This window comes from Bradyrhizobium sp. INPA03-11B, from assembly GCF_040446015.1.
In the GTDB taxonomy this organism is placed as follows: Bacteria; Pseudomonadota; Alphaproteobacteria; order Rhizobiales; family Xanthobacteraceae; genus Bradyrhizobium; species Bradyrhizobium macuxiense_A.
Window position 1 is genome coordinate 1 of record NZ_JASGSR010000028.1, and the last position, 82,020, is coordinate 82,020.

At 65.4% G+C, this 82,020-nt stretch carries 75 protein-coding genes; 25 read left to right on the plus strand and 50 right to left on the minus strand.

Annotated features, from left to right (window positions below):
- Nucleotides 1-120: 120 nt before the first annotated feature.
- The 4 genes from QMZ05_RS14340 to QMZ05_RS14355 all read right to left on the minus strand — a co-directional run bounded on the left by QMZ05_RS14340 (nucleotide 121) and on the right by QMZ05_RS14355 (nucleotide 5,393).
- Entirely contained in the window at nucleotides 121-1,470 is a 1,350-nt protein-coding gene (locus tag QMZ05_RS14340; protein WP_353701339.1) for a carbohydrate porin, read from the minus strand.
- Nucleotides 1,471-1,779: 309 nt separating this feature from the next.
- Entirely contained in the window at nucleotides 1,780-2,841 is a 1,062-nt protein-coding gene (locus tag QMZ05_RS14345) for an ABC transporter permease (RefSeq protein WP_353701340.1), read from the minus strand.
- Nucleotides 2,838-4,364 carry a sugar ABC transporter ATP-binding protein gene (locus QMZ05_RS14350; protein ID WP_353701341.1) on the minus strand — a complete coding sequence of 509 codons (1,527 nt, stop codon included), beginning with the start codon at nucleotides 4,362-4,364 and terminating at the stop codon, nucleotides 2,838-2,840. The genes QMZ05_RS14345 and QMZ05_RS14350 overlap by 4 nt, the downstream gene beginning before the upstream one ends.
- 63 nt (nucleotides 4,365-4,427) lie before the next feature.
- Nucleotides 4,428-5,393, minus strand: a complete 966-nt coding sequence (locus QMZ05_RS14355; protein ID WP_353701342.1) for a sugar-binding protein — start codon at nucleotides 5,391-5,393, stop codon at nucleotides 4,428-4,430.
- A 241-nt stretch (nucleotides 5,394-5,634) separates the two neighbouring features.
- On the opposite strand from QMZ05_RS14355, the gene QMZ05_RS14360 reads away from it, so the two are divergent.
- Nucleotides 5,635-6,906: an ROK family protein gene (locus QMZ05_RS14360; protein WP_353701343.1), complete on the plus strand. Its 1,272-nt coding sequence runs from the start codon at nucleotides 5,635-5,637 to the stop codon at nucleotides 6,904-6,906.
- 80 nt (nucleotides 6,907-6,986) lie between these two features.
- Nucleotides 6,987-7,745 (plus strand): SDR family oxidoreductase, encoded by a 759-nt coding sequence (locus QMZ05_RS14365; protein ID WP_353701344.1) that lies wholly within the window; start codon nucleotides 6,987-6,989, stop codon nucleotides 7,743-7,745.
- A 220-nt stretch (nucleotides 7,746-7,965) separates the two neighbouring features.
- On the opposite strand, the gene QMZ05_RS14370 is transcribed toward QMZ05_RS14365, so the two are convergent.
- The 14 genes from QMZ05_RS14370 to QMZ05_RS14435 form a co-directional block, all read right to left on the minus strand.
- A complete protein-coding gene (locus QMZ05_RS14370) occupies nucleotides 7,966-9,927 on the minus strand; it encodes a hydantoinase B/oxoprolinase family protein (protein WP_353701345.1) in 1,962 nt (653 codons plus the stop codon).
- Between the two features lie 3 nt (nucleotides 9,928-9,930).
- A complete protein-coding gene (locus tag QMZ05_RS14375; protein ID WP_353701346.1) occupies nucleotides 9,931-11,955 on the minus strand; it encodes a hydantoinase/oxoprolinase family protein in 2,025 nt (674 codons plus the stop codon).
- Nucleotides 11,956-12,134: 179 nt separating this feature from the next.
- Nucleotides 12,135-13,094 carry a helix-turn-helix domain-containing protein gene (locus QMZ05_RS14380; RefSeq protein WP_353701347.1) on the minus strand — a complete coding sequence of 320 codons (960 nt, stop codon included), beginning with the start codon at nucleotides 13,092-13,094 and terminating at the stop codon, nucleotides 12,135-12,137.
- Between the two features lie 106 nt (nucleotides 13,095-13,200).
- A complete protein-coding gene (locus tag QMZ05_RS14385) occupies nucleotides 13,201-14,163 on the minus strand; it encodes a LysR family transcriptional regulator (protein WP_353701348.1) in 963 nt (320 codons plus the stop codon).
- A 175-nt stretch (nucleotides 14,164-14,338) separates the two neighbouring features.
- Nucleotides 14,339-15,316, minus strand: a complete 978-nt coding sequence (locus QMZ05_RS14390; protein WP_353701349.1) for a biotin-dependent carboxyltransferase family protein — start codon at nucleotides 15,314-15,316, stop codon at nucleotides 14,339-14,341.
- Nucleotides 15,306-16,181, minus strand: a complete 876-nt coding sequence (locus QMZ05_RS14395) for an allophanate hydrolase subunit 1 (protein WP_353701350.1) — start codon at nucleotides 16,179-16,181, stop codon at nucleotides 15,306-15,308. The genes QMZ05_RS14390 and QMZ05_RS14395 overlap by 11 nt, the downstream gene beginning before the upstream one ends.
- A 43-nt stretch (nucleotides 16,182-16,224) precedes the next feature.
- Nucleotides 16,225-17,625, minus strand: a complete 1,401-nt coding sequence (locus QMZ05_RS14400; RefSeq protein ID WP_353701351.1) for an acetyl-CoA carboxylase biotin carboxylase subunit — start codon at nucleotides 17,623-17,625, stop codon at nucleotides 16,225-16,227.
- Nucleotides 17,626-17,639: 14 nt separating this feature from the next.
- Nucleotides 17,640-17,882: an acetyl-CoA carboxylase gene (locus QMZ05_RS14405; RefSeq protein WP_353701352.1), complete on the minus strand. Its 243-nt coding sequence runs from the start codon at nucleotides 17,880-17,882 to the stop codon at nucleotides 17,640-17,642.
- A gap of 38 nt (nucleotides 17,883-17,920) precedes the next feature.
- Nucleotides 17,921-18,649 carry a LamB/YcsF family protein gene (locus QMZ05_RS14410; RefSeq protein ID WP_146987356.1) on the minus strand — a complete coding sequence of 243 codons (729 nt, stop codon included), beginning with the start codon at nucleotides 18,647-18,649 and terminating at the stop codon, nucleotides 17,921-17,923.
- Between the two features lie 91 nt (nucleotides 18,650-18,740).
- Nucleotides 18,741-19,928: an ABC transporter substrate-binding protein gene (locus tag QMZ05_RS14415; RefSeq protein WP_353701353.1), complete on the minus strand. Its 1,188-nt coding sequence runs from the start codon at nucleotides 19,926-19,928 to the stop codon at nucleotides 18,741-18,743.
- Between the two features lie 31 nt (nucleotides 19,929-19,959).
- A complete protein-coding gene (locus QMZ05_RS14420) occupies nucleotides 19,960-21,033 on the minus strand; it encodes a branched-chain amino acid ABC transporter permease (protein WP_353701354.1) in 1,074 nt (357 codons plus the stop codon).
- 3 nt (nucleotides 21,034-21,036) lie between these two features.
- Nucleotides 21,037-21,951 carry a branched-chain amino acid ABC transporter permease gene (locus QMZ05_RS14425; RefSeq protein WP_353701355.1) on the minus strand — a complete coding sequence of 305 codons (915 nt, stop codon included), beginning with the start codon at nucleotides 21,949-21,951 and terminating at the stop codon, nucleotides 21,037-21,039.
- Nucleotide 21,952: 1 nt separating this feature from the next.
- Nucleotides 21,953-22,675: an ABC transporter ATP-binding protein gene (locus QMZ05_RS14430; protein WP_353701356.1), complete on the minus strand. Its 723-nt coding sequence runs from the start codon at nucleotides 22,673-22,675 to the stop codon at nucleotides 21,953-21,955.
- Nucleotides 22,672-23,445 (minus strand): ABC transporter ATP-binding protein, encoded by a 774-nt coding sequence (locus tag QMZ05_RS14435; RefSeq protein ID WP_353701357.1) that lies wholly within the window; start codon nucleotides 23,443-23,445, stop codon nucleotides 22,672-22,674. Before QMZ05_RS14435 ends, QMZ05_RS14430 begins: the two co-directional genes overlap by 4 nt.
- Nucleotides 23,446-23,545: 100 nt before the next feature.
- On the opposite strand from QMZ05_RS14435, the gene QMZ05_RS14440 reads away from it, so the two are divergent.
- The gene (locus tag QMZ05_RS14440; RefSeq protein WP_353701358.1) at nucleotides 23,546-24,466 is read left to right on the plus strand and encodes a LysR substrate-binding domain-containing protein; all 921 of its coding nucleotides are present in this window, start codon (nucleotides 23,546-23,548) and stop codon (nucleotides 24,464-24,466) included.
- 206 nt (nucleotides 24,467-24,672) lie between these two features.
- Nucleotides 24,673-25,326 carry a TetR/AcrR family transcriptional regulator gene (locus tag QMZ05_RS14445; RefSeq protein ID WP_353701359.1) on the plus strand — a complete coding sequence of 218 codons (654 nt, stop codon included), beginning with the start codon at nucleotides 24,673-24,675 and terminating at the stop codon, nucleotides 25,324-25,326.
- A 176-nt stretch (nucleotides 25,327-25,502) separates the two neighbouring features.
- Here QMZ05_RS14445 and paaZ read toward each other — a convergent pair whose 3' ends face one another.
- Both paaZ and paaG read right to left on the minus strand, forming a co-directional pair.
- Complete coding sequence (paaZ, locus tag QMZ05_RS14450) at nucleotides 25,503-27,527, minus strand: phenylacetic acid degradation bifunctional protein PaaZ (RefSeq protein ID WP_353701408.1); 2,025 nt, start codon at nucleotides 27,525-27,527, stop codon at nucleotides 25,503-25,505.
- Nucleotides 27,528-27,640: 113 nt separating this feature from the next.
- The gene (gene paaG, locus QMZ05_RS14455; RefSeq protein ID WP_353701360.1) at nucleotides 27,641-28,432 is read right to left on the minus strand and encodes a 2-(1,2-epoxy-1,2-dihydrophenyl)acetyl-CoA isomerase PaaG; all 792 of its coding nucleotides are present in this window, start codon (nucleotides 28,430-28,432) and stop codon (nucleotides 27,641-27,643) included.
- A gap of 460 nt (nucleotides 28,433-28,892) precedes the next feature.
- On the opposite strand from paaG, the gene QMZ05_RS14460 reads away from it, so the two are divergent.
- Nucleotides 28,893-29,804, plus strand: coding sequence for an AraC family transcriptional regulator (locus tag QMZ05_RS14460; RefSeq protein ID WP_353701361.1), 912 nt, complete (start codon nucleotides 28,893-28,895; stop codon nucleotides 29,802-29,804).
- Here the strand turns inward: QMZ05_RS14460 and QMZ05_RS14465 are convergent.
- A complete protein-coding gene (locus QMZ05_RS14465; RefSeq protein WP_353701362.1) occupies nucleotides 29,801-30,202 on the minus strand; it encodes a hypothetical protein in 402 nt (133 codons plus the stop codon). The two genes, QMZ05_RS14460 and QMZ05_RS14465, sit on opposite strands and share 4 nt — an antisense overlap.
- A gap of 240 nt (nucleotides 30,203-30,442) precedes the next feature.
- Between QMZ05_RS14465 and QMZ05_RS14470 the strand changes: the two genes are divergently transcribed.
- A complete protein-coding gene (locus QMZ05_RS14470; RefSeq protein WP_353701363.1) occupies nucleotides 30,443-31,417 on the plus strand; it encodes an AraC family transcriptional regulator in 975 nt (324 codons plus the stop codon).
- Between the two features lie 32 nt (nucleotides 31,418-31,449).
- Here the strand turns inward: QMZ05_RS14470 and QMZ05_RS14475 are convergent, their stop codons facing one another.
- The gene (locus QMZ05_RS14475; RefSeq protein WP_353701364.1) at nucleotides 31,450-31,674 is read right to left on the minus strand and encodes a hypothetical protein; all 225 of its coding nucleotides are present in this window, start codon (nucleotides 31,672-31,674) and stop codon (nucleotides 31,450-31,452) included.
- Between the two features lie 433 nt (nucleotides 31,675-32,107).
- On the opposite strand from QMZ05_RS14475, the gene QMZ05_RS14480 reads away from it, so the two are divergent.
- The 8 genes from QMZ05_RS14480 (at nucleotide 32,108) to QMZ05_RS14515 (ending at nucleotide 39,941) form a co-directional block, all read left to right on the plus strand.
- Nucleotides 32,108-32,548, plus strand: a complete 441-nt coding sequence (locus QMZ05_RS14480; protein ID WP_353701365.1) for a hypothetical protein — start codon at nucleotides 32,108-32,110, stop codon at nucleotides 32,546-32,548.
- Nucleotides 32,549-32,586: 38 nt separating this feature from the next.
- Nucleotides 32,587-33,606, plus strand: coding sequence for a DUF4424 domain-containing protein (locus QMZ05_RS14485; protein WP_353701366.1), 1,020 nt, complete (start codon nucleotides 32,587-32,589; stop codon nucleotides 33,604-33,606).
- Nucleotides 33,607-33,767: 161 nt separating this feature from the next.
- Complete coding sequence (locus tag QMZ05_RS14490; RefSeq protein WP_353701367.1) at nucleotides 33,768-34,982, plus strand: acyl-CoA dehydrogenase family protein; 1,215 nt, start codon at nucleotides 33,768-33,770, stop codon at nucleotides 34,980-34,982.
- 31 nt (nucleotides 34,983-35,013) lie between these two features.
- Nucleotides 35,014-35,502 carry a hypothetical protein gene (locus QMZ05_RS14495; protein WP_353701368.1) on the plus strand — a complete coding sequence of 163 codons (489 nt, stop codon included), beginning with the start codon at nucleotides 35,014-35,016 and terminating at the stop codon, nucleotides 35,500-35,502.
- Nucleotides 35,503-35,733: 231 nt separating this feature from the next.
- On the plus strand, nucleotides 35,734-36,855 hold the full coding sequence (locus tag QMZ05_RS14500; protein WP_353701369.1) for a branched-chain amino acid ABC transporter substrate-binding protein: 1,122 nt from the start codon (nucleotides 35,734-35,736) through the stop codon (nucleotides 36,853-36,855).
- A 191-nt stretch (nucleotides 36,856-37,046) separates the two neighbouring features.
- Nucleotides 37,047-38,108, plus strand: a complete 1,062-nt coding sequence (locus QMZ05_RS14505; protein WP_353701370.1) for a hypothetical protein — start codon at nucleotides 37,047-37,049, stop codon at nucleotides 38,106-38,108.
- 83 nt (nucleotides 38,109-38,191) lie between these two features.
- Nucleotides 38,192-39,049: an alpha/beta hydrolase gene (locus tag QMZ05_RS14510; protein WP_353701371.1), complete on the plus strand. Its 858-nt coding sequence runs from the start codon at nucleotides 38,192-38,194 to the stop codon at nucleotides 39,047-39,049.
- Nucleotides 39,050-39,101: 52 nt separating this feature from the next.
- A complete protein-coding gene (locus QMZ05_RS14515) occupies nucleotides 39,102-39,941 on the plus strand; it encodes a class I SAM-dependent methyltransferase (protein WP_353701372.1) in 840 nt (279 codons plus the stop codon).
- A 14-nt stretch (nucleotides 39,942-39,955) separates the two neighbouring features.
- On the opposite strand, the gene QMZ05_RS14520 is transcribed toward QMZ05_RS14515, so the two are convergent.
- Together QMZ05_RS14520 and QMZ05_RS14525 are read right to left on the minus strand one after the other, a co-directional pair.
- Complete coding sequence (locus QMZ05_RS14520) at nucleotides 39,956-40,360, minus strand: GFA family protein (RefSeq protein WP_353701373.1); 405 nt, start codon at nucleotides 40,358-40,360, stop codon at nucleotides 39,956-39,958.
- Between the two features lie 38 nt (nucleotides 40,361-40,398).
- Nucleotides 40,399-40,974: a TetR/AcrR family transcriptional regulator gene (locus QMZ05_RS14525; RefSeq protein ID WP_353701374.1), complete on the minus strand. Its 576-nt coding sequence runs from the start codon at nucleotides 40,972-40,974 to the stop codon at nucleotides 40,399-40,401.
- 81 nt (nucleotides 40,975-41,055) lie between these two features.
- Here QMZ05_RS14525 and QMZ05_RS14530 point away from each other — a divergent pair, with 81 nt between their 5' ends.
- A complete protein-coding gene (locus QMZ05_RS14530) occupies nucleotides 41,056-41,379 on the plus strand; it encodes a monooxygenase (RefSeq protein ID WP_353701375.1) in 324 nt (107 codons plus the stop codon).
- Nucleotides 41,380-41,447: 68 nt separating this feature from the next.
- Here the strand turns inward: QMZ05_RS14530 and QMZ05_RS14535 are convergent, their stop codons facing one another.
- A complete protein-coding gene (locus tag QMZ05_RS14535) occupies nucleotides 41,448-42,578 on the minus strand; it encodes a hypothetical protein (RefSeq protein ID WP_353701376.1) in 1,131 nt (376 codons plus the stop codon).
- 365 nt (nucleotides 42,579-42,943) lie between these two features.
- On the opposite strand from QMZ05_RS14535, the gene QMZ05_RS14540 reads away from it, so the two are divergent.
- The 3 genes from QMZ05_RS14540 (at nucleotide 42,944) to QMZ05_RS14550 (ending at nucleotide 47,299) form a co-directional block, all read left to right on the plus strand.
- A complete protein-coding gene (locus QMZ05_RS14540) occupies nucleotides 42,944-43,990 on the plus strand; it encodes an aldo/keto reductase (protein ID WP_353701377.1) in 1,047 nt (348 codons plus the stop codon).
- The gene (locus QMZ05_RS14545; protein ID WP_353701378.1) at nucleotides 43,987-44,841 is read left to right on the plus strand and encodes an amidohydrolase family protein; all 855 of its coding nucleotides are present in this window, start codon (nucleotides 43,987-43,989) and stop codon (nucleotides 44,839-44,841) included. The genes QMZ05_RS14540 and QMZ05_RS14545 overlap by 4 nt, the downstream gene beginning before the upstream one ends.
- A 118-nt stretch (nucleotides 44,842-44,959) precedes the next feature.
- Nucleotides 44,960-47,299 carry a Tex family protein gene (locus tag QMZ05_RS14550; RefSeq protein WP_353701379.1) on the plus strand — a complete coding sequence of 780 codons (2,340 nt, stop codon included), beginning with the start codon at nucleotides 44,960-44,962 and terminating at the stop codon, nucleotides 47,297-47,299.
- Between the two features lie 46 nt (nucleotides 47,300-47,345).
- On the opposite strand, the gene QMZ05_RS14555 is transcribed toward QMZ05_RS14550, so the two are convergent.
- Nucleotides 47,346-48,809 (minus strand): catalase, encoded by a 1,464-nt coding sequence (locus tag QMZ05_RS14555; protein WP_353701380.1) that lies wholly within the window; start codon nucleotides 48,807-48,809, stop codon nucleotides 47,346-47,348.
- Nucleotides 48,810-49,241: 432 nt separating this feature from the next.
- On the opposite strand from QMZ05_RS14555, the gene QMZ05_RS14560 reads away from it, so the two are divergent.
- The 3 genes from QMZ05_RS14560 to QMZ05_RS14570 all read left to right on the plus strand — a co-directional run bounded on the left by QMZ05_RS14560 (nucleotide 49,242) and on the right by QMZ05_RS14570 (nucleotide 51,931).
- Nucleotides 49,242-49,751 (plus strand): hypothetical protein, encoded by a 510-nt coding sequence (locus QMZ05_RS14560; RefSeq protein ID WP_353701381.1) that lies wholly within the window; start codon nucleotides 49,242-49,244, stop codon nucleotides 49,749-49,751.
- A gap of 127 nt (nucleotides 49,752-49,878) precedes the next feature.
- A complete protein-coding gene (locus QMZ05_RS14565) occupies nucleotides 49,879-50,571 on the plus strand; it encodes a response regulator transcription factor (RefSeq protein ID WP_050425526.1) in 693 nt (230 codons plus the stop codon).
- The gene (locus QMZ05_RS14570; protein ID WP_353701382.1) at nucleotides 50,558-51,931 is read left to right on the plus strand and encodes a HAMP domain-containing sensor histidine kinase; all 1,374 of its coding nucleotides are present in this window, start codon (nucleotides 50,558-50,560) and stop codon (nucleotides 51,929-51,931) included. The genes QMZ05_RS14565 and QMZ05_RS14570 overlap by 14 nt, the downstream gene beginning before the upstream one ends.
- 397 nt (nucleotides 51,932-52,328) lie before the next feature.
- Here QMZ05_RS14570 and QMZ05_RS14575 read toward each other — a convergent pair whose 3' ends face one another.
- The 21 genes from QMZ05_RS14575 to QMZ05_RS14675 all read right to left on the minus strand — a co-directional run bounded on the left by QMZ05_RS14575 (nucleotide 52,329) and on the right by QMZ05_RS14675 (nucleotide 75,509).
- Nucleotides 52,329-52,955: an NAD(P)H-dependent oxidoreductase gene (locus QMZ05_RS14575; protein ID WP_353701383.1), complete on the minus strand. Its 627-nt coding sequence runs from the start codon at nucleotides 52,953-52,955 to the stop codon at nucleotides 52,329-52,331.
- A gap of 10 nt (nucleotides 52,956-52,965) precedes the next feature.
- The gene (locus tag QMZ05_RS14580) at nucleotides 52,966-54,537 is read right to left on the minus strand and encodes an isochorismatase family protein (RefSeq protein ID WP_353701384.1); all 1,572 of its coding nucleotides are present in this window, start codon (nucleotides 54,535-54,537) and stop codon (nucleotides 52,966-52,968) included.
- An 18-nt stretch (nucleotides 54,538-54,555) separates the two neighbouring features.
- A complete protein-coding gene (locus tag QMZ05_RS14585) occupies nucleotides 54,556-55,404 on the minus strand; it encodes an MBL fold metallo-hydrolase (protein ID WP_353701385.1) in 849 nt (282 codons plus the stop codon).
- Nucleotides 55,405-55,455: 51 nt separating this feature from the next.
- Nucleotides 55,456-56,346, minus strand: a complete 891-nt coding sequence (locus QMZ05_RS14590; protein ID WP_353701386.1) for an amidohydrolase family protein — start codon at nucleotides 56,344-56,346, stop codon at nucleotides 55,456-55,458.
- Nucleotides 56,343-57,461: a VWA domain-containing protein gene (locus tag QMZ05_RS14595; protein WP_353701387.1), complete on the minus strand. Its 1,119-nt coding sequence runs from the start codon at nucleotides 57,459-57,461 to the stop codon at nucleotides 56,343-56,345. The genes QMZ05_RS14590 and QMZ05_RS14595 overlap by 4 nt, the downstream gene beginning before the upstream one ends.
- Nucleotides 57,458-58,339, minus strand: coding sequence for a MoxR family ATPase (locus tag QMZ05_RS14600; protein ID WP_353701388.1), 882 nt, complete (start codon nucleotides 58,337-58,339; stop codon nucleotides 57,458-57,460). The genes QMZ05_RS14595 and QMZ05_RS14600 overlap by 4 nt, the downstream gene beginning before the upstream one ends.
- A 9-nt stretch (nucleotides 58,340-58,348) precedes the next feature.
- On the minus strand, nucleotides 58,349-59,371 hold the full coding sequence (locus QMZ05_RS14605; protein WP_021075858.1) for a molybdopterin cofactor-binding domain-containing protein: 1,023 nt from the start codon (nucleotides 59,369-59,371) through the stop codon (nucleotides 58,349-58,351).
- Between the two features lie 2 nt (nucleotides 59,372-59,373).
- Nucleotides 59,374-60,960, minus strand: coding sequence for a xanthine dehydrogenase family protein molybdopterin-binding subunit (locus QMZ05_RS14610; protein ID WP_353701389.1), 1,587 nt, complete (start codon nucleotides 60,958-60,960; stop codon nucleotides 59,374-59,376).
- Nucleotides 60,961-60,972: 12 nt separating this feature from the next.
- Nucleotides 60,973-61,452 carry a (2Fe-2S)-binding protein gene (locus tag QMZ05_RS14615; RefSeq protein ID WP_353701390.1) on the minus strand — a complete coding sequence of 160 codons (480 nt, stop codon included), beginning with the start codon at nucleotides 61,450-61,452 and terminating at the stop codon, nucleotides 60,973-60,975.
- 5 nt (nucleotides 61,453-61,457) lie between these two features.
- Nucleotides 61,458-62,276 carry an FAD binding domain-containing protein gene (locus tag QMZ05_RS14620; protein WP_353701391.1) on the minus strand — a complete coding sequence of 273 codons (819 nt, stop codon included), beginning with the start codon at nucleotides 62,274-62,276 and terminating at the stop codon, nucleotides 61,458-61,460.
- Nucleotides 62,277-62,291: 15 nt separating this feature from the next.
- Nucleotides 62,292-62,735 carry an SRPBCC family protein gene (locus tag QMZ05_RS14625; protein ID WP_353701392.1) on the minus strand — a complete coding sequence of 148 codons (444 nt, stop codon included), beginning with the start codon at nucleotides 62,733-62,735 and terminating at the stop codon, nucleotides 62,292-62,294.
- A 7-nt stretch (nucleotides 62,736-62,742) separates the two neighbouring features.
- Entirely contained in the window at nucleotides 62,743-63,180 is a 438-nt protein-coding gene (locus QMZ05_RS14630; RefSeq protein ID WP_163151648.1) for an SRPBCC family protein, read from the minus strand.
- Nucleotides 63,181-63,189: 9 nt separating this feature from the next.
- Nucleotides 63,190-66,084 carry a flotillin domain-containing protein gene (locus tag QMZ05_RS14635; RefSeq protein ID WP_353701393.1) on the minus strand — a complete coding sequence of 965 codons (2,895 nt, stop codon included), beginning with the start codon at nucleotides 66,082-66,084 and terminating at the stop codon, nucleotides 63,190-63,192.
- A 26-nt stretch (nucleotides 66,085-66,110) separates the two neighbouring features.
- Entirely contained in the window at nucleotides 66,111-66,944 is an 834-nt protein-coding gene (locus QMZ05_RS14640; RefSeq protein ID WP_353701394.1) for a phosphoenolpyruvate hydrolase family protein, read from the minus strand.
- A 3-nt stretch (nucleotides 66,945-66,947) separates the two neighbouring features.
- Nucleotides 66,948-69,158: an ABC transporter permease gene (locus QMZ05_RS14645; protein WP_353701395.1), complete on the minus strand. Its 2,211-nt coding sequence runs from the start codon at nucleotides 69,156-69,158 to the stop codon at nucleotides 66,948-66,950.
- Entirely contained in the window at nucleotides 69,151-69,933 is a 783-nt protein-coding gene (locus QMZ05_RS14650) for an ABC transporter ATP-binding protein (protein ID WP_353701396.1), read from the minus strand. The genes QMZ05_RS14645 and QMZ05_RS14650 overlap by 8 nt, the downstream gene beginning before the upstream one ends.
- Complete coding sequence (locus QMZ05_RS14655; RefSeq protein ID WP_353701397.1) at nucleotides 69,926-71,011, minus strand: branched-chain amino acid ABC transporter permease; 1,086 nt, start codon at nucleotides 71,009-71,011, stop codon at nucleotides 69,926-69,928. Before QMZ05_RS14655 ends, QMZ05_RS14650 begins: the two co-directional genes overlap by 8 nt.
- Before the next feature lies 1 nt (nucleotide 71,012).
- A complete protein-coding gene (locus QMZ05_RS14660) occupies nucleotides 71,013-72,023 on the minus strand; it encodes a branched-chain amino acid ABC transporter permease (protein WP_353701398.1) in 1,011 nt (336 codons plus the stop codon).
- Nucleotides 72,024-72,144: 121 nt separating this feature from the next.
- On the minus strand, nucleotides 72,145-72,963 hold the full coding sequence (locus QMZ05_RS14665; protein ID WP_353701399.1) for an AraC family transcriptional regulator: 819 nt from the start codon (nucleotides 72,961-72,963) through the stop codon (nucleotides 72,145-72,147).
- 136 nt (nucleotides 72,964-73,099) lie between these two features.
- Nucleotides 73,100-74,350 carry an ABC transporter substrate-binding protein gene (locus QMZ05_RS14670; RefSeq protein ID WP_176533280.1) on the minus strand — a complete coding sequence of 417 codons (1,251 nt, stop codon included), beginning with the start codon at nucleotides 74,348-74,350 and terminating at the stop codon, nucleotides 73,100-73,102.
- Nucleotides 74,351-74,735: 385 nt separating this feature from the next.
- Nucleotides 74,736-75,509, minus strand: a complete 774-nt coding sequence (locus QMZ05_RS14675; RefSeq protein ID WP_353701400.1) for an SDR family oxidoreductase — start codon at nucleotides 75,507-75,509, stop codon at nucleotides 74,736-74,738.
- Between the two features lie 137 nt (nucleotides 75,510-75,646).
- Here QMZ05_RS14675 and QMZ05_RS14680 point away from each other — a divergent pair, with 137 nt between their 5' ends.
- Nucleotides 75,647-76,555: a LysR family transcriptional regulator gene (locus QMZ05_RS14680; protein ID WP_353701401.1), complete on the plus strand. Its 909-nt coding sequence runs from the start codon at nucleotides 75,647-75,649 to the stop codon at nucleotides 76,553-76,555.
- 37 nt (nucleotides 76,556-76,592) lie between these two features.
- Here the strand turns inward: QMZ05_RS14680 and QMZ05_RS14685 are convergent, their stop codons facing one another.
- The 3 genes from QMZ05_RS14685 to QMZ05_RS14695 all read right to left on the minus strand — a co-directional run bounded on the left by QMZ05_RS14685 (nucleotide 76,593) and on the right by QMZ05_RS14695 (nucleotide 79,690).
- Complete coding sequence (locus QMZ05_RS14685; protein ID WP_353701402.1) at nucleotides 76,593-76,745, minus strand: hypothetical protein; 153 nt, start codon at nucleotides 76,743-76,745, stop codon at nucleotides 76,593-76,595.
- A 155-nt stretch (nucleotides 76,746-76,900) separates the two neighbouring features.
- A complete protein-coding gene (locus QMZ05_RS14690; RefSeq protein ID WP_353701403.1) occupies nucleotides 76,901-79,171 on the minus strand; it encodes a TonB-dependent receptor in 2,271 nt (756 codons plus the stop codon).
- 147 nt (nucleotides 79,172-79,318) lie between these two features.
- A complete protein-coding gene (locus QMZ05_RS14695) occupies nucleotides 79,319-79,690 on the minus strand; it encodes a hypothetical protein (RefSeq protein WP_353701404.1) in 372 nt (123 codons plus the stop codon).
- 258 nt (nucleotides 79,691-79,948) lie between these two features.
- Here QMZ05_RS14695 and QMZ05_RS14700 point away from each other — a divergent pair, with 258 nt between their 5' ends.
- The 3 genes from QMZ05_RS14700 to QMZ05_RS14710 all read left to right on the plus strand — a co-directional run bounded on the left by QMZ05_RS14700 (nucleotide 79,949) and on the right by QMZ05_RS14710 (nucleotide 81,907).
- Nucleotides 79,949-80,344 (plus strand): MAPEG family protein, encoded by a 396-nt coding sequence (locus QMZ05_RS14700; protein ID WP_353701405.1) that lies wholly within the window; start codon nucleotides 79,949-79,951, stop codon nucleotides 80,342-80,344.
- Nucleotides 80,345-80,424: 80 nt separating this feature from the next.
- Nucleotides 80,425-81,042, plus strand: a complete 618-nt coding sequence (locus QMZ05_RS14705) for a hypothetical protein (RefSeq protein ID WP_353701406.1) — start codon at nucleotides 80,425-80,427, stop codon at nucleotides 81,040-81,042.
- Nucleotides 81,043-81,133: 91 nt separating this feature from the next.
- Nucleotides 81,134-81,907: an SDR family NAD(P)-dependent oxidoreductase gene (locus QMZ05_RS14710; protein WP_353701407.1), complete on the plus strand. Its 774-nt coding sequence runs from the start codon at nucleotides 81,134-81,136 to the stop codon at nucleotides 81,905-81,907.
- Nucleotides 81,908-82,020: the final 113 nt, after the last annotated feature.

Sequence of the window (82,020 nt, forward strand, 5' to 3'; positions counted from 1 at the left end):
TTGGCCGGCAGCCACCGGCCAAGGCGCTAAGTCGCTTCCATCGCACAAATCATGCTCGTGCAGATACAAGGGGTTACCATGGCTGGTCTCGCTCCGGCATGCTGGCAAACCACCTCCGGCTCAGAAGTGCACCAGCGTGCGCAGACCAAGCACCCAGGCGTTCTCGGTCTTGACGCCGGCTCCGTTATAGCCGCGTCCGCCCGGGTTGATCACGTACTGGGCGTCGAACTTGAGGTTCATCCAGCCGGTTGCCTGCCAGCCGTACCAGGCTTCGATCGGAACTTCGTTGCCGCCGGCATTGGGCGTGAGGGCCGCCGAATTCACGTGGGTCGTACCCACCGCAAAGCCGACTTCATCTTCCGGACGCCAGGAGAAGGTGCCGGTGTGCCTGAAACCCAGCGCAACCTGATAGTCCTGGTACGACGTCCGGTGATCGGCGACAGTCGTGTTGAGGAACATGTACCAACCCTGCGCCTTTGCACCCTCAACAGTCAGTCGCTGCAGGATCGACTCATAAACGCCATAGCGGCCGCGTTGATCTCCGAGATTTTGGCCCGGGACACCATCGACGCCCGGGATAGCTGCAATGATACCCGGGAGGCCGCCGTCAATCGTCGACGCGCTGTCATACCAGCCGCCGAATCTCCAGGTCCCGTTCAGAGGACCGCTCGGCGCCCAGACCACCTCGACCGGCACCAGCACGCCGGAGGCGCGGCTCGAACCGGGAACGCCCGGCAGGAAGTAGGTTGAGGAATCCGACGTCGTCAGATAATTCGGATTGGCGTCGTAGACGCCGACCGACAGCTGCCATTCCTTGGCGAAGTTGTAGTGCGCCACACCGGCCCACTGGCTCACCGGCCAATTGTAGATGTAGCCACCCTGGATGTTGCCGGGCTGGCCGCCGCAGAACGTCAGGTTGATGAACTCGCACAGACCGAAGAAGAAATCGGAGCCGACCGGCAGGCGGCCGCCCTTGAGTTCGAGGCGATCATCGAACAGCTTTTGCGAGTAGTAGAGTTCTGTGAGGCGCAGGATATTGCCGCGGCCGAACACTTCGTTGGTCAGCTGCAAGGCCGGAATGCCTGCGTCGTCATTCAGATTGTGGCCGAAGCGGTCGACCAGCGTGAGGCCGACCAGGCCGCCCTGAATGCCGGCGAGCTTCGCCATGTCGAACTTTGCCTGGAAGAACAGCTGTCCGGCGTTGGCCCCGACGTTCTTGTTGCCACCCGACAGATTGCCGACGGCTTCGTCGCCCAGCGTCAGGGCGAGCGAGATGCCTCGCTCTTTCAGCTGCGTCCTGCCGAGATCGCCGAACAGATACGGCCTTGTCCAGAAATCATCGGTCTCCGTGTAAGGCACAGGCGGAGCCTTCGTGAGCAGATCGGCCGCATGCGCGCCGCCGCCGAATAGAGATAATAGGGCGATCCCCAATCCGCACGCCCCCGCGGTGCCTACAGACCTAAGTGACATTTTCTGCACTCCCAGCGTCCCCGGCTTTGTCCATTTTGCTTCACGTTCCCGCCCAAAGCCATTCAGCACGGAACGCGCCCCTTTCAGTGCACTCATCTCTCAACTTGAGATGGAAACCGCGCGCGCACCAAAGCCCTTCAAGACGGTGGTGAGGGTCTGGCCGTCGCCCGGCCGGGTCCGGCCTGCAGCGCGAATGCGGACGCCAGCGTCGTGTACTTCATCGGTCCTGCGCATCGAACTCCTCCCCATGGTCTTCTATTCAAGTCGCCGCGACCCTATTCCCGATCGCGGTCCTTCCTTATCGAGTGGTCATGCCTGATCGCCTGTCGTCGTCGGCAACGCGGCCGCGCCGTGCGGAGACGCGTTCTGCAGACGAGTGTTTTCCTTCGATTTCGGTGTCGTGCGGGCGAGGCCGGCCAGCGCGGCCTTGCGCCGCCGCCGGGCCTGCAATTGCTGATCCGCCAGCACGCCGATCAGAATCACGGTGCCCATCACCGCGAAGTTCAGCGAATTCGGAATGCCGAGGATGTTCACGAGGTTCTGCAGCACCTGCAGCAAGGCCGTCCCCAGCACGATACCAAGGATGGAGCCTTCGCCGCCGCGCAGGCTGCAGCCGCCGAGGACTGCCGCCGCAATCGCATAGAGCTCGTAGAAATTGCCGAAGGAACTCGGCGAGACCGAGTTGGTGTAGAAGACGAACAGCACGGTCGAGACGCCGGCAAGGCCGCCGCTGATGACATAGGCGGTCGCGATCACGAGGTTGGTCCTGATGCCGGAGAAGCGCGCCGCTTCCTCGTTCTTGCCGACGGCATAGAGCCAGCGCCCGTAGACCGAGCGATGCAGCAGCACGCCGAGGATCACCGCCAGGATGATCAGGAAGATGAAGGTGTTCGGAATGCCCGCGACATTGCCGGAGGCGATGTTGCTCAGCGTGCTGGCCTCGTCGCCGTAGCCGAAGCCGCGCGTCGAATCGCTGGTGTAGTAGCGTGCGGCGCCGCGATAGATCAAAAGCCCGCACAGCGTCACGATGAAGGGCTGCATCTTCAGCCGGGTGATCAGGAACCCCTGGATGCCGCCTAGCGCCAGCCCGCCCATCAGGACCAGCAGCAGCGCGAACGGCCAGGGCACCTGATACGTCGTCAGCAGGTCGATGAAGACGACGCCAAGCAGCGCGAACATCGAGCCGAGCGAAAGATCGATGCCTCCGGTGATGATGACGAGCCCTTCGCCCAGCGCGAACACACCGAACAGGCCGATCAAATTGGCCATGTTCAGCAGGTTCACGAACGACAGAAAGGCCGGGTTGATCGCGCCGGTGATGGCGGAGATCACCGCCAGCAGCAAGAACAGGCCGAGTTCCTTCTTCATCATGACGCAGCGGCCTCCATGGTCTCGAGCGCTTGGCCGACCGCCAGCCGCAACACGTTGTATTCGCTGAACTGGTCGCGCTCGAGCACGCCGCTGACGCTGCCTTCATGCATCACCGCGACGCGGTCGGAGACGCCGATGACCTCTTCCATGTCGGAGGAGATCATCACGATGGCGACGCCCTGGTCGGCGAGGCTGCGCATCAGCGCGTAGATCTCGCTCTTGGCGCCGACATCGATGCCGCGGGTCGGCTCGTCGAAGAACATCACGCGCGGCTGCATCGAGAGCCATTTGCCCAGCACCACCTTCTGCTGGTTGCCGCCGGAGAGCGTCACGGCTTCGATGTCGATGCTCGGCGCCTTGATCGACAGGCGCCTCGCCTGGTCCTTTGCGATCTTGCGTTCGGCGGTGCCGTTGACCAGCCACATCCGCGCATAATCCAACAGGCTCGCGAGCGTCACGTTTTCGCGGATCGGCAGTTCCAGCACCAGCCCGGATTTCTTGCGATCCTCCGGCACCAAATAGATTCCCTGCCTGATCGCATCGCGCGGCGAGGCGACACCGACCGGAGCGTTGTCGATCCTGATCTCGCCGCCCAGCAGCGGGTCGATGCCGAACACGGCGCGGGCGAGCGAGGTGCGGCCGGCGCCGACGAGTCCGGCAAGGCCGAGGATCTCGCCGCGCCGCACCGAAAGATCGATCTGCCGGTCGGGAAAGGCCGTCGTCACGACGCCTGCGATGTCGCAGCCGCCCGGCTGCGGCGCGTGCGCCGGGGGCGTGTACAGCGCCTTGAGGTCGCGGCCGATCATCAGCCGGATCATGGCAGCGTGGCTCAGCTCGTCCCGCGTCAGCTCCCCCACCGTACGCCCGTCGCGCAGCACCACGACGCGATCGGCGCAGCTCATGATCTCGCCGAGCCGGTGCGAGATGTAGATCACCGAGATGCCGTGCGCCTTCAGGTCGGCGATCACCTCCAGCAGCCGCTCGGTCTCCGAAATCGTCAGGCTGGAGGTCGGCTCGTCCATGATGATCACGCGCGCGTCGATCGAGAGCGCCTTGGCGATCTCCACCATCTGGCGTTCGGCGATCGACAGATTGTCGACCAGCGTGCTCGGCGTGAAATCGGCGCCCAGCCGTTCCAGCAGCGGCGTCACGCGGGCGCGCATCTCCGCATTGTCCACCAGCTTCAGCGGACCACCGGCAAGCTTCTCGCGCCCGATGAAGACATTGGCTGCGACGTCGAGATTCTCGAACAGGTTCAGCTCCTGGTGCACGAAGGCGATGCCGGCGAGCGTCGCCTCGTTCACCGTCATCCGGGCGTGCTCGGTGCCGCCGATGCGGATCGCGCCCGCGCTCGGTGCGATCACGCCTGCCAGCACGCGCATCAGCGTCGACTTGCCGGCGCCGTTCTCGCCGATCAGGCCCAGCACCTCGCCGCGGCAGACGCGCAGATTGACGTCGTCGAGCGCCCGGACGCCAGGATAGTCCTTGCTGATTCCGCTGAGTTCCAGCAGCGTTTCCGCCATTCGGCATGTCCTCCTGCACACCGCCCGGCGGCCATGGCGGCCGGGCGGTGAGGCCGACTGAAGTTACTTCTTCAGCAGGTCCTTCAGATTCGCGGCGAACTCCGCGACGTTGGTCTTGCTGATCACCTTGGTCGGCACGATCAGCTTGCTGTCCTTCGGGATCCAGGACTTGTCGCCGTTCAGCGTCTTGATGATGTTGGTGGCGGAGAGATAGCCGAACTCGTACGGCTGCTGCACGACGGTGGATTCGATCGTGCCGTCGGAAATGCCCCGCAGCGTGCGCTGGTCCTCGTCGAAGCCGACGATCTTCACCTTGCCGGCCTTGCCCGCGGCCTTCACCGCGTCATAGATCAGCGGGGTTTCGTAGCTCCACAGGCCGGACAGCAGCGCGATGTCGGGATATTTGACGAGCACGTTCTCCATGTTCGCCTTGGCCTTGGCGAAGTCCACCTGGTCGGTGAACACGTCGACCAGCTCGACCTTGGTGCCGGCGATCGATTCCTTGATGCCCTGCACCCGCTCGCGGGCGTTGTCGGCGTCCATCGTTCCGACGAACAGCGCGATCTTGCCGCCGTTCGGCAGCGCCTTCTTGATCTCCTCGCCGGCCTGCCGCCCGGCGGCGACGTTGTCGGTGCCGATATAGGCGAGGCGATTGCTCTGCGGCGCGTCGCTGTCCGTCGTGATCAGCACGGTCTTGGCCGCAACCTTGTTGAGTTCTTCGGTCGCATGCGGCGCATCGTCGACCGAGATCGAGATGCCGGCGACGCCGCGCACCAGCAGGTCGTCCAGCTCGCGCCGCTGGCCGGCCGCGGTGCCTTCGTTGGTGACGATCAGCTCGATATTGTAGTCTGGGTGCTCTTTCTGCGCCTTCTCAAGCCCGCGGCCTGCGATGGTCCAGAAGTCGGCCGCGACGTTGGTCACCAGCGCGATGGTCTTTTTTTGCTGCGCCTGTGCTATCCCCGTGGTCATCGCGAGCGCAGCTGCGCCCGCCAGCAGCGGCACGATCAATCTCTTCATTGAGTCATTCATATGCACCTCCCTGTCGATACCCCCCGCGAGGGGATTTCACGCTCGGCGCTTTTCACGCCTTATTTTATTCACGCAACTAATAAATTAGCGCGACAAAAAGTCCAGTCAAGGATGTTCGAGTCCAGCTGTTCAAGCAAAAATAGTATGATGGTGATGTATTTCGGTCGCAATCGATGCTTTTTGGCCAATATCTGAGGCGTATCCGTTGAATAATTTTATCAAGCGAATTAAAAAAGTCGGTATGAGTGAGCAGTCCGAACCGCTGAGACGCGCTTCAAGTCTGACCCGCGGATCGAACCGCGACCGTCTCGTTGAAGTCTTGCGGCGTCAGGGACCGTTGCCGCGCGTCGAGCTCGCACGTAGCACCGGGCTGAGCTTCCCCGCGATTTCGGCCATCACGTCAAAGCTGATGGCGGAAGACCTGCTGGTTGAGGCCGAGACCGATGCGGCGACGTCGTGGCCGGACGATACCGACGACGAGGATGCGGATGGGGTGAACGGCCGCCGCCGTGGCCGGCCGGCGGTCTTGCTGACCCTGAACCCCGAATTCGGCCGCATCATTGCGGTCTCGCTGCGCATGAATCTGATCGAGACATTGATCGCCGATTTCAGCGGCTCGGCCCTGGCGCAATCCCGACTTGAACTGACGACACGCGGGCTCGATGCAGGCGCGGTGTGCGATCTCGTGATCGCGCAGATCGAGGCCATGCTCGAAGAGACGGCCACGCCGCGAGACCGGCTGTTGGGAATCGGGATTGCGCTGCAGGGCATCGTCGACGCCGATACCGGCCGGCATCTGTGGAGCCCCGCGCTGTCGATCACCGACGTCGACCTGGCAAAACCGATCCGCGAGGAATTCGGCGTCGAAGTCGTGATGGCGAACGACGCGGTCGCGGTGGCGCTCGCCCTTGTCGCGGCCGAGCCGGCACTGGCGCAGGGCCTCACGGCCACGCTTATGGTCGGTCACGGCATCGGCATGGGCATCGTCGTCGACGGTGAAGCGCGCTGGGGGGCCGGCGCGGGCAGCGAGATCGGCCACGTCAAGTTGACGCCGAACGGTCCGCAGTGCCGCTGTGGTCAGCGCGGCTGCATTGAGGCCCATCTCGCCGATTATGCGCTCTACCGCGACGCCCGCACCTTTCTCGACCTGCCGCCGGCGGTGTCGCAGCAACCGTCCGAGGCGCAGATGGCGCTGCTGCGGGCGCGGGCACGCGCCGGCGATCCGCGTCTCGAACAGTTGTTCCGGCAGGCCGGCCACGCGCTCGCCGAGGCGGTCGCCACGACGATATCGGTGCTGCGCCCGCATCATCTGATCCTCGCAGGTCCCGGCCTGCAGGCGTTCGACATGATGCGCAGTGCCTATGAGGAGAGGCTCGAGCAGGCGGCGTTGCCGTGGCTGCTCAAATCTACGGCGATCCATGTGCGTCCAAGCGAGTCGGCGACAATTGTCGACGGCATGGTGCGGCGGACGCTGCGGGTCGTGGACCGAAGCCACATGGAGACAACCGAGTGAAACCTCGGGAGCTGCGGCCCTTTGCTTGAGCCGCAGCAATGCAACTGACGCCCTTCAGGCGCCAAATCGTGAGGATGCCAATGCAGGGTGCTATCTATCCAAGCCTCAAGGACCGGACCGTCCTGGTCACCGGTGGCGGTTCCGGCATCGGCGAGGCGATCGTCCGCCAGTTCATCAGCCAGGGCGCGCGGGTCGGTTTCATCGACATCGATCTGACGTCCTCGGAGCAACTGCTGTCCGATCTGGGGGCGCATGCCCGCGTGCACTTCGAACACGCCGACCTGCGCGACATCGGCGCGCTGCGCCGCGCGATCGCCGGCATCCGCGAGGCGCTCGGGCCGATCACCATCCTGGTCAACAACGCGGCGCGCGATGATCGTCACGCGATCGAGGACGTCACACCGGAATTCTGGGACGAGCGGATCGCCGTCAACCTGAAGCATCAGTTCTTCAGCGCCCAGGCGGTTGCACCCGACATGAAACAGGCGGGCGGCGGTGCGATCATCAATATCGGATCGGTGAGCTGGGTGATCGGTCAGGGCAACATGCCCTGCTACACCACGGCGAAGTCAGCGGTTCAGGGCCTCACCCGCGCGCTGGCCCGCGATCTCGGGCCGCACAATGTGCGGGTCAACTCCATCCTGCCCGGGTGGATCATGACCCAGCGGCAGCAGGATCTGTGGCTGACGCCCGAAGGCGTCACTGAACTGATGCAGCGGCAATGCCTCAAGCGCAAGCTCGTGCCTGACGACATCGCCCGCGTCGTCCTGTTCTTCGCCGCCGACGACAGCGGCGCCTGCACCAACCAGAGCCATATCGTCGACGGCGGCTGGGTCTAGCGATTTCAATCGACGGCGTTGACGTGCAGGACGGACGCAGGTCCGCTGCTATCTGTGCGAGCTGTCTGATGCGACCGTATCAGATTATCCGTCCATGCATCGGCGATGTGGGGAAGGGCCGGATCCTGCGTGCGATCAAGCAGGAGTTCGAGCAGACGCGGCGGCTTCTAGTCCTCTTTCGCTGCATGGACCGCGCCGGCGGCGCGGCTCTCGATGACGATCAGCCGGCTTTCCACATCGCGACCGAGCGCCGCTCGAACGCCTCGCGGAACTGGCGGGTGGATTCGGCAAGCAGCGCGCCGGTGCCCCAGTCGAGGATCACCGCGTGCTGGCGGATCACGTCGAACGCGTTGAGCTCTCCGCTGCGGTAGCGCTGCGCCACCGTCTCCGGATCGAGCCGGACATTGGCGACGCGCTCGGAGCGGATCCTGGCGCGGAGCGCCGCGGTCGCGACCTTATCGACCTCGTAGTTGCAGAGCTCGGCGTCGATTGTGTGCACCACGACGCCATAATCCTTGGCGGCGCGCTCGACCGAGACATAGTCGTCCTTGATGTCCTCGATCACGAGGTTTGGATCGCGCTCCAGCGGATCGCCGAACCCGCCGCCGCCGGCGGTCGGGCGCGAAAATACGTCGCCTTCGCCGATCGGAACGTCCGAGAAGATCGAGCCGAGCCGCTCCTCGACCGTGCTGCCGGCGCGCTTCAGGGTCAGGCCATGCGGCATCGACGGCAGGCCGCCCTCGATGCCCCACACGATGGCGCGCTCGCGGTCGCAGATATAGGAGATCACGGTCTTCTCGGCCTGCAGCATCCGCGACGTCTTCACCACGCCCGCACCACCGCGCCATTTGCCCGGGCCGGGCGAGTCCGTGAGAATCTCGCATTCGGTGGTCAGGATCGGATTGGCCCGTTCCTGGCCCTCGACCGGCTGCGACATCAGCCCGGTGCCGAAGCAGGCAGTGGTAACATTGCTGCCGTCCTTGCCGTTGCGTCCGCCCCAGCCGCCGGGCAGCCAGTCGTAGAACATGAAGATCGGCTTGTCGGCGCTGCGGGCGTCGAGCCCGCCGGTGAGCAGATATTCGAGGTTGAAGGCGCAGGCGAGCGCGCGCTCCGGCATCAGCTTCGACCACATTTCGTAGATCGAGTTCATGATCTTCTCGAACGGCATCAGGAAGCCGGTCACTGCGATAGGCCATTTGGCATCGACGATCGAGCCTTCGGGAGCGATGATGTCGAAGCAGCGATAGAAGCCGGAATTGAGCGGCAGATCGGGGAAGAAGGTCTTCATGCCGGCCGCAACCGCCGAGAAGGTGGCGCCGAACGCCGAGTTGTAGATCGAGCCGATGGTCGGATGGCTGCCGGTGAAGTCGTAGATCGCGCGGTCGCCCTTGATCGTCATCTTGATGCGGATCGGGATCATGCCTTCGCCGCCGGCCGGATCGCGGTCGATGAAGTCGACGGTTTCCCATTCGCCGTCGGGCAGCGCCGCGATGCGCTGGCGCGCCGAGCGCTCGACATAGTCCTGGACCGCGGCAAGCCCGGTCTCGACGGTGTCGCGGCCATATTTGCCGACCAGGCGCAGGATCTCGCGTTCGCAAACCGCGGTGGCTTCGGCCTGCGCCTGGATGTCGCCGATGATCGAGGCCGGGTCACGGGTGTTGGAGGCGATCAGATGCGCGACGTCCTTGCGCAGGCCGTTCTTGTCGAACAGGCGGACCGGCGTGATGCGCAGGCCCTCGCGGAACATCTCGCGGGCCGCGACGTCGAACGATCCCGGCACGCTGCCGCCGACGTCGGACCAGTGTCCGTTGGACTGGCTGAAGGCGATGATCTTGCCGTCGGCAAAGATCGGGCGGATCAGCCGCACGTCGGAAAAGTGCGTGCCGCCGGCATAGGGGTCGTTGATCGCGAAGACGTCGCCCTCATGCATGTCGCCCTCGAAATGCCGCATCACGTCCTTGCAGGTGAAATGCAGCGTGCCGACGTGGACCGCGATATCCTGGTTGCCTTGCGCCGCGCATTCGCCGTTGGCGTCGTGCAGCGCGCTCGAGAAGTCGCGGTTGTAGATCACGAAGGAGTAGCAGGTTCGCAGCACCTGCTCGCCCATCTGGTCGACGCTGGTGATGAAGGAATTTTTCAGGACCTCGAAGGTCACGGGATCGAGCGGGAGGGCCGTGGCCATGGTTCACTCCTTCACGCGGATGATGATGTTGAGATATTTGTCGACCTCGGCGCCGGCGCCGGGCGGCACGACGGTCGTGGCATCGAGCTGCTCGATGATCGCGGGGCCTTGGAAGGAGAAGCCGCAGGGCAGGTCGTCGCGCTGATAGACGGGCGTATCGAGCCCGCTGCCTTCGAACCAGACCCTGCGGTGGCCAACCGGCGCGGGGCTAACACCGGTCGGCGCGTGAACGGCAAATTCGGCCTTGGGAACCACACCGACCGCCTTCAGGTTGAGGCGGAAGAAGCTGACCGGTGCGCTGTCGCGGCGAAAATTGTATTCGCGCTGGTGCTCGGCGTGGAAGCTCTGCACCAGGTCAGCGATCGCGCCGATCGGCTGCGGCGCCTTCACCGCAAGCGAACGCCACTGGCCGCGATACATCATGTCGATCGAGCGCTGCAGCACGATGTCCTTCTGCGCGACGCCCTCATGGGTGAGCCGGGCGAGCGCGGCCTTCTCGAGCTCGGCGAACTGCGCCTCGATCTCGGCAGCGTCGGCGTCGGCGGCGTCGACCATGCAGCTCTGCGAGAAATCGTGCTGCATGTCGACGAGCAGGCATCCGAGCGCGGAGGTCACGCCGGGATTCGGCGGCACGATCACAACCGGAATCGACAGCTCGCGCGCGACGTCGACGCCATGCAGGGCGCCGGCGCCGCCGAACGCCACCAGCGCGAAGTCGCGCGGATCGTAGCCGCGGCTGATCGAGATCAGCCGCACCGCGTCCGACATGTTGGCGTTGGCGACCTTGACGATCGCGTCCGCGGCTTCATGCAGGCCGAGGCCGAACGGCTTGGCGACGCCGTCTTCGACCGCCTGCTCGGCTAGCGCCGGGTCGAGCTTGACCTTGCCGCCGGCGAGATCGGTGCCGAGCCGGCCCAGCGTCACATTGGCGTCGGTGTTGGTCGGCTGGGTGTTGCCGTTGCCGTAGCAGGCCGGGCCCGGGTGGGCGCCGGCCGATTGCGGGCCGTTGCGCAGGGAACCGGCCGGGTCGGTCCAGGCCAGCGAGCCACCGCCGGCGCCGATGGTGAGCACCTCGATCGAGGCGAAGCGGATCGGATAGCCGAATTCGATGTGCCAGTCCTTGGTGACGCGCGAGTGGCCCTCATAGGCGAGCGACACGTCGGTGGACGTGCCGCCCATGTCGAGGCCGATCGAATTGGGGAAGCCGCAGAGGCCGGCGATATAGCGGCTGGCGATGGCGCCGGCGGCGATGCCGGAGCCGGCGAGGCGGGCGGCGAAGTCCTTGACGCTCGCCGGCGTCATCACCCCGCCGCCGGTGTGCAGCAGCAGGAGATCGCGGGTGTAACCTTCATGGGCGAGGCGGTCGCCGAGCCGGCTCGTGTAGTTGACGACGACCGGGCTCACGACGGCGTTGGCAACCGTGGTCGAGAACCGTTCATGCTCGAAGATTTCGGGAAGCACCTGCGAGGAGATCGACACCGGAATGTCGGGCATCTCGGCCAGCAGGATGTCGCGCATGGCGCGCTCGTTGGCGCCGTTAAGATAGGCGTTCATGAAGCAGACCGCGACGGCGGCGACGCCACGGCGCTTGAGGATGCGGGCCACCTCGCGCGCGGCTTCGACATCGAGCGGCTCGATCACCTTGCCGCCGGCATCGACGCGCTCGGGCACCGTCAGGCGATCGCGCCGCGGCACATAGGGCCGCACGACGTCCTTGTAGGTGTCCCAGAGGTCTTCCTTGTTGGCGCGCCGGATCTCGATGACGTCGCGGAACCCCTTGGTCGTCACCACGGCGGTGCGCGGCAGGCGGCGCGTGATCAGCGCGTTGGTGGCGACTGTCGTGCCGTGCGAGAACAGCGCCACCCTGGACAGATCGATCCCGGCCTTGGACACGCCGCCCATGATCCCTTCGATCGGATCGCGCGTGGAGGAGATCTTCTCGATGCGGATGAGACCGGTCGTCTCGTCCATAATGCAGATGTCGGTGAACGTGCCGCCGACATCGACAGCCACACGAAGGTCCTGCACCATGCGTCTCCCTTTCGAACAAGCGTTTCGCCGATCTTAGGCAGAGCGGCGGCCCGCCTTCTTGACGCTGAGCGCAGGAAGACTTGTGCGAGAGAGCGAACCGTATGGCGGGGATGCGTGCCCGGACGGCGGCGGGCTGCTCAACAAACGATCAGGGCGGTGCGGGAGTGGCGCCGCCGTCAGGCGTTGGCGGCGCGGGAGGTGGCGCGCGCTTCGCTCGGGGTGCAGCCGAATCGGCTGCGATAGTTGCGGCTGAACTGCGCCTGGTCGGCAAAGCCCCATTGATAGGCGATTTCCGAGATGCTCTTGCGGCAGCTCGCATCGCGCAGCAGGGCATCGCACATCGCCAGCCGCTGGTTGCGGATATAGGCGCAGACGGTCAGACCCTCGCCCTCGAAGATCTGGTGCAGGTAGCGCAGCGAGATGCCGCAGCCGTCGGCGATCATCTGCGGGGTGAGCCGCATGTCGTCGAGGCGGGCACGGATGAACTGCTCGCAGCGCAATAGATGGCCGTTGCGTACCGAGGACGAGTGGCCGGTCAGCACGCGGTCGTCGGATTCGATGGCCATCGCAAGCAGCTCGATCAGGTGCTTGCCCATCAGCGTGCGCGCCGTCTCGTCCATTTCCTCGATGCGCTCACCAGAGAGCCGCAGCGTGTCGACGAACAGCGCGCCGACGCTGCGGCTGGCATCGAATTGCAGCGTGGCGAGGCGCTCGGGCCGCGATATGCGGCCGCGCAGAACCGCGCTCGGGATCTTCAGGCACCACAGCGCCGTCGGATCCTGATGGCTGAATTCGTAGGGCAGATGGCTGCGCTCGATCAGGAATGCGCCGGGACGGCAGTGCACCACCTTGCCATCTTGCTCGAAGCGGATTTCCGCGAGCTCGGGCACGGTGATCAGGAAGGATTCCTCCCGCTCGTTCAGGAGGTGCCGCTCATGGCGTTTGTACAGCAGGCCAGTGGCGATGTTTCGCGAGACCGAGAGCGGACCCATCGACCAGGCGCCGAGGCGCGCATCGAACTCGCGCGTGCTCGGGAAGCGCAGGTCGAGCGAGTAATAGGTCTTCGAGACGACCTCCTGCCAGTACTGGCGGCGGCTCTGCAACGGGATGTCGTTGGTCGTGTAGGTGACTTGCATGTCTCACTCCCCGCCGCCGGCTGTGCCTCCGGTCGTCGTGTCCCCGGGCAAAGTTTGGCGAGGACCGCCGGACGGCGTCAAGTCGAATAAAACGGAAACAGATATTCTAGATTTCGATCGCCTCCTCGCCCTGATGTCGGTCCATGCTGACGGGCGGCCGCCCCGGCCCGACGCCGGCAACTGCAAAGCGCATGAAATCGCGGAACGCCATCGCCGCTTCCGATGGCCTGGTGTCGCGCCGCCAGGCCAAGCCGATATCCATGCTGGGCACCTCGTCCTCGATGACGCGGGTCTCGATCCGTTGTCCCTCCAGCGACCAGGGCCGGTAGATCAGGTCGGAGAGGATGGCGATCCCCATGCCGCCCGCGACCATCGAGCGCACGGCCTCGACCGAGGAGGTGCGGAAGATCGTGTTCGGTTCGAGCGAGGCGTTGCTCCAGTAGCGCATCGAGGTGTGCTTGGCCTCGTCGACTGTGAGCATGACGTAAGGATAGGTTGCGATGTCGGCGAGATGGACCCGCTCGGCGCGGGTCAGCGGATGCTCGGGCGCAAGCCACAAGCGGCGCGGCGATCGCAGCAGCGTCTCGCTCGTCAGCATGGCGTTATCGCGCAGGTTCGACACCAGCATCACAGCGAGATCGAGCGCGCCGTCGACGAGCGCACGCTCCAGCACGTCGCGCGGCGCCTCGAACAGCTCGACCGTGATGCCGGGAAAGCTGGCCTGGAAGCGCTTCTGGTGGCGCGGCAGGAAGTAGCCCGACACGGTGTAGGTGACGCCGATGCGGATCGTGCCGAACAGCGGTCCCGCCGACATCTGCGTGTTCCGCACCGCCTCGGCAACGGCGGCGAGGATCTGGCGGCCCTGGGACAGGAAGCGGCTGCCCTCCATGGTGACGGTGACGCCGTTCGGTGCGCGTTCCAGCAGGCGGGCGCAGACGGTCGCTTCGAGCTGCTGAATCGCCGCGGTGACCGCGGATTGCGAGACGTTGAGGTCGATCGCCGCCTGGCTGATGCGCCCGGTCTCGGCGGCGGCGACGAAATAACGGATCTGTTTCAGAGAAACGGACATCGCGGTTGTTCCGATGTTGCCTAACTCATGAGCGGTGTTTCTCAGCCCGGCCGCATGCATTGCAACTCTCGTGCCGACAGCCGCAGGTCTCGCGGTGATGTCGACCTCAGGCACGATACCCCGACCGATGGCACCGGCCGGGGTATCACTGACGGATAGGGCGGCCCGGCGACGATCACGCCAGGGCGCTGTGCAGCCTGCCGAGCAGTTCCGACCGGCTCTTGCGGGCCGCAAGCGCCTGATTCATGTCGACCTTGACGAACTTCACCGGCGTGTTGGGCTGCAGCTGGCCGATCAGGTCCATGTCCGCGGCGATGACGGTCCCGACCATGAAGTAGCCGCCGCCGGAGACTGCATCACGATGCAGCACGATCGGCTCGGTGCCGCCGGGAACCTGGATCGAGCCGTAGGGATAGCAGGCGTCGGTGATGTTGGACGGGTCGGAGCCGGCGCCGAACGGCGGTTCGCGTGGAACGAATTCGAGCGGTTTGCCGCCTTTGAAGCGGTAGCCGATTCGGTCCGCCTCCGGTGCAACCTTCCAGGTGTCGGAGAAGAAGCCGTTGCCGGCCGCCTCGGTGATGCGGTGCCAGTAGAGCCCGGGCATCGCGCGCAGCTCGGTCGGCATTCCCGCCGGTTGCCCGCGCAATTCCTTGGCAACGCTGCGTCCGTTCTTGCCTGTCGCGGCGGCGCGGCCGATGGGCAATTCGTCGCCGGCCTCGAGCTTGCGGCCCTTGAAGCCGCCGAGTGCGCCGAGCGCGTAGGTCGAGCGCGAGCCGAGAACGACGGGCACGTCGATGCCGCCGGCAACCGCGATGTAACCGCGTGCGCCCTGCTTGAGGAAGTCGAAGGAGAGGATCTGGCCGCGCTTAACCCTGAAGCTGGTCCAGGTTTCGCGCGGCTCGCCGTCGAGCTTCGGCGGCAGCTCCGCACCGGTGACCGCGACGATGGCGTCCTCGGTGAATTCGAGCTCGGGTCCCATGAACACGGCTTCGAGCACGGCTGCGCCTGCCTCGTTGCCGACCAGCAGATTGGCGGCCGCGAGCGCGTGACGGTCCATGCCGCCGGAGAGCGGGATGCCGATGTGATAATAGCCCGGACGTCCGAGATCCTGGACAGTGGTCGCAAGACCCGGCTTCAAAACCTTAACGGCCATGGAGGACTCCATCGAGCTTGGCGTTGTAGGCATCAACGTCGCGGTTGAACTCGGTCAGCGAGAACGAGACGTCGCGGATCACCGGCGCAAACCGGCCGGCGTCGACGTCGGCGACCGCTGCATCATAGGCCGCCCGGTCGATCGGCTTCCACTTCACGATGTCGCCCGGCCTGAACAGACACATGAAGTCGCGCAGATAGCTGATGTTCTGGTTGGGATCGTAGATCGGCATCGGCGTGATGCCGAACATCTGATAGCCGCCGGCGCCGCGCACCGAGTAGATGCAGCTGAAACAGCCGCCATGTCCGACGGTCAGCTTCGGCGTGTCGGTGCGCGGGCGCAGATATTTGGGCGCCTGAAGCTGCCGCTTGCGCTCGACCATCTGGTAGAGGAACGGCAGGCCGGCGACGAAGCCGACCATCGAAACGAACCAGGGCGCGCTGGAATGCGCCTTGATGAAGGCGTCGACGCTGTCGAGGCCGTTGATGCGCGCCGCGTATTCGAGATCGGTTCCGTTTGGATCCTGATGGCGCTCGCGGAAGCGCATCAAGGTCTCGTGCGTCCAGGGGTCGTTGTAGAGCACGGGAATCTCGATGATCCGCGTCTTGATCACCGGCTCCGATTTCTCCGATGCGGAATCCAGCCGCTTCAGCTCGGCGAGGAGATCGTCCGGCTTGATCTGGTCGGGATCGAACTTGACCTGATAGGAGGCGTTTGCCGGACAGATCTCGGTGACGCCCTTGATCTTCGCGTCGCGCACCGCGTTGGTGATGAAGAGGCTCTTGAAAAAGGCCTCGAGCGACATCGCCTCGCCGACCTCGGCGAAAATGTGCTCGTCGCCGCCGAAGGAAAATCGGGTTTGCATGACTAGCGGCCTCCTGTTGCTGACGGGGCGGATTGTTTCGTCGTCATGGTGCGACCTTCACGACCGATGGCGGTTGAGCGGTGGCAAGGGCTGCGGCATGGGACTCCAACCATGGTTCGAGCCATGCCGTATGGAAGCGTCCGGCCTTGACGTCGGCGTCGCGCGCCAGCGCCTGATGCAGGGGCTTTGTCGTGAAAATGCCCTCGACGCTGAGCTCGGCCAGCGCGCGCTCGAGCCGCCTGATGGCGCTCGGCCGGTCCTTGTCGTGCACGATCAGCTTGCCGAGCAGGCTGTCGTAGAACGGCGGCACGGTGTAGCCCTGATAGAGCATGCTGTCGAAGCGCACACCGTCGCCGCCGGGTACGCTGAGTGCGTTCACCGTGCCGGGATTGGGCAGGAAATTCCTGGCGGGATCCTCGGCGTTGATGCGGACCTCGATCGAATGGCCGCCGACGCGCACCTCGTCCTGGCGAATGCGCAAGGGCTCGCCGCCGGCGATCCGGATCATCTCGCGCACGAGGTCGATGCCGGTGACCATTTCGGTGACGGGATGCTCGACCTGGATCCGGGTGTTCATCTCCAGGAAGTAGAATTCACCGGTCCTGTCGTCGTAGAGATATTCGAGCGTCCCGGCGCCGCGGTAATTGACCGCCTTGGCCAGCGCCACGGCCGACGTGCAGAGCTTATCGCGCACGGCCTGGGTGAGCGAGGGCGAGGGAGCCTCTTCCCAGACCTTCTGGCGGCGCCGCTGCAACGAGCATTCGCGCTCGAAGCAATGGATCACGTCGCGTCCATCGCCGAGCACCTGGACCTCGATGTGCCGTGCGCCCTCGATCAGCTTCTCGACATAGAGCCCGCCATCGCCGAAGGCCGCAAGCGCCTCGGCCTGGGCCTGCGGCATCAGATGATGGAATTCCTCGGCGGACCGCGCGATGCGAATGCCGCGTCCGCCGCCGCCGGCGGCGGCCTTGATCATGACAGGGAAGCCGGTTTTCTCGACCAGCGCGAAGGCCGCTTCCGCCGACTCCAGCCGCCCCTCGCTGCCGGGGACGGTCGGCACGCCGGCCGAGGCGGCCGCCTCGCGCGCCGCGACCTTGTCGCCCATCAGCCGGATCGATTGCGCGGTCGGGCCGACGAAGATCAATCCGGCCGCTTCGACGGCGGCCGCGAATTCGGCATTCTCGGCGAGGAAGCCGTAGCCGGGATGGATGGCATCGGCGCCAGTGGCCTGCGCCGCGGCAAGGATCGCCGCCTGGTTGAGATAGGATTTCGACGCCTGCGGCGGACCGATATCGATCGCCTCGTCGGCGAGCCTGACCGCGAGCGAGTCCTTGTCGGCCTTGCTGTAGACCTGGACGGTCGCAATGCCGAGATCGCGCGCGGCGCGGATGATGCGCACCGCGATCTCGCCGCGATTGGCTATGAGGAGCTTCTTGATCGCCATGGCTGGTCGGGCGCTCAAACGTCGATTTCGGCGATCGGCTGGCCGGCCATCACCGCATCCTCATTCTCGGCCAGGAATCGAACGATCGTGCCGGCGGCGCCGGCCTTCACTTCATTGAATGATTTCATCACCTCGATGAGCCCGATCGTGTCGCTCTCCGCGACGACGTCGCCGTCGTTCTTGTAGTCAGGCTTGTCGGGCGCGGGCTTGCGGTAAAAGATGCCCGGGAGCGGCGAGAAGATCTGCTGCGTTGCCATGGTTTCCTCTTGGATCGTTGGTTTCTTGCCGCGCCGGCTCAGCGCGGGGTGAGATAGGGACGAACCGCTTCGCGCACGGCTTCCGCGATGGCGACGGCGTTCGGCGTGTCGGAGTGAATGCAGATCGAATCGGCGCCGACCACGATGTCATTTCCCGCCACCGTGCGCGTCTTGCCCTCGTTCACGGCTCTTGCGCATCGGGTCGCGGCGTCGGCCGGATCCTTCGCTTCGTGCTCGCGCGTGATGATCAGGCTGCCGTCGGCGTTGTAGTCGAGGTCGGCATAGTACTCGGCGACAAAGGCATGACCGCGGCGCTCATAGACCTGCTGGTGCAGCGTTCCCTTCATGCCGAGCAGCGGCACCTTGTAGACGTCAGCGGCGTCAGCCACCGCTTCGGCGATGTCCTCGTTGCGCGACGCCATGCCGTAGAGCGCACCATGCGGCTTGATATGATTGAGCGGCATGCCTTCGGCATCCAGGAACGCCTTGAGGGCGCCGATCTGGTAGAGCAGGCAGTTGGTCAGCTCCTCGCGGCTGATCTTCATCTCCCTGCGGCCAAATCCCTGCAGATCCGGCAGCGAGGGGTGCGCGCCGACCTTGACGCCGAACTCCCTGGCGAGCTGCACCGTCTTGCGCATGTGATTGAAGTCGGAGGCATGAAAGCCGCAGGCGACGTTAGCGACGTCGATATGCGGCATCAACGCCCTGTCGTCGCCCATCTTGTAGAGGCCGTAGGCCTCGCCCATGTCGCAGTTGATCACGACCATCTCCTGATTTCCTTCCAACAGGCTTTGTAGAGAACCGGCGGCGAGGCCGCCCTGCGTACGTGTGGCGCACCCAGGGCGGCGCATTGCCGGGTTACTTGGACACCAGATAGTCGAGCGGGATCTTTTCCGAGATCGTCCACTGGTCGATCACTTTCGGCTTGCCGGCCTCGGTGTCGACGATCAGGTAACGGCCCTGGTTCTGGTGGTGGATGTCCGTGGTGAAGGTGCGCGGCCCGAACAGCGTGGGCTCGTTGTTCATCTTCTCGAGCTCGGCGACGACCGCCGCTGCGTCGGTCGACTTGGCGCGCTCGACCGCCTTGGCCCAGACGTCGATCAGGACATAGCCCGGATAGACGTATTGGCTGGACGGGTCACCGCCGGTGACTTCCTTGTACTTCTTGTTGAACTCGTTGACCTTCACGTTCGGATCGTCGCCATAGACCGAGCCCTGAACCGGAACGTAGAAGTTCGACAGATCCGGAACGGCGTTCATCCAGTAGCTGCCGTCGACGCCCGAGCCGTTGAGGATCATCGACTTGATGCCGGCGGCGCGGATCTGCTTGATGGCGGAGACGGCGCCCGGCATCATCGTGCAGAGCATGATAGCGTCGGGTTCCTTCGGCAGGCTCTTGATCCGCGTGATCTGCGACGCGATCGAGGCGTCGTCGTTCTTGAAGGTGTCGCTGCCGACCAGCTTGGCCTCCTTCAGGCGCGGCAGCATCCAGTCGAAGCCGTCGCAGATGCCCTTGTTGTAGACGGTCCAGCTGTCGAGCAGCCGATAGAAGCTGCGCGCGTTCTTCTTGGTGTACGCCCATTCCGACATGGTCGCGCCCTGCACCGGTGCCAGCACCGAGGCCGAGAACGAGAACGGGCCGACGCCGGGAATTCCGGCCTTGATCGATTCGGCACAGAGGAAGAACGAAACCTTGCCGGCGGCCTGCGCCTGCAGCGCCGCGGGCGCGCCGAAATCGTAGTCGCAGGAGACGATCACAAGGTCTGCGCCCTGGTCGAGCACCGCAAGGCCGGCCTTGGCGCCTTCGGCCTGATCGGTCTTGGTGTCGGCAAACACCGGCTTGAGCTTCTTGCCGAGCAGGCCGCCGGCCTTGTTGATCTCCTCGATCCGGATCAGCGCAGCGTCCTGCGCCGGCTTGTCATAGGCCTGCATGAATCCGGATGCCGCGGTCGCAAAACCAACCACGATCTCGTCGGCCGCCTGGGCCGGCGCGAACCAGAGCGTGGATGCTCCGGCCAGAATGCCGAGTAATGTCGTCAAGCGCATATGCCACTCCTCCAATTTTACAAAACGAGCGTCAGTGCAGTTCCTTCAGTGCGGTCTGGACCGGGCGAGGCAGGCGCCGCTGCAGCGGCCATCGGCGCCAGGAGAACTCCCGGTTGCGGGTCAATCCGGTCGGCAGGTACATCAGGATCACGATGGTGATGATGCCGATCGCGATCTCCTGGACACCGTTCGGCAGGCCGACGGTATGCCCGCCAAGGCTGATGCCCTTCTCGAGATCGCGGAACAGCTCGATCAGCACCGAGATCGCGACCACGCCCGAGACCGCGCCGCTGAGGCTGTACATGCCGCCGACCACCAGCATCGACAGCGTGATGAAGGTGGTCCGCAGATAGAATGCGCCGGGATTGACGATGCTCAGGAAGTGCGCGTACAGCGCGCCGGCGAGCCCGATGATGAAGGCGCTGACGACGAAGGCGATCAGCCGCTCGCGGACGATGTCGATGCCGGAGGCGCTGGCTGCGACCGCCTCGTCACGGGTGGCGCGCAGCGCCAGTCCCGAGCGCGAGATCGAATAGAGATAGGCGATCGCGATCGCCACGGCGCCGCCGATCCATCCGGTCCAGACGTTCATGGTGGGCGGAATGCCGACGATCGAGCCTTGTCCGCCCGTCACCGAATCCCAGTTCGAATAGACGTTGTTGATGACACCGAGCAGGCCGAAGGTCGCGATCGAGGCAGCAATGCCTGACAGGCGCATGATGACGCGGCCGACGATCAGCGCGAACAAGGCGGCAAATATTCCGGAGATCGGCGTCGCCACCCACATCGGCAGCTGCGCATGGAGCAGCCACGCCGGGAGGCCCTTGAGCGTGATCGACTTCATGACCGGCGGAATCGTGAGCCAGGCGGTCATGTAGGCGCCGAGGCACATGAAGCTGATATGGCCGAACGACAGGAGGCCCGAATTGCCGACGAAGACGTAGAGCCCGACCACCACCATGATGTTGATGAACATCTCGACCACGGTGCGGTTGAAGGCCCGGCTGCCGAACTGATAGCTGAGGGCGGCCATGATGAGCAGCGCCACGATCAGCACGATCGGCGTGATGATCGTTTGCCGGATGACGGACGGCCGCTGCGACATCGATCAGACCCTCTGCTTGGCGGATTTCGGTGCAAACAGGCCCTGCGGCCGCACCAGAAGGACGACGATGACGGCGCCGTAGACGAACGCGTCGCGGAACACGCGGGCGTCGTGCGGCAGGGTCGCCTGGAACACGACGCTGGCCGCGCCGATCAGGAAACCGGCGGCAACCGCGCCGGGAATGCTGCCGAGGCCGCCGATCACGGTCGCGATGAACGCGATCAGCATCACGTTGGCGCCCATGCCGATGTCGGCGGTGCCGGAATTGGTAGCCAGGATCAGGCCGATCGCCGCCGCCAGCATGCCGCTGATGGCGAAGGCCAGCAGGATCACGCCGTTGGCGCGGACGCCGAGCATGCGCGCCATGGTGAAATTATCGGCCGCCGCGCGCATCTCGAGCCCGTAGCGCGTGCGCTTCAGGAACAGCACGAGGATCACCAGCACGGCCAGCGTGATGATGATGGTCACGACCTGCAGCATCGGGATGTGGGCGCCGAGGAATTCGACCGGCAGGCCGAGGCTCGGCCACAGCGTGATCGACTTCGGCCGGCTGGAGAACAGCATCAGCAGCAGATGCCGGATGACGAATCCGAGCGCGAAGGACGCGATCATCATCGTCGCCGGATTGGCGTTGCGGAAACGCCGGAAGACGACGATCTCCGACAGGATCGACAGCGCGGCGCCGGTCAGGAGCAGCAGCGGGATCAGGAGAAAGAACGGCAGCTGGCCAGCGAATACCACCGCCGCCGCGTCGATCGAGGGCCACAGCATGGCGAACACGCAGAAGGCGATGAAGTCGCCATGGGCGAAGTTGACCAGCCGCATCACGCCGAAGATCAGGGCGATGCCGAGCGCACCGAGCGCATAGAGGCTGCCGAGGCTCAGCGCGTCGAAGATGATCTGGAGCAGCTCGCGCATTTCAATGATCTCCGAAGCCGAAATAGCTCTGCTTCAGGCGATCGTCCCGGACCATGTCGGCTGCGGGGCCTTCGAGCACGATGCGCCCGCCGCGGATCAGGACCATCCGCCCGCCCGTCATCATGGCGCGTGTCGAACTTTGCTCGACGATCAGGAGCGTGAGCTTGCGCTGTGCCCGCAGCCGCATCAGGATCTCGTAGACCTGGTCGATGATCTTGGGCGCGAGGCCGAGCGACGGCTCGTCGATGGCCATGATGCGGGGCGCGGCCATCAGCGCGCGGCCGATCACCAGCATCTGCTGCTGGCCGCCGGAGAGCATGCCCGCCGGAGTGTGGCGGCGCTCGGCCAGCATCGGGAATTCCTCGTAGACCTGACCGAGGTCGTCGGCGATCTTCCTGCGGTCGGCGCGCATGCCGGTGCCGACCTTCAGGTTCTCCTCGATCGTCAGCGCGCCAAAGACGTTCCGTCCCTCAGGCACCAGCGAAAATCCACGCCGGGCGATATCTTCGGGCGCGGCGCCTGTGATCCCAGCGCCGTCGATCGTGATCGAGCCGGAGGCGGGCGGCACGACGCCCGCGATGGCGTTCAGCAGCGTCGACTTGCCGGCGCCGTTCGGGCCGGTCACGAACAGGATTTCGCCTTCGTCGACCGTCAACGTCACGCCGCGGAGTGCCGTGAGGCGCCCATAGCTGACCGTGATGTCGTCGACGACGAGCGCGGTCATGACGCGACGGCCGCATCGGCTGCGAGCGGTGGCAGCAATTCATCGCGCTGCGTGCCCATATAGGCATGCCGCACCGCGTCGCTGTCGCGGATCTGGGCCGGCGTGCCGACCTCGATGATTTCGCCGGAATCGAGCACGAATATCCGTTCGCAGAGCTCGAGCACGAGGCCGATATTGTGCTCGATCAGCAGCACGCCGACATTGAGCTCGCTCGCGATCCGGCGAATGATCGCGGCAAGCTCGTGGCTCTCATGCTCCGACATGCCGGCCGCCGGCTCGTCGAGCAGCAGATAGCGCGGCGTGCACATGATGGCGCGGCCGATCGCGACACGGCGCTCGTCCGTATAGGGCAGCGCGCCGGCGATGGTGTTGGCAAGATGCGAAATGCCGAGCCAGGCCATCACCCGTTCGGCCTCGCTGATCGCGTCGGGCCGGCTTTGGCCGAGGCCGACGCCCGTCACTTCCAGGTTGTCCATGACGGGCAGGTCGCGGAAAAGGCGGCCTGACTGGAAGGTCCGCGCCACGCCTTTGCGTCGCAGCATGTGCGCTGCAATGCCGTTGAGCGTTTCGCCTTCCAGCTCCACGGTGCCGGCGCCGACCGGCTGGAAGCCGGTCAACACATTAATAAGGGTGGTTTTGCCGGCACCATTGGGGCCAATCAGTCCGACGATACGCCCGCGCGGCACGGCCAGTGTAACGTCGGACAGCGCTTTCAGGCCTTCGAATTGGACGCTGACCCCGCGCGCGACCAATTCCAAACCAGCGGACATCATCCCAACGCCTTCTCACCCAGAACCGACGGATTGATTTTTCCGTTCCGTCGCGGGATTGTAAAATTCGAAATATCGTTCGCTGATATCGGAAATTTTTATGTCTCTGACGTTCCGTCAGGTCCGGCATTTCATCGCGACGGCAGAGAGCGGACGCGTGTCCGCGGCTGCGGCGGCTTTGAACGTGACGCAGTCGGCGGTCACCTCGTCGATCAAGGCGCTCGAGGCCGAGCTCGGCCGCAAATTGTTCGACCGCCATTCCAACGGCGTGACGCTGACCTTCGACGGCCACGAATTCCTGCAGCGCGCCCGCGCGATCGAGGCGAGCGTGTCGGATGCGACACGGGGCCCGCATCGCTGGGGAACGCAGGTCGACGGCACCGTCGATGTGGCCGTGAGCTACACCGTTGCCGGATATTTCCTGCCGCCGCTGCTGACGCGGTTCTGGCGAACCTTTCCGGGCATCACGGTCCGGCTGCACGAGTTTCAACGCGATGCGATTGAGCAGAGCCTGATCAGCGGCAGCGTCGATGCGGCGATCATGCTGATCGCGAACCTGCATGACCGGCACTCCATTCGCTCGCGGCTGCTGCTGCGCTCGCCGCGGCGGCTATGGACCTGCGTCAATCATCCGTTGCTGCGCAAGGACAGCATCAAACTGGCGGATCTGGCGAGCGAACCGTATCTGATGCTGACCGTCGATGAGGCCGAACGCTCCGCGATGCGTTACTGGCAGCACACGGCGTACGTCCCCAACGTCATCTTCCGCACCCTGTCGGTGGAAGCGGTGCGCAGCATGGTCGCGACCGGGATGGGCATCACCATCCTGTCGGACATGGTCTACCGTCCCTGGTCGCTCGAGGGACATCGCATCGACCTCAAGACACTTGATGACGACGTCCACACCATGGATGTCGGGCTGGCCTGGAAGGGCAACGCTGCGCTTTCGCCGGCGGCCCGCGCCTTCTGCGAGTTCGTCGCCCATTCCTATCCGGGATCGGAGCCGTTCAAGCCCGACTGACGTCCCGGACGGCAGCATCGAGCGTGCGCACGGCGTGTCCGCAAGACAGGGCGCCATTCCAACTCAGCGATGGAATTGTTCGACCGGATGGTCAATAAAAGGTGGTTCGGATGCGGCCCGCCCGAGGCAGGGCGGCGTTTTGGAACTTTGCCGTCGATTGACAGCTTCTGACGATGGCCGGACGGCGGCCGGTGGAACGGAACGACATGGCCCGATCGCGCGCCAAGGACTACGACGACAAGCGCCTCTCGATGCTGCATCGCGCGGCCGAGCTGTTTGCCGCATCGGGATATGTCGGCACGTCGATGAATACGATCGCGGATGCGTGCGGGGTCTCGAAGGCACTGCTCTATCACTATTACCCCGACAAGGAAGCGATCCTGTTCGATATCCTGTCGTCGCATCTCGAGACGCTGGTGACGGCGGTTCGCAAGGCGAGCGCGTCGGCCGGCGATCCGGTCGAGCGCTTCAGGACGATCGTTGCCACCCTGCTCGAGCTCTACCGGCATGCCGACGCCGAGCATCAGGTCCAGATCGCAAGTCTCAAACTGCTGCCGAAGGACAAGCAGCAGCCGCTGCTTGCGAGCGAGCGCATCCTGGTCGGGATCATGTCGGATGCGCTCGCTGCGGCGGTGCCGGCGGCAAAGCAGAAGCGCGTGCTCAAGCCGCTGACGATGAGCGTCTTCGGCATGCTGAACTGGCACTATATGTGGTTTCGCGAAGGCGGGCCGATGACCCGCGCCGAATACGCCGACTTCGTCGCGCAGCTGGTGCTGGCTGGTGCAGGCGATGCCGCCACCGCCCGGCCGCGCGGCAAGGCAAAGCCCGCCGGCCGAAGCCGGCAGGCGGAGCTACTTTGAAGCAGGCTTAGCTTCACCTCGCCCCGCGTGCGGGGAGAGGTCGGATCGCATGGAGCGAAGCGTAATGTGATCCGGGTGAGGGGGAGTCTCCGCGAGCGCAGCTGTCACCGTCTATGCGGAGGCGGCCCCTCACCCCAACCCTCTCCCCGTAAGAACGGGGAGAGGGAGCGCAGCGGCTATCGCATCGCGTTCATCGTCAGCAGCTCGTAGGTCGCCGCGGTCTCGCCGGTCCCGGTCGTGATCTCGACGTCCCAGCGCACCTCGCCATACTGCTTGTTGCGCGGCGTCTTCTCTTTCGCGGTCAGCCGCACCTGGATCTGTTCGCCCGGCTGCACCGGCTTCACGAAACGCAGCGAGTCGAGGCCGTAATTCGCCAGCACCGGACCATAGTCGGGATCGACGAACAGGCCGGCCGCGAACGACAGCAGCAAATAGCCATGCGCGACGCGGCCCGGGAAGAACGGATGCCCCTTGGTCGCTTCCTCGTCCATGTGGGCGTAGAAGGTGTCGCCGGTGAAATGCGCGAAGTGCTCGATGTCGTCGAGCGTGATCTGACGCGCCTTCGAGACCAGCGTGCGGCCGATCTCCAGATCGTCGTAGTGATAGCGGAACGGGTGCAGGTCACCCTCGAGCATCGGACTGCCCTTGAACCAGCGGCCGGTGACGCCGCTCAGCATGCGAGGTGAGCCCTGCAACGCGGTGCGCTGCATGTAGTGCTGCAGGCTGCGGACGCCGCCCAGTTCCTCGCCGCCGCCGGCGCGACCCGGGCCACCGTGAACCATCTGCGGCATCGGTGAGCCGTGCCCGGTGTGCTCGGTCGCGCAGTCGCGGTCGATGATCGCGACACGGCCGTGGAAGCTGCCGATGCCGAAGGTGAGTTCGGTCGCCGTCGGGATATCGTGGGTGTAGACCGATGCAACCAGGCTGCCGCCGCCGCGATTGGTCAGTGCGACGGCCTGGTCCAGATCGACATAGCCCATCACGGCGCAGACCGGTCCGAACGCCTCGATCTCATGCACCGCGGTTGCGGCGAAAGGCTTCGCGCAATGCAGCAGCAGCGGCGGAACGAAGGCGCCGCGCTTCACATCGGCGTCGACCAGCGTGAAGTTGTCGGGATCGCCGGCCACCAGCTCGGCCTCGGTGCGGAGCTTTGCGACATGAGCAAGCACATCGCTGCGCTGGGCGAGGCCGACCAGCGGCCCCATCCTGACCTTGTCGCTTTCGGGATTGCCGATCACGACCTTTGCCAGGCGGTCGCGCAAGGCGGTGATCACGGCATCGAGCTGTGTTGACGGCGCCAGTGCGCGGCGGATCGCGGTGCATTTCTGCCCGGTCTTGACCGTCATCTCCTTTGCCACTTCCTTGACGAAGAGATCGAACTCCGGGCTTCCCGGCACGGCGTCCGGCGCGAGAATCGCTGCATTCAGTGAGTCGCGCTCGGCGATGAACCGGACAGCTTCGCGCGCAACGACCGGATGCCGTTGCAGCTTCTGCGAGGTATCAGCCGAGCCCGTGAACGACACCACGTCCTGGCAGGTGAGGTGGTCGAACAGATCGCCGGTCGATCCGACGATGAACTGGAGCGCGCCGTCCGGCAGTGCTCCGGATTCGGTGATCATCCGCACCAACTCGTACGCGACATAGGAGGTGACGGTCGCGGGCTTGGTGACGATGGGAACGCCGGCGAGCAGCGCGGGTGCCAGCTTCTCCAGCATGCCCCAGCACGGAAAGTTGAATGCGTTGATATGCACGGCGACGCCGTGCAACGGGGTGACGATGTGCTGGCCGGCGAACGCGCCACCCTTGGAGAGCCCCTCGACATTGCCGTCGAGCAGGTATCTGGTGTTCGGAAGCTCGCGGCGTCCCTTGCTGGCATAGGCGAACAGCGTGCCGATGCCGCCATCGACGTCGATCATGGCGTCGGTGCGGGTTGAGCCCGCATGGAGCGAGAGCTTGTAGAGCCGGTCCTTATGCTGGCCCAGATGGTCAGCCAGCGCCTTCAGCAGGCCTGCACGCTGGTGGAACGACAGCTTGCGGAGGTTCTTGCCGCCGACCGCGCGGCCATAGGCGAGGATCTCGCGCATGTCGAGATCGCTCCTGGTCGCGAGCGCCACCACGTCGCCGGTGACGGCGCTGTGGATCTCGGCGGCCGGTTCGCCCGCGCCGGACCACTTGCCGCGCACGAAGCAGTCGAGCTTCATGATGTTGTCGGACGTCCGAGTGCCGCTGGATTGAGGCTGTGTCATCGAAGTCGAATCCTCTGACTTGTGATCAATGTTGCGTCTCGCCTTGCGGGCGGAACGTTCAATCGGTGTTAGGCTCTTCCAATGAAGCGCGGCGCGCGCTTGTCGAGAAAGGCGGTGACGCCTTCGGCATAGTCCGCCGATCGGCCGGCGCGCCCCTGCAGGTCGCGCTCGAGATCGAGTTGCGCGTCGAGCGTGTTGGTCTCGGAGGCATCGAGCGCCTGCTTGATCAACGCAAGACCGTCGGTCGGCTGCGTCGCGAGCGAGGCGGCGAGGGCGTGGGCCTGCGTCATCAGCTCGGTATCCTCGACCACCTTCCAGATCATGCCCCATGCCTCCGCCCGTTCCGCCGAGATCGGCTCGGCCAGCATGGCCAATGCGCGCGCCCGCGCTCCGCCGACCAGCCGCGGCAAGAACCAGGTGCCGCCGGAATCCGGGACGAGGCCAAGCTTCGCAAAGGCCTGAATGAACTTGGCCGACCGTGCGGCGATCACGATATCGCAGGCAAGGGCGACGTTCGCGCCGGCTCCTGCGGCCACGCCGTTGACGGCGCACACGACCGGCATCGGAATGCTGCGCAGCTTGCGCACCAGCGGGTTGTAGTATTTTTCGATTGGCGCTGCGAGATCGGGCGTCTCGCCCGGCGTGAAGACGCCGTCCGAAAGATCCTGCCCGGCGCAGAACCCGCGTCCCGCTCCGGTCAGGATCAGCGCGCGGCAGGACTTGTCCTGTTCTGCCGCGACCAGCGCGGACATCAATGCGGCGTGCAGATCGGCGCTGAACGAATTCAGGCGGTCGGGTCTGTTGAGCGTCAGGACGCGATATCCGGCGCGGATATCGGTCAACACGAGATCGCTGACCATAATTACCTCCCGTTCTCGGTTTCTGACGACCGAGGTCGCATGACCTGCGATCGGATTACTATTGACCGTCCGGTCAGTCAATTATAAATTATGCCTGCCCCAATGCGGACGGCCGTCTTCGAGCTTATCGGAGCGAGGACGATCTTAGTCCCGGCCGCGAATTCGGGCGCGACAAACCCATCGAGATCGGAGCAATTTCGCGCGCTGCGCCGGACCCGCGTATTTGCGATGCTTATGCGCGGACGCTTGACACTTGTCAGATCGAGGCATCGGCGGAACCCGTGAAAGGTTCACGTTCACAGCCGCGCTGCATGGCCCCCATGCCGCGGTATGCGGCGCCACAAATCAGCCGCATATCAACGGCGACCTCCGCCGCCATGAGGGCGAGCCTATGACAATGCAGTCGGGCGATTTCACAGGGTTTCGATTCTCGACCGCCCATTTCGGCGAACGAGATCGCTTGCCGATCTTTCGCGAGCAGATCGGGCGGATGATCGTCAAGCTCGATCCCGAGCCGCTCGACGACGGCGCGTTTCATGCGGAAGCGAATGTGCGCGAATTGTCCGGGCTCGGCATCGGATCCTGGGCGTGCAGCAATCTCAAGATCGCAAGACCGCGCGAACTGCTCGACGGTACCGACGACCTGGTGCTGACGATCATCACGAGCGGCAACACCCGTGCCTCGCAGCGCGGCCGCGACATCGAACTCAGCCCGGGGCAGGCCGTGCTGCAGTCGAGCGCGGAGGCCGGCAACATGGTTGTCCCGATGTCGCCGAGCCGCTTCGTCGGCCTCAGGCTGCCGCGCAAGGCGCTCGCACCGCTGGTTCGCGATCCCGAAGACATGCTGATCCGTCCGTTGCCGGCGAACACCGAAGCCATGCGCCTGCTCGCGCTCTATATCAGGGAGCTCGACGACAGCTACCAGCTCGCGACCCCCGAGCTGCGTAGCGCCGTCGTCAAGCATCTGGTCGATCTCGGCGCGCTGATCATCGGCGCGAACCGGGATGCCGCGGTTGCCGCCGAAGACGGCGGGCTGGCCGCCGCGCGGCTTGCCGCGGTCAAGGCCGACATCAATGACAATCTCAGCTACGGCGACCTCACTCTGCCCGCGGTGGCTGCCCGGATGAAACTCACGCCGCGCCATATCCAGAGGCTGTTCGAAAGCGCAGGTTCGACCTTCTCGGAGTTCGTGCTCGGTCAGCGCCTGGCGCGTGCGCATCATCTGCTGACCGATCCACGCCACAGCGGCAGCACCATCGGCACGATTGCGTTCGAAGTCGGGTTTGGCGATCTCTCCTACTTCAACCGCACCTTCCGCCGGCATTACGGCGCAACGCCATCGGATATTCGCGCGGCGCCACGAATGCGCTAGCCGACATCGATCTTCGATTCCAACTCATCGCGGCGTGCTCCGCCGCGAAAAACGATCAAGGCAAACAGGGCAGCTCCCACGAACACGATGAGCGAACCGACGACGACGACGGGCTCGTAAGCCGGGCCGCCGATCCGGATGGCCGCAATACCGATCGGAAAGGTGACGGCACCGATCACGGAGAGCCAGGCCTGTATCCTGGCGAGTGGACCGGTGGCCGCGGCAGGAAACGCATGGTAGTAAAGCCCGGCAAGGAACAATGCGACGAATCCGAGCAGATTGAGATGCGCGTGGGCCGGCGCCAGCGTGAAATCCTGGGCCACACCCATACCGATGCCGAGGACAAGCCCGACGAGAAAGAGGACGACGCTGATACGCAAGAGGTTCGATGCGAGCATCACTCCTCCAGTTGGTGAACTCGATGCCATCCCTTGTCCCATGCCCGAAAATCCCTAAGCCGCATGTCCTTGGCAACTTGCCGGCCGACCCTTAGGCGTCTCGGAAGCGCGACGCATGGACTGATGCGACATGCATTTGGACGGAGACGACATCGTGCACAATCGAGCCGGGCGTTGCGGAGCCGCCACAAATCAGCCGCAGACCGCGAGCGCCGTGCCGCGGCACCAAGAGAGCCGATGATGCCAAACGCGCCGGATGTCTCGGATTTTCGCTACTCGACCGCGGATTGGGCGGAGCGCGAGCGATTGACAAATTTTCGCGAACGGATCGGGCGCATGATGGTGAAGCTCGATCCGGCGCCACTGATCAACAGCCCTTACTATAGCGATGCCAGAGTGCTTGCGCTGCACGGGCTCGGGATCGGATTCTGGACGTTCGCCAACCTGCGGGTCGAGCGAACGCGCGAACTGCTCGATGGCTGTGACGATCTGTTGCTGGTGATTGGCGCCAGTGGCAGTCGGCTGGTGTCGCACCGCGGTCGGGAGCTGACAATCGGCGCCGGTGAGGCAATTCTGATGGCGACCGCAGAGACGGCGACGATGACCTACCCGTCGCCATCACGCCTCATCAGTCTGCGACTGCCGCGCAAGGCGCTGATACCATTGGTGCCCAATCCCGAGGACGCGCTGATGCGTCCGCTGCCGCCCTCAAGCGACGCGTTGCGATTGCTGACCCACTATGTCCGGGATATCGACGATCTTTATCGATCGGCGAGCGCGGAGCTGCAACATCTCGTCGTCAGCCATGTGATCGACCTTGCGGCGCTGGTGATCGGCGCGTCCGGGGACGGGGAAGTGGTTGCAGAAGGGCGCGGCCTTGCTGCTGCGCGGCTGGCCGCGGTCAAGGCTGACGTCGGCGAGAGGATAGGGGAATACAGCCTCAGCCTGACTGCTGTGGCGAGGCGCCAGAAGATCACGCCACGCCAAATTCAGCGGCTGTTTGCCGACGAAGGGACGACATTTTCGGAATTTGTGCTCGACCGGCGGCTGGTGCGCGCACACAGCTTGCTGAGCGATCCGCGCAGCAGTGGCCGCAGCATCAGCACCATTGCGTTTGAGGCAGGGTTCGGCGACTTGTCCTACTTTAACCGCACGTTTCGACAGCGCTACGGTGCAACGCCGTCGGACATTCGCACCGCGCCGCGCCGCATCTGACGGAACGCGCGCCTTAGGGCTACGGCCGCTGTCTACGGCTCGCCGCAGCCCGGCACCCGCCGGATCTGTTCGATCAATCGCTGATAACGCTCCGCGGACAGCGGGCTCTCATTCGCGCACATCAGCATGGCGACGCATGCCGCCTTTGGTTCGGACGGCCAGGCGATGCTGCCGTCGATCGCGCCGTCGCATTTGCGGTAGGCGTTTTTCGCGTCCCAACGGATCGCGACTTCGGATGCGGGCGTCGAAGCGGCCATCACGATCAGTGCTGCTCCGATCAACAGGAGCGATCGGGATATCCGCCGATATGATCCACGCATGCCGCTTGTCCATCCTTATGAAGGTCGTCGACGATACAGGAGCGTCCGAGGCGGGCGATCATTAACGGGCGGCCGGCCTGCATACAACGTTGCCGTCGGACGACCATGCGACAGGCGGAGACAAACTCGATTCAAGTCGTGGACCGATGTCGCATATGTCCAAATCAGTGTCGCATCGGTCCGTGCCGCACATCCGCGAAGCACATAAAAGGTAGCTTCCGTCTGATCGCGACAGGAAGAGTACTTGCCATTCAATATCGTTCGCAGCGACGGCGCGCGTGCGCGTGCATCGATACTGGATTCGGAGAAAGATCACGACGCAGCGAACCGGTTCGGCTTTGCGCGCACTCATTTAGGTAGGATTGCGCTCATGTCGGTTTCGTTCATTCGATCAGCATCAGTGATGTTCTGCCTTCTGGCGGGAATAGCGCCGATCGCCACCGAGGCCGCGGGTGCGAAACCTGTGCTCAGGATCGAAAACGGGTTCCAACAGACCGTCGCGGTCTCAGCCGGGAGCGAACTCTCGTTTGGACCGCCGCGGCAATCGCCGATCCGGCCTGGTGGCACCAGCGCCGGAGAAATCACGATCTCGCTTGCGGCCGGCGCTGCCGCCGGTATTGCCAAGCTGCATGTTTTCGAGCGCAGTGCTGTCCCGATCGGATTCATGGTGACGGCCTGGCAGGGCCGGAAATCGATCGCTGTCGTAAAGCTTTGCGGTCATCTCGAGATGGACAGTTGGGTCGTGCTGCCGATCGAGACGACGCACGTCGACGTCTCCGATTTCTTCCCGGTCAAGGACGGATGCGACTGACTGCCGCGAGTTTGCTCCTCCAATCAAGAGAGAAGGGAATGACCATGCCACCGATAGCCAAAGGGGCTTTTCTAGTCCTGCTTGCCATGCTGATGCCCTGGTGCGCGCGGGCGAACGACACGTCCGCCGCGCTCGAAACGGGCGGACTTCGGTTCAAGCACGACCCTGATATCGTGATGCGCTCCGAGGACCTGTTCATCTCCGAGAAGCAGATCCGGATCGTCTACCGATTCCTCAACACCTCGGCCGCGGACAAGACGATCATGATCGCGTTTCCGATGCCCGATATCGCCGGCAAGGAGAGCGACGAGAATATTGGCCTGCCGACCGACGATCCCGAAAACATCTTCGATTTCCACGTCACGGTCGACGGCAAGGCGGCCTCGCCACATCTCGAACAGACGGCGCTCGCGAACGAGGCGGATCAGACGGCGCTGCTGCGCAAGCTCGGCATTCCGCTGATGCCGATCAGGGGCCCCGCCGGCGAGCTGCTCGACAAACTTCCGAAATCGAACTGGCCCGAGCTCGTCAAGCTCGGTGTCGGCGCGATCGAGACCTACGGCTCGGGTGGTCCGATGCAGGATCATCTGGTGCCGACCTGGACGTTGCGCTCGGCCTATACCTGGACGCAGACCTTCCCTGCCGGCCGGCAAATCACATTCGAGCAGACCTATCGTCCGAGCGTTGGCGGCTCCGTGCAGACCATCATCGGTGCCGATAACTGGCGCAGCAATCCCGAAGCGCCGGCGTTTCTCGCGTCATACTGCATCGACGACGACCTGATCCGCAGCCTTGAGCGGGCGCGTGCGACGAGGCGCGCTCCCTATCCCCCGTTCAGCGAACGGTCGATTGCCTATGTGCTCTCGACCGGCGCCAATTGGGCGGCGCCGATCGGTGACTTTCACCTCACCGTCGACAAGGGCGAGCCCAACAATTTTGTCAGCTTCTGCGCCGAAGGCGTCAAGAAGACCGGACCGACCCGCTTCGAAGTCCGGCACACGAACTTCACGCCGTCGCGAGATCTGAAGATTGTCATCTTCGTGCCGAATCCGAATTAGCGCAGGCGAGCAGCACGCAATGAAGGCGAACAATGTCGTGTGATGTCGCATGCGTCCCAATCGCTGTCGCATCTGTCCGAGCCTCGCATCGCCGAGGCGCTTAAAAGGCGGCCCCCGCGGATTACCTTGCGCGGGGGATTCAGCGATGCAGCGAGGCAGCCATGACTGACACCATCCGATCATCCTTCGTCGATGCCGCCGCGGCGCTCGCGCCGCTGGTTCAGGCATCCGCACAGGAGAGTGAGCGATCGCGGCGGCTAGCCGTTCCGCTGGTCGAGGCGATGGCGCAGGCAGGCCTCTTCCGGCTCTGGATTCCGCGCGCCATCGGCGGCGAGGAGGCCGACCCGATGACCCTCGTTCGGGTGGTCGAGGAGATCTCGCGCGCCGATGGTGCCGCAGGCTGGTGCATGGCCATCGGCGGCATCTATGGCGTGTTCGGCGGCTATCTTGGGAAGGATGCCGCGCGCGAGATCTACGGTAGCGACCCGCTGGTTCGCACCGCGGGAGCCTTGCGGCCGTTCGGCACAGCTGGGGTCGTCGAGGGCGGCTATCGCGTCACGGGCCGCTGGCCGCTCGGAAGCGGCTGTCAGCACTCCGGCTGGATGATCGGCAATTGCCGGATCGTCGACGGGGATCAGCCGCGCTTGCACCCTGATGGCACTCCCCTGATGCGCTTCATGCTGTTTCCGACCGCGCAATGCGAGATCCTCGATACCTGGCACAGCATCGGGCTGCGCGGCACCGGCAGCCATGACTATGCGATCGCGGATGCCTTCGTGCCGTCCGCGCGGTCGCTCTCGTTTCGCGAACCGCCGGTGGAGCAGGGGCCGCTCTATGCGTTTCCGACCATCGCGTTGTTCGGGGCGGCGCTTGCGGCCGTGCCGCTCGGCATCGCCCGCCACGCCATCGACATCCTGGTCGGGCTCGTCGGACGAAAGATCGCGTCGCGCTCGCGCAAGCTGCTCCGCGAGGATTCGCTGGTGCAGGCTGATCTCGGACGCGCCGAGGCCTTGCTGGGCTCGGGACGGGCTTTCCTCTACGAGACGCTGGGAGAAGCGTGGCAGGCGGTCAGTGCCGGCAAGGCACTCAGCGTTGCCGAGCGCGCCAAGCTGTGGCTGGCATCGACCCACGCGGCGAACGCGGCCAAGCAGGCGACCGAGCTGATGTTCGGTGCCGGCGGCTCGGCGTCCGTCGACGTGAGTTGTGGGCTCGAGCGTTGCGTGCGCGATGTCCATGCCGCAGTCCAGCACCTCGCTTTGGCGCCGGCCAACTATCAGATGGCCGGTGAGGCGTATCTCGGCGCGGACATGCGGTCGACGCCCCTGCTGTTCTCGGATGACCGCGATGAAGCGCGTTCCCTGTCCCCCGTGCAGTGAACGGCCGAATGCCTGCGGGCTCGAGACGGTCATGAAGCCGGCGCTCTGCCTGCTTCTCTGGGCTGGCGCGTTGATCGGCGCCGCATCGGCACAGTCCACTGATCCGCATCGTCCGACGGTGCTCGGCGTCGGTATCAATCGCGCCAACATCACAAATGATGTCCGCGGCCATTACTACACGTTCATGGCGGGTCCGGGCCATGTCGATGTCGAGCTCGCCTTCAAGGAGATGGGCGTGTTCGGCCGTCCGCTGCCGCAGCATCTCAACTTCGACTTCTGGAACGCGGACGGCGTTCGGCTGTCCCACATCGAATTGCTGTCTCAGGGCACCATCGCCCACCGGCACACCGATGCCGATCTGCCGGCGCGACAACGCATTAATCTGGCTGTCTCGACTCAATGGGGCGCGATCAAGATCGGCGGCTACTACGAGATCGAGTTGAAGGGCGCTGTCGAGCCTACCGCACCGGTCGGGGCCGGCGTCAAGCCGGAACAGTCCGAGCCGCTGGTGCGGCCGTGATGTGCTGTCACGCACACGAGATGGATGGCTTCTTGTGCGATTTGAGCACCAATGCACGGCAACGTGTTTCACATTGTTGCCCGTTGTCGCATATGTCCAATCCCCCGTCGCCCCAGTCCGAGCCTGCCGGCCATCGCGCGCATACAAGGCAGCCCCCGGTGACCGTCGCAGCCGGCGAGTTGAGTCGATTGCGATGCATTGAGGCGACTTGAGACCATCGAGGAGAATGTGATGAAGTCTGCACTTCGAGGATATTGTCTTGCGCTTGGCGCGAGCCTGGCCTTGTCCGGCGCTGCCATGGCGCAGGATATCAGTGTTGCCGTGGTTGGGCCGATGACCGGCTCGGAGGCGAGCTTCGGCCAGCAGTTCAAGAACGGCGCCGATCTCGCGATTGCCGATATCAATGCGGCCGGCGGCGTGCTCGGCAAGAAGCTGAAGCTGGAAGTCGGCGACGACGCCTGCGATCCGAAGCAGGCGGTGTCGGTTGCCGAGAAGATGGCGGGCGCGAGAATTCCGTTCGTCGTCGGGCACTTCTGCTCGTCGACCTCGATTCCCGCCTCTGACGCCTACGCCGAGGGCAACGTGCTGGAAATCACGCCCGGCTCGACCAACCCGCTGTTCACCGAACGCGGGTTGTGGAACACGTTCCGCGTCTGCGGCCGGGACGACCAGCAGGGCATGGTCGCGGCCGCCTATATCATCAAGAACTACAAGACCAAGAACGTCGCGATCATCCACGACAAGACGACCTACGGCAAAGGTCTTGCCGACGAGACCAAGAACGCCATCAACGCGGCGGGCGTGAAGGAAAAGCTCTATGAGGCCTACACCAAGGGCGACAAGGACTTTGCCGCGCTGGTGTCCCGCTTCAAGAAGGAATCGATCGATTTCGTCTATGTCGGCGGCTACTACGCCGAAGCTGCGTTGATCCTGCGCCAGATGCGCGAGCAGGGCGTCAATGCCGTGCTGATGGGCGGCGACGCGTTGGTCGACAAGCAGTTCGCCGCGATCGCGGGGCCGCTTGCCGAGGGCTCGCTGTTCACCTTCTCGCCGGATCCGCGCAAGAAGGTGACCGCGGCCGCGACCTTGAAGAAGTTCAAGGACAAGGGCATCGATCCGGACGGCTACACGCTCTACAGCTATGCCGCGTTCCAGATCTGGAGCCAGGCCGTCACCCGCGCCCAGACCACCGACGCCAAGAAGGTCGCGGCGGCCATCAAGGCCGGAAGCTGGGACACCGTGCTCGGCAACATCAGCTACACGCCGAAGGGCGACATCACCCTGATCGACTACGTCGTGTACCGGCGCGACAAGGACGGCAACTACGCCGAGCTGCCGGCCGCCGGTCAATGATCGCTGGCCGCGACATCGGCGCTCCTCCCTGATCGATGTCGCGGCTGTGCCGGCTCACAGCGCCAACGGACCAACCCTCTGCCAGCCCCGGAGGTGTTGGCGCTGTGATGCCAGGCAGCAACGCTACCAACTGATTTAGCCAACGACTGCCATCGCCGGACGTCGTTCGACGGCAACGAAGAGAGCAACACGTGTCTGACATGAGTCTGAGCAATGGCGGCGGTCGTTCTGGCGAATGGCGCGCCGCGGGGCAGTCGCAAGGATCGGCGCAAGGATCGTCGCAGGAGTCGTCTCAAGAACCATCGCATTCCTATCCGCTGCTGGTGCGCGATCACGGTCTTGGCACCGCGCTGAAGCTGCTGCTCGAGACCCTGCCTTATGCGCTGGCGCGATGGGGCGTGCTGCTGGGCTTTGCCGCGGTGTGCGCGGTGTTTGCCTTTGTCGTTGTGGGCGGCGCGGTGTGGCTCGGCACCCATGTCGCCAGCGTGTTCGGCTATTGCTGGCTGCTCGGCACCCTGCTGCTCGGCGGATGGATCTGGGGTGCCATCCTGCGCTACACGTTGCACATGATTGCCTGCGGCCACGTCGCCGTGCTGACCGAACTGATCACGCATGGCCGCATCGGCAACGGCACCGAAGGGCAGTTTGCCTATGGCCGTCGGATCGTGATGGACCGGTTTGGCGAGGTCGCGGTCCTGTTCGGGCTCAATGCGCTGATCCGCGCCGTGCTGCGCGCGTTTCACAATGCGCTCGATACGCTTGGCGATTGGCTGCCGGCGCCCGGCATGAAGGCGATCGTCGGCCTGCTCAACACCATCCTGTCGGCAGCGACGCGCTATCTGGACAAGGTGGTGCTGTCCTACGATCTGGCGCGCGGCGGCGACGATCCCAAGCGCAACATCCAGGACGGGCTGGTCTATTATTGCCAGAACGCCAAGCCGATCCTGACCACGTCGGTCTGGATGGTCATCGTCGAACGGATCCTGAGCATCCTGCTTTGCCTGCTGCTGCTGGTTCCCGCCGGGCTCGTGACGGTCTGGTTGCCGGAGGCGGTCAGGGAGTATGGCGCCATCGTCACCGTGTTCATCGCGGCCCTGCTGGCTGTGACGGTGCGTGCCGCATTCATCCAGCCGCTGTTCCTGATCTGCATGATGATCCGCTTTCACGCGCTGATCGAGCACCAGCCGATCAATTCGACCTGGGTCGGCTATCTCGACGGCCTCTCCGACAAGTTCCGGCAGATCGGACGCTGAGACTGCCGTTCGCGTGTCGTGCCGGGCTGCATACGAGCCGGCCGATGCGTGGTGTTGATCGTATTTCGTAACGGAGATGTTCGGTGACCGATATCGCGCTCGACAATCACGGCATCAGGCTTGCCGCATCCGTCCATGGCCCGACGGACGGCGAACCGATCCTGTTCCTGCACGGCCTGTCGCTGAGCCGGGACACCTGGCAGGAAATCGCCGGCCGGCTGAAGGATCGATGTCGGATCTGGACCCTGGATTTCCGCGGCCACGGGCACTCGGATCGTGCCCCGGACTATGATCTCGCTGCCTACGTTTCGGATGCAAAGACCGCGTTGGCCGCAATCGGGCGTCCGGCGGTGATTGTCGGCCACTCGCTCGGCGGCTGCGTTGCGGGCGTGCTGGCGCAGAGCGGTGACGCCAATGTGCGCGCAGCCTTGCTCGAGGATCCGCCGTGGTATCTCGGGCAGCCGGGGGAGTGGGAGAAATCGGCCTTCCCAAAGCTGTTTTCCATCGCCAGCGCGCGTCAGGCTGCGTGGCAGCAAGCGCGCGCACCGCTCGGCACGTATCTTGCGTTCGTTTCCGACTCTCCGACGCCGATGGGCGGAATCGGACGCGATCATTACGGCCCACGTCATCTGCTCAGTCACGCCTCTGCGCTGCAGCGGCAGGACGGGCGGTGCTGGGCCGACGGAAACGTTGCGGGCGCCGTCCTGGCGGCGATCCCGACCGAGCGGGAGTTCCTGTGTCCGGTCAGGATTGTCCAGGCCGATCCGGGATGTGGCGCGGCTTTTCTCAGGGATCACGAGGCGCGCCTCGCGTATGGCAATCCGCGTGCCGACATCGTTCGCTATGAGGGATGCGGCCATTCACCCCACCGCGCCATCGCGTTCGAACAGCGCTTCGCGGCAGACCTGCAAGCCTTCCTGTCGGGCCTGCCGTCGCGGTGAGCGCGGGCGCGAGCCGGCACATCAGATCCACGAACCGAAGACGGGGCCATCCATGCAAGAGACGTCCGGCTACGATCCGAACTACGTGATGGGGCGCTCGACCGCGGAGACCGACAGGCTCAAGCGCCAGTCGCAGCTCTACGATGCGTCGACATGGCAGCTTCTGAAGGAGGCCGGGCTCGCGCCGGGCATGAAGGTGCTCGACGTCGGCAGCGGCGCCGGCAACGTGTCCTTCATCGCCGCAAGCCTGGTCGGCGAGAGCGGGACGGTCGTCGGCGTCGACAGCAATCCCGCCATCGTCGACGAGGCGGCGGCCACCGCGCGCTCGCTCGGCCTGCGCCAGGTGTCATTCCGGGTCGGCGACATCAACACGATCGAGCTGGAGCGGGATTTCGATGCGGTCGTCGGCCGGCTCGTGCTGATCTATGTCAAGGATCCCGCGGCGCTGGTTCGACAATTGCTCGCCCACGTCAAGCCTGGCGGCATCGTGGCGTTTCAGGATCTCGACTGGGGTGAGGGGCCGATCGCCAATCCGCCATCGCCGCTGCTGTCGCAGGCATGGGGCACTGTGAAAGAGATGTTCCACCGCGCCGGGCTGAACAACCGGATGGGATTGTCGTTGCACGGCGCCTTCGTCGCGGCCGGGCTTCCCGCGCCGCGCATGAGCCTGTTTGCGCCGGTGGGAGGCGGCATGGATTTCGACGGTTACGACTATATGGCGAGCGGCCTGCGCAGCAACCAGCCGCATATCGTCAAGCTCGGCGTCGCTACCGAGGCGGAGCTGGCACTGGATAGTTTTGCCGAGCGTCTGCGCACCGAAGTGGTCGGCATGCAGGGCGTCTTCGCGCTGCCGACCTTCGTCAGTGCCTGGTCGCGCAAGCCGCCGCGCTGATCGCCGCTACGCCGTCACGCATTCTGCGCAAAGCGCGTAGTACCTGCGACCGGCGCGAGCCATGCGGCGGCGTGGTCGGTGTAGATTTCGATCTGCGGCCGCAGGCCGTCGGTGCTGTCGAGCGTGCCGGCCTTGACCACGACCTTGCCCGGCATCAGCGCGGTCTTCGCCAGGATCGGCGAGCCGCAGCCGCCGCAGAAATGGCGCTCGACCGGGTGACCGCTGTCACCCCTGTCGACGAAGACCGCGGTCTCGCCGGATTGCTGATACTCGGTCTCGCGGACCACGACATTGAGCGAGAACAGGCTGCCGCTCTGCCGCCGGCAATGCGTGCAGTGACAGATTGCGATCCCGCGCAGTTCGGCCTTCAATTCGTAGCGCACGGCGCCGCACAGGCAGCCACCCTTTCGATCCGGCATGATGTTTCCTCCCAAAACGCTGACCTGACAAATCTCCCTCAGGCGCCCATCACCGCGTCGACGAAGGTCGCAGCCGATTCCTTTAGCTGCTTGCGGCTGTAGCCGGCGCGCTCCATCACGGCGAGGCCGCGCGTGAAGGTCACGAAGACCCGCGCCAGCCGGTTGGTGTCCGCCGCGCGGCGCCTGCCCGGAGCCGCGCTGAGGGTCTTGCCGATCAGTTGCTCGAGCCGGCCCAGCACATCCTGCACGCGCTGACGCACCTCGGTGCTCGAGATCGCCGCATCGAGCGCGGTGCGTGTCGTCAGGCATCCGCGCGCCGGCGAGCCGTCGGTCATGTTGACGATGATCATGTCGAAGAAATTTCGCAAAGCGATCGTCGTGTCGGCGTGAGCCAGCGCATGACCGGCCGCTTCCAGGAATTGACCGGTATATTGATCGAAGGCGCGCAGGAAGATCGCTTCCTTGTCGCCATAGGCGTTGTAGAGGCTGCCGCGCTGCACGCCGGTGGCGGCGGCAAGGTCCTGCATCGTCGCGTCGTGCAGGCCCTTGCGCCAGAACACGCCTAGCGCCGTCGCAATCACCTCGTCCTCGTTGAACTGACGTACACCCACCATCCGACTCGCTCCGCCTGAGTATCCTTGACATCATCGTCAAGATTGACAATCATGTCAAGAATGATGCCTCGGGAGATCAGCATGATTACCGCCGTCACGTCTTTCAAATTGCCCAAGCCGATCACCCGCGAGGAAGCGCGCGCCATCTTCCTCAGCACCGCGCCGATCTATCGCGGCGTACAGGGATTGTTTCGCAAGACCTATGTGCTGTCCGAAGACGGCATGATGGCTGGCGGTATCTATTTCTGGAACTCGCGGAGCGAGGCGGAAGCTTTGTACACCGACGCGTGGCGCGCCCGCGCCCGCGAAAAGTACGGCGCCGATCCGACGGTGACCTATTTCGAAAGCCCCGTGGTGGTCGACAACGTTGCCGAGCGGGTTCTTGCCGATGAACTGAGCACGTGACCTGGGGCCGCTGACTTCGCCCCACCTCCGCGGGAGGGGCGGAACGCATCGCCAGACCTCCGCCAACGTCAAAGGTCTTCCAGCGCGTCGCGTGACGGTGCGATCGGCAGCCATTCCGGGATACGGCGCTTGGCGAGCCAGTAGGGCCGCCAGAGCGCGCGCCAGGTCCCACGGTCCAGCGGCACCGTGCCCCAGATGCGCTGCGCCATGTCGACCCGCGACAGGTCGTGCATGTGCAGCCACTGGCGTGCCGCCCACCACAATTCGGCTGGCATCTCGCCGTTGCGCCTGCCCTTGAGCTCGACGATGCTCGGCAAGGGATCGCGATACCGGGTCGCCACCTTGAGTGTGGCGACGCGCCTGCCATGCTGTCTGATGCTCCAGAGTCGCGATCGATTGTGTGCGAGGTTGTAGCCGTAGGTGCGGAGGCAATTCTGCATTGCCTCTGCCTCCTCTGCGATATCAGCGGTCGAGGTCAAGGGCACGAAGTCGTAGCCGGCGACACGCCCCGCCTGCAGCCACATGTCGGCAATCGGCTGCGAGCCGAGGTTGAGGTGTAGCGAGAGCAGCGTTCGCCAGTCGTTTGCGGCGGCGCGCGCGGTGTCGAGACGCATGGCAGGCGCCCATGTTCGGTCGATCAGCGTATGGCCGAGCGTTGAGGGTTGGGTTGAGAACCACGCCCACAGGCCGACCAGCCGCAGCCCGGCCGGGTTGACGAACCGCGGCGCGCGGATCAGCTCGCGCGCGATCCAGGCGGCAGCAGGCGAGTGTGCGAGCCCCGCAAGTTCGGTAACGGCTTGCAGCCAGATCGGCGACAGCTTTGCTGATGGCGGCAGATGGTTCGCGATCTGGCGGCGAAACACCTCGTCGTCGGGCAATCCTGCGATCGGAAAAATGAATGCTTCCGGCGGCAAATTGCGCAGCCAGAGCGGTATGCCTGCAGCGGCTGCTGCCTTCGCAAGGGAGCGGCCGTCGATAACATGCGCGAGCGCGAGCTTGGAGTCTCGTCCAGCCCGCGGGACCGCCAGCGCGAACAGCAGCCCAGGAAAGCTTACGGCAAGGTCCGCGATGCGCGCATGCTGCATCGCGAGCGCACGCACCTTGGCCTGCACATGTGGATGGTATCTGCGCAGCTGCCGTTCGGGCAGCGCGAAGCCTGCGGCGTCCCGTCGGGGGAACGCCAGAACACTGGATGTCATGACAATGGTTCCGCGCCCGCGGCGCAGCAGATTCGGATCGATTGGGATGGAGCGTTAGAGTCTTGCCCGGGATTGAGCTCCCGGGACGCGCATCAAAAATCGCGCGGTAAACCCGGGAAGCGCGCTAGCCTGATCATCGTCGCCTCCTGCAATGAATTGCGGAGCGTTCCCATAGCCCATTTTGTATCGTGAGGCAACGAGCCCATTTGCGCCGCCGCGCACTTCGCAAGGCATTGTGGCGTGCAGAGCGCGATGACACGAAGCTTTCATCGTCACGCCGTCCGTGGGGCATCTTCACCTTCTATGTCGCCGGCGCTAGTCTCGCCGCACCGACCAACAAGAAGCGTAGTGGGCAGGACACGCCAATGACCCAGCAACAATACTCCGATCCAGGTTCCCCGGCGCTGCCGCGCCGGAGGCTCGGCCGCACCGGGCTCGACGTCTCCATTCTCGGTTTCGGCACCGCACCGCTCGGCGATCTCTTTGCGCGGCTCGACGACACGGCTGCAATCGCCGCGATGGAGCGGGCGTTTGCGCTGGGCGTGAACCTGCTCGATTCCTCGCCGCTCTACGGCCATGGCCTCGCCGAACATCGCTGCGGCACTGCGCTGCGCCGCGTGGCGCGCGACGACATCGTCGTCTGCACCAAGGTCGGGCGCTGGATGGACCCGTTTCACGGCCGCGGCGACGGCTCGAACTTCGTCGGCGGCCAGCCGCATCGTGCGGTGGTCGACTATTCCTATGACGGCACCATGCGCTCGGTGGAGCAGTCGCTGCTGCGGCTCGGCACCGATCATATCGACTTGCTCTTGATTCACGACGTCGACGTCTGGACCCATGGCGCCGATGCGATCGAAGCCCGGTTCCGCGAGGCGATGGAAGGCGCCTATGTCGCGCTCGACAGACTGCGCGCCGAGCGCGTGGTCAAGGGCATCGGGATCGGCGTCAACGAGGCCGAGATGTGCGTGCGCTTCGCCAGGGCCGGAACGTTCGACACCATGCTGCTCGCGGGCCGCTACTCGCTGCTGGAACAGCCGGCGCTCGCCGAGTTCCTGCCACTGGCGGAGAAGCAGGGCATCGGCATGATGCTCGGCGGCGTGTTCAATTCCGGTATCCTGGCGACCGGTGCGGTGGCGGGCGCCAAGTACAATTATAAGGACGCGCCACCCGACGTGATGCAGAAGGTCGCGGCGATCGAGCGCGTCTGCCGCGCCCATGGCGTGGCGCTGCCGACTGCGGCGCTGCATTTCGCGCTCGGCCATCCGGCGGTCGCAAGCCTCGTGCTCGGCGCGCAGACACCGCAGGAGGTCGAGCGCAATGCCGCCGCGCTCTCGGCCTCGGTCCCTGCCGCGCTGTGGCGCGACCTGAAGGCCGAAGGTCTGCTCGAACAGCATGCGCCGGTGCCGGCATGATGCGGATCGATGCCCATCACCATGTCTGGACCCTGGCGCGCGCCGATTACGGCTGGCTGACGCCCGCGCGCGGGCCGATCTATCGCGACTTCGGCCTGGCCGACCTGATGCCGCATCTCGCCGCGGCCGCGATCGAGGGCACGATCCTGGTGCAGGCCGCACCGACCGAGGCGGAGACGGCATTCATGCTCGACGTCGCCAAGAGCTCGGAACTGGTGCGCGGCGTGGTCGGCTGGATCGATTTCGATGCGCCCGATGCCGCGGACCGGGTCGATGCAATCGCCGAACGCGAACTGCTGGTCGGCCTGCGGCCGATGGCGCAGGACATCGCCGATGACGACTGGCTGCTGCGCCCTGAACTGGCGGCGCCGCTCGAGGCCATGGTGCGGCACGACCTCGTGTTCGATGCGCTGGTGTTGCCGCGCCATCTGCCGCGGCTCGCTCAGGTGGTCGATCGCCATCCGGACCTGCAATTCGTGCTCGACCATTTCGGCAAGCCGCGGCTCGCCACCGGCGACATTGCGGCCTGGAAGGACGACATCGCGCGCCTTGCCGCGCGAGCCAACGTCGTCTGCAAGCTGTCGGGCCTAGCGACCGAGGCGGCGCCGAATTGGCAGGTCGCCGATCTGCGCGAGGCGGTGGATCATGCACTGGCATGCTTCGGGCCGCAGCGCCTGCTGTGGGGCAGCGACTGGCCCGTCGTCAATCTCGCCGGCGGCTATGCGCACTGGTTCGCGGCAGCCGAGAGCCTGCTGGCTGATTTGTCAAGTGACGTGAGAGCTGCGATTTTCGGTGGCAATGCGGCGCGCATCTATTTGTCAAGCCGCGGGCGACCCACATCCCAGAAATAGCACGCAGGGAGCGCCAAATTTGATCCACAGCGCGCCTTGATGAATCATTCCGGGATGGTCCATAAGCGGCGTCCGCGCCGTCGTGATTTGGCGGTGCAACGGAATCAGAGAGACAGGCGTGGCAAAGATTCATCATCAGATTGCGCAGGAGCTGGGGGTTCGCGACGAGCAGGTCGAAGCGGCGGTGACGCTGCTCGACGGCGGCGCCACGGTGCCGTTCATCGCGCGATACCGCAAGGAGCTCACCGGCGCGCTCGATGATGCGCAGCTGCGCACGCTGGAAGAACGGCTGACGTACTTGCGCGAGCTCGAGGAACGCCGCACCGCGGTGCTCAATTCGATCCGCGAGCAGGGCAAGCTCGATGCCGCGCTGGAAGCCCAGATCATGGCGGCCGACAGCAAGGGCCGTTTGGAAGACATCTATCTGCCGTACAAGCCGAAGCGCCGCACCAAGGCCGAGATCGCCAAGGAAGCCGGGCTCGAGCCGCTCGCCGATCAGCTTCTGACGCAGCCGCAGAACGACCCCAACGAGGTTGCCGCGCCCTTCGTCAACGCCGAGAAGCAGGTCGCCGACGTCGCCGCGGCGCTGGACGGCGCGCGCGCCATCCTGGTCGAACGTTTCGCCGAGGACGCCGACCTGATCGGCGCACTGCGCGAGGAGATGTGGTCGAACGGCATCATGGCCTCGACCGTCCGCACCGGCAAGAAAACCGAAGGCGAAAAGTTCAAGGACTATTTCGATTTCTCCGAGCCGCTGCCGAAGCTGCCGTCGCACCGCATCCTGGCGCTGTTCCGCGGCGAGAAGGAGGAGATCCTCGACCTCGCGATCAAGCCGGAGGCGCAGGAGCCCGTGGTCGGCGTGCCCGGCCTCTACGAGCTCAGGATCATGAACCGCTTTGCGATCTCCAACCAGGGCCGCAAGGGCGACAAGTGGCTGACGGAGACGGTGCGCTGGGCCTGGCGCACCAAGATCCAGATCCATCTCAACATCGATTTGCGGATGCGGCTGTGGACCGCGGCCGAGACCGAAGCGGTGCGCGTGTTCGCCTCGAACCTGCGCGACCTCTTGCTGGCGGCGCCGGCCGGCCCGCGCGCCACCATGGGGCTCGATCCCGGCTATCGCACCGGCGTCAAGGTTGCGGTGATCGATGCGACCGGCAAGGTGGTGGCGCATACGGCAATCTATCCGCACGAGCCGCAGCGGCGCTGGGACGAGTCGCTCGCCATCCTTGGCAAGCTCGCGATCGAGCATGGCGTCGAGCTGATCGCGATCGGCAACGGCACCGCCTCACGCGAGACCGACAAGCTGGCGACCGAGCTCGTGAAGCGGCTGCCCGAGCGCAAGATGACCAAGATCGTGGTCTCCGAAGCCGGCGCGTCGGTCTATTCGGCCTCCGCCTTTGCCTCGAACGAATTGCCCGATCTCGACGTCACCATTCGCGGCGCGGTCTCGATCGCGCGGCGCCTGCAGGACCCGCTGGCCGAACTGGTCAAGATCGATCCGAAGGCGATCGGCGTCGGCCAGTACCAGCACGATCTCGGCGAGGCCAAGCTCGCGCGCTCGCTCGATGCCGTGGTGGAAGACTGCGTGAACGCGGTCGGTGTCGACGCCAATACCGCCTCGGTGCCGCTGCTCTCGCGTGTGTCGGGCATCGGCGCCGGACTGGCGCAAAGCATCGTGCAGCACCGCGATGCCAACGGCCCGTTCAAGTCGCGCAAGGCGCTGAAGGACGTGCCGCGACTCGGGCCGAAGGCGTTCGAGCAGTGCGCAGGCTTCCTGCGCATCAGCAATGGCGAGGACCCGCTCGATTCATCCGGCGTGCATCCGGAAGCCTATCCGGTGGTGCGCCGCATTCTCGAGGCGACCAAGAGCGACATCAAGGCGCTGATCGGTAACGCCGATATGGTGCGAGGGCTCAAGCCGCAATCCTTCGTCGACGACACCTTCGGTCTGCCCACCGTCACCGACATTCTGCGCGAGCTGGAAAAGCCCGGCCGCGACCCGCGTCCGGCGTTCAAGGCGGCGGTGTTCAAGGACGGTGTCGAGGAGGTCAAGGACCTCAAGATGGGCATGATCCTCGAGGGCACCGTGACCAACGTTGCCGCCTTCGGCGCCTTCGTCGATATCGGCGTGCATCAGGATGGGCTGGTGCACATCTCGGCGATGTCGCGGAATTTCATCAAGGACCCGCGCGAGGTGGTGAAGCCGGGCGATATCGTCAAGGTCAAGGTGCTGGACGTCGAGGTCGCGCGCAAGCGCATCGCGCTGACGCTGCGGCTTGACGACGAGGTCGGGCCGAAGAAGGACAATGCGGGTCCGTCGCGCGATTTCTCACGCGGCTCGGCCAAGATGACCTCATCCGCGCCGCGCCGTCCGCAGGAGCAGTCCAGCGGCGGCGCGCTCGCCGACGCGCTGCGCCGCGCCGCCGAGAAGAGCGGGCGCGGCAAGCCGACCTGAGCCGCAGAGGAGGGCGGTAGGCCGAGCCCGCCGCGCCTCATTTCCGTTACAGCTTTCCTTCAGCGAACCTGGCCAGCGCCTCCGCAACGCCCTTGCCGTAGGCCGGATCGGCCTTGCTGCAATTTGCGACATGCCGCTCCTGGATATGCTTCGATGCCTGGCCGACCTGACGGGCGGTGTTGTCGAGCAGCGCCTGCCTTTGCGCGGCATTCATCTTGCGGAACAGATCGCCTGGCTGCTGCCAGTGGTCGTCGTCCACCCGATGATCCCAATGCGCAGCAGCGCCTGAGAGTTCGAGCGGCGGTTCGTTCAGCTGCGGCTGGTCGGTCCACTCGCCATGGCTGTTCGGCCAATAGGTCAGCGTCGCGCCCAGATTGCCGTCGGTGCGCATCGCGCCGTCGCGGTGATAGCTGTGGAACGGACATTTCGGCGCATTCACCGGAATCTGGTGATGGTTGACGCCGAGCCGGTAGCGCTGCGCGTCGCCATAGGAGAACAGGCGGGCCTGCAGCATCTTGTCGGGCGAATAGCCGATGCCGGGCACGACATTGGCCGGCGTGAACGCCGCCTGTTCGACTTCGGCGAAGAAGTTTTCCGGGTTGCGGTTGAGCTCGAAGTACCCGACTTCGATCAGCGGATAATCCGCCTTCGGCCAGACCTTGGTCAGGTCGAACGGATTGAACCTGAAAGCCTTGGCTTGCGCATCCGTCATCACCTGGATGAACAGCGTCCAGCGCGGAAAATCGCCGCGCTCGATGCTGTTGAAGAGATCGCGCTGGTGGCTCTCGCGGTCCTTGCCGACCAACGCCTCGGCCTCGGCATCGGTCAGATTCTGGACACCCTGCCGCGTGCGGAAGTGAAATTTCACCCAGACGCGCTCGTTGCCGGCGTTGATCATGCTGTAGGTATGGCTGCCGAAGCCGTGCTGGTGGCGAAAGCTCCTGGGGATACCGCGCTCGCTCATCACGATGGTGACCTGGTGCAGCGCTTCCGGCAGCAGCGTCCAGAAATCCCAGCTCATGTCGGGATCGCGCACGCCCGTGCGCGGATGCCGCTTGATCGCGTGGTTGAGGTCGATGAAGCGTAGGGGATCGCGGAAGAAGAACACCGGCGTGTTGTTGCCGACCACGTCCAAATTGCCTTCATCGGTGTAGAATTTCAGTGCGAAGCCGCGGATGTCGCGCTCGGCATCGGCCGCGCCGCGCTCGCCGGCAACGGTCGAGAACCGCGCGAACATCGGCGTCTGCTTGCCGATCCCCGAGAAGATGCTGGCCTTGGTGTAGCGGGTGATGTCATGGGTGACGGTGAAAGTGCCGTGCGCGCCGGCGCCCTTGGCGTGCATGCGCCGCTCCGGGATCACTTCGCGGTGAAAATGCGCGAGCTTTTCGATCAGCCAGACGTCCTGCAGCAGCGCCGGCCCACGCGGCCCCGCCGTCATGATGTTCACATTATCGGCAACCGGTGCGCCGGAGGCGTGGGTCAGGAACGGTTTCTTGGTCTCGTCGCTCATCGAAAGCTCCTTGCTGGAAGTCAGTACTCGTCGTCCCGGCTCTGAGGGAAGCCGGGTGAAAGACGATTGCATCGCGGATGCGTTACGGCCGGCGCGACGAGGAGGCCCGGTAATCGACAAATTGTGAACCGGATCTGCAATCCCGCTACGACGACGTCGTTTCTTGGATGAGTGCCGGATTAAGAAATCGGGGGGATCGATTCAACGCACGCTATCCGTTGATTCCAGCCAAATGTCCGTCGATCTCGGCCAACGCAGTCGGGGCCCGCAATCCGGTCACTTGCTGCGCATGCAGGTGCGCTCGCCAATCCTAAATCCGGCGTCAGAATCTGGCGCATTTGTCAGTTGAAGTCGGGCTCGCGCTTGCGTCTTCTGATCTTGCTCGTGTGCGGCGATACGAGGTTCGCCGCGGTCCCAATCAGGGAGGATTTCATGAAGAACAGGCTTCTCACGTGTCTCACGGCGGCGACGCTCGCTGTCAGCGTTGCGCTCGCACCCGCGGCCCTTGCCAGAGGCGGCGGCGGTGGTGGCGGGCATGGCGGCGGCGGTTTCGGTGGCGGCCACGGTGGTGGCTTTGCTGGCGCCATGGGTGGCGGCATGCATGGCGGAGGCTTCGGCGGCATGCACGGCGGCGGCTTTGGCGGTATGCGTGGTGGCGGCATGGCGTTCGCTGCCATGGGCGGCGGCGGGCATTTTGCCGGCGGCCATTTCGGCGGCGCGCGCTTTGCCGGTGCACCGGCGTTCGGGCCGCGGTTCGCTGGCGCCGGATTCCACGGCGGACGCTTCTTCCATCACGGCGGCTTTTTCCATCACCACCGCTTCCATCGCTTCGCCTTCTTCGGCGGACCTTTCGTCTATGCCAATTACTACGACGGCTGTTACCGCAGGGTATGGACGTCCTACGGCCTGCAATGGGTCAATGTGTGCGGGGACTATTGGTGATCGCCCAACCATCCGCACCGTTGTCGCGGCCGTCGCCAGACGTTCCATCCAGCCCCGGAATGGGATAGTCTGGCGGCGACCGTCGCGGGGCGCTCGGAGGGGTTGAGAACTCGGAGAGTTCAAGAAGATGACCGGAGCTCACCGCCGCATTCTCGTCGTCGAGGACGATCCGGAGACCGCGGGTCAGCTCGTCGAGGAACTCACCACCTGCGGCTACGACGTGGATCTGGCTGCGAACGGCCGTGAGGCGCTGAGCCAGGGAGCGGCGCGCGACTATGCCGTGATCACGATCGATCGCATGCTGCCCGACATCGACGGCATCACGGTGATGCGTCAGATGCGCGACGACGGCATCGCAGTGCCGTTCCTGATCATCAGCGCGCTCGGCGAGGTCGATGACCGCGTGCGCGGCTTGCGCGCCGGCGGTGACGACTATCTGGTTAAGCCGTTCTCCTTTGTCGAGTTGCTTGCGCGCCTGGAGGCGCTCGGTCGCCGCAGCGAGACCGTTGCCAAGGAGACCATCCTGCGGGTCGGCGATCTCGCGGTCGATCTGATCGCGCGGACGGCGAGCCGCCGCGGCCGCAAGATCCCGCTGCTGCCGAAGGAATTCCAGCTGCTCGAATATCTCGCGCGCAACGAAGGCCGCGTGGTGTCGCGCGCCATGCTGCTGCAGCACGTGTGGGATCTGCACTTCGATCCCTCGACCAACATCATCGACGTCTATGTCGGACGGGTGCGCCGCAAGGTCGACGACCAGCAAGCCTATCCGCTGATCCACACGATCCGCGGCATCGGGTACTGCCTCCGTGCTCCTGGCTAAAACCCTCAGGTCATCGACGTTCCGCCTGGCCTTGATCGCCATCGGCATCTTCGGCCTGATCGTGTCCGTCATCTTCGCCTATGTCTACTGGTCGACGCTGTCCTACGTGCGCGACAGGTCCGACCGCGCGATCATGACCGAGCAGGCAAGCCTCGACGATGCCTATGCGCGGTCCGGCCGCGATGGCCTGACTGCGTTGATCGCGCAACGCATCGCGGACAAGGCCTTTGCTGACCATGTCTATCTGTTGGCCGGCGCCGGCTCGGCGGTGTTTGCAGGAAATCTCAAGCAATGGCCGGCGGAGGCTGCCGGGCAGGGATGGACCGAATTCCGGGTCTCGCTGCCGCAGCTCTCCACGGGAACCTCGTTGGCGCGAGTCGTTACGGAGACCCTATCGAACGGTGATCGGTTGCTGGTCGGCCGCGACATCAGCGATCTCGACGGCTTCATGACGCAGATCCGGGCCGCGGGCATCGCCGTTGTCGTGCTGATCATCGTGCTGGCTGCGGCCGCCAGCATCGGGGTCACGCGGCGAACGGTGGGCCGGATCGAGTCGATCAATGCGACCAGTCGCGCCATCATGCTCTCCGGCCTTGACCAGCGCATTCCGCTTCTCGGCAGCCATGACGAATGGGACCGCGTCGCGGAGAATCTCAATTTGATGCTGGATCGCATCCAGACGCTGATGGGCGACGTCAAGCAGGTCAGCGAAAACATCGCCCACGACCTGCGCACGCCGCTGACCCGGATGCGCGGCCGTCTGGAGAAGGCCTATCACGCCCCACGCAACGCAGAGGGCGATGCGACGCTGATCGGCGACACCATCGCCGATCTCGACGCGGTGCTCGGAATGTTCGCGTCGATCACGCGGATCTCCGAGATCGAGACGCGGGCCCGCAAGGGCGCGTTTCGCACCGTCAATCTCGTCGAGATCGCAGGCGAGGTGGTCGAGCTGTACGATGCCGCGGCCGAGGAGGTGACCACCCATCTCGACCTTGCCGGCGATCCCGCGGTGATGGTCACCGGCGACCGCGACCTGTTGTTCGATGCCATTGCCAACCTCGTCGACAACGCCATCAAGCATGGCCGCCCGGGCGGACGGGTGACCGTGACGTGCGACGATGACGAAAGCGGGCCGGTGATCTCGGTTGCCGATGACGGCCCGGGCATTCCGGCCGACCAGCACGACCGCGTTTTCAAGCGCTTCTACCGGCTCGAGCAGAGCCGCTACACGCCGGGCAACGGCCTCGGTCTCAGCCTGGTCGCGGCGGTGGCAAGTCTGCACGGCGCCAAGATCGAGCTGCGCGACAACGCACCGGGATTGTTGTTCAGGCTCGTGTTTCCCGCGGCGGAAACGTAGAAGCTTAGGGGGGTGACGGCGGAGGAACTTCTCGCCGGATGCGCGCCCCCAAAATATTGAAAACAACCCCATGCAAAGGCGCTCGCGGCTGCCGGCGTTCGACCGGGCAACTTGACATGTCGGGCAAATCAGGGGTATCTTCTAGTATTCCGAAATCGTGTAAACGTTGCCTTGTAAGCCCTCTCGCCGGTAGGGCGGCGCAGTGCATCGCGAGACTGCGGATGCGCGTAGATAAGCCGCGCAACAAACTCGGTGTCGTCCCGGGCAAGCGAAGCGCGACCCGGGACCCATAACCACCAAGGCGATTTGCTTTTGCTGAGTTGGGGCCACAGCTCGGTTCAACAACACGACCTTGGGTCTCTGCTTTCGCAGGGACGACGATGCGGAGCATTCCCGTTCAAAACCTCGCCGCCATCTCCACGAGCCTGCGATGCGCCGCGTCGCGGGCCGCGCGGATCGGCTCTGCGGGCCCGGTGGTCGGGCCGATCGGCAGGAAGCGCAAGTCATTGATGCCGATGAACCGCAGCACCTCGCGCAGATAGGGCGTTGCCATGTCGATGCGGCCGCGGTTCATGCCGGTGACGAAGTCGCTGCCGCTCGCCAGGATCACGACCGTCGGGCGGTCCTTGAGCAGCGGCAGATAGCCCTGCGCCGGATCGAAGCGAAAGGTCAGCCCGGGCTGGATGATGACGTCGAGCCACTGCTTGAGCTTGTAAGGAATGCTAAAATTCCACATCGGCGTCGAGATCAGCACGCGATCGGCCAGCGACAGCCGCAGCGCGAGGCGTTCGGCGACCGCGAAAGCATCGTGCTGCGAACTGGTAAAACCGTTGCCGCCGATCCGGGCATATTTGGCCTCGAGCAGATACCCCTCGAACTCCGGCAGCGGCTCGCGCCACAGGTTCATTGCGTCGATCTCCCAGTCCGGGCGGGCCTTGCGAAAGCTCTCCACAAAGACGCGCGCGCCGGCCGCCGATTCCGAATCGGCGCGGGGAGAGCAGTTGAGATGCAGCAGCTTCGGCACCGCGCCTCCCTCAGCCGAGTGCCTTGATGACGGCGTCGGCGTTGGTGACAACGGAGACGTTCTGGAGCGCGAAGTTGATCGCGGCGTTGTGCCAGTCGGCATTCATGGTCGAGCAGCAATCCTCGGGCACGATCATGAAATAGCCCTTGTCGGCGCCGGTGCGCGCGGTGTGCTCGACCGACATGTTGGTCCAGGCGCCGGTGTTGATGATCATGTCGCGGCCGGTCGCCTTCAGGATGGTCTCGAGCCGCGTGCCCTCCCAGGCGCTCATCCGCATCTTCTCGACCACGAAGTCGCCCGGTCGCGGCTCGAGGCCGGAGACCGGCGCCGCGCCCCAGCTGCCGCGTACCATCGCCTTGCTGTCGACAAGCCCCTCGAACAGCGGTGCGTTCAAGGTCACCCCCGGCGCGCCCGGCTCGACGACGAACCAGACATGGATGATGGCAACGCCACGCGCCCGCGCAGCCTCGGCGACGCGGCGGACATTCTCGACGACATGCTGCTGGCGGGCGTGGGCAGGCGCGCCGGACTCGGCGAACGCGCCGCCGTCCATGATGACGTCGTTCTGCATGTCCTGGATGATCATCGCGCAGCGCTGCGGATCGAGCTGCATCTCGCCGGCGGCCAGGTTCGGTGCAGGCGAGGACGATGCGGCGCCGGCGCCGCCACGCTTGCCGCTCATATAGGGTTCGTGGCGCGGCCCGACTTTGGTCGGGATCGCGTAGACCGAATGGGTCGCGGTCAGATAGAGGGTGCGGAAATCGGCGCCGCCCCAGGCGAGGTTGGCGACGAGCTCGGGCAGGCGGACCTTGCCGAGCAGATCGCCGCCGGGCGAACAGACCCAGACGCCGCCGGGCGCGGTGACCCAGACATTGCCGCGCTGGTCGCACTTCATGCCGTCGGGCAGGCCGGGCTCGAGCTCGGAGCGGATGCCGGAGGCGAATACGCGCGGATTGCCGAGCGAACCGTCGGCGCCGACGTCGAAGGCGCGGATCAGCGCCTGCACGGTGTCGTTGACATAGAGGATGCGCTCGTCCGGCGAGAAGCACAGCCCGTTCGGCTGCTCGAACAGATAGCGGTCGACCAGCAGTTTCGGCGCGCCGCCGCCCGGCGGCACGCGATAGACGCCCTGGAAGCCGAGCTGCCGCGGCCGCTCGACGCCATAGACCGGCATGCGGCCGTACCACGGATCGGAGAAATAGATCGCGCCCGAGGAATGGACGCAGACGTCGTTCGGGCTGTTGAGCTCCTGGTTCTCGTAATGCGAGGCCAGAACCTCGCGCCGCCCGTCGGGCCGTTCGCGGATCAGCGAGGATGTCGTGTGCTCGCAGACGATCAGATTGAGGTCCGCGTCGTAGGTCATGCCGTTGCATTTGTTCGACGGGCGCTTGACCTCGACCACGCCACGCCGCACATCCCAGCGCCGGCGCACGTCGCCGGGCATGTCGGAGAACAGCAGGAAGTGATCGACCGGGTGCCAGATCGGTCCTTCCGTGAAATCGAAGCCGGTGCCGACCTGGCCGACCGGTGCGTAGGGGTCGATCAGGTCTTCGAACTCGCTGCGCAGCGTGACATGCGTCATCGTGACGGGCCTTCGCGGTTATGCCGGGAACCAGCTGCGTTGCGGCAGGCTCTGCACGACCGGCCCGGGCACCTGGTCGTGCAGCCGGCCGACCACCATGCCGCCTTCGATCTTGGCCGGACGATCATGCACCGGCAGCAGATAGCGCGAGTTGGAAAGCAGCTTCTTGATCGCGGCCTTCTCGGCACGCTTGCTGGTGCCGTGGTTGCCGGTGGTGCGCGGCTCGGCGTCGTGGATCTCGTTGAAGGGTGTGACGATCTGGTCGTTGAAATCGTAGATCACGTCGCCGCAGATCGTCGCGATGCCGTCGGCGGTGTGGACGTGGATGTTCATCGAGCCTTCGGTGTGGGCGTTGGCGGCGTCGCAATAGACGCCGGGCATCAGCTCGACCGGACCGGTGATCTCGAGGTCGAGGAAGCGCAGCGCGCTCTTGGTGTGCAGGCGGTCGATCAAATGCTTGATGTCGGGCGCGGGATATTGCGGATGCATCAGGCCGGAGACGGAATATTCCAGCTCCTTGCGGTTCAGCACGACGGTCGTGTTCATCGGGAACAGGTCGTCCTTGCCGGCATGATCGATGTGCAGATGGGTGTGGCAGACGAAGCGGACGTCACCCATCCGCACGCCGTGGCGGGCGAGCTGGTTCTCGATCATGTTCTCGTGGAACTGGAGGCCGCGCATGCCGAGCGTCTCCATGATCTGGTTGGAGCGGTAGCCGGTGTCGACCAGCACGGGGTAGGGGCCGCCGAGGATCAGGAAGCCGAGCGTCAGCACGCGGCGGGTGCGGCCGCAATTGTGCCCGAGCACGAGGAAGCTCGATTCCAGCTCGATATCGCCATAGTCCAGAATCTTGATCTCCAACGGCATCGCTCTCCCTCCAAATTCGTGTTCGTTGTTATGTTCGTGTTCGCGGTGCGGCTATGGGTCCAGCCGATAGACCCGCGCCGCCGTTGTGCCGAAGATCGCGGCGCGCTGCTCCCGGCTGAGCCGCTCGGCGGCCGCCTTGAAGGCATCGACGAGATCGCGGTAGCTGGTCCACAGCTTCTCGATCGGAAAGTTGGAGCCGAACAGGCAGCGGTCCGCACCGAAGATCGCGACCGTATCGGTCATGACGCCGGCGATATGCGCGGCATCGTTGCGATGGATGAAGGTGCCGAGCCCCGACAGTTTCGACACCACGTTGGGACATTGTGCGAGCCGCGCCATGCCGGCGCGCCAGGTGGCCCGGCCTTGCGGCGACAGATCTTCCAGCATGCCGGCATGTTGCAGGATGAAGGTGACGCCGGGGCAGGCCTCGGCGAGCCCGGCGGCATCGGCCATCTGCGGCGCGAACACCTGCAGGTCAAAACTCCAGCCATAGTCGGCGAGGTGACCAACGTTGCGCCGGATCACCGGATCGCTGCAGAGATCGGGCCGCGCTGCGAAGCGATAAAGCGGGTTCTCGTGCCAGTGCAGCTGCATGCGCACGCCGCGCACCAGCGGATAACGCTTCAACCGGTCCAGCTGCGGCCGGACGTCGCCTGAGGAAAAATCGGCATAGGCGACGAGGGCGTGCGGCCAGCCATGCTGATCCGCCGTCTGCTGCACCCAGGCCGCCTCGTCCTCGAACTTGCCGTTCGGCCAGTTGGTCTGGACATAGACCGAGCGGGTGACGCCGCTGCCTTTGAGGTCGTCGAGATATTCTTCGATCGGATAGTCGCGACGGATCGGCTCATAGGGGCCGAAGATGCGCGGCTGCATCGGGCCGGACAGCCAGGCGAGATCGGCCTGACGCCAGATGTGATGGTGTCCGTCGACGATTCCAGTCACGCAGCTCTCCTTGTTCCGAGCGACAGCAGATGCGCGACCACGGCCGCGCTCGATCCGCCGTCCACGAGATCATCGACAAAGCGCTGGATCGCGATCAGCGCCTCGGTATGCGGCTTGAAGCCGGGCGCGGTCGCCAGCGGCGTCAGCCAGCTCACGCGCCAGGCCCGGCGCGACAATTTTGCGACGGCATCGCGCAGCGCCGCCGGATCGCCGCGCTCGAGACCGTCGGAGACGATCACGACAGCTGCGCCGCGGGCATATCCGCCGAACCGGGGCACCGCGAGGAAGGCCTGCAGCGCATCGCCGATCCTCGTGCCGCCGTCCCAGTCGCTGACCAGGAACGAGGCCGCATTCAGCGCCTGCTCCCGCCGCTTCAGCCGCAGTGCAGACGTGACGCGGGTCAGCCGCGTGCCGAAGGTGAACACCTCGACATTGCCGGCGGCCTGCACCAGCGCATGCCCGAGCCGCATGTTCTCCTCGGTGCGCGCCTTCATCGAGCCGGAGACATCGATCAGGAACAGGATCTTGCGTGGGCGCTGTCGGCGGCGCATGCGCCCGAGCCGCAGCACCTCGCCGTCATTGCGGACGCTGTCACGCAGCGTGCGGCGCAGATCGGCGAACGGGCCTCTGCGCGCACGCCGCCGCCGGTGGCCGCGTCGTCGCGGCAGTCGCCGGGCCGCCTCGCGCGACAATTGGCGCAGTGGATCGCTGGTCGGGACTTGCGCAAAGCGGCGCTCGACCAGCGCTTCGGCACGCGCCGCGGCGAGGCCGGATTCATTGGCCTCGTCGGCAAGCGGCGGCTCGTCATCGCCGCGGCCTTCCTCCTGCAGGCGTACGGTCTCCTCGTCCTCGCCTTCGGCGTGCTCAATCGCCTCGGCACCGCGGAAATGGATGTCGAACAGGCGGTCATAGGTCGCACGGCGCTCCGGCGGCGGCGCCAGTGTGGCAAGCCCGGCCCGGCGGATATGTTCAAGGCTGTGCGGCCCGAGCAATTCGATCGCCGCCAGGAAGTTCGTCGTCTGCTCCGGCGCGACCAAGAAGCCGTTGGCGCGCAGCAGCGCGACAAAGGAGACGAAGATCCGCGCGGCGCGCGGCAGCCTGAGATCGTCGCTCACGCGGCTGCCTCCGCGATGATCGCATCGAGCCGGGGCGAGATGAAATGCAGGTCCTCCTCGTCCTTCAGCGCGACGCCGATCGAGCGCTTGAACGCGTCCGGCCAGCGCGCACCGCCCTTGTTGAGCAAGGTCGCAGCCTCCGCCCAGTCGACCGCCTCGGCAATTCCCGGCGCCTTGCTCAGCGGCTCGCGGCGCAGCCGCCCGACCGCGGCGACCACGGCGCGGGCGGTGGCCTCGGCGACGCTGGAGGCGCGCATCATCACGATGCGGGCCTCGCGTTCGGCATTCGGGTAGTCGATCCAGTGATACACACAGCGCCGCCGCAGCGCCTCGTGCAGATCGCGGGTTCGGTTCGAGGTCAGCACCACGATGGGATGCTCGGTGGCGCGGATGGTGCCGCGCTCCGGGATCGAGATCTGGAAGTCGGAGAGGAATTCGAGCAGGAAGGCCTCGAACTCCTGGTCGGCGCGGTCGATTTCGTCGATCAGCAGCACGGTCGCATCCGGCGCACGCAGCGCGGCCAGCATCGGGCGTTCGATCAGGAAGGACTCGCCATAGATGTCGATGCTCTCCTCACCGGCCTGCCGGATTGCCAGCATCTGGCGCGGATAGTTCCACTCGTAGAGCGCCGCCGACGCATCGATGCCCTCATAGCATTGCAGCCGGATCAGCCTGCGGCCGAGCACGGCGGCGATCGCCTTCGCAGCCTCGGTCTTGCCGACACCCGGCGCACCCTCGAGTAGCAGCGGCTTGCCGAGCGCGAGCGAGAGATAGGAGGCGGTGGCGATGCCGTCGTCGGCAAGGTAATAGGCCGCGCGCAGCGCCTTCTCCAGCGCCTCGGGGCTGTCGATGCCGACGATGTTGCTGCGGACCGGCATGAAGGGACCTCAGCGCCGCGGCTGCGGCCGCGCGCCGCCCTGCGCCCTGATCGCGCGCAGCACCTTCTCCGGCGTGATCGGCAAATCGTCAATCCGCACCCCGACCGCGTTGAAGATCGCGTTCGCGACCGCAGGCAGCACCGGGTTGGCGCACATCTCGCCCGGTCCCTTGGCGCCGAACGGGCCGTCCGGCGCCGGGCGTTCCAGCACCGCGATGTCGTGCGGGCAGATGTCGCCGGGCCCCGGCATCAGGTATTCGACGAAATCGCGCGGGCCGTGCACCGGCTCCGGATAATAAGGCTCGGGTGTCTCGTAGAGCGCGTGGCTGACGCCCATCCAGGCGCCGCCGACCAGCTGCTGCTCGACCAGCCGCGGATTGAGCGCGCGGCCGAGTTCATAGGCACTGTCCATCCTGACCATGTCGACCTCGCCGGTCTCGTCGTCGACCTCGACCTCGGCGACCAGACAGGCATGCGCGTAACACGTCGCCGGCGACATCTCGCCGGTCTCGGGATCGACGTCGGACAGCGGCACCAGGAAGATGCCGCGGCCGGAGATCGTCTTGCCCTGCTTGAACTGGGCGGCGATCGCGACGTCCTTGGTCGAGATCGAGCGATGCGGCGCACCCTTGACGTGGATGTTGCCGCGGCCGTCGGTCTCGAGATCGGCGGCGTTCACCTCCAGCTCCTCGGCTGCGGCCTCCATCATCACGCCGCGGGCCTCGCGCGCCGCCGCCATCACCGCGTTGCCGACGCGATGGGTGCCGCGCGAGGCGAACGAGCCCATGCAATGCGGCCCGGTGTCGGAGTCAGCGGTGTCGACATAGACGTCCTCGACCGGGACGCCGAGCGTCTCGGCGCAGATCTGCCGCGTCACCGACTTCATGCCCTGGCCGAGATCGATCGAGGACAGCGCCACGGTGAACTTGCCGCTGGGATTGGAGTGCACCAGCGCCTGGCTCGGGTCGCCGCCCAGATTCATGCCGATGGGATAATTGACCGACGCGATGCCGCGCCCGCGATGCCGGGTCATGATCAGCGCCTCCTGGTGCCGAAGACGGAAGAGAAGCGGGTGGCGCCATGCGACGGCGCGCTCGGCCGCGGTGGAGAAGGTGGCGTTGGCGGAGGGGGCGGTGGTGGTGGCTCGCGGCTCGCGGCCGGCGCGCGGTCATACGTCGTGCGCTGCTGGGACGGTGCGGGCGTCGGCGCATGCGTCTCGCGCGGCGTTGGCGTCACGGCGGCTCGCGCGCCGCCGCCATCCTTGCGGGACGACATCCGCTTGAACTCCTCGCGGAGCGGCCATTTGGCTTTCTCGGCTGCAACCTGCACGCATTCGATCAGTGCGGTGTTCTTGGCCTCGCGGCGATGCGCCTTCATGTCGCCGTCGCGATACGCGTTGAGGATCCGGAACTCCATCGGGTCCATGCCGACCAGATGGGCGAGCTTGTCCATCTGGCATTCGATCGCGAAGTCCATCGCGGTGACGCCGAAGCCGCGCATCGCGGTCGCGGGCGTCCGGTTGGTGAACACGCAGTAGACGTCGCCGTGGACGTTCGGGATGGTGTAGGGGCCGGGCAGATGCGCGGCGCATTTCACCGCCGCATAGCTCGACAGCCGCGTATAGGCGCCGCTGTCGAAATAGGCGCGCACCTTGCGGGCGACGACGCGGCCGTCGCGCATCACGCCGTCCTTGATGTAGATCCGCTCGGCGCCGCGCGGCGGGCCGTATTGCATCTCCTCCTCGCGGCCGAACACGTAACGCACCGGCCGTCCGGTCAGCATCGCGCCGAGGATGCAGAGCGGCTCGGTCAGGGTATCGACCTTGCCGCCGAACCCGCCGCCCACCGTGCCGCCGATGAAGTGGAAGGTGTTGGAGGGCACGTCGAGGATTTTTGCGCAGGTGTCGACCGAGAAGAACAGCGCCTGCGTCGAGGTGTAGACGATGTAACGGCCGTTGGTGTCGGGTGCGGCGATCGAGCCGTTGGTCTCGGTCGGGGCGTGCTCGATCGGCGACATCTGGTAGCGCTGTTCCAGCACGTGGTCGGCCGTGGCCAGCGCACGGTCGACATCGCCAAAGCGCAGCTGCTGGCGATCATAGGTCTCGTGATAGGTGAAGGTGTTCTTGGGATAGACCTCGTTGACCACAGGCGCGCCCGGCTTCAGCGCGTCCTCGACGTCGAACACCGCCGGCAGCACCTCGTAGTCGATCTTGACCTTGGCGATGGCCTCATACGCCTCGCGCGGGCTGTCGGCGACGATGGCGACGATCGGCTCGCCCTTGTAGCGCACCTTGTCGACCGCGAGCGACGGCTCGTCGTCCTTGCCGAAATTGATCAGCGAGAGCAGCGTGTTCAAATTGCGCGGCACGTCGGAGGCGCGGATCACCCGCCGCACGCCCTGTGAGCGTTCGGCCTCGGAGGTATCGATGCGGCGCAGCCGTGCGTGCGAATGCGCGCTGCGGACCACCTTCAGATGCAGCATGCCCTGCAGCTTGTGATCGTCGAAATAGGGCGAGGTGCCGGTGACATGACCGAGCATGTCCTGGCGCTGCGTGCCCCTGCCGATTTCCTTGAGGTTATCGTCGCGCTCGTCGGCGAAGAGGTCCTTGCGCAATTCCAGCATGGCACTGTTCCCTTACGCGGGAGCGCGGCCGCCGGAGGCGGCAGCCAGCACGGCGTTGATGATCGGCTCATAGCCGGTGCAGCGGCAGATATTGCCGGAGATCGCCTCGACCACCTCAGCGCGGCTCGGTTGCGGATTGCGGTCAAGCAGCGCCTTCGCGGCCATCAGCATGCCCGGCGTGCAATAGCCGCACTGCGCCGCGAAATTGTCGGCGAAGGCGCGCTGCAGCGGGTGCAGATTGGGGCCGTCCTTGATGCCGTCGAGCGTCTCGACCGAGCGGCCGGCGACCGTCTCGGCCAGCGTCAGGCAGGAGAGATGCAGTTCGCCATCGATCAGCACGCTGCAGGTGCCGCAGCCGCCCTGGCCGCAGCCGAATTTCGGCGTCATGTCGCCGATCAATTCGCGCAGCGCGACCAGAAGATTGGTGCCGCCTTCGACGAAGATCGCGACGTCACGGCCGTTATGCTGGAATTGAAGGGCAGTCTTGGCCATCGCCATTATTCCTGACCTGACAACAAACGCTTGAGATGCACGCCGACGATCTCGCGGCGATACCAGGCACTGGCGAGCGCATTGTCGCCGGGCGATGTGCCTTCGATCGCCGCCGCCGCGGCAGCACTGATCGTGGAGGCGTCGAGCGAACGTCCTTCCAGCGCGCGCTCGGCGGCGCGGGCGCGGATCGGCGTCGGCGCCATCGAGCCGAGCGCGATGCGGGCGCCGACGATGCGGCTGCCGTTGACCGGCAGATGCGCCGCCAGCGTGATCACAGCGCCGCCCTTGGGCTTGATCCGTGCGATCTTGCGATAGCGGAACGCCTCAGTGCTGCCGGGCCTGGCAAAGGAGATCGCCAGCACCAGCGTGCCGGTCTGGCGGTCGCGCGATTGCAGGAACTCGTCGATCGGGATCTCGCGTCCGCCAAGGCCGCCTTGCACCGATACCATGGCATCGAGCGCGAGCATCGCGACGGTGAAGTCGCCATACGGCACCGGCGCGAACAGATTGCCGCCGATCGTGCCCATGTTGCGCACCGCCGGCCCGCCGATCGAGCGGGCCGGGCCGTGCAGGAAGGCGAGATCGCGCTCGGCCAGAATGCGTGCAAAGGTGACGCCGGCGCCTAGCGTGATGCGCGAGCCCGAGGCGTCAATCCTGGTCATCGCGTGGTCGCTGGCGCGCACGATTGTCGCGATCGAGATGTCGCCCTCGTTCAGCGCCCGCATCACCAGCGTGCCGCCGCCGAGATAGCGGGCGCTGCGATCCGACGACAGCGCCGCCGCGGCGTCATGGGTGCTGGTGAAGGTCTTCACCGTGACTGGCATGATGTCCTTTCCCGCTTACGCGGCCTCCTTCAGATGCCGGCGGATGGCCTCGAAGCCGGCCTGGTAGATGTCTTCCGCAACCATCTGCGTGATGCGGTCCCGGTCCTCGGTCCGCGTCGTGAAGCGCGATTCCCAATGCCAGAAGGTGCGGTCGCCGTCGGTGACCGGCAGCAGGCGGACATGCGCCACGTAATTGAACATCGGGATCGGCGTATCGAGCAGGCAGTAGCTGAACGATTGTTCGAGGTCGGACAGCGCCAGCAGCTGCTCGCGCAGCTCGGCGCCGTCCTTCAGCTTGAAACGCCTGACGCAGCCGATCTTGTCCGACGGCTGCGCTCGCTCGATGCCGCTGCTCGCGACCGCCGGATGCCAGCGGTCATGGCCGTTGAAATCGCGCAGCACGGCCCACACCGCATCGGTCGGTGCATCCAGGATCGTGCTTTTGACGATATGCGGCACGGCCGATCTATCCTCCGAATGCCCGCTTCAGCGCGTCGAACCCGCCTTGGAACACGCCGCCGCCGATATTGTTGACGAGCTCGACCTCGCGCTCGGGCGCGCAGTCGAACTCGGCGGTCCATTCCAGGAAGGTCTGGTCGCCATCGGTGACCGGCGTGAGCCGCAAGGTCGCGACGTAGTTCTCGACACCCATCGGCGATTCCAGGATCGAGTAGGTGCAGAACATGTCGTAGTCGGACAGGCCGAGCAGCTTCTCGCGGATGCGATCGCCATTGCGCAGCCGGAAATCCCTGACGCAGCCGATCTTGTCCGAAGGCTCGCCGCCCTCGATCCGGCTTTCCGCGATCGCGGGATGCCAGTTCGGCAGCCCGTTGAAGTCGCGGACCCGGGCCCAGACCCGGTCGTTGCGGGCATTGACGACGGTGGAGACGTAAACCCGTGCCATGGTGTGCGCTCAGTCCTTCTTGCGCGGCGTGCGCTCGGGGCGCGCCGGCTCGCCGCCGCCTTCGGGCGCGGCCGGCTTGGCGTCTCCGCCGCTCTTGCGTGCGGAATCCTTGATGCCCTGCATGTCGCGGGCCTCGCGGATCAGGCCGGGCATCTTGGCGAGGCTGCCGCCCTCGACGCCGATGTCCGACAGAATCGAATCGATCAGCGGCGCTTGCACGCGGTAGCGCAGCGCCGAGTCGATCACCTCGTCGGTGGCGCTGCGGCCGTTGCCGCCGCCATGTCCGTTGCCGTTGAGGCCGTCGACCTGGAGGATGCGGATGCCCTCGATCTTCTCCATCGGCTTGACGCTCTCGCGCACGATGCCCTCGATCCGGTCGAGCAGCTTGCGGCGGAACAGCGAGTAGCGCGCCTGATCGGTCAGCACGTTCTCGGCCTCGTTGAGCATGCGTTGTGCCTCGGCCTCGACCGCGGCGCGGACCCGTTCGGCTTCCGCCGCGATCCTTATTTCCTCAGCCTGCTTCTCGGCGAGCAGCACCTCGACCGTCTTGCGCCGCTTGGCGATCTCGCTTTCGCGCGCGGTGACGACGCGCTCGGCCGCTTCCGTCGCACGGATCCGCGCGTCCTCGGCGGCCGCTCGCGCCGCGGATTCCTCGAGCGACTTCTGATGCAGCGCGATGGCCTTTTCCATCAGCGCGGTCTCGACGTCCTTCTCGCGATTGACCTCGAGCTTGCGCAGCTCGCGCTCGCGGCCGATCCGGGCCTCGTCGAGGCCGCGGTCCGAGGCAATGCGGGCGCGCTCGACCTCCTCGCGGGCGACGATCTCGGCCTCCTGCAGCGATTGGTTGCGGGCGACCTCGAGCTGCTCAATCGCGCGGCGCCGCTCGATCCGGGCGGCTTCCAGCGCCTGCTCGCGCGAGACGTCGGTCGTGTCGATGTCCTTGCGCGCGACAATCTCGGCCTGCCGGACCTGCCGATCGGCGTCGATCCGTTCGGAGCGCTTGGCGGCGAGCGCGATCACGCGCTCCTCGTCGGCAAGCTCGATCGCCTTCTTCTGGTCGATGTTGAGCACTTCGCGGGTCCTGGAGGAGGCGATCCGCTCGCTCTCCAGCGCCAGCTCGACATCGATGCGCTGCCGCTCGACGGCGTCGCGGCGCTTCAGCTCGGCGGCCTCGATCGCCCCGGTGCGTTCGATCTCGAGCCCGCGGGTCTCCCGCTCGGCGCGGATGCGCTGCGCGGCGACCGACTTTTCCTGCGAAATCCGCGCCGCCTCGATCGCCTCGCGCGAGGCGATGTCGGCTTCCTCGATCGCGCGGGTGCGGGCGATCTCGAGCGCACGGACGTGCTCCTCCTGGGCGATCCGCGAGGCTTCAGTGGCTTCGCGCGCGCTGATGCCGGCGATCTCGACGGCCTGGTTGCGCTCGATCTCGAGCTTTCGCGTGGTGTGGTCGGCGGCGATGCGCTCGGCCGCCAGCGTTTTCTCGCGGGCAATCCGGGCGGCTTCGACCGCCTTCTGCGCCTCGATCTCGGCCTCCTGGATGGTGCGGACCTGCTGGATCTCCAGCGCGCGGGTACGCTCGTCGGAGGAGATGCGCTCGACGTTGACCGTCATGGTCTGGGCAATGCGCGCCTTCTCGGTGGCCTCGCGGGCCGCGATCTCGGCCTCGTCGACGGCGCGGGTGCGCTCGATCTCGCGGCGGCGGGTCTCCTCTTCATTGGCGATGCGGGCATCGGTGACGACGCGATCCTGCTGGATGCGGGCTTTCTCGATCGCCTCGCGGGCGGCGATCTCGGCTTCCTCGACCGTGCGCATCCGCTCGATCTCGCGTTGGCGCACCTCGCGCTCCGATGCGATCCGCGTGGTATCGACCGAGCGCTGGTTGGCGATCCGGACCCGCTCGATCTCCTCGCGGGCCAGCAGCTCCTTCTCCTCGACCGCGCGGGTGCGCTCGATCTCCTTGTGCCGCGTCTCGCGCTCCGAGGCGATACGGGCTTCGGTGATCGCCTGCTCGTTGGCGATGCGGGCCTTCTCGATGGCTTCGCGTGCGGTGATCTGGGCCTGCTCGGCCTCGGTCTCGCGCAACGCGCGTTCGCGGGCGACCTCGGTGCGCTGCAGGGCACGGCGCATCTCGATGTCGCGCTCCTGCTCGAGGCGGGCGGTCTCGCTCTCGCGCTCGATCTCCAGCGCCTGCCGCTCGGCCTCCAGATTGCGCGAGCGGATCTTGATCATCGAGTCCTGCTCGATGTCGTTGCGCAGCTTGCGCTTGGCCTCGATGTCCTCCATCAGGCGGGTCAAGCCTTCGGCGTCGAACCGGTTCGAGGGGTTGAAATATTCGAGGTCGGTCTGGTCGAGATCGGTGATCGCGACCGACTCGAGCTCCAGGCCGTTCTGCGCCAGCGCTTCGGCGGCGTTGGCCTTGACGCGGGCGACATAGTCGCCGCGCTGCTCGTGCATCTGCTCCATCGTCATCTCGGAAGCAACCGAGCGGATTGCAGAGATGAACTTGCCGGAGAGCAGGGTATGGAGCTGCTGCGGCTCCATGGTGCGGCGGCCGAGCGTCGCGGCGGCGATCGAGACCGCCTCGCGGGTCGGCTGGACCCGGACGTAGAAATCGGCCTCGATATCGACGCGCATGCGGTCGCGGGTGATCACGGCGTCCTGCCGGGAGCGCACGATTCCCATCGGCAGCACGTTCATGTTGACCGGCGTGTAGTCGTGGATGAACGGCAGCACGAAGGCGCCGCCGTTGATCACCACGCGCTCGCCCATGAAACCGGTGCGGACGAAGGAGACCTCCTTCGACGAGCGGTGATACAGCCAGTTCACGACATAGACGATGATGACGATCGCGACGATTGCGACGATGAGCCAGAGGATCAATTCACCGACCAGCATCCCCGACATCTCTTCCTCCCTTGGTCACGGCGGCTCTAGCGCGCGCCGATCGCCTTGAACTTGCGAACCTGTTCCGTCAGTGCCCGTTCCACCGGCAGGCGCTCCATCGAGGAGGCGCCGTAGAAGCCGTGACAGTTGCGCGTCTGCTTCATGATGAAATCGGCATCCGCCGGGTCCGCGATCGGACCACCATGCGCGAGCACGATGATCTCAGAATTGACGCTGAGCGCGGCCTCGGCCCAGGCCTCGATGCGGGTAGGGCAGTCTTCGAGCTTCAGGGCGGTCTGCGCGCCGATCGTGCCGCCCGTGGTCAGGCCCATATGGCAGACGATGATGTCGGCGCCGGCGATCGCCATCGCGGTCGCCTCCTGCTCGCTGAACACATAGGGCGTGGTCAGCATGTTCTTGTCATGCGCCTTCGCGATCATGTCGATCTCGAGCGCGTAGGACATGCCGGTTTCCTCGAGGTTGGCGCGGAAGGTGCCGTCGATCAGGCCGACCGTCGGAAAGTTCTGCACCCCGGCGAAACCGAGCGCTTTGAGCTGGTCGAGGAACATGTCCATGTCGCGGAACGGATCGGTGCCGTTGACGCCGGCGAGCACCGGCGTTTTGGTCACGACCGGCAATACTTCACCGGCCATCTCGACGACGATGGCGTTGGCATCGCCATACGGCATCAGCCCGGCGAGCGAGCCGCGGCCGGCCATGCGGTAGCGGCCGGAATTGTAGATCACGATCAGATCGACACCGCCGGCCTCCTCGCATTTTGCCGACAGCCCGGTGCCGGCGCCGCCACCGACGATCGGCTCGCCGCGGGCGATCATGGCGTGAAACTTCTTCAACAGCGCCGCGCGTTCAAACCTGGGCATGGGTCACCTCGCCACTCTCCGCCGGCCACCGGCGCGTCCGAGCAGCGGACGGAACGCGCTGACGATGGCGGCGGTGAACTCGGGATCGTTGATGTTGCGCTTGACGCGGATGATCTGGCGGTTGCCGGTCTGGCGTACGGTGCGCTCCAGCGCGCGGAAGAGCGCCGCGTCGGAATCCGGGTCCCAGAACGGCTGGCCGGGCGCATCGAGCGCGGAGACGCCGCCTTCGGCCAGGAAGAAGCGAACCGGCCCGTCCATCTGGTTGAGGCGATCGCCGATCCAGCGGCCCATCCGCTCGTTCTCTTCCGGCGTGGTCCGCATCAAGGTCACCTGCGGATTATGGACGTGGAATTTGCGCTGCCGGTAGCGCTCCGGGATCGTGTCAGGCGCACCGAAGTTCACCATGTCCAGTGCGCCGACCGAGCCGACATAGGGTACGCGGCTGCGGATGATGGCGCCGAAGCGATCCTCGGTCGCCGGGAACACGCCGCCCATCAGGAGGTCGCAGACCTCTGTGGTCGTGAGATCGATGACGCCGGCGAGCTGGCCGGACTCGACCAGCTTCTCCATCGAGCGGCCGCCGACGCCTGTGGCGTGGAAGACCAGACACTCGAAACCCTCACGCAGGTCGGCCGTGATCTTCTGCACGGCGGGCGTGGTGACACCGAACATGGTGATGCCAATGGCCGGAAGATGAGCGCTGGTATCGCGCTGCTTGGCGGCCTGTTCATCGAGCCGGGCCTTGATCATGCCGATCAGCGCATGGGCGCCGTTGCCGAGCACCGTGCGTGAGATCGAGTTGAGGCCCTGCACATCGGTCACCGAATACATCATGGTGATGTCGGCGGGCCCGACATAGGGACCGACGTCGCCTGACGCGACCGAGGAGATGATCAGCTTCGGCACGCCGACCGGTAGCGCGCGCATGCCGGGCGCGACTAGCGACGCGCCGCCCGAGCCGCCGGCGGAGATGATGCCGGCGACATTGCCCTGGCGGCGCAGCCATCGCTCGAACGCCTCCGCCATCGCCGTGACAGAGGCGCCGCGATCGGCGCCGAACACGCTGGAGCCGCCGCGGCCGTGGTTCAGCGCGATCTCCTGCGCGGTGACGTCGCAGCTCGCCGCCTTGCCGCTGGTCGAGACGTCGACCAGTCGGGTGCGCAGGCCGCTGCCCACGATGATGTCGCGGATGAAGCGCAGCTCGGCGCCCTTGGTGTCGAGCGTGCCGACGACCAGCACGACGGGAGGACCCGATGTCTTCGACGTTGCCGGTTCGCGCCGCGTGCGGGCCGTCTCCTCGATACGCGTGACGGCGGCGGATTGCGTCCGCGCGGCGGCCTCGATGCGGGCGATCGGCACCGGCTGCGACCAGCGGGTCGGCAGCACCGGATTGGAGATGTAGATGCGGGCCGGCCCCTTGCGTTCCGGCGGTGGCGTGCCGGCCGCTTCGACCTTTGCCGGAGCCGCCCCGGCGTCGGTCTCATCCGTGCCGTGGGTGCCGACGCCGAGCAGCCGCTGCTGCAGCTCGCGGTCGGTCGCAAGGCGTGCCGAGTCGATGATGCGATTGATGCGGCCATTGACCATGATGGCGACGTTGCGCGACACCGCCGTCGCGACGCCGATGTTCTGCTCGATGACCAGCACGGACATGTCGCCTTCGTCGCCGAGGCGCAGTAGCATGTCCTCGACTTGCGCGACGATCACGGGCGCAAGGCCCTCGGTCGGCTCGTCCATGATCAACAAATGCGGATTGGTGAGCAGCGCGCGCGAGATCGCGAGCATCTGCTGCTCGCCGCCGGAGAGCTGGTTGCCGCCGTTGTTCTTGCGCTCGGCGAGGCGCGGGAAGGTGTCGTAGATGCGCTCGATGGTCCAGGCGCCGCGCCGTAGGCCACCGGCGAGCGCAAGGTGTTCGTCGACGGTGAGCGATCGCCACAGCCGCCGGCCCTGCGGAACATAGCCGACGCCGAGCCGTGCGATCCTCGCCGGATTGAGCCGCGTGACTTCCTCGCCGCGGATCCGGATCGAGCCGCCGCTGGCGCGCACCAGCCCCATGATGGCCTTGCACAGCGTGGTCTTGCCCATGCCGTTGCGGCCGACCACGGAGAACACACCGCTATCGAGCGTGAGATCGACGCCCTGCAGCGCATGCGAATGGCCGTAATAGACGTCGAGGCCTTTCACCTCGAGAGCGGGCGCGGCGCGGCGGTCATTCATGGCCGCCTCCGAGGTAAAGCTCCTGTACTTCGGGATCGGATTCGATCTCGCGCGGCAGGCCTTCCTTGAAGATGCGGCCATTGTGCATCATCGTCACGCTTTCGACGACGCGCAGCGCAACGTCCATGTCGTGCTCGATGATGATGTAGCCGATATGGGCCGGCAGCGAGGTCAGGATCTCGATCAGCTCGCGCCGTTCGGTCGGCGACAGTCCCGCCGCCGGCTCGTCGAACAGGATGAAGCGCGGTGCGCCGGCGAGCGCCAGCGCGATCTCGAGTTGGCGCTGCTGGCCGTGCGCGAGCTCGGCGACGCGCTGGTCCTTGACGCCGGCGAGGTGCACGGCTTGCACCAGCGTTTCGGTTGCGTGCATCAGCGCATCGTTCTGTCCCGGACGCAGGAATGAGAACCGTCCGCGCGAGACGCCGCGGCAGGCGAGGTAAACATTGTCCTGCACGGTGAGGCCGGGGAACAGCGCCGAGATCTGGTAGGTGCGGCGCAAGCCCCGGCGGATGCGTTCATAGGGCGGGAACCGGGTAATGTCCTCGCCGAAGAAGCGGATCGTACCGGAAGAGGGCGGGAAGTCACCGGTGATGCAGTTGAACAGCGTGGTCTTGCCGGCGCCGTTCGAGCCGAGCACCGCGCGCCGTTCGCCCGGCCGCACGGTGATGGTGACGTCGGTCAGCGCCGCCAGCGCGCCGAACAGCCGGGTCACGCCGCGCAGCTCCAGCGCGGCGCCGGCGCCGACCGCGGACAGGCGGTGCGCGACGCTATCCATGGCGGCCTCCGCCCGAACGTTGCGTCGAGGATGCGTTACGGCGGCGCCAGCGTTCCCACAGGCCGATCACGCCGTCGGACGACCAGAACACGATGGCGAGGAAGCCGAGCCCGATCAGCAGCCGGAAGCGGTTGCCGTCGAGCCCGAGCTTGATCAGCACGTCGAGCGCGAAGGTGCGCAGCAGCACGAAGATCAGCGCGCCGATGAACGGGCCGATCGGCCTAGTGATGCCGCCGACCACGGCGATGATCAGGACGTCGATGCAGGCGCCGACGCTGACCGAGCCGGGCGAGATCTGCCGGTAGTTCCAGACCTGCAGCACGCCGCCGAGCGCCGCGATGAAGGCGGCAAAGGCGTAGGCCGCGATGCGGTGCGCATTGGGGTTGAAGCCGAGTGCGGCCATGCGGCGGGAATTGTCCCGCACGCCCTGCAGCGCGAGCCCGAACGGTGCACGCGAGACATACTGGACCGCGAAGTAGCAGATCGCGGCGACGCCGAGCGTCACATAGTAGAAGGCGATATCGGCGCGCCAGTCGACGCCCCAGAAGTGCGGCGTCGCGACGGTGTTGATGCCGGTGTGGCCGTTGAAGATCGCCCAGTTCTGGTTGGTGAAGTAGTAGAACGCTGCGCCGATCGCGAGCGTGATCATGATGGTGTAGATGCCCTCGGTGCGCACCGCGAGCGCGCCGCCGAGCGTGCCGAACAGCGTCGCCAGCGCCAGCGCCATCGGGGTTGCGAGCCACCACGGCCAGCCCAGGCTGATATTGGCGTTGCCGCTCATGCCGAACACCGCCACCATGTAGCCGGCGAAGCCCGCGATGGTGAGCTGCATCAGGCTGACCATGCCGCCATAGCCGGCCAGGAACATCAGGCTGAGTGCGATGACGCCGAGGATCAGCGTGGTGGCGAAGATTTCGATCAGGAAGAAGCCGTTGGCGATCAGCGGCATGATCACAAGGATCAGCGCGACCAGCCAGGCCACGGGGTTCTGGAATTCCGGCCAGGTGCGGATCAACGCGCGGCGGGTCGCGTTGGCGGACCGGTCGGGGCGGAACTGGGTGCTCTGCAGCAACGACATCTTATCGCCTCGCGAGCAGGCCCTGCGGCCGCAGCGCCAGCACCAGCACCATAATCAGGAAGGTGACGACGATGGCGTAGGTCGGGATGTAGACCGAGCCGAGCTGCTCGGCGAGGCCGATGATGACGGCGCCGAGCGCGGCCCCCGGGATCGAGCCCATGCCGCCGACGATCACGACGACGAGGGAAGCGAGCAGGAAGCGGGTGTCCTCGCCGGGCGAGAGCGACTGGAAGGTGCCGCCGACCACGCCGGCGATGCCGGCAAGCCCGGCGCCGAGCGCGAACACCAGCACGAACACAAGCTGGATCCGCACCCCGGTCGCCGCCAGGATGTCGCGGTCGTCGACCCCGGCGCGCACGATCATGCCGATCCGCGTGCGGTTCAGCGCCAGCCACATCGCGATTCCGATCACGACCGAGGCGGCGAAGATCACCAGCCGCACCAGCGGATATTGCAGATAGACCGGTTCGCCGGATGATTTGATCGCGGTCAGCAGCGGCAGCTGCACTGGGCCGATCAGCCAGCTCGGGGTCTGGACCTGGTAGAAGTCGCCGCCGAACACCCACAGCATCAGGTCGGCGAACACGATCGAGAGCCCGATCGTGACCATGGTCTGCCTGAGGTCCTGACCCTCCATCCGGCGGAACACGGCAAGCTGCAGGATCACCCCGACCAGCGCCACCGCGATGAAGGCAACGATGAAAGAGAGGATCCACGAGCCGGTCCAGGTGCTGATCGCGTAGCCGATATAGCCGCCGAACAGATAGAGCGAGCCGTGCGCGAGGTTGACGTTGCGCATCAGGCCGAAGATCAGCGTGAAGCCGCTGGACACCAGGAAATACAGCCCGCCGAGCGTGATGCCGTTGAGCACCGCGTTGAGGAACACGCGCTTACGGCCGATCGCGGCCTCCAGCCCCGGCGGCCAGATCGCGAACACCAGCCACGCCAGTACCGCGACCGCGATGATCACGATCAGCGCCCAGGCCGGATGGCGTTCGATGAACCTGGCCATGTCAGTCGCGTTCCCTCAGTCGGTCGCGACCGTCTGGCGGGCCGCGTATCCTTCATCCTACCGAGGGCGAAAGCGTCGGATTTGATCGAGAGTATCTTTTATCGTCCGGTGCGGAACTCGCTCACGGCCGCAACACCTTGGCGGCGCGGCGATAGTCGGTCGGGGCCATGCCGACATTGGCGGCGAAGAAGCGGGTGAAACCGCTCTGCGAAGAGAAGCCGAGATCGAAGCCGATATCGGCGATCGGCGCTTCGGTCGCGACCAGCGCATCCAGCGCCTGCTCCATGATCAGCGTGTTCATGTAGAGGTGAGGGGTGACGCCGGTCTGCGTCCGGAACAGCCGGTAGAAATGCGGCCGCGACAGGCCGGCTTCGCGCGCGATCGCATCAAGCTCGATCTCGGCGCCGGGGCTTTCCGACATCAGCTTGATCGATTTGCGGACGCGGAAGTCGGTCACCGCAGCGGCGGCGGGCGCGCCCTCGGCCGCCTGCCAGCTCTCCTCGTAGCAGGAGTCGATCAACTGCCTGAGCTCGCAATCGAGGCTGCGCAGCGACGGCGCGCCGCACACCAGTGCTGCGGTGCGGCGGATCAGCCGGTCGAGCGCCTCGGTGCGCGGAAAGAAGGTGCGGCCGAACCGCAGGCCCTGTGCCGTCGCGGGCTGCGGTGCGAACCACTCGGCGTTGACATAGAGCACGAAGAAGATCGCGCCGTGGTCCATGTCGGTCGGCAGGAAATTGTGCGGTTCCCAAGGGTTGACCGCAACGACAGTGTCGTCCTTGAGCAGCCAGCGCTGCTCGGCGACGTCGATCTGCGCCGGCGTGCCGCCGACATGAAAGATCAGGTGCCCTTCGCGGTGCGCATGCACGTTGAAGGGACGGTTCAACTGGTAGACCGTCGCGCGACCGAACCGGCCGTGGAAGACGGCAAGCGCCCTGCTCATGCCTCCCCTCCCGCGGGATGTTCTTGTCTTTTCGACAAGCGTTCATCATCCGCCCGCGGAAAGCAAGGGCGAGCAGGGCTCTTGATGCAACCGCGCGCCATGCCGCGGCCGCTCTGCCTGCACTGCAACAAATACGTCAGTACTTCTTGCACTCCGGGACCGTGCGGCTCGGCAGGCCGATCTTGGCGAACACAGCCGGATCGTAGCCCAGCGTCTGGTTGACGTTCGGGATCACCTTCACGACCTTGGAGAACAGCGCGCCCTTGCCGTCATCGACCACCTCGGTGACGAAATTGGTGCCGATCGCCTGGCGGTTGGCGTCGAGCTTGATCTTGCCGTTCGGCGCGTCGATCTCGATCTTCGCCAGCGCGTCCTTCAGCTTGGCCTGGTTGTTGGAGAGGTCGCCATTGACCTGCCGCAGCGCCAGGATCAGCGCCATGGTCGAGCCGTAATAATTGGTGGCGAGCAGCGACGGGCTCGGGAAGCGTTTGCTCTCCGGGAACGAGTCCTGATAGGCCTTCACGAATTTCTGCCAGCCCGGATCCTCCCAGGTATCGGCCTGGCCGCTCGCGGCGATGGTGCCGATCAGCGCGTTCTTGGCGCTGCCCTTCGACGACAGGATGGTCTGGTCGATCATGATCGAGCCGCCCATCAGATGCGCCTTGCCGCCGGCCTGCTGATACTGGTTGAGGAAGTTGACGGCGTCGGCGCCGCCGAGGCCGAGATAGATCGCATCGACATCGTCAGGCAGTGCGGCAATGACCGAGGCGAAGTCCTTGGTGCCGAGCGGCACCCATTGCCGGTTGGTGACCTGGCCGCCGGCGCCGCAGAATTCCAGCACCAGGCCGAACACCTGGGTGTAGATGAAGGAGTAATCCTCGCCGACGGTCGCGATCTTGCGATAGCCCTTGGTCTCATAGGCGTATTTGCCGAGGCCGACCTGCCACTGTGCGCCGTCCATGTTGTAGCGGAAGAAGTTCGGCGCCGGATCGACATAGGTCGTCTCCTGTGCGCCGGAGGCGGCGTTGACGAAGGTCAGCTCCGGATGGGTCTTGGCGAAATTCTTCACCGCGATGCCTTCGTCGCCGGACAGCGGCGACAGCAGGATCTGCACCTTGTCCTGCTCGATCAGCTTGCGCACCGCGCGCACCGCGGAGTCCGGCGTCGCGTCGGTCGAGGCGACGATGAATTCGAGTTCCTTGTCGCCGATCTTCTTGCCGAGCACATTGAGCGCCGTCTGGTGGCCGCGCATGCCGTCTTCGCCGAGCACCGTATAGGTGCCCTCGAGCGTCGCGGTGACGCCGACCTTGATCTTCTCCTGGGCGAACGCCGTGCCCGAAAGCAACAGGCTGCTCAACGCAATCAGTCCCAAACTGCCTTTCAACATCGCTTCCTCCCTCTGTGTTGTCGCCGGCGTCCACGTGGCGAGAAGGCTGATGGGCGTCCGGTTGTTGCCGGCAAAGCTAGCCGAAGGGAGGCGCGGCGCGGATGTCGTCGCGGCGGGGGTGCTTAACGGGCAGTCTCATTTTGATTGTTGCGCCGCAACGAGTTTCGCGGCGCATCGCGGAGCTGTGTCGTCTTGTTCGGTGTCATCACCCGCGAAAGCGGGTGATCCAGTATTCCAGAGACGGTTGTGCTTGAGCCGAGAGGCCGCGGCGTACTGGATCGCCCGGTCGAGCCGGGCGATGACAGCAAGGGCGTGGACACAACTTCGCGTTCGCGCAACTCAGATGTAAGGGGCGGACGCTCACGCCAGCCCCGATCCGCCATTGTCATTTCGTCGTGTAGCCGCCGTTGACCAGAATGGTCTGCCCGGTCATCCACCAGCCCTCCGACACCAGCAGGCGAATCCAGGGCACGATATCCTTGATGTCGGTGAGGCCGGTCTTCGAGAAGCCGGACAGCGCCGCTGCCGATTTGTGATAGGCGACCGCGTCGGCGCCTTCGGCCGGATAGAAGAACGGCGTGTCCATCGGGCCGGGGCCGATCGCAGTGACCGAGATGCCGCGTGCGCCGAATTCCTTCGAGGCCGCGCGGGTGAAATGTTCGACCGGCGCCTTGGTGCCGGCATAGGCGGCGTAGAACGGCGTGTAGGCGCCGAGCAGCGACGTCACCAGCGTGCAGATCTTGCCGTTGTCGTTGACGTGACGGCCGGCTTCCTTGAGGAAGAAGAACGCGGACTTGGCGTTGACCGCGCTCATCGCGTCGTATTCAGCCTCCGAGATCTCGACCATCGGCTTCTTCAACACCTTGCCGACGGTGTTGATCGCGATGTCGGGACGGCCGATCGCGGCGACGGCATCAGCGAACAGCTTCTCCATCGCGCCCGCTGTCGTGAGGTTGGCCTGCAAGGCGACCGCGTTGGCGCCGGCAGCCTTGATCGCGGCGACGGTCGCGTCGGCATCGGCCTTGGTCGCGGCGCTGTTGTAATGGATCGCGATCGCCTTCGCGCCGTGCGCCGCGAGATCGCGTGCGATCAGGCCGCCGAGATTCTTGGCGCCGCCGGCGATGATGACGGTCTTGTCCTTGATGCTGTGGTCGGTCATGGCGTTCGCTTCTCCAGATCTTGCGGCCACGCCCTGCGGCCGCCTTCTGGAGGCAACGATATCGTCTAGGATTTGCCGATAAAGCTGTGCATTCTGACGTCACTTGTCAGGAATGGCGAACAATCGGGGGCCCGATCTTGGACCGCATCGATCTCTTCCGCATCTTCGCCCGCGTCGTCGAGTGCGCGAGCTTTACCCGGGCGGCGGATACGCTGGGGCTGCCGCGCTCGTCGGTCTCGTCAGCCGTCGCGGAGCTGGAGCAGCGCGTCGGCGCCCGGCTGCTGCATCGCACGACACGAAAAGTGTCACCCACGCATGATGGCGCGGCGTTCTACGAACGGTGCTTGCGCGTCGTTGCCGACGTTGAGGAAGCCGAGACCCTGTTCCGCCATACCGCCGCCGAGCCGTCGGGCCGGCTCAGGGTCGACGTGCCCGGGCGGATCGGACGCCTGATCATCGCGCCGGCGCTGCCGGCCTTCCTCGATCGCTATCCGCAGATCGACATCGATCTCGGCGTCACCGACCGCGCCATCAATCTGATCGAGGACTCCGCCGATTGCGTGGTGCGCGTCGGCCCGCTCGGCGATTCCGGTTTGATCGCGCGGCCGCTCGGCAACCTCACGCTGATCAACGTCGCGAGCGCGGGATATCTCGCGCGCCACGGTACGCCGCAGACGCCGGATGATCTGGGCGCGCATTGGGCGGTCAACTACGCCTCGCCATCCACCGGCCGGATCGAGGAGTGGGAATGGCACGAGCAGGGCGCCGCGCGCACCATCGCAATGCGCGGCCGTGTCACCGTCAACAGCGCGGAGGCCTATATCGCGTGCTGCCTTGCAGGACTCGGCCTGATCCAGATTCCGGCCTACGACGTGAAGCGGCACCTCGATGCCGGCGACCTCGTCGAGGTGATGCCGCAGCACCGCGCCACGCCGATGCCGATGACCTTGCTCCATCCGCACCGCCAGCATCTGTCGCGGCGGCTGCAGGTGTTTGCCGATTGGCTGACGGCACTGTTGAAAGAGAAGTTGCTTGTCGCTGGCTAGAGCTTTTGCGTGACGCCGGCCTGGAGGCCGCGCCGCGTCATCGCCTGCTGTTGGTGGCGCGGCTCGCGGCCGTCCTTGTCGCGCGCTTCACCTCGGCCTTGGGCTGGAAAAACAGGCCGGGCAGCACCGAGACCAGTCCGAAGGTCATTCCGAGGAATGCCAGGAACGTATCGAGATAATTGATCTCCATTTCAGTTGTCTCCATTCGGCTTGCAACGGGCTTACCCGGTGCAATGTGTTCGATGAACCAGATATGGTCGGGCACATTGCTCGGTACAATAGAAACATTGATCTCGGAGCAATACTTTCAGTGCTCCGCGTACCGCCGCTTGGTGGCTGGCCGCGTCAGAACTTCTGCGTGATGCCGGCATAGACGCCGCGGCGCGGGCCGTATTGCGGGGCGAATACGCCGATGCCGGAGCCGTCGCGGATCTGGTAGACGGTGTCGAACACATTGACCACGTCGAGGCGCAGCGTGGTGGGCTTGTTCGGCGCGACGATGTTGAAGTCGTGCGAGACGCCGAGATTGACCTGCGTGTAGGGCGGCACCGTGCCGGTGTTGGCAAAGCCGTCGCGCAGGCCCGAGCCGTAGATCAGCGACGCGCTGAACTTGGTGTCGCGCCATTGATACCAGCCGCCCACCGATGCGGTCACCGCCTGGGCATGATCGGTGTTAACGTAATTGTTGGCGATGTAGGCCAGTTTGTCCGGATCAAACAGATACTGGTTCGATACGACGTTGGTGGCGACCTGCCTTGCGATCGCGACATTGCCGTAGAGGTGCAGATTGTCGTGGTCGTATCTCGCCGTCAACTCGACGCCCTCATTGGTGCCCTTCGCATAGTTGAAGGCGGTCAGGACGTAGGCCTGGCCGAACTGGCCGTCGTCGAGCAGGTCGGTCGCGATCTTGTAGTAGGCGTCCATGCCGACCTCGAGGCCGGGGATCGCATAGACCTTCTGCGTGACGCCGATGTCGAACACGTGCGAGCGCTCCGGCAGCACGGGATCGTTGGCAGTGGTCCCCGGCTGCGCGGTCGTGTTCTGCACCAGTGAGAGGTTGGTCGGTGCCGCCAGCACCTGCTCGGGCGGCGTGAAGTTGCGCGCATAGCCGGCGTGGAAGGTCGTGCCTTCAATGGGCTTCCAGGTCAGGCTGATCCGAGGGCTCAGCTGATTGGCGTCGACATATTGCCACATCTGGTCGAAGCGCAGGCCGGCGTTGAGCGTCAGCTGGTTGGTGATCTTCCACTCGTCGGCCATGTAGGTGGAGAACAGATATCCGGTCTTGGTGCTGGAATCGAACACGGAGAATGGTGCGTCGATCGGGTTGCCGGCATCGTCGAGCGGCAGCACAGTCGAACCATTATTGACCAGCGAGCGCTCGGCGCTGAACGACATGCCGAACTTCAGCGTGTGCGCGAAGCCCAGCCTGTAGGACGTGTCTTCCTGGATTCCGTTGACGAAGCTCTGGCGATACACGTCCGAAGCTACCCCGTTGAACACGAGATCGCCGATCGGATCGGGCATGAAGTGCAGCTGGCTGTAGCGATTGAAATAGGCGACCTGGTAATCGAATCCATCGCCCGACTTCTGATAGGCGACGACATTGAACTGGTTGAACTCATGCTGCCGCTCATTGAGCAGCGCGGAATCGAAATTCGAGACGCCGAAAGCGGTGAAGGCCGGAGTTTGCCCGGGATTGTTGGGGATCTGATAGGCGCCGTTGGAGACGCCGCCGATATAGGTCAGCCGGCTGGTGGGATCGATCGCCGTCGAGACATAGGCAAAGCCTTTCTCCTGATCGGTCCGGTCGTGGATCGCGTTGTAGGCCGGTGTCGGATTCTCGATGCCGACGTCGCTGCCGAAATAGCGGCCGGAGACGTAGTACTGCGTCTGTCCGACCGTGCCGCCATAGTCGACGCTGGTGGTGAAGTTGCCATGGCTGCCGCCATAGACGCTGATGCTGCCGGAATTGTTGAAGGCATTGGTCTTGGTCTGGATGTCGAGCACACCCGCGGTGCGCAGGCCGTACTGTGCGGGCAGCGCGCCGGTGATCAGCGCCATGCTGCCGACGATGCCGGTGTCGATGATCTGGCCGAAGGCGCCGACGCCGTCCGGCAGCATGATTCCGTTGATGCGGTATTGCAGGTTGGCGTGCTCGTTGCGCACGTGCAGCTCGCCGCTGGCAGCCGAGTCCTGCGAGACGCCCGGCGCCTGCAGCAGCGCCTTGTCCAGCGTGGTGTTGGTGCCCTGGGGCAGCGACTGAAGGAACTGCTGGCTCATCTGGTAGCTGTTGGCACCGGTCGGCGCGAGCAGGGCGGCGCGGGCCTGGTCGAGCCGCGTGTTCTGGCTCGCCACGGCTTGCGCCTGGGTCTGTTCTGGAGATTCCGGCGAAGCCGCCACCGCACCGGTTCTGCGCGCGCGGTGGCCGCCGCCGGCCGCAACGCGCGTCTTCGGCTTTTTCGGCCCTGATGGCGCGGGGTGGCTCTGCGGCGCCGTCACCGTGACGTCCGGAAGGGTGGTGGTCGGCGCCGTCGTCTGCGCGAGTGCGGCGCCGTTCATCCCGTAGAACAAGAGTGAGGCCGCACCGGCGGCGTGTCGTCTGATATGTCCTGACATGTTGCTTCCCGATCTCGTCAGGCGGCGATCCGGATCCTTCTGAGGAAGACGCGGTCGAGCCCGCCGTCGCTGCGCGACGGCCAGATTCCGATTGATCAAACGGCAGCCGGTGCGAGGCTGCGTTCGACGTTCAAGTGTGCGGGGATGTCAGGCGACCGGAGGCGCGCGCGGCTGATAGTGCAGCCGGCCGATCTCGACCGGCGCCGCATAATTGTCGATCTGCCAGCAGAGCAGACCGGCGGCATCAGGCAATTGCAACGGCGGCAATGCCGGTGCCGGTACTGCCGAGTTGACCATCGCCACGACGGCGCAGATGGCGCAAAGGTCGGTTGCCTGATCGGAATCAGGGTTCGAACGCGGCGCGTCGCGCGAAGCGCGCTCGACATGCGTCGCCAATGATGTCGTGGCCTGGGCCGGCGCGATGGCGTGAAAATGCCCGAACGACAGCACGAACTGGATCGACAGCGCCAACAGCGCCAGCCGAGCCCCGTGCTTGATGTTCGAACGAAACCACTTCATGACGACGCCATTCAGCGCCAGGCGGGATCGGCCAGTTGGCGCGAAGCCCACAGCCCCCATGCGGCGCAATGCCGCACAGTTTCGAAAACCCACTAGCCTGTCAATCCAGCATTGCCGGGCAATGCGATCAATTTCCGGCCGTCAGGCGATTTTGCAACATCGCGATTGAGGCGGCAAAACGCTCTCTAGGTGCGCCTTGTGCGATGGGCGCGACGGAAGCCGAGCGTACATCGGCGCGGCTGATGCTATGCTGCCTGCATGACCGTCGAACTTGAGCTGCTTGCGGCAAGCGTTGTACTCGGCATTGCGCACATCCTCGTCGCGTCGCATCTGCAGAGCTGGCAGCGGGGGTATCGATGGACGGCCAGCTCGCGGGAGCAGCCCGTTGCCCCGCTCACCGGCATTGCCGGAAGAGCTGGGCGGACCCTTCGCAATTTCCTCGAGACGTTTCCATTGTTCGCGGCCGCAATTCTAGCGGCCGCGGTGACGGGCAGGCACAACGGGCTCACAATGTGGGGAGCCCATTGCTATTTCTGGGGCCGCCTCGTTTACGCCATTGTGTATCTAGCGGATATCGCGCTGCTCCGTTCGCTGGTCTGGAACGTGCCTACGATCGGCATTCTCATGATCGTTGCGGGGCTGTTCCTGGGCTGACCGCCCAAGATCGGCGTGCCGCGCTGGCATTCCCGGCGTCCGGGACGTATAATTTGGGCCCAACCTGGCGGTCAGTCGGAATGTCCCTCGCAAGCAAAACCGGTCTCGCAATCACCTTCCTGGCGCTGTGCCTGAGCGGCCAGCAGGCCCATGCCCAGGCCGGACCGGTGCGCTACTGGACCCCGGGTTCGCTGTTCGGCTTCGGCGGCAGCCTGGCTGATGGCCAGAAGGCGGACACTTACGGCAATTTTCCGAGCTTTGACGCCGCCGCCGCGCAGGGCGGCGACTTCTCGTATCTGAACGGCCGGCCGGACGGCTGGTTCGTCGGCAGCGAAGGCGGCCGCGCCGGCTGGAGCACGCTCGGCCAAGCGGCGGCGTTCGGCGGGCTCGAATATCAGGGCGCGCAGGTCGGCTACAACTTCAAGGGCGTCGGCAATACACCCGTGACGTTCTTCGCCGGCTTCGACTCGTTGAAATACAATCCTCCTGGCGCTGGCGGCCCGCTGGCGCCGTTCAGCGGCAATCAAGGCGTCAACGCCGGCTATTCGGCGCGTGCTGGTGTCGAGTTCCGCCCGAGCTCGAATGTCAGCCTGTCGTTCGGAGCGAGCTTCACCCAGCAAGGGGCGGAGCGCATGGACAGCGACATTCATTCGCAGCTGCTGCCCGGCCAGTCCCCGGTTCTGTTCGGCGGCCGCTAGCGCTTCAGCGCAAGACTGCGGCGCCGCGGTCCTGATTCAACCAACCAGCACCAAGAAGGCTCGAGCTCACGGGCACAATCGGGATTGAAACATGGACATGCAGGGCAAGATCGCACTCGTCACCGCTGCGGCATCGGGCGCCGGCCGCGCCGGCGCGCTCATCCTCGCGCGCGAGGGCGCGGCGGTTGCGGTGGTCGACCAGAACGAGGCCGGCGCGAAGGCGGTGGTCGACGAGATCAAGAAGGGCGGCGGACGCGCGCTGGCGCTGACCGGCGATCTGCGCGACGACAAGTTCTCGCGCGACATCGTCACGGCGACCGTGAAGGAGTTCGGTGCGCTCGACTGCGTGTGGAATCACCTCGGCATTCCCGGTCCATCTGTAATCGACGATCTGGAAGGCTGGGATCTCAGCGTCGATCTCAATCTGCGCTCGCAGCTGATCACCACCAATGCGGCGCTCGCGCAGATGACGGCGCGGCGCAAGGGCAGCATCCTGTTCACCGCATCGACCTCGGGCCTGGTCGGCTCGCCGTGGAGCCCGACCTATTCGGCGGCCAAGGCCGGCGTCATTGGTCTGGCGCGGGCGCTCGCCAAGCGCCACGCCAAGGACGGCGTGCGCGTCAATGCGATCTGTCCCGGTGCGATCGACACGCCGATGCTGCGGGTGTTCGTCAACCGGCCCGACCAACCCGGCCACAACGAGGCCGATCCGGAAGAGCTGATCAAGGCCGCAGTCACCCGCAACCCGATGGGCCGCGCCGCGCGCCCCGAGGAGATCGCCGAGGTCGCGGTGTTCCTGCTGTCGGACAAGGCGTCGTTCGTCACCGGCATCGCGATGCCGGTCGACGGCGGGACGGTGGCGTAGGCACCAATGAACTGAAGTCGATCTGCAGCCCCAAAGGAACTGCGCCCCCTCTCCCGCTTGCGGGGGAGGGGGCGCATTACCTTGGGGGCTGCAGATCGACTTCAGTTCATTGG

Excerpts from the sequence above, each read along its gene's own strand:
- paaG (WP_353701360.1), bottom strand. The coding sequence starts at position 28,432 with ATGGTCAGCGATCTCGTGTTGACCGATATCCGCGCCGGATATCGCGTC.
- QMZ05_RS14340 (WP_353701339.1), bottom strand. The coding sequence starts at position 1,470 with ATGTCACTTAGGTCTGTAGGCACCGCGGGGGCGTGCGGATTGGGGATC.
- QMZ05_RS14565 (WP_050425526.1), top strand. The coding sequence starts at position 49,879 with ATGACCGGAGCTCACCGCCGCATTCTCGTCGTCGAGGACGATCCGGAG.
- QMZ05_RS14490 (WP_353701367.1), top strand. The coding sequence starts at position 33,768 with ATGACTGACACCATCCGATCATCCTTCGTCGATGCCGCCGCGGCGCTC.
- QMZ05_RS14670 (WP_176533280.1), bottom strand. The coding sequence starts at position 74,350 with ATGTTGAAAGGCAGTTTGGGACTGATTGCGTTGAGCAGCCTGTTGCTT.
- QMZ05_RS14555 (WP_353701380.1), bottom strand. The coding sequence starts at position 48,809 with ATGAGCGACGAGACCAAGAAACCGTTCCTGACCCACGCCTCCGGCGCA.
- QMZ05_RS14650 (WP_353701396.1), bottom strand. The coding sequence starts at position 69,933 with ATGGATAGCGTCGCGCACCGCCTGTCCGCGGTCGGCGCCGGCGCCGCG.
- QMZ05_RS14385 (WP_353701348.1), bottom strand. The coding sequence starts at position 14,163 with ATGTCCGTTTCTCTGAAACAGATCCGTTATTTCGTCGCCGCCGCCGAG.
- QMZ05_RS14415 (WP_353701353.1), bottom strand. The coding sequence starts at position 19,928 with ATGCGCTTGACGACATTACTCGGCATTCTGGCCGGAGCATCCACGCTC.
- QMZ05_RS14480 (WP_353701365.1), top strand. The coding sequence starts at position 32,108 with ATGTCGGTTTCGTTCATTCGATCAGCATCAGTGATGTTCTGCCTTCTG.
- QMZ05_RS14420 (WP_353701354.1), bottom strand. The coding sequence starts at position 21,033 with ATGTCGCAGCGGCCGTCCGTCATCCGGCAAACGATCATCACGCCGATC.
- QMZ05_RS14645 (WP_353701395.1), bottom strand. The coding sequence starts at position 69,158 with ATGAATGACCGCCGCGCCGCGCCCGCTCTCGAGGTGAAAGGCCTCGAC.
- QMZ05_RS14530 (WP_353701375.1), top strand. The coding sequence starts at position 41,056 with ATGATTACCGCCGTCACGTCTTTCAAATTGCCCAAGCCGATCACCCGC.
- QMZ05_RS14705 (WP_353701406.1), top strand. The coding sequence starts at position 80,425 with ATGTCCCTCGCAAGCAAAACCGGTCTCGCAATCACCTTCCTGGCGCTG.
- QMZ05_RS14615 (WP_353701390.1), bottom strand. The coding sequence starts at position 61,452 with ATGGCCAAGACTGCCCTTCAATTCCAGCATAACGGCCGTGACGTCGCG.
- QMZ05_RS14465 (WP_353701362.1), bottom strand. The coding sequence starts at position 30,202 with ATGCTCGCATCGAACCTCTTGCGTATCAGCGTCGTCCTCTTTCTCGTC.
- QMZ05_RS14430 (WP_353701356.1), bottom strand. The coding sequence starts at position 22,675 with ATGACCGCGCTCGTCGTCGACGACATCACGGTCAGCTATGGGCGCCTC.
- QMZ05_RS14470 (WP_353701363.1), top strand. The coding sequence starts at position 30,443 with ATGCCAAACGCGCCGGATGTCTCGGATTTTCGCTACTCGACCGCGGAT.
- QMZ05_RS14520 (WP_353701373.1), bottom strand. The coding sequence starts at position 40,360 with ATGCCGGATCGAAAGGGTGGCTGCCTGTGCGGCGCCGTGCGCTACGAA.
- QMZ05_RS14560 (WP_353701381.1), top strand. The coding sequence starts at position 49,242 with ATGAAGAACAGGCTTCTCACGTGTCTCACGGCGGCGACGCTCGCTGTC.
- QMZ05_RS14600 (WP_353701388.1), bottom strand. The coding sequence starts at position 58,339 with ATGCCGGTCCGCAGCAACATCGTCGGCATCGACAGCCCCGAGGCGCTG.
- QMZ05_RS14660 (WP_353701398.1), bottom strand. The coding sequence starts at position 72,023 with ATGGCCAGGTTCATCGAACGCCATCCGGCCTGGGCGCTGATCGTGATC.
- QMZ05_RS14545 (WP_353701378.1), top strand. The coding sequence starts at position 43,987 with ATGATGCGGATCGATGCCCATCACCATGTCTGGACCCTGGCGCGCGCC.
- QMZ05_RS14610 (WP_353701389.1), bottom strand. The coding sequence starts at position 60,960 with ATGCTGGAATTGCGCAAGGACCTCTTCGCCGACGAGCGCGACGATAAC.
- QMZ05_RS14580 (WP_353701384.1), bottom strand. The coding sequence starts at position 54,537 with ATGACGCATGTCACGCTGCGCAGCGAGTTCGAAGACCTGATCGACCCC.
- QMZ05_RS14395 (WP_353701350.1), bottom strand. The coding sequence starts at position 16,181 with ATGCAAACCCGATTTTCCTTCGGCGGCGACGAGCACATTTTCGCCGAG.
- QMZ05_RS14360 (WP_353701343.1), top strand. The coding sequence starts at position 5,635 with ATGAGTGAGCAGTCCGAACCGCTGAGACGCGCTTCAAGTCTGACCCGC.
- QMZ05_RS14710 (WP_353701407.1), top strand. The coding sequence starts at position 81,134 with ATGGACATGCAGGGCAAGATCGCACTCGTCACCGCTGCGGCATCGGGC.
- paaZ (WP_353701408.1), bottom strand. The coding sequence starts at position 27,527 with ATGAAGCTCGACTGCTTCGTGCGCGGCAAGTGGTCCGGCGCGGGCGAA.
- QMZ05_RS14655 (WP_353701397.1), bottom strand. The coding sequence starts at position 71,011 with ATGTCGTTGCTGCAGAGCACCCAGTTCCGCCCCGACCGGTCCGCCAAC.
- QMZ05_RS14500 (WP_353701369.1), top strand. The coding sequence starts at position 35,734 with ATGAAGTCTGCACTTCGAGGATATTGTCTTGCGCTTGGCGCGAGCCTG.
- QMZ05_RS14355 (WP_353701342.1), bottom strand. The coding sequence starts at position 5,393 with ATGAATGACTCAATGAAGAGATTGATCGTGCCGCTGCTGGCGGGCGCA.
- QMZ05_RS14685 (WP_353701402.1), bottom strand. The coding sequence starts at position 76,745 with ATGGAGATCAATTATCTCGATACGTTCCTGGCATTCCTCGGAATGACC.
- QMZ05_RS14350 (WP_353701341.1), bottom strand. The coding sequence starts at position 4,364 with ATGGCGGAAACGCTGCTGGAACTCAGCGGAATCAGCAAGGACTATCCT.
- QMZ05_RS14475 (WP_353701364.1), bottom strand. The coding sequence starts at position 31,674 with ATGGCCGCTTCGACGCCCGCATCCGAAGTCGCGATCCGTTGGGACGCG.
- QMZ05_RS14640 (WP_353701394.1), bottom strand. The coding sequence starts at position 66,944 with ATGCCCAGGTTTGAACGCGCGGCGCTGTTGAAGAAGTTTCACGCCATG.
- QMZ05_RS14445 (WP_353701359.1), top strand. The coding sequence starts at position 24,673 with ATGGCCCGATCGCGCGCCAAGGACTACGACGACAAGCGCCTCTCGATG.
- QMZ05_RS14485 (WP_353701366.1), top strand. The coding sequence starts at position 32,587 with ATGACCATGCCACCGATAGCCAAAGGGGCTTTTCTAGTCCTGCTTGCC.
- QMZ05_RS14635 (WP_353701393.1), bottom strand. The coding sequence starts at position 66,084 with ATGTCGGGGATGCTGGTCGGTGAATTGATCCTCTGGCTCATCGTCGCA.
- QMZ05_RS14365 (WP_353701344.1), top strand. The coding sequence starts at position 6,987 with ATGCAGGGTGCTATCTATCCAAGCCTCAAGGACCGGACCGTCCTGGTC.
- QMZ05_RS14400 (WP_353701351.1), bottom strand. The coding sequence starts at position 17,625 with ATGGCGATCAAGAAGCTCCTCATAGCCAATCGCGGCGAGATCGCGGTG.
- QMZ05_RS14525 (WP_353701374.1), bottom strand. The coding sequence starts at position 40,974 with ATGGTGGGTGTACGTCAGTTCAACGAGGACGAGGTGATTGCGACGGCG.
- QMZ05_RS14620 (WP_353701391.1), bottom strand. The coding sequence starts at position 62,276 with ATGCCAGTCACGGTGAAGACCTTCACCAGCACCCATGACGCCGCGGCG.
- QMZ05_RS14585 (WP_353701385.1), bottom strand. The coding sequence starts at position 55,404 with ATGCCGTTGGAGATCAAGATTCTGGACTATGGCGATATCGAGCTGGAA.
- QMZ05_RS14410 (WP_146987356.1), bottom strand. The coding sequence starts at position 18,649 with ATGGTCGTGATCAACTGCGACATGGGCGAGGCCTACGGCCTCTACAAG.
- QMZ05_RS14405 (WP_353701352.1), bottom strand. The coding sequence starts at position 17,882 with ATGGCAACGCAGCAGATCTTCTCGCCGCTCCCGGGCATCTTTTACCGC.
- QMZ05_RS14435 (WP_353701357.1), bottom strand. The coding sequence starts at position 23,445 with ATGTCCGCTGGTTTGGAATTGGTCGCGCGCGGGGTCAGCGTCCAATTC.
- QMZ05_RS14535 (WP_353701376.1), bottom strand. The coding sequence starts at position 42,578 with ATGACATCCAGTGTTCTGGCGTTCCCCCGACGGGACGCCGCAGGCTTC.
- QMZ05_RS14700 (WP_353701405.1), top strand. The coding sequence starts at position 79,949 with ATGACCGTCGAACTTGAGCTGCTTGCGGCAAGCGTTGTACTCGGCATT.
- QMZ05_RS14495 (WP_353701368.1), top strand. The coding sequence starts at position 35,014 with ATGAAGCCGGCGCTCTGCCTGCTTCTCTGGGCTGGCGCGTTGATCGGC.
- QMZ05_RS14440 (WP_353701358.1), top strand. The coding sequence starts at position 23,546 with ATGTCTCTGACGTTCCGTCAGGTCCGGCATTTCATCGCGACGGCAGAG.
- QMZ05_RS14695 (WP_353701404.1), bottom strand. The coding sequence starts at position 79,690 with ATGAAGTGGTTTCGTTCGAACATCAAGCACGGGGCTCGGCTGGCGCTG.
- QMZ05_RS14390 (WP_353701349.1), bottom strand. The coding sequence starts at position 15,316 with ATGGCCGTTAAGGTTTTGAAGCCGGGTCTTGCGACCACTGTCCAGGAT.
- QMZ05_RS14605 (WP_021075858.1), bottom strand. The coding sequence starts at position 59,371 with ATGACCCGGCATCGCGGGCGCGGCATCGCGTCGGTCAATTATCCCATC.
- QMZ05_RS14425 (WP_353701355.1), bottom strand. The coding sequence starts at position 21,951 with ATGCGCGAGCTGCTCCAGATCATCTTCGACGCGCTGAGCCTCGGCAGC.
- QMZ05_RS14690 (WP_353701403.1), bottom strand. The coding sequence starts at position 79,171 with ATGTCAGGACATATCAGACGACACGCCGCCGGTGCGGCCTCACTCTTG.
- QMZ05_RS14675 (WP_353701400.1), bottom strand. The coding sequence starts at position 75,509 with ATGACCGACCACAGCATCAAGGACAAGACCGTCATCATCGCCGGCGGC.
- QMZ05_RS14345 (WP_353701340.1), bottom strand. The coding sequence starts at position 2,841 with ATGATGAAGAAGGAACTCGGCCTGTTCTTGCTGCTGGCGGTGATCTCC.
- QMZ05_RS14665 (WP_353701399.1), bottom strand. The coding sequence starts at position 72,963 with ATGAGCAGGGCGCTTGCCGTCTTCCACGGCCGGTTCGGTCGCGCGACG.
- QMZ05_RS14515 (WP_353701372.1), top strand. The coding sequence starts at position 39,102 with ATGCAAGAGACGTCCGGCTACGATCCGAACTACGTGATGGGGCGCTCG.
- QMZ05_RS14380 (WP_353701347.1), bottom strand. The coding sequence starts at position 13,094 with ATGCAAGTCACCTACACGACCAACGACATCCCGTTGCAGAGCCGCCGC.
- QMZ05_RS14370 (WP_353701345.1), bottom strand. The coding sequence starts at position 9,927 with ATGGCCACGGCCCTCCCGCTCGATCCCGTGACCTTCGAGGTCCTGAAA.
- QMZ05_RS14630 (WP_163151648.1), bottom strand. The coding sequence starts at position 63,180 with ATGGCACGGGTTTACGTCTCCACCGTCGTCAATGCCCGCAACGACCGG.
- QMZ05_RS14540 (WP_353701377.1), top strand. The coding sequence starts at position 42,944 with ATGACCCAGCAACAATACTCCGATCCAGGTTCCCCGGCGCTGCCGCGC.